We start from the raw sequence: 113,397 nt of genomic DNA, 5'->3' as shown, positions 1-113,397 counted from the left end.
CGGCCCCATCGCGGGCAAGCCCGCTCCCACAAGGTTTTGTGCCGATCGCAATTCTGTGACTGACGCATAACCTGTGGGAGCGGGCTTGCCCGCGAAGGCGTCCTTAGCTGCGCAGATGAGTCAACGGCAGCTCAGTGCTGTTGAGCACCTGGTTCAGCACAAAACTCGAACGAACGCTGGTCACCCCTTCAATCCGCGTCAAATGTCCCAGCAGCAGTTTCTGGTAATGGTCCATATCCGGCACCACGACCTTGAGCTGATAGTCCGCATCCATCCCCGTCACCAGGCTGCATTCCAGCACTTGCGGCAATGTCCGGATCGCCGCTTCGAAATTCTCGAAACGCTCCGGCGTGTGCCGGTCCATGCCGATCAACACGTATGCCGTCAGGCTCAGGCCGAGCATCTTGCGGTCCAGCAGGGCGACCTGGCGGGAGATGTAGCCGTCGTCTTCCAGTTGTTTGACCCGCCGCGAGCAAGGCGAGGGTGACAGACCGATGCGCTCGGCCAGCTCCTGGTTGGAGATGCGCGCGTCGCGCTGCAATTCCGCCAAAATGCTCAGGTCGTATCGGTCGAGTTTGCTCATCAATCAGGCCTTTGTCATAACAATTGCGGCAGATTATCTATCCAGGGTTAAAAATTGCGCAAGTGGTGTTTATTTCAGCAATCTTCGCAATCCTCTGCCAGCGCCTCGGGCCTATTCTTATCACCAGAATCACTGCTCGGACAAACAGTCCACAGCGGCTCGCCCAATCAGGCCAGCTGCGGTCGCCACCCCCACCGGGGATGAGTCGGCCCCCGAGCTACACACTGTCCAGAAGACGGCGTGAGGTGAGCCAACGTCAAAAGCGTTGAGCACGGACGAAGTTCTCAAAGGGAGGCCGACGGGTCTCCCTTTTCTTTTGCCCGCCATTTGTTACCCGCCCCTCAATAAATAAGTTGCGCGACTGATAACCTGTTGCAGAACCGGCCGGTGCTTTCCCAGTCTTACGTACAGGCCCTAACCCGCAGTGAGGAAAAGCATGAAGTCGCGCATCTGGCGTTTGGCCGGTGTTGGTTTGCTGTGTGTAAGTGTCACTGCGCAATCGCTGGCCGATGAGCCGCAAAATCGTGGTCCCGACGGCGGGCAGCGGGGCTCGGATCGTCATCAGGGAAATAACCAGGGCCATGGCGGCGATAATCAGCCGCGTCCACAAGACAACGACATCATTCGCGGCGACAACAGCCGTCAGTTCGAGCACAACAACCAGAATCAGAACGACGGTCGGAAGAATCGTGCGCAGCCCAACTACAACAATCCGGTTCGGTCGCCACCACCGCCGCCGCAGTTGCCGGCCAATGACCTGCCGATCCAGGGCCGGCCCGACACCGTGCGCCAAACCCAGCAGCCGCAGCGTGGTTACTATCAGGACGTGCCGCGGCGCAACGACAACAACCAGCATTGGCAGACCGGCAGTCCGGGGTCACGTCCCGATGATCGTCGTTGGGCGGGTCGCCCGGACGGGCACGGCAACGGCTGGGGCCCTGGTCCGCAATACCGTCCCGGGCATGTGATCGATCGCTTCCCGGGCCGCGACTACCGCGTGCCTTACGGCGGTCGGGATTACTTCTATTCCGGCGGTTACTGGTATCGCCCGCAGGGGCCGCGCTATGTCGTGGTCCAGCCGCCTCGCGGTATTCGCGTCAGCTACTTGCCCGATTACGCCCGTGAAGTGTGGATCGGTGGTGCGCTGTTGTTCCTGGCGGCGGGTTCGTATTACGCCTATCAGCAGAACACTCAGGATTACGTCGTGGTCGAGCCTCCGGTGCAACCGCAGCCGCAACCGGTCAGCAATAGTTTTGACGTGGTGGCTTATCCGGCCAACGGTCAGTCGCCGGAGCAGGTCAATCAGGACGGTTACGAGTGTTATCAATACGCGGTGCAGCAGAGTGGCTTCGATCCGCGAACCGCCACCTACCAACCGGACCCGTCGGTGGTGCAAGCCTACCGTCAGGCCCAGGGTAACTGCCTGGGCAGTCGCGGCTATCAGGTGTCTTACTGAGTCCTGGCTGCCAGCACCACTTCCTGCGGGTCGGCGTGCACCAGCACTTCGGCTCGCGGGTAGGCGGCGTGAATCGCATCGGCGGCTTGATCGCTGATGCCGTGGGCGACTGACAGGGTCAAATCCCCCGGCAACTCCAGATGCAACTGCACAAACCACTGGTTGCCGGAAATCCGCGTGCGCAAGTCATGCGCGCCCAGAACTCCCGGCACGCTGCAAGCCAGCTCGAGCATGTGCTGGCTGACATCCGGCGGCAGTTCCTCGTCCATCAGTACGGTAAAACTTTCCCGGGCGATTTGAATTGAACTCCAGAAAATGTACGCGGCGATTCCCAGGCCAAACCAGGGGTCGACCTGATGCCAGCCAAACCCGGCCAACACCAGCGCTACCAGAATGCTGCCGTTGAGCAGCATGTCCGAGCGGTAGTGCAGGGAGTCGGCGCGCACGGCGTTGGAGCCGGTCGCCTTGACCACCCGATGTTGCAACATCAGCAACGCCAGGGTCAGCGCGAGGGAGAACACGATCACCCCGATACTGATCCAGGGTGCCCCGACCGGTTCGGGATGTTTCAGCCGGTCGAACGCCTGCAAGGCAATCAATACTGCACTGCCGCCAATGAACAGCGCCTGAGCCATACCCGCCAATGACTCGGCCTTGCCGTGCCCGTAGCGATGATCGTCGTCGGCCGGGCGCAAGGCGTAATGCACGGCCAGCAGGTTGAGCAGCGAGGTGACGCCGTCGAGTGCCGAATCGGTCAACCCGGCAAGCATGCTCACCGAACCGCTCAACCACCAGGCGATTGCTTTGGCGACGATCAGCGCACAGGCCACCGCCACCGAGGCGCGCGTCGCCAGCCGCAGCAGGCGGGCGTGTTCAGAGCTGGAAATCATAGGTGTGGCTTTTTCCTTGAGTGTTCCTTCACCGGCGCGAATTACGCGGCAGGTTGCAGGCCGAACATGGCCAGTTGCTGGGTGCTGCCCTTGTGCTGGATCAAGCGTGGGTCGTCCAACGGGAAGCTGCGACCCAGTTCGGTTTCCAGAATAGTCTGCAACTTGTGGTTATCGACCTTGCCGTCAGCGCCAATGGCTTCCTTGAGTTTTTCCGGGGCCACGTGCGCGGTCTCGCCTGGTGCGTAGTAAATCGCACCGGTGGCGAAGTCGACCGCAAAAGCGATCAGGCCGGGGATGATGTAGAACAGCAGGCCCACGGCATCGAGCACGGCAATGGCCGGGTCGATCTTGCCATCGATCTGGCCACGGCGATCGGGATAGAAAATCGAACCGCAAGCGGTCACCTGGGTCAGCAACGTCGCGACCAATACACCGCCGATCAAGCGAAAGGGAGCACGCATATGAAATCTCCTGGGTAATTTCAAAACGAATGGGCGTCTGTATGAATTAGGACCGTGATTAACGCCGAGCAGTTCGCCGTTATACTCGCGCCTCTGTTTGGGAGCCAGCATGATTTCTTTGCCGATTGATGAAGTTTTACCCGCCCTGCGTGAAGCCTTGGCGACACGCCACGAAGCTGTGCTCGAAGCACCGCCCGGCGCCGGTAAAACCACCCGCGTGCCCTTGGCCTTGCTCAACGAGCCGTGGCTGGCCGGGCAGACCATTCTGATGCTCGAACCGCGACGGTTGGCCGCGCGCGCGGCAGCGGAGCGCTTGGCCAGCGAGTTGGGTGAGAAGGTCGGTGAAACCGTCGGTTACCGCATTCGGCTCGACAGCAAAGTCGGCCCCAACACCCGTATCGAAGTGGTCACCGAAGGCATCCTCACCCGGCGCTTGCAGGACGACCCTGCGCTTGAAGGCGTCGGCCTGCTGATTTTCGACGAATTCCACGAACGCAGCCTCGACGCCGATCTGGCGTTGGCCCTGAGCCTGAATGGCCGGGAGCTGTTTCGTGATGATCAACCGCTGAAAATCCTGTTGATGTCGGCAACGCTGGAAGGCGAGCGTCTGGCCGGGTTGCTCGATGACGCGCCGATCCTGCGCAGCGAAGGTCGCATGTACCCGGTGGCCATGCGCTGGGGCCGACCGTTTCAGCCCGGTGAATTCATCGAGCCCCGATTGGTGCAAACCATCCTCGAAGCCTTGAACGATGAAACCGGCAGCGTGCTGGTGTTCCTGCCGGGGCAGGCGGAAATTCGTCGTGTGAATCAACAATTGGCCGATGCGTTGGGCGAGAGCACGCAGGTGTTGCTCTGCCCGTTGCATGGCGAACTTGATCTGGCTGCCCAGCGCGCGGCGATTGATCCGGCACCAGCAGGCTTTCGCAAAGTAGTGCTGGCGACCAACATCGCCGAAACCAGCCTGACCATCGACGGCGTGCGCGTAGTGATCGATGCCGGGTTGGCGCGGGTGCCGCGCTTCGATCCCGGTAGCGGCATGACCCGCCTCGACACCCAACGCATCTCCCGCGCCAGTGCCACTCAGCGCGCGGGCCGGGCAGGGCGGTTGGAGCCGGGGGTGTGTTATCGCTTGTGGTCGCAGGATCAGCACGAACAACTGGCGGCCTATGCCAGTGCGGAAATTCTCTCGGCGGACCTCGCCGGGCTGGCCTTGCAACTCGGTCGTTGGGGCGTGACGCCGAGTCAGTTGGTCTGGCTGGATGTTCCTCCGGCAGCGGCTTATGCACAGGCCCAGGATCTGCTTGAGCGCTTGGGGGCTTTGGATGGCGAAGCACTGACCCGTCACGGTCAGGCCATGGCCGAACTGCCGGCTCATCCGCGTATCGCCCATTTGCTGTTGCGTGGGCAGGCGCTCGGCCTGGCAGACATGGCGTGCGATGTCGCGGCATTGCTCGGCGAGCGGGATATTTTGCGCGGCGCCGGTGCCGATTTGCACAGTCGATTGGCGCTGTTGTCCGGCGAAGAGCGTGCGGCGCGTGGTGCTCAGGGCGGTGTGCAACGGGCTCGGCAACTGGCACGGCAGTATCGTGGTTATCTGCGCGGCAAGGCGGCTGAGCCGGTCAGTGATCCGGATCATCCGCGCTGGCTCGGCGCATTGCTGGCATTGGCCTATCCCGACCGCGTCGCCCAGCAGCGTCGCGCCGGTGGCGCGGAATATCGGCTGGCCAACGGTCGCGCAGCGCTGTTCGCCGAAGCCGACAGTTTGATGAAACAACCCTGGCTGGTGATCGCCGATCTCGGCAGTCGTCAGGGGCAACGTGAAGAACGCATATACCTGGCGGCGGATTTCGATCCGGCGCTGTTCGATTCCGTGCTGGCCGAGCAAGTGCGCGTTGTTGATCAACTGGACTGGGATGAGCGCGAAGGCGTGCTGCGGGCCGAGCGTCAGCGCAAGGTTGGCGAACTGATCCTCAGCCGTGAACCGTTGACCGGCCTCGATGAAACCGCCCGCAGTCAGGCACTGGTTAACCTGGTCCGGCGCAAAGGTCTGGAGCTGTTGCCCTGGACTCCGGAACTGCGTCAGTGGCAGGCGCGGGTGGCGTTGTTGCGGCAGTTGGACCTTGCCGGTAAGGGCGAGAGTGAGTGGCCGGATGTCAGCGACGCCGCACTGCTCAAAAGCCTCGAACACTGGCTGATGCCGTATCTGGGGAAGGTCTCGCGGCTCAGTCACTTCGCCAATCTGGACCTGTCGAGCATCGTCCATAACCTGCTGCCATGGCCGCTGCCGCAACGGCTCGATGAGCTGGCACCGCACCATTTGAGCGTGCCGTCGGGTTCATCGATTCGTCTGGATTACAGCGAACAGCCGCCGATTCTGGCGGTGCGGTTGCAGGAGTTGTTCGGCCTGGCGCAGACACCGCGGATTGCCGGTGGCCGGCAAGTGGTCAAACTGCATCTGCTGTCCCCGGCACGACGGCCAGTGCAGGTGACCCAGGACCTGGCGAACTTTTGGCGCAGCACTTATGCCGAGGTGAAGAAGGACTTGAAGGGGCGTTACCCGAAACATTACTGGCCGGACGATCCGCTGGTGGCCGAGGCGACTGCCCGGATCAAACCGCGTAAGTAGTCGGTTGAACGGACGACGCGACGAAGCGTTGATCTAAGGCGCAGCGGGAAGCAGGAACCGCGCAATCACCGGCAAGTGATCGGAGATCCGCAACGTATCGTCCTGTCTCACCATCGCCTCGACCCGTTTGATCCGCGGGCTGTAGAAGAGATAGTCGACGGTCCGGTCCGGGCCGTTCAGCCCCGGGTCGTTCGGGTAATGGGTCAGCCAACGCGCTCGGTCGACACCGCTGGCTTCGTTGTTGGTGGGGATCATCGGGTATTTGTCCCACAACACATGCAGCGTGCTGTCGGCAGAGTAGGGCGTACGTTGCTCGTCGGGCAAGCGTCGATATTGCCCAAGCGGCAACAGATTGAAGTCACCGCCAATCAACCACGGCGTGCCACGGCTTTCGAGTTTATCGAGGACTTTGGCCACGGCGGTCACTTGGGCTTGCAGCGTTTCATCGGGTTGGAGCACGCGGTCCAGATGGGTATTGAGTACTGCCATCTGACCCCCGTCGCTCAACGACAGGTACGTGACCAGCAAGGCGTTTTTCGGTTTGAATTGGCGGCTGATGAAGTTGGCCGGCGCGACCGGTAATTGCAGGCGTTGTGCGTGTTGGATCTGGTAGCGGCTCAGGGTTGCCAGTTGCCGGCCGACGCTGCCAAAAATGTGCGGCTTAGGCACGAAATCGGCTTTCCAGTCGAAGGCGTGAGCGCTGCATGGATAAAGGTCAGCGAGCCGCTCCTGAAGCAGTTTGAACTGGTTCTGATAATCGCTGGCCTTGGCGCCGTCATCGAGTTCCTGCAACAGCACGATGTCCGGTTGCTCGTCACGGATTACCCGCGCCACTTCATCGAGGCTGAAGGCCATGTCTTCGAGGGTAGGGTTTTCGTCGGTGCCGGCCGCCAGGTCATTCCAGAAAACGTAGCGTTTGCCCGCCAGATACTGGACGTTCCAGGTCATCACCTTCAGCGCCTGGCCGGGGACCAGGGTCGGCGCCTGGGCGTTGCAACTGACCGGCAATGCTTCCTTGGCTTCGGGGCGCCAGGTCAGGCTGTACATCAGCAAGGCAATCAGGCCGATCGCGATCAACAGGCCCAGCAGGGTGTAGCGCAGTAGACGGGTCATGGCTCGGCTTATGGCGTTACAAAAGTTGACCCGAGCATAACCGACAGACGGGCTTAAGCCCACGGGCAGGTCGGTCAGAGCGGGCCATCAATTTTCTCGGGCACATCGCTGATCAGCATGAACAAGCGGAACAACACCACGCTGATGAACAGCTGCAGGAAGCTGTGAGCGCTATCGATCAGCAGCGAAGCCACCGGGTTTTGCGGTTCCGGGTAAACCGCCAGGCTCGCTCCCTTGAGCACCCACAACGGACCCATTACACAAAGAATGCACACCAGAATGCGCAGGAAATGTCCGCGGGTCAGGCGCAGGCTTTCTTTCATCGCGGCCAACGGGGCCAGGCCGCGCAGCACCAGCAGGTATTCGCCGAACGCCAGGGTCACCATCAGCCAGATGCCCGGCAGGAAGTACAGCGACAGGCCGATCAGGATCAGCAAGGTATTGAGGGCGGTGAGCAGGGCGAAGCGTGGCCACAGGGTCGCGGACATCGCCAGCAAGTCGCGGTTACGCGGCGATTCGCCACGGCTGCGCGCGTCGAGAAACAGGATCAGCGCGCCGGTGTACAGCGGATAAACCAGCAAGCCGACCATCACGCTGATTCCAGGGAAACTGTCCGGCTCGGTGGCGCTGTCGACCACCAGTTGCAACAGCGCTTCGAAGATCACCAGCGGCAGGCACAGCCGGACGATCTGGCCCAGATTACGCTTGAAGAAATACAGAGAGTCACGCAGCACATCGAACGAATTCATCAGTCGGTATCGCAGATAAAAAGCAGTGCTCCACTTTAACCGATGAAACGCTTTAGGGCGCAAACGTAAACGTTCGGTAAAGGTCATTGAAACATCCTGTATCAGCCTCCATTACTCGTGAGCACCTTATCCACAGTGGATGAGGGCGACGAAATTCCCGGCAATCTACGAGGTCGCCATGAACAGCGAAGAACAAACCCTGATCGATGGACTGTTTTCCCGGCTGCAACAGGCCGAAACGGACTCAGCCCCGCGCGACGCCCAGGCTGAGACGCGGATCAAGGAACACCTGACTCGCCAACCCGCGGCAGGCTATTTCATGACCCAGGCGATTCTGGTGCAAGAGGCAGCCCTCAAGAGCCTCGACGAACAGAACAAACAACTGACCCGGCAAGTCCAGCAGTTGCAGGCCGAACTGCAACAGGCCAAGGCACAACCGGCTGCTCCGGCAGCGAGTGGTGGTTTTCTGTCGAGCATCTTTGGTGGCGGTTCGCGTGATCCGCAGCCTGCACCCACCCAAAGTGCAGCGCCATCAAGTGGTGGCTGGCGTGAACCGGCGCGGCCATCTTTCAACGCCCAGCCACCCCAGCAAAACTTCGGTGCCCCGCAGCAGAATTATGCCCCGCAACAGCAGGCTCCCGGGATTGGCAACGGCTTTCTCGGCGGTGCGCTGAAAACCGCCGCCGGCGTGGCGGGTGGCGTGATGCTGGCGCAAGGCATCAGCAGCCTGTTTCAGCACAATCAGCAGCCGCAGGAAGTGGTCGAAGTCATCAAGGAAGAACCGGCTCAGGTCAACGATCAGAGCGACAGCGGTAATGGCGGCGATGATCAGCGCGTGGCTGATAACGACGCCTACAGCAATGAGCAGGGCGGGTTTACCGACGCCGACTATAGCGATGACAGCTCATCGTTCTTTGGTGGCGACGACGATTCCTTCGTCTGACACGCCATTCGTCCGGAGCGCTACAGCGCTTCGGGCCGATTATTCGCGGAACAATCCTTCGGGCTGGCATACTGGGCGACTTTTCGGGCCTGGTGCCTGATCCAGCCTGTGCGCTTTTGCGCCGAGAGGAAGTACGGTGAAAAAAATTGCAGTGTTCGCCGATGTTCAAAACCTCTATTACACCGTGCGTCAGGCTTATGGTTGCCACTTCAACTATGCCGCCCTGTGGGCTGATATCAGCAAACAGGGACAGATCGTCGAGGCCTATGCCTACGCGATCGACCGTGGCGACAGCAAACAGCAGCAGTTCCAGCAAATCCTGCGCAACCTCGGTTTCACCGTGAAGCTCAAACCCTACATCCAGCGCAGCGACGGCTCGGCCAAGGGCGACTGGGACGTGGGGATCACCATCGACATCATGGACGCCGCAGCCCATGTCGACGAAGTGGTACTGGCTTCCGGCGACGGTGATTTCGACATGCTGCTGGAACGCATCATCAGCAAGCACGGGGTGCAAGCGGTGGCCTACGGCGTGCCGGGCCTGACGGCGAACTCGCTGATCCGCGCCGCCAGTCGTTACGTGCCGATCGAAGGCGCGTTGCTACTCAAGAATTGATTTTTACGGAGTTGAAACAGGTTTGGAACGCATAGCAGTCATCGACTTTGAAACCACCGGGATCTCCCCGAGCAGCAGTTGCCGGGCCACGGAAATTGCCGTGGTGATTCTTGAACGGGGGCGCATCGTCGAGCGTTACCAGAGCCTGATGAATGCGGGCGTGCGCGTGCCGGCTTTCATCGAACAACTCACCGGTATCAGCAACGCCATGTTGCGCACAGCGCCGTCGGCCGAGCAGGTGATGAACGAAGTCAACGAATTCGTCGGCGTCACGCCGCTGCTGGCGCACAACGCCGCGTTCGACCAGAAGTTCTGGGACTTTGAACTCGGCCGCATCAAACGCACACGCTTGCAGAACTTCGCCTGCTCGCTGCTACTCGCCCGCCGCTTGATGCCCGCCGCGCCGAACCACAAACTCGGCACGCTCACCACGTTTGCCAACCTGCCCCACACCGGTAAAGCTCACCGGGCCATGGCCGATGCCGAGATGGCGGCCAACCTTACGGCGCATTTGGCCCAGGAACTGCGGCAGAAGCACGGGTTGCGGGAGCTGTCGCATGATCTGCTGGTGAGTTTGCAGAAAGTGCCGGCGGCGAAGATCAATGAGCATCTCAAGCGGCATCGAGGTTTCTAAATACACCGCAAATCCCCTGTGGGAGCGAGCCTGCTCGCGATAGCGGTCTGACAGTCGGCATCAATGTTGACTGACACTCCGTCATCGCGAGCAGGCTCGCTCCCACATTGGTTCTGCTGCGGATCGTTGATCAGGCAGGTTTCGCGAAATCTCGGCTACTGACCCTGCTCACGGGCATGAAACCTGATGTCTTCTTGAAACTCATCGTATGCACGAAGTTCTTCATTGAATCTGATGGATCGATGCTCTGCATGTTCAGTCTGAATAGCGTCTCACGTGAGATCGCTACGCTTAGTATTGGCTGCTCTTCCAAATGGCCTGTCGCAGAATTAAGCAATGTATCGACTGCCGTAACGATGACAAAATCGTCCGGTAGAATGCTCAGCAACTCCTGCCCGACCCGCAAAACGCAGCTACACACGTAGTCCTGCAGCAATTCATTGAGTTTGCTGGACGGCATTTTTTTAACGGAAAGTTTACCGCTCTGCAGCAATGATTTTATTTCTTGAGGGATTACTTTTTCCCCGTGAACCGAGAGCGTGCATTCAAGAATGCCATCGCCAGCGATAGAGACGGCTATAGCGGTGCCGAGATGCGAAATATCTGTAAAAGGGTCTATCCGCTTGATGGCTTCAATTTTGGATGGGCCGTTACCATTCAGTATTCCTTGAGCAAGCTCGAACTCTTCTTTCCAGTCGTTATTTTTTGATTCCCACTCTGTTAACTCTTGGTCCAGCAGCTGTTTGTCTTTGATTACTGCGGCTTGAACCGCCTCTGCCAACCTACGGCGCTTTCTGGTCTCCAGCTTCAACGAGCGAGCGATGAAGCCAGGTTTGTAGCTTGTTTCGTTCTTTCTGGCCTGGTTTTCTAAACTGTTGAGCGCGACGGGTTTGAGTGGTGCAGGTCGTTGCACAAACTCGTTCCAATCGATTTCCTCTCCAGAATCTTTATGCATCGATAACAGCAGTTCGATGTGATTTTCATAGACTTCAACTTCGTAGGCTGCTTGCTCACGAGCTTCCATCTTTGCGTATTCTTTTTCCTGCACTTGAAGCTCGCGTTGACGACGCTTCGAGTTACGTTCAGCCCGACGAGCTGACGCTTGCATCGAGCGCAGAGTTCCTTTCCATGTCATCTCAGAGATCCTCTCATTCAAATTGCTTTTTGTTTTCGGGGGAGGGCGCTTGGCCGTCACTCAAACGACAGTATCTGTTGCGTTTCCTGGCGTCCATCGTGCGGCGGAGGTTTCGCGTTTGCCCAGTGAGTTGATGTGTTTAACGGCGACTCCGGTTTGATGATCGGTCCTACCGAATAATAGGGAATGTCTGTCTTGCCCCTCATCTGTGGCATCGATAACCTTTTGACTGTCGCTGCCAATTCAGCGACCGGGTCTGCAAGCCCGCCGATAGTTTGAAAGGCAACTACAGTCGCACCTATAATCTCGTCGCTTTGGCGACCATCGCTTTATGGTGGCTGTGTGGGGGAGACCTTCGGGTCTGCCGGGGTTGCCTATCGACTCGGTCTTGCAGACCTTCACACAGCTGCCACCCATCATCTGCAAGTGATGCGGGTAGCTCCAATTTTCAATAGGAGTTTCGCCATGATCAAAGTTACCCCCAATCCCCCAGAAGACTCTGCGCAACCCGCCGCGCACGAGGGGTACTTCATCCCCCAAACATTCATCCGCCATCACATCCAGTTGCGAGCCTTATTGCTGCATGCAGAGGCTTGGTTCTGTGCTCGCGATATCGGGCGGCTGATGGGGATGGAGCTAAACGGACGGCAAGCGCTCAAGCTTGATTTGGATCAGCGGCAAGTGATGCGACTGTCTGGAAACGATGGCTCGCAAGAGACCTTTATGCTTAGTGAGTCGGGCGTATACGCGATGTTGGTGTACCACTACTGCCCGGAAAACCGCCATTTAAGACGTTGGCTGACACACGACGTGGTGCCGATGTTGCGGGAGGAAGCGGGGACCATTTCGAATCAAGCGCCGCATATGCGGGCGATGGAATGGGCGGGCGGAACGCTGCGGCTGCTGCATTGGCGCAAGGAACCTTGGGTGCGTCTACGGGATATGCCGGGTTTGTTGCCTGCAAGTTACAGCAGCGTCTGACAGATCGCTTCGCGGGCAAGCCCGCTCCCACAGGAATGAGGTAATACCTGTGGGAACGGGCTGTTGAAGGCCCACCGGGACATGGTCGATGCCGAAATGGCGGGCAATTGACGACGCATTTGGCCTCAAGCGCCATCGCGAGTTCTAAGAACACCGCAAATCCCCTGTGGGAGCGAGCCTGCTCGCGATAGCGATTTATCATTCAGCATCGATGTCGACTGATACTCCGCTATCGCGAGCAGGCTCACTCCCACAGGGACTGCGCCGTTTCAGATTCTGCCATTCCCTTCCAACTGCCCCAGCGGCACGCGCTTTTCTATGGCGCTCGACAACACAATCGACGTCTTGCTGAACCCAAACTTGGCAATCCGGTTGATCAACTCTTCCAGCTCCGGCATCGATCCCACCGCCGCTTGCATGATCACGCACGGATCACCCGTTACCCGGTGGCATTCGGTCAGTTGTGGGATTTTGATCAGGTCGTCGTAGGCCTTCTGGTTGCCGTGCTGGTTCAGCCGCAGTTCGATCACGCACTGGATCGGCAAGCCAAGCTTGGCCATGTCGACTTTCGCCTGGTAACCGGTGATCACCCCGCAGGCTTCGAGTTTGGCCACGCGCTCGGCCACGGCCGGGGCGGACAGGTTAACCTTGCGCGCCAAGTCGGCGTAGGACGCACGACCGTTTTCCAGCAGGGCGCTGAGGAGCATGCGGTCGTATTTGTCCATCGTCGTACTCCAGAAAATGACTGACTTTCGAAAACACGGTTTATAGCGGTGAACTCCGTGTTTTGAAAAGTGTACCGGCGCTATAAACAGGTTTTGTAACTTATTTTCCGTCGTTGGCCTTTCTAGAATAGCGGTTCACTTGTCCTGCCTACGAGCTGCCCCATGCCTGGCTTACGTCGTTTTCCCTTACCGTTGATCGCTGCCTTTTTCGCGCTGTACGTGATTTGGGGCTCGACTTACCTGGTGATTCGCATCGGTGTGGAGTACTGGCCGCCGTTGCTGCTCGCCGGTATCCGTTTCGTGATTGCCGGGACGTTGATGTACGCGTTCCTGCGCTGGCGCGGGGCACCGGCACCCACTTGGGCGCAATGGAAAGCCGCGGGGATTATCGGGATCTTGTTGCTGACGTGCGGAAACGGCGCGGTCAGTGTGGCCGAACACACGGGCGTCGCCTCCGGCGTTGCAGCGTTAGCGGTGGCGACGGTGCCGTTGTTTACCTTGCTCTGCGGATATTTCTGGGGCGCGCGTAATACCCGTCTCGAATGGGCGGGGATTGTGCTCGGGCTCATCGGTATCGCCATGCTCAACCTCGGCTCCAACTTGCAATCGAGCCCGTTGGGCGCGGCGTTGCTGATATTCGCGGCAGCATCCTGGGCCTTCGGTTCGGTGTGGAGCAAACACTTGCCGTTGCCCCAAGGCGCGATGGCCAGTGCCGTGGAAATGCTGGTGGGTGGCGTAGCCCTGTTGATCGGCAGCGCACTGAGCGGCGAGCACCTGGAAAGCATGCCGCCGATTGAAGGTTGGGCGGCGCTGGCCTATCTGACCTTCTTCGGTTCGATCATCGCCTTCAACGCTTACATGTACCTGTTGAAAAACGTGCGTCCGGCGGCGGCCACCAGCTATGCGTACGTCAACCCGGCGGTGGCGGTATTGCTGGGGATCGTGTTTGTCGGCGAAACCATTGGTATCGAAGAAGCCTTGGCCATGTGCGTGATCATCAGCGCCGTGGTGTTGATCGGTTTGCCACAGTGGCGCCGGGCGCCGAAACGACCTGCTGCCGGGGTGCAGACAGAATCGAGTGTGAATTAGGGTAAACTGCGCGCCGTTGCATCTTGTTTTGCACACTTGTTTTGCACACTTGTTTTGAAAAACCCGCGCTGAATTTTCCTACGGTAATCCCATGACTTTCGCCACCCTTGGCCTGATCGAACCCTTGCTGCGCTCTCTCGAGACGCTCGGCTACCAGACCCCGACGCCGGTTCAGGCGCAAGCCATTCCGGCGGTGCTGGCCGGTCGCGACCTGATGGCCGCCGCCCAGACCGGGACTGGCAAGACCGCCGGCTTCGCGCTGCCGCTCCTGCAATTGCTGGCCATGGAAGGGCCGAAAGTGGCGTCTAACTCGGTGCGTGCACTGATCCTGGTGCCGACCCGTGAGTTGGCTGAACAGGTTCATGAAGCCGTGCGTCAGTACGCCGAGAACCTGCCGTTGAGCACTTACGCGGTGTACGGCGGCGTCAGCATCAACCCGCAAATGATGAAGCTGCGCAAGGGTGTTGACGTGTTGGTGGCGACGCCGGGTCGTTTGCTCGACCTGTATCGCCAGAAGGCCCTCAAGTTCAATCAGCTGCAAACGCTGATCCTGGACGAAGCCGATCGCATGCTCGACCTGGGTTTCTCCGAGGAGCTGGGGAACATTTACCGCGTGCTGCCGAAGCAACGTCAGACGCTGCTGTTCTCCGCGACCTTCTCAGACGCGATCCGCTTGCTGGCCGGGCAAATGCTCAACGATCCGTTGAGCATCGAAGTCAGCCCGCGCAACGTGGCTGCCAGCACCGTCAAGCAATGGGTCGTGGTGGTGGACAAGAAGCGCAAGCCTGAGCTGTTCGTTCACTTGATGCGCAAGGGCAAGTGGAAGCAGGTGCTGGTGTTCGCCAAGACCCGTAACGGCGTGGACGCGCTGGTGGAAAAACTTCAGGGCCTGGGCATCAATGCCGACGGCATCCACGGTGATAAACCGCAGGCGACTCGCCAACGTGCGCTGGACCGTTTCAAACTCAGTGAAGTGCAAATCCTTGTGGCCACTGACGTCGCGGCCCGTGGTCTGGATATCGAAGATTTGCCATTGGTGGTCAACTTCGACCTGCCGATCGTGGCTGAGGACTACATCCACCGGATCGGTCGTACCGGTCGTGCGGGTGCAACCGGGCAGGCTATTTCGCTGGTCTGCGCTGATGAAGTGAATCTGCTGTCGGCCATTGAGACGTTGACCCGTCAGACATTGCCCCGCCAGATGGAGCATGACTTCGAGCCTGAGCACCGCGTGCCGGATACCGATGCCAGCGGCCAAGTGGTCAAGAAGCCGAAAAAACCGAAGAAGCCCAAGACCTCCAGTGGCGGCAAGCGCAACCTGGGTAAATGGGTTGAGAGTGGGGATGCTTCTGCGCCGGAGCCTTCGATCAAGCCTGTGCGAAAAGTGCCGGTGTTCAATACCGGACCGCGTAAGAAGAAGCCTTAATCTCGTAAGGATCGTTCCCACGCTCTGCGTGGGAATGCCTTTTCGGAGGCTCCGCGTTCGGCTTTGAAGGGACGCGGAGCGTCCCGGGCTGCATTCCCACGCAGAGCGTGGGAACGATCATCACGCCACTCGCTTCAACCACTCCACCATCCCCAACCCCGCCGCTCGCCCACTGGCGAAACACGCGGTCAGCAGATAGCCGCCGGTCGGCGCTTCCCAATCCAGCATCTCCCCTGCGCAAAACACGCCAGGCAATTGCTTGAGCATCAAACGTTCATCCAACGACTCGAACATCACGCCACCGGCGCTGCTGATGGCCTCGTCCAGTGGGCGGGTTTTCACCAAGGTCAGTGGCAACGCTTTGATCGCTTTGGCCAGCAGCGCCGGATCGGTGAAGCATTCGGCCGGTGTCAGTTCGCGCAGCAATGCCGCTTTGACGCCATCGATGCCCAGCTGACTGTGCAGGTGTTTGGACATGGAGCGGGAGCCACGCGGTTTGCTCAGCGCCGCCTGAATTTTATCCACAGGTTTGCCGGGCAACAGGTCGATATGAATGGTCGCTGAGTCGTGCAGGTTGATGGCTTCGCGGATCGGTGCCGACAGGGCGTAGATCAAACTGCCTTCAATTCCGGTGGCCGTGATCACACATTCACCGAGCCGCGGCACGTCGTCATTGAGGCCAATGGCGATATTTTTCAGCGGTGCGCCAGCGAATTTGCTGACCATCAATTCGCTCCAGGCCTGCACCTCGAAGCCACAATTGCTCGGTTGCAGGGGCGCGAGTCCTACACCGTGTTGTTCCAGTGGCAGCATCCAGGCGCCGTCCGAACCCAGGCGCGACCAACTGCCGCCGCCGAGGGCCAGTAAGGTTGCAGCAGGCTTGACGGTTTTTTCGCCCTCGGGGCTGTCGATGCGCAAATCACCGCTGTCATTCCAGCCGAGCCAACGGTGGCGGGTGTGGATAACGACGCCGGCATCTCGCAGGCGTTTGAGCCAGGCACGCAACAGGGGCGCAGCTTTCATGTCGGTAGGAAACACCCGGCCGGAACTGCCGACAAAGGTTTCAATGCCCAGCTCATGAATCCATTGGCACAACGCCTCGGCGCCGAAGGACCTTAGCAGCGGTGCAATCTGCGGCGCGCGTTCGGCGTAACGCGAAAGAAACGCCGGGTAGGCTTCGGAATGGGTGATGTTCATGCCGCCGACGCCGGCCAGGAGAAATTTTCGGCCCACTGAAGGCATGCCGTCGTACAGATCGACCTTGATCCCGGCCTGGCTCAACACTTCGGCCGCCATCAAACCGGCGGGGCCACCGCCGATGATGGCGACGTGAGGGAGTAGGGAAGTGTTGGGCTGAGTCATGGTGAGAACTGCGGCATGGCGGAATAGCCGCGCATTCTAGCAGTACACAATAATTGTGGGAGCGGGCTTGCCCGCGATAGCGGAATGTCCGTCACCAAAGATGTTGAATGTGCCGACGTCATCGCGGGCAAGCCCGCTCCCACAGGGATTGGTGGTGGATTCGATAGCTGGTTAAAAAACAACCACCGCTCTGTACCCTATATGTGGTCTGGTCTGTAGGCCCTTTCACTCAGGTTATCCACAGGCGGTTCCACAGGCATTGTGGGTAAAGCATCCACGGCTCAGTGACAACCTGATGACTGCCAGACCCGTTGCGCACTGTGATGGAGAATTCCATGACGTCGGGCCAACGCCTTGCGGTCCTTGCTGTAGCCGCCTCCAATCACCCCGACCACCGGAATATCCCGGCCCAGGCAATGGCGCATCACGCTTTCATCACGAGCGGCGACGCCTTCGTCTGTCAGCTTCAGATAACCGAGTGCGTCATCCTTGTGCACATCGACCCCAGCGTCATACAGCACCAGGTCCGGTTGGTAGAGCGCCAGCAAATAATTAAGCGCGTCGTCCACTACCTTCAGGTAGTCGGCATCGCCCATGCCCATCGGCAACGGAATGTCCCAGTCACTTTCGGCTTTGCGCGCAGGAAAATTCTTTTCGCAGTGCAGGGAAACGGTCACCGCCTCCGGGGTGTTGTGCAGGATCCGCGCAGTCCCGTCGCCCTGATGCACATCGCAGTCGAAGATCAGAACCCGATTCACACGGCCACTTTCCAGCAAGAAATGGCTGATCACCGCCAGGTCATTGAAGATGCAGAACCCGGCGGGATGGTCGTAGTGCGCGTGATGAGTACCGCCAGCCAGGTGACAGGCCAAACCATGTTCCAGCGCCTGCTCGGCCGCCAGCAATGAACCGCCGACTGCCCGCACCGTACGCCGAGCCAACGCTTCGCTCCACGGCAGACCGAGACGCCGCTGGTCCTCGCGGGACAGCTCGCCGCTCATGTAGCGTGCGATATACGCAGGGTCATGAGCGAGGGCGAGAATCTCTGGCGGGCAGAGTTGCGGGCGCAACAGGTCGGCGTCCCGGGTCAGGCCACTGTCCACCAGGTGATCGCGCAGCAGGCGGAACTTGTCCATGGGGAAGCGGTGATCCGACGGGAACTCGGGACTGTAGTCTTCGTGATAGATCAAGGGCAGGGGCATGGCTGATTTATAGAGCAAGGCTTGTAGGAATGAGTGAAGGATCCTACCAGCGATATAGACTTGAGGCATGGAAAGGGGGGATGCGATGGAGCCGATACAGGAACTCGAGAGCGCGCGACTGCTGTTGCGGCAGTGGCGCGATGAGGATTTGCCGGAGTTTGCGGCGATGTGCGCCGATCCGCAGGTGATGCGATATTTTCCGGCGTTGTTGAGTCGACTGGAAAGTGCTTCGCTGATCGGACGGATTCGTGGCCATTTTGCCGAGCACGGGTTCGGCTTCTGGGCGCTGGAGCGCAAGGACACGGGAGCATTCATCGGTTTTACCGGGCTCGCCGTGGTTGGCTTCGACGCGCGCTTTGCCCCGGCCACCGAAATCGGCTGGCGTCTGGCCCGCGAGCACTGGGGCTTGGGCTACGCCAGTGAAGCGGCGTGGACTGCTCTGCGCTGCGGGTTTGACCGGTTGGCGCTGAAAGAGGTCGTGTCCTTCACCACCGAAACCAACACGCCGTCGCAGAAAGTCATGCAGGCGATCGGCATGCACCGTGATTCAGCCGATGATTTCGAGCACCCGAAACTCGCGGCCGATCATCCGCTGCGTCCGCATGTGCTGTACCGCATCACCCGTGAACAATGGCTGCAAACCTTGCATGGATAAGCTGGCACGGACGTTTACAATGGCCCCATTGGCCCTGGCCAGAAACTGAATCGACCGCCGCAGCCAAGACTGCGCGGCATTGCGCTGTGTGAGGAGAGTCTGAATGAGCCAAGTGTTGGATGATCTGGTTGACCTGCTGACCCTGGAACCGATCGAAGAAAACCTGTTCCGTGGCCGCAGTCAGGACCTGGGTTTTCGTCAGTTGTTCGGCGGTCAGGTGATTGGTCAGTCCCTGTCGGCTGCCAGTCAGACGGTCGAAGAAGCGCGCCACGTGCACTCGATGCACGGTTATTTCCTGCGTCCGGGCGATTCCGCGTTGCCAGTGGTGTATCAGGTTGATCGGGTGCGCGACGGCGGCAGCTTCAGCACGCGTCGGGTGACGGCGATCCAGAAGGGCAACCCGATTTTCACCTGCAGTGCGTCGTTCCAGTACGACGAAAAAGGCTTCGAGCACCAGGCCGAGATGCCGACCGTGGTTGGTCCGGAGAACCTGCCGTCGGAGCTGGAACTCACTCAGCAGCGCGCGCACCTGATCCCCGAGCACATGCGCGAAAAATTTCTGTGCCCGAAACCGATCGAGTTCCGACCGATCACCGAGAAAGATCCCTACAACCCGCAACCGTCCGATCCGATCAAATACGTCTGGTTTCGCGCCGACGGTGCCTTGGCCGACTCCCCGGCGCTGCATAAATACTTGCTGGCCTACGCTTCGGACTTCGGTCTGCTGACCACATCGATGCAGCCTCATGGCAAATCGGTCTGGCAGAAAGACATGCAGGTCGCCAGCCTCGATCACTCGTTGTGGTTCCATGCCGATCTGCGCGCCGATGACTGGTTGCTCTACGCGATGGACAGCCCATGGGCCGGCAATTCTCGCGGGTTCACCCGTGGCAGTGTGTTCAACCGCGCCGGGCAATTGGTGGCTTCGGTCACGCAGGAAGGCCTGATTCGTCATCGCAAGGATTGGGCATGAGCCTGGCCGAGGTGCGACATTGGGTGTTCGACATGGACGGCACCCTGACGGTGGCGGTGCATGACTTCGCGGCGATCCGCGTGGCCTTGGCGATACCTGCCGAAGACGACATCCTGACCCACCTCGCTGCGCTGCCGGCCGATGAAGCGGCGGCTAAGCATGCGTGGTTGCTGGAACACGAACGGGATCTGGCGCTGGGTTCGAAACCGGCACCGGGCGCGGTGGAGTTGGTGCGTGAGTTGGCCGGACGCGGTTACCGCTTGGGCATTCTCACGCGCAATGCGCGCGAACTGGCGCATGTGACGCTGGAGGCAATCGGTCTGGCCGACTGCTTCGCGGTGGAAGATGTGCTGGGTCGTGATGAAGCGCCGCCGAAACCGCATCCGGGTGGTTTGTTGAAATTGGCCGAGGCCTGGAATGTGCCGGCGAGCGAGATGGTGATGGTCGGCGATTACCGCTTTGATCTGGATTGCGGGCGGGCGGCGGGAACGCGCACGGTGCTGGTTAATCTGCCGGATAATCCCTGGCCTGAGTTGGCGGATTGGCATGCGCAGGATTGCGTAGAGCTGAGGCGGATGCTGTTTGCTTGAGTGCCCCATCGCGGGCAAGACCGCTCCCATATTTGACCGCGTGCCAATGTGGGAGCGAGCCGGCTCGCGAAGACACCAGATCAGGTAATACAGAATTCACTGACCAAACAACGCCTTCTGCCCCTCAGGCGATGTAAACATCCCATCCCCATCATGCCCGACCCCGGGCACTTCGATCAGTTGCTGATTCAACCCTTGTGGCTGCAGCCGCTTCAGGTACTCAAAATAATTGCGCCCGCGAGCCAAACGATTTGCGCCCTGGGCTTTCGCCTCACAACGTTTATCCAGTGCCGGATGATTCGGGTCGGTGTCCTGCTGCCCCAGTAGATAAACGACGTCACGTTTGACGTAGCTTTCCTTCAGCTGCGCGGGTGTTTGCCCATCGGCATAGGCGGGCAAATCGCTCAGCCCGTACTTCCAGCGATTGAAATCCGCACATCCGGCGTGGCTGAACGCCACGGGGCGACGTTCATCGAAATAGGCATAAGACGACGGGTTGGCAATCACGTAGCGCACCTGCACGCCGGCCTCCTTGAAGGCTGGCTGATCGTGACTCAGCAACGCGTATCGCTGCACCACCTGAGCGCCGCCCGAATGACCGGCGATGACGATTTGCTTCACGTCCGGAAACTGTCGGCGATCGCCTATTCGAGCGACGATTTCGTCGAGTGCAGCGTAGGAACTCAGAGAAAACGGAGCGGTGGATAAGCCGCCGGCCATCCAGTCATTGCCCTGCCAGCGCAATACACTGTCCGCCACGGGATGGAGCGCGATGTCGGTTTCGTTGAGAAATTGCGGAGCGATCACCAGGGTCGATGCGCTTTGCCCGGCCTGTTCGGCTGCGTGCTCGGCGCTCTGGCGGTAGGTGTCGGCATTGCGCAATCGACCATGGATGACGATCAGCACGCGTTCGATTTTCGTCGGGGTCGGGCCGAGGCCCACCGCGATCTCACCGGCCGACAACAGCAGGCGTCCGGAGCTGAGCTCCTTGACGCCTTGCTCGGCAGCCTGGGTGCTTGCGCAGGTGATCAACAGAGCCAGCAGCCACTTATTCATTTATAGGTTTTTCGCCGCAAAGGTATCGCACTGGCCGACCTGGCCTTGCGCAAATCCGGTTTTGAACCAGCGCACCCTTTGCGCCGACGTACCATGAGTAAACGAGTCCGGAACCACGCGACCCTGACCTTGCTGCTGCAAGCGGTCGTCGCCGATGGCATTGGCAGCGTTCAAGGCCTCTTCGATATCACCCGGCTCCAGCCAGTTCAGACGCTTCTGCGCATTGTGGGCCCAGACGCCGGCGAGGCAATCGGCCTGAAGTTCCTGGCGCACCAGCAATCCGCCGTCGCCTTCCATTTGCCGGCCCTGTTGGCGGGCGGTCTGAATTTTCGCTGAAACGCCGAGCAAGGTCTGCACGTGGTGTCCGATTTCGTGAGCGATCACGTAGGCCTGAGCGAAGTCACCCGCAGCGGAAAAACGTTGGGACATCTCCTGGAAGAAACTCATGTCCAGATAGACCTTCTGGTCCGCCGGGCAATAGAACGGGCCGGTCGCCGAACTGGCCAGGCCGCAGGCCGAGTTGACGCGGCCGCTGAACAGTACCAGGGTCGGGTCCTTATATTGACGGCCGGCCTGCTGGAAAATCTGGCCCCAGGTGTCTTCGGTATCGCCAAGGATCGAGCGCACGAATTCGGCGCCTTCATCATTGGCGGGTGGTGCCTGGCGGGTTTGGCTCGAGGTCGGTGCTGATTGTTCGCTCATCTGCCCGGTGAGTTGTCCGAGGATCTGCAATGGGTCCTGGCCGGTCATCCAGCCAATCCCGACGATCAGGATAATGGCCGTCAGGCTCAGGCCCTTGCCACCACCGAAGCGCATCCCGCCACCACCGCCGCCATCACCACGGGCATCGACCACGTTGTCGCTGCGTCGGCCTTTTTTCCATAGCATGTGGGAATCCTCTGATTGTCCGTGAGGTGAGTGTTGCTGGTGAGTGAGAGCGGCGCCAGTCCGGTCGTCCATCTTTTGTTGCGCACAGAAACCTCCCGGCACCCCGTGTGGGGTGCCGGGAACATTCCAGACTCGTATTGAACACGGACAACCCATCTAATTCCTTCAGGCGACGGGTTTTTATCGAGCAGGCGACGGCCTGCGTCTCAGGTTTACTGGTCGAACGCATCCCATACCGGCGAAAAGTCCGGGTTGACCTGACGTTCGCGCTTGGACAAACCGGCGATCAGCGCACGGTCTTCGTCATCCAGATTCACGTCGAACGCTGCCAGGTTGGCCAGTTGATTGGCCTGGCTGCTGGCTTTTGGAATGGCGGCCACGTTCGGTTGATCAAGCAGCCACTTGAGTGCCACCTGCGTTGGCAGTACCCCATGTTTGGCGGCGATTTGCTGGATTTGCGGGATTTCCGAGACCTTGTTGCGGGCCAACGGTGTGTAGGCCGTCAGCGCCAGATCGTGTTGACGGGCGTAGTCCAGCAGCGCGTTTTGTCCGAGCAGTACGTGGTACTCGACCTGAATGGCTGACAGCGGAGTGCCCAATTCTTCGACGACTTTGCGCAACAACGGCAGTGGAAAATTCGCCACGCCGATGTTGCGCGCCAGTCCTTGCTCCTTGAATGACACCAGCGTCTCGATCGTGCGCGACAGGTCCCAATCGGTGGTCGGCCAGTGGATCATGAACAGGTCAACGTAATCGCTGCGCAAGGCCTTGAGGCTGCGGTTCATGGAATGGCGCATGGCGTCGGGTTGAAGCTGGTCCCACCAGACTTTGGTGGTGACGTGGATTTGATCGCGAGGCGTAGGACTGTTCACCAGCGCTTGACCGACTGCGTCTTCGTTGTTGTAGGCCGCTGCAGTGTCGATGTGCCGATAACCCAACGCCAGGGCTTGTTCCACGGCGCGTGTGCATTCCTCGCCCAACATCGGCCAGGTGCCGAGGCCGAGTTTGGGCATGTTCAACCCCTGTGCGTTAACGATGCGTTGCATGGTCGATCTCCTGTTCGTAACCATTAATACCTGCGATATGTCGTGCGGCGATGTAGCCGAAAGTCAGCGCCGGGCCGAGATTGATGCCGCCGGCGGGGTAGTGCCCGCCCATGATGCTGGCCATGTCGCCGCCCGCCGCGTAAAGCCCGGTGATGGCCTGGCCCGAGCCGTCGAGGACTTGGGCGTGTTCGTTGACCTTGAGCCCGGCGAAGGTGCCGAAGCAGCCCGGCTGGACCTTCACCGCATAGAACGGGCCTTGTTCGATCGGTGCAACGCAAGGGTTGGGTTGTTGCAGGGCATCACCCTGTTTGCGGTTGTAGGGCGTCGAGCCGCGACCGAAAAGCGGGTCTTCGCCGTTGCGCGCATGCCGATTGTATTCGGACACAGTGCTACGCAAGCCGTTCGGGTCGATGCCGCAAGCCCTGGCCAATTCCTCGATCGTATTGCCGGTTTTCAGATAGCCGCTGCGGATAAAGGATGACAGCGGCACCGGAAACGGCCGAGAGATGCCCAAGCCATAACGGCGCTGAAAGCCATGAGTGCAGACCAGCCAGGAGGCGACTTCTTCGCCCGGTGGTGCGGCCTCGACCATGGCCGTTACATAGTCGTAATAGCCGTTGGCTTCGTTGACGAAGCGCTGGCCGTTGCTCAGGACGCCGATGATTCCTGGTTTGCCGCGCTCGATGATGTGCGGGAAGTGGCCGATGCTGCCGTCCTTATGCGGCACCTGTGAAACCGGCGCCCAGGCCACGGGTGACTGCATATCGGTGTTCATTTGAGCGCCGGCGCATTCGCCCAGTCGCAGGCCGTCACCGGATACGCCGAGGGGCGGCAGGGCCAGGTGTTCATGGCCGGTCGGTGTGCGTGGAAACAATGCCTTGCGCCGCTCGATGTCATTGGCGAAGCCGCCAGCGGCCAGGACCACAGCCTTGCGAGCATGAATGCGGACCTTGCCTTTGGTGGTACTGACCACCGCCCCTCGGACCTGATCGCCCTCTTGAAGCAATTCGGTGACCGGCGCCGATTCCCAGAGCAATACGCCGAGGTCTTCGGCGGATTTTGCCAGCCGAGCCACCAGCGCCACGCCGTTGACCAGTTGCATTGCGCGACGATGAACTGCGAGGTCAAACAGATGACGGGTGAAGCGTCGGGTCACGTGCCAGGCTGCCGACACCGAGCGCGTCAAGTTGAGAAAGGCCCAGAGGTCCGGGCCTGCCATGATCGGCATGCCCATGAACGAAGTTTCCCGCATGGTTTTGCGAAGACGCTTAAGCAGTTTGCCGACTTTTCGCCCGTCATAAGGCGCGGCGATCACCGAGCGTCCACCAGTGCCCGCTCCGGGTGTGTCGCCATGGATGTCGGCAATGGCGTTGCCGTCGGCGAATTGCAGCGACGTGTGCTGTTCGAAGAATGCGACCATCCGCGGGCCGGCTTCAAGGAAAGCGTCGATCATCGCCGGGTCGTAACGTTCGCCCAGTTCGTGTTTCAGGTAAGTGCGCGGTTGCTCGACGTCTTCGACGATCCCGGCACGCCGGGCCAAAGGATTGCAAGGTACCCAGGCCCAACCGCCGGACCAGGCTGTGGCGCCGCCGAACGCGGGGTCTTTTTCCACCACGATGACTTTCAAGCCATGCCACGCAGCGGTCACCGCAGCGGCTAATCCCGCCGCACCGGAGCCGACGATCAGCACGTCGCAATCGATGTCCGGGAGGGTGTGTGGTTCGGCAGGCATCGTCTGAAACTCCAGCGCTTTGTGTTTTTTAGAATTTGATTCCAGAAAATATAGGAGCGTGATTGAGCTTGGCAACCGGTCAAGGCGCAAAGCGGGCGGTTATCGAACAGTGGGTTCCAGATTTCGCGTTATGCAGTTTGTCTTCTAGAATCGGGCAAATTTTGCGTGGAACGTCCCATGGCCGGCAGTCAGATCGAACGTGTTTTCAGCGTGCTGGAAAGCCTCACCAGTGACCCGCGGGGCCTGCCGATGCAGACGCTGGCGGAGCAACTGAATATCCCCAAAAGTGCGACCCATCGCCTCCTCGCCGAACTGATTCGGCTGGGTTACGTGCGGCAGAATCCAGAGAACCTGCGGTATCACTTGTCGACCAAACTGGTGGCGATGGGGTTCCGTTACTTGTCGAGCAGTGGTGCCGATATCGTGCAGCCGGTGATCGACCGCCTGGCTCAGGAAACGGGTGAATTGGTGCGTCTGGGCGTGATCGAAGGCGGACGGCAGGTCTGGATCGCCAAGTCCCAAGGAGCCCGTTCAGGTCTGCGTTACGACCCGGACATGGGTCGTGATGCGCCACTGTTTTATACCGCGTCGGGGCATGCATGGCTGGCGTGCATGAGTGATGCCGAAGCCTTGTCGCTGGTGGAGCGCCAGGGTGGCGACCGACCTAAGGACCTGGGACCGAATGCGCCGCGTTCCAACATCGAGTTGCTTGAACGCCTGCGATTGGCACGGGAGCAGGGCTATGCCTGGGTGGAGGAGAGTTCGGCGGTGGGGACGTCGGCGATTGCCGCCGTGGTGCGGCATCCGAGTGATGGTCGGGTGATCGGAGTATTGAGTATTGCCGGGCCAAGTGCGCGGATGCCTGGGGCACGGCTGCATGAGTTGGCACCGTTGCTGTTGAAGTTTACCGAGGAGTTGTCGGCGGCGAGCCTGGCGTCGGAGTTGTTTATCTGAGACCTGCGCAGATCCATTGTGGGAGCGGGCGTGCTCGCGAAGAGAGAGTTTCAGTCGACATTGATATTGCCTGACACACCGCTTTCGCGAGCAAGCCCGCTCCCCTATTTGATCTTCGGTCGCCTGACAAAGCTGTGCGCTGTTCGAACACTTTCAGCTTGGGTCTGTGTAAGAATCTGGAACCAGGTTCTAAATTGTTGGAATTCATCTCTTCCCACAATAATCACAAGAGGACCGCGCCTTTGAACTCGCCCCTTCGTATCGCCTTGATCGGCGCTGGCAACATGGGTCAGCAGCATTACCAGCATTTACAATCCCTGGCTGAAGCGACCTTGTGCGCAGTGGCCGATCCTGGACCACAAGCGGCCGGGCTCGCGGCGCAATGGGGCGTGGCTTATTTCGCCGACTACCGTCAGATGCTGGAACAAGTGCGGCCGGACGCGGTGATCGTCGCCAACCCGAATACGTTGCACGTCAGCACCGCGCTCGACTGCCTCGCCGCGGGCGTACCGGTGTTGTTGGAGAAACCGGTGGGCGTGCATCTGGATGAAGTTCGAGAGCTGGTAGCCGCGTCGAAAGCCACGGGCGTTCCCGTGCTGGTCGGCCATCACCGACGTCACAATCCGTTGATCGTCCGCGCTCATGAGCTGGTCCACAGCGGTGCGCTGGGACGATTGACCACAGTCACGGCGCTCTGGCAGTTGCGCAAGCCCGACAGTTATTTCGAAATCCCCTGGCGCCGTGAGCCCGGTGCGGGGATGTTGCTGACCAATTTGATTCACGATCTCGATCTGCTCCGGCACTTGTGTGGCGAAGTGCGGCAGGTTCAGGCCATCACCAGCAATGCGGTGCGCGGGTTTGCCAACGAAGATTGCGCCGCCGTGTTGCTGCAATTCGACAATGGCGCACTGGGTAGCCTGACCGGGTCCGATGCGGTGGCGGCGCCCTGGAGTTGGGAGCTGGATTCCGGGGAGAACCCGGTGTATCCGCACCAGACCGATCAACCGTGTTATCTGCTCGCCGGGACCGGCGGGGCGCTGAGCATTCCACAACTCAAACGCTGGCACTACGCCGATGCCGAGGCGGGTTGGCATCAACCGTTGTTGCCGGTTCAGGAAAGTTTCAGTGGCGATGACGCGTTGCGTTTGCAGTTGCAGCATTTCGTCCGTGTCGCGCGTCGGGAAGTCGAGCCGTTGGTGAGTGCCGCCGATGCGGCCCGCACCCTGGCGCTAATCGAAGCGATCCGCGAGGCCGCCCAAACCGGTCGTGCCTGCGCGCCAACCTTGATCGAGGAATGAACATGAGTGAACGGATCTTTTCCCTGGCCAGCCTGACGGTGCTGGAATTGTCGCCGCCCGAGATGGTCGAAGTGGCGGCACGGGCCGGTTATAGCCATGTCGGATTGCGCCTGGTGCCGGCCACGCCTGAGGAACATCACTTCGCGCTGGTCGCCGATGTGCAATTGCGGCATCAGACGCTAAAGCGTCTGCGCGATACCGGTATTGGTGTGCTGGATGTTGAAATCCTGCGTCTTAAACCGGAGACCGTCGTCGCCGATTTCGAGGAGATTCTGGCAGTCGGTGCCGAGTTTGGTGCCAGTGAATTACTGGTGGCCGGTAACGATTGCGACGAACAACGACTCACGGAAAATTTTGCCCGCCTCTGTGATCTGGCGACACCTTACGGGCTTCATCCGCACCTGGAGTTCATGCCCTGGACGGATGCGCGCAATCTCGAGCAAGCGGTGCGTATCGTCGATAATGCTGATCGTGAAAACGGCGCCGTGTTGGTCGATGCGTTCCATTTCGACCGTTCGGGTTCGCGCCTGGAAGATCTGGCCAGGGTGGCCCCGTCACGGTTACGGTATGCCCAACTGTGCGACGTCGCCGGGCCGCGTCCGACAGACATGGCGGAGATTCTGCGACAGGCCCGCAACGAGCGGCGGTTTCCGGGGGATGGCGATAGTGATCTGGCGGGGCTGTTGCGGTGTTTGCCGGCCGACATTGCGTTGAGTCTGGAAATTCCCACCGTGAAGCTTTTGGAGCAGGGCGTGAGCGGGTTGCAACGGGCGCAGATGGCGTTGAGTAAAACCCGGGAATTGTTGGCGCGGCTTTAAGCGGCGCTGCGCACCCTATCGCGGGCAAGCCACGCTCCCACAAGGACAATAGAGAATCTGTGGGAGCGGGCTTGCCCGCGATGCTTTTGACTTTAAAAACAAAGGATATCAAATGACCGTCAGCACTCCACTTTCCGGCGTCAACCAGCCCTTCAAAGGGATCCTGCTGATCGTTGTTGCAACCTTCCTGTTTTCCAGTCACGACGCGTTGTCGAAATATCTCTCGGGTTTCTATCCGATTGTCATGGTGGTGTGGGCGCGTTACCTGGTTCACACCTTGCTGATGGCGGGGATTTTTCTGCCGCAATCCGGGTTGGGCGTCCTACGTTCCAAACGACCATTGCTGCAATTGCTGCGGGCGTTGTGCCTGTTGGGCACCAGTTTGTTTTTCACCACCGGCTTGCAGTACATCCCGTTGGCCGAAGCCACGGCGGTCAACTTTCTCGCGCCCGTATTAGTGACTGCGTTGTCGGTGCCGTTGCTGAAGGAACGGGTGACACGTGGTCAGTGGATCGCGGTGATTTGTGGATTCATCGGCGTATTGATCATCGTCCACCCCGGCGGCGAATTGTTCACCCCGGCCATCTTGCTGCCGCTCTGCTCGGCCCTGTTTTTCTGCTTTTATCAACTGCTGACCCGCATGCTCAGCAAAATCGACAGTCCGACCACCAGCAACTTTTTCGCCGGCTTGTGCAACACCCTGGTGATGAGTGCGCTGGTGCCGTTCTTCTGGCAGGTACCGAGTCTGGGGCACGGGGCAATGATGCTGGCGTTGGGCGCGTGCGGGATGACCGCGCATCTGTTTCTGACCCAAGCCTTCCGTCTTGCGGCGCCGGCATTGCTGGCACCGTTTGGCTACTGCCAGATTGTGTTCGCCGGTCTGCTGGGCTGGTTGGTGTTTGCTCACACGCCGACCTTCACCGCGGTGGTCGGAATCGCCGTGATCTGCTGCAGCGGCCTGGCAGCTGCCTGGCAACAAAGTCGTCGCTGAGAGTCGCAAGGCAGGCCTGGAATCAGGCCTGCCGGGGGAGGGGTTTTACGGGGTGACGGTAGGAATCTTGCGCGGTGCCATGAAGTACATCCAGATCAGCGCGATGAAGTACATCGCCGGAATCATGGTGAACAGCACGGTGTAGTTGTTGTTGGTGATCGTCAGAATGTGGCCGACCAACTGGGTCATGAACATCCCGCCGATGGCCGCGCACATGCCGCCGAAGCCGAACACCGTACTCATCATGTGTTTAGGCGTGTAGTCCATCACCAGGCTCCAGATGTTCGCGGTCCAGGCCTGGTGCGCACCGATGGCCAGAGAGATGGCAAACACCGCGACCCACAGATTGCTTGAGCCGGCTGCCATGATCACGCCGATGATGCAGCAGGCGAACAGGAACATCGACATCAGCCGCGCCTTGATCGGGTTGATCCCGCGGCCGATCAGGAACGAGGACAGGATCCCGCCGCCGACGCTGCCGAAGTCTGCGGTGAGGTAGATGATGATCAGCGGGATACCCATCTGGGTCACGTTGATCCCCAGGTTGTATTGCTGATTGAGGAACGGCGGCAGCCAGTAGAGGTAGAACCAGAACACCGGCGCGGTGATCGAGTAGGCCAGGGCGAAGGCCCAGGTGCCACGCATGCGCAGGATTTTCGAGAACGGCACGCGGGATTGTTCCGGTTCGACTTCCTTCTGGATGTAGTCCAGTTCCGATTGTTTGACGCTCGGATGTTCTTCCGGGTTGTAGTACTTCAAACCCCAGAACACCAACCAGATCCCGCCCAGTGCCGACATGCACAGGAACGCGGCCTGCCAGCCCCACACGTGCAGAATCAGCGGCAACAACATGGGGGTGAACATCGCACCGACGTTGGTCCCGGCGTTGAAGATGCCGGTGGCCACGGCGCGTTCGCCGGCCGGGAACCACAACCGGGTGGTTTTCACGCACGCCGGGTAGTTGGCGGCTTCCGTCAGACCCAGAATGAATCGGCAGACCATGAAGCCAACGGCCGAGGTGGCCAGGCCATGGGCGCCGGTCGCCAGGCTCCAGAGCAGCACGGCGAAGAAGAATACGCGCTTGACGCCGACCCGATCGATCAACCGGCCTTGAAGCACGAAACCGATGGCGTAGCCGACCTGGAACCAGAAGTTGATGTTGGCGTAGTCCATCGCCGTCCAGCTCATTTCCTTGGCGAGGATAGGCTGCATCACGCCCAGAGCGGCGCGGTCAATGTAGTTCAGGGTGGTGGCGAAGAACACCAGTGCGAGCATGCCCCAACGGGTTTTGCCGACCGCCATGGCGCCGCGGATCTTGTCGCCGATGCCGCCAGTGGCAGGAGTCATGGAGGAACGCTCCACGGAAGAGCTTTGAGAAGGAGTCATGTAGTCCACCGGTTATTTTTATGTGGTGTTCTGGGTCTTTGGTCACCGAGACCGATGTTTGTGACCGGACTCAATGTGTAGTGGATGGTGGGCAGTGGACAAAAAATCGTCAATTCGCCAAGGGCCATTGTGTTCGATAACCGAACACAAAACTAACCGGGTAGTACACTTTGAATTGCTCATTAAACAACCCGGCTCAATAATTCGCTCACTCTTTTAAAAGCGGCGCAAATTCCCTGTAGCCGAAGCCTCCACCGGGAGTCGATATATGCAGCGTTCCATTGCCACCGTGTCCTTGAGCGGTACCCTGCCGGAAAAACTCGAAGCCATTGCCGCCGCCGGTTTTGACGGGGTGGAGATTTTCGAGAACGACCTTCTCTACTACGACGGCAGCCCGCGGGAAATTAAACAGATGTGCGCCGATCTCGGGATCGCCATCACGCTGTTTCAACCTTTCCGGGATTTCGAGGGCTGCCGCCGCGACCGCCTGCCGCGCAACCTGGAACGGGCCGAGCGCAAGTTCGACCTGATGCAGGAACTGGGCACCGACCTGGTGCTGGTGTGCAGCAATGCCTCGGCCGATTCCATCGGTGATGAACAGATTCTGGTCGACGACTTGCGCCTGTTGGCCGAACGCGCCGGTGCGCGTGGCCTGCGGATCGGCTACGAAGCGTTGGCCTGGGGCCGGCATGTGAACACTTATCAACAGGTGTGGAACATCGTTCGTCAGGCGGATCATCCGAGTCTGGGGGTGTTGCTGGACAGCTTTCACACGCTGTCGCTCAAGGGCGATCCGAGCGCGATTGCCGAGATTCCCGGCGACAAGATTTTCTTCGTGCAAATGGCCGATGCGCCAATCCTGGCCATGGACGTGCTGGAGTGGAGTCGGCATTTCCGCTGCTTCCCCGGTCAGGGCGAATTCGATCTTGCGGGTTTCCTCGCACCGATCATCAAGAGTGGTTACACCGGGCCGCTGTCGCTGGAAATCTTCAATGACGGTTTCCGCGCCGCGCCGCCGCGCGCCAACGCCGCCGACGGTTTGCGTTCGTTGCTGTACCTGGAAGAGAAAACCCGCGAACGTCTGGCGCAGGAAGCCACGCCAGCGGTGATTCTCGACATTCTGTTCGAGACGCCCCAGGCCAGCGAATACAACGGCATCGAGTTTCTCGAGTTTGCAGTGGACGAAAGCCTGGGTGCCAAGCTGTCCCATTGGCTGGAGCGGCTGGGTTTCGTCAAGGCTGGCCAGCATCGTTCCAAGAGCGTCAGCCTGCTGCGTCAGGGCGATATCAACCTGATCCTCAACTCAGAACCTTATTCGTTCGCCCACAGTTTTTTCGAGGCCCACGGCCCATCGCTGTGTGCCACCGCGGTGCGGGTCAAGGATAGCGCCAGCGCGCTGGCTCGGGCCGTGGCCTATAAAGGTCAGCCGTATCGCGGACTGGTCGGCCCCAATGAACTCGAACTGGCCGCGGTGCGCGCGCCGGATGGCAGCCTGATTTATCTGGTGGACCAGGACGCCGACGTCTACGGCACTGACTTCAATCTGCAACCCGCCGTCGTGGCCAGCGGCGGCCTCAAGCGCATTGACCACATGGCCATGGCGTTGCCGGCCGACAGCCTCGACAGTTGGGTGCTGTTCTATAAAAGCCTGCTGGATTTCGAAGCCGACGACGAGGTTGTACTTCCCGATCCGTATGGGTTGGTGAAGAGCCGGGCGTTGCGCAGCCGGGACAGTTCCATCCGCCTGCCGCTGAACATTTCCGAGAACCGCAACACCGCAATCTCACATGCGTTGTCGAGTTATCGCGGCTCCGGCGTGCACCACATCGCCTTCGATTGCGACGACATCTTTGCCGAAGTCAGCCGGGCCAAGGAGGCGGGCGTACCGTTGTTGGATATTCCGCTCAACTATTACGATGACCTCGCCGCGCGGTTCGATTTCGACGACGAGTTCCTCAGTGAACTGGCCTACTTCAACGTGCTTTACGACCGCGATGCCCAGGGTGGTGAGCTGTTCCATGTGTACACCGAGCCGTTCGAAGGGCGCTTTTTCTTTGAAATCATCCAGCGTAAAAACGGCTATGCCGGTTACGGTGCGGCCAACGTAGCGGTACGACTGGCAGCAATGGCCAAATCCCGAAGCGGTGCCATACGTCAGGCAAAGTTGTAGGGAATTCGTAAACGCGGGGTGAAACCGCTGCCGCACGGCTTCCTTCAGTGTGCCGCGCAGCCCATAATCGCCAGCCTGTGCAGTGATGGCCGTGAGCCCGCAATGACAATAACTTCAGAACTCTCCGTAACGCCCGACGAGCCAATTGCCGAGCCGCGCAAGAGTCGCAAGAACAACCCGGAAAAAACCCGCGAGAACATTCTTCAAGAGGCCATTGTAGAGTTCGTCCAGCAGGGGCTTTCCGGCGCCCGCGTCGATGCAATCGCCGAGCGCATTCACACCTCCAAGCGCATGATCTATTACTACTTCGGCAGTAAGGAACAGCTCTACATCGAGGTGCTGGAGAAACTCTACGGCGATATCCGCAGCACCGAAAACCGTCTGCACCTGGCGGAGCTGGCACCGGTGGACGCGATTCGGCGGCTGGTGGAGTTCACCTTCGATCACCATGATCACAACGTCGACTTCGTGCGGATCGTCAGCATCGAGAATATTCACAACGCCGAATACGTGAAGCGTTCCGATGCGATCAAAGCGATGAACAACACCATTCTCGATTCACTCGGGGTGGTCCTGCGTCGCGGCGTCGAAGAGGGTGTGTTCCGTGCAGGCCTTGAGCCGTTGGATGTGCACCTGCTGATCAGTTCGTTCTGCTTCTATCGCGTGTCGAACCGCCATACGTTTGGTGAGATTTTTCAGATCGACTTGCCGGATGAAGGCATCAAGCAGCGTCATCGGGAGATGATCTGCGAGTCGGTTTTGCGGTATCTGCAGGCCTGATGTGGGGTGAGGGGATGACCCCCTCGCCACATCCGCTCAGCCATTCATGCTTTGAAAGTGCGCCAGCATCCGTTGCGCATCCGGCACCACGCCGCTGAACAATTCAAACGCCTTCACGGCCTGAAACACCGCCATGTTGCCGCCATCCAACGTCCGGCAACCCAGGGCGCGGGCGTTGCGCAGCAGTTCGGTTTCCAGCGGGAAGTAAACGATTTCTGCTACCCACAATTCAGCGCGAAGCAGTTCAACGGGTACCGGCAGGCCCGGCAGTTTTTTCATGCCCATGGGCGTGGCGTTCACCAGGCCGTCAGCCTCGGCCAGTGTGCTCGCCAAGTCATGGCCGGCAACGGCCCGGCCGAAACCAAAATGCTGGTTGAGGTTGTTCGCCAAGGCCTGAGCCCGGTTGATCTCCACATCGAAAATGCTCAACAGCTGTACGCCTTCGCTCAATAGCGCGTGGGCCACCGCCGCGCCTGCGCCACCGGCACCCATTTGCACGACACGCGCACGGGCAACGTCCTTCAAACCACGACGAAAACCTTCGGCAAACCCCAGGCAATCGGTGTTGTGGCCGATGCGTTTACCGTCCTTGAGCACCACCGTGTTCACGGCGCCGATGCCGCGCGCTTCTGGCGACAGTTCGTCGAGCAACGGGATGATCGTCTGCTTGCACGGGAAGGTGATATTGAGTCCGGTGAAGTTCATGCGCTCGGCGGCCATCAGCAAGTCGGGCAGGGCGCTGCTGTCGAGTTTCAACTGGTCCAGGTCAATCAAGCGATAGAGGTAACGCAACCCCTGGGCATCACCTTCATGCTCGTGCAGCGCCGGGGTGCGGGAAGCCTGGATGCCGGCGCCGATCAGTCCGGCCAATACCACGTTGTTCTGAGTCACGACGTTCACCCTTTCAAACGGAGACTGAAATGCTCCTGCGCCAGGCGATACCCATGGCTGCCGAAACCGGCCATCACAGCGGTAGCGATGGCCGAGACGAAGGAGTGGTGCCGGAAAGGCTCGCGTGCGTGGACGTTGGACAGGTGGACTTCGATCACCGGCAGTTCACTGGCGACCAATGCATCGCGAATCGCAACCGAGGTGTGAGTCCATGCGGCGGGGTTGATGACGATCCCGGCGCAACGGCCGCGGGCCGCGTGAATCCAGTCGAGCAATTCGCCTTCATGGTTGGTCTGGCGAAACTCCACCGCCAGGCCGAACTCTTCGGCGGTACGTGCGCATAGCGTTGAGATGTCGGCCAGGGTTTCATGGCCGTAAGTCGCCGGTTCACGGGTGCCGAGCAGGTTCAGGTTAGGGCCGTTGAGCACCAGAACGATAGGGGGCATCGGGGTCTCTCCACTTATTATTTTTGGCATTGGCCGAGGGTTTCAGCCTGTGGAGATAAATTGTACTAGTTGGTTAGTTTGGTCAATTGAAGAGGTGATGAGTCGGGTTTTTGTGTGCGGTGATCGGACGTTTATGCGTTTTAACGTGGCAGATGCTCAACCAGAAAATCGATAAACGCCCTCAGCCGCAGTGGCACGTGGCGACTTTGCGGGTAGAGCAGGGTGAACGGCCGCGAGCGCCCGCCATAAGGCTTGAGCACTTGCACCAGCGAACCATCGGCCAGTTCGTTTTCGACGATGAAGCGATAGGTCTGAAACAAGCCCGCACTGTGTTTCGCCAGGGTCACGCCCCCCAGCACATCGTCAGAACAACTGAAGCTGCCCTCGGCAAGAATTTCCCTCGGTACACCGTTGTCGTTGAACAGCCAGGCAATGCGCCGGCCGCTGCTGGGCAGTTCGTACTGGATGCATTCGTGCTGTTGGAGATCGTCCAGGGTTTGCGGGGTGCCGGCACGCTTCAGGTAATCGGGGCTGGCAACTATCACCAATGCCGCATCTTCAAGGTGTCGGGCGATGAGGCCGGAATCCGGGATCGCCCGCACACGAATCGCCATGTCATAGCCTTCGCCAACGAAGTCGATATTGCGATTGCTGATGTGCGACTCGACCTTCACCAATGGGAAGCGTGCCCGAAATTCAGGAAGCAACGGCAGGACGCGGTGGTGGGCATACGTTGTGGGAATGCTGATGCGCAAGGTGCCGGAAGGCTGTTGCTGCTGGCCCATGACCTCGCGCTGAGCCTCGACCAATTGCGCCATCGCCTGGCGACATTCCTCGTAATAGCGGCGACCACTGTCGGTCAGTTTGACGCTGCGGGTAGTGCGCGCGAACAAACGCACACCCAGGCGTTCTTCCATGCGCGACACCGAACGACTCACCGCCGCCGGCGTCACGCCAGCCACCAGCGCGGCAGCGGTAAAGCTGCCGGCCTCGGCGGCCAGGCAAAACAGCTCGATGCTGCCCAGTTGAAGATCGTCGAATTGTCGCTGCATGATTGATTACACCGAGGATCAAATAAAGTGTGTGAGTCAGTATTTATCAGATGCCTGCACACAGATACAGTGAGTTCGAGATGAGCAGCGGCAAGCAGTAAGCCTTTCTTAACCAGCAAGCAGGAGAAACAGCATGCCTTTCGTCAGCGTACGTATTACCCGCGATGGCGTGACCCGGGAGCAGAAGGCCCAGGTCATCGCTGAAATCACCGACACCTTGAAGCGCGTCCTTGGCAAGCCTCCGGAGCTGACCCACATTGTGATCGAGGAAGTCGACACGGATAACTGGGGGTATGCGGGCATCACCACCACCGAGTATCGAAAAAACCAGTCGGGTTGATTTCCTGACAAGCCAAGACAGCCGTCCTCGGGACGGCTTTTTTGTAGGCGCGAGGAAAGGATTGCTTACCATTTTGCGGTGTTATCCACCGGCCGGAGCCGCGCCTTGGCGCTAGTCTCAAAAGTCGCAGTGATGATTCAACACAGCGCCAATTATCGGATTTTCCAGGGAATGTCGGGTCTTCGGGCTCATTAACCTAACGGATGGGTTAGCATGAGATTATTCAGCTACAAAGGGTTTTCAATGGTGATCATGTTGCGCGATGAGCACTGCCCGCCGCATGCACATGTGGATGCCGGAACCTGGAGTGCGCGCTTCAAATTCAGCTTCTGGCACAACAGTGTCGAGCTGTGGGACGTCGTTCCTCATTCTCCCAGGCCACCTGTGACGGTGCTGGAAGGGTTGCGCCACGCGCTCGGACAACCCGCTCATTTGCGCCGCGCTCGGTGTATCTGGTGGGACAAGCTGCACACGGTCTGCCTCGATCATCAATTATGGGACTGGCAAACCGGCGAAGTCGTGGTGGTAAAAAGGGTCGCCGGTACGACTTGCATGATTGGCTCGGCTTGCTATGAGCCCGAGACGAACAAGACCCTACTGGCGCTGATGGGCGTTCCAGAGGGCGTGGAGATCGAACTATGAAAACGATAACAGCAAAAATGTTGGTGGATCGGCCCGTAACCGACGCCGTGCTGGATGAAGCCATCCAGCGTGGGCAAGTGCGCCACAAAGGCGGTCTGCAGGCGACTTCGGTGACCTTTGTGGAACCGTGCCTGGCGGTCGGTTTCATTGATGGCAGTGGCGTGCTGTTGCCCGTGCAACACTACCCGGAATTCGATGATTTCGACGTCGAGGATTTCGCAGACCTGAAAGTCGGCTTTTCCGGGACAGCCCTTTGCCACGAGGGCAAGGACCTGCAGGTCTCCATTGCCGGGATGATTTCGGCCAGCAAGCCGCTGATGGACATGGCCGCGTCAGTCATCGCCTCGCGTAATGGGCGCCAAAGCAGCGCCGCCAAAGCAGAGGCTGCGCGGGCGAATGGCCGTAAGGGCGGGCGTCCGCGCAAGGCAGATGTCACCCTTTAAGCACGCACAAAAAAGCCGTCGTGATGACGGCTGATTTGTTTCTGCCAACGGCAATCAACGACGCGTCAACATCACCCCGGATTCCATGTGGTGGGTCCACGGGAACTGGTCGAACATCGCGCATCGGGTGATGCGATGGGTGTCGTGCAACTGGGCGATGTTGGCCGCCAGGGTTTGCGGGTTGCAGGAGATGTAGAGGATGTTGTCGAAGCGACGGGTCAGCTCGCAGGTGTCCGGATCCATGCCGGCGCGAGGCGGATCGACGAAGACGCTACCGAACTCGTAGCTCTTCAGATCGATACCGTGCAGGCGACGGAAAGGACGAACTTCGTTCAGGGCTTCGGTCAGCTCCTCGGCGGACAAGCGCACCAGGGTGACGTTATCCACAGCGTTTTCGCTGAGATTGCTCAACGCGGCGTTGACCGACGCCTTGCTGATTTCGGTGGCCAGCACTTTGCGCACGCGTGTCGCGAGCGGCAAGGTGAAGTTGCCGTTGCCGCAATACAGCTCCAGCAAATCGTCGCAGCGATCACCGAGTGAGTCGTAAGCCCAGTTGAGCATCTTCTGGTTCACGGTGCCGTTGGGCTGGGTGAACGCGCCTTCCGGCTGGCGATAGCTGAAGGTGCGACCGCCAACGTCCAGCTTCTCGACCACGTAATCGTGACCGATGACTTCGCGTTTGCCCTTGGAGCGGCCGATGATGCTGACGTTCAGCTCCGCTGCCAGTTTCGACGCTGCTGCGTGCCAGTGCTCGTCCAGCGGGCGGTGATAGCACAGCGTGATCATCGCACCGCCGGCCAGCGTGGTCAGGAACTCCACCTGAAACAGCTTGTGGCTCAGGGCCGCACTGGCTTGCCATGCTGCCTTCAGCTGCGGCATCAACTCGTTGATGCGCAGGCTGGCGATCGGGAATTCTTCGATCAGGATCGGCGTGCGCTTGTCTTCCTGGGAAAACATCGCGTAGTGACGCTCGCCGGCTTCGCGCCACAGGCGAAATTCTGCGCGCAGGCGGAAGTTTTTCAGCGGTGAGTCGAACACTGCAGGTTCTGGCGCATCGAACGGGGCCAACAGATCACGCAGGCGCGAGACCTTTTCTTCGAGCTGAACGGCGTAAGCCTTGGAATCAAAAGTCATGCGTTGAACCAACCCAACTTGATCACGAACAGAATCGACAGAATCACCAGTGCCGAGTTCAGCTCACGGCCGCGGCCGGACAGCAACTTGATCGCGGTCCAGGAGATGAAACCGAAGGCGATGCCGTTGGCGATGGAATAAGTGAACGGCATGGCCAGGGCAGTGACCACGACCGGTGCCGCAACGGTGATGTCGTCCCAGTCTATTTCGGCCAGGCCGGATGTCATCAATACCGCGACGAACAGCAGTGCAGGTGCGGTAGCAAAGACTGGAACGCTGGCCGCCAATGGCGAGAAGAACAGCGCCAACAGGAACAGAATCGCCACGACAACGGCGGTCAGGCCGGTGCGGCCACCGGCACTCACGCCAGCTGCGGATTCGATGTAGCTGGTGGTGGTCGAAGTGCCCAGCAGCGAACCGGCCATGGCCGCGGTGCTGTCGGCGATCAGGGCGCGACCCATTTTCGGCATGTGGCCGTCCTTGCCCATCAGGCCGGCGCGTTTGGCGACGCCGATCAGGGTGCCGGAGTTGTCGAACAGGTCGACGAACAGGAAGGCGAAGATCACGCTGACCAGGCCGATGTCCAGCGCGCCCTTGATGTCCAGTTGCAGGAAGGTCGGTGCCAGCGACGGTGGCATCGACATCACGCCGCCGAACGGGGTGAAGCCCATAGCGATCGAGACAATGGTCACTGCCAGAATGCCGATCAGCACCGCGCCGCGCACTTTCAGCGCTTCGAGAGCCACGATCAGAGCAAAGCCCAGGGTCGCGAGGATCGGTGCCGGTTGTTTCAAGTCACCGAGGCCGACCATGGTTGCCGGATTGCTCACCACGATGCCCGCGTTATGCAGGGCGATCAGGGCCAGGAACAGGCCGATACCGGCGGCAATCGCCGAGCGCAGCGGCAGCGGGATGCTGTTGATGATCCATTCCCGAATGCGGAAGATCGACAGCAGGAAAAACATCACCGCCGAGATGAACACCGCGCCCAACGCCACTTGCCAGGTGTGGCCCATGTGCAGGACCACGGTGTAGGTGAAGAAGGCATTCAGGCCCATGCCCGGCGCGAGGGCGATCGGGTAGTTGGCGATCAGGCCCATGGTTGCCGAGCCGATGGCCGCAGCCAGACAGGTGGCGACAAACACCGCGCCTTTATCCATGCCGGTCTCGCCGAGGATGCTCGGGTTGACGAACAGAATGTAGGCCATGGCCAAAAAGGTCGTGACGCCCGCAAGAATCTCGGTCCGCACGTTGGTGTTGTGTGCCTTGAGTTGAAACAGCCTTTCCAGCATGTCTGCTCCCCGTGGCGCGCCCGGCGCCGTGAATGTATCGACCTCAACAGCAAAGCACAGACCGCTGCTGGCGCCTGGTAATTTTCTGTGGGTCGGAAAAAGCCGCGCATCATACCAGCAGCGTGGGGCTATGGCTGCTTATGGCTGCGATCGTCGTCGATGTTTTGCGCAAAAGCCAAGTGCGCCATACTGCGCGCTGGTTTTGGGGGTAGTTATGTATTGCATGAATAAACGTCTGATTACCGTACTCGGAGTGTCGATCGCCTTGCTCCTGGGGGCACACACCGCCTCGGCTGCATCGGCGGCGCCGTTGAGTCAGGTGAAGGTACTCAAGGTCGAGTCGCCGGGCTGCGGCTTTGAAGACATTGCGCAGGGGCAAGAGCAAACCCGCTGCAATCACAGCGGACCGAACATCAAGGTCTACGTGCTGGAAGTCGGTTACGGTCGTAGTGCGCATGTCGGGCTGGACGGTTTTGAGGTGAACGGCACCCGGACCCCGGTCTGTGCGTTTGATAACGGCAACCTGACCGAATGCACCGTCGGGAAAAAAACCGTCGGCTATCTGTACGTCTTCGATCTGGCGGGTAAGCAGGAAGGCACGTTCACCTTCAGCAACACCTCCATCAACGCGCCCGGCAATACGCTGTCGACGCAGCTTTACATCAAGTAACGGCAGACTCGAACCGGGGGCAGGAAAGCTGACTACGCTTTAAAGATCATCCTGTGGACTGTGCCCATGACTTTTAGAGCCCTGATTACCCTTGCCGAGGGCATCGATGACCTGCAAACAGCGACCCTGATCGATGTGTTGCGCCGCGCCAAAGTTGAAGTGGTGGTGGCCAGCATCGAAGCGCGGCGCATGATCACGTGTGCCCGCGGCACCCGACTGACAGCCGATGCGATGCTGGTGGACATGCTGGCGCAGCCCTTTGATTTGATCGTTCTGCCTGGCGGTGCGGTCGGGGCGCAACAGCTGGCGACCCATCAACCTTTGCAACAATTGATCAAGGACCAGGCAGCGGCCGGCCGCCTGTTCGCCGGCATCGCCGAGGCCCCGGCGCTGGCGCTGCAAACTTTTGGCGTATTGCGTCAGCGACGCATGACCTGCCTGCCATCGGCCAGCCATCAACTGTCGGGTTGCAACTTCGTCGACCAACCGGTGGTGGTCGACGGCAACTGCGTCACCGCTCAGGGGTCGGGGGCCGCGTTGGAATTCGCCCTGGCGCTGGTGGAGCAACTTTGCGGTAAAGCCGCGCGCACGGCGGTAGCGGGGGAGTTGGTGGTTTAGAGAGTGCCCGGCTTCAGGCCTTCACTCCTTCCTCCACCGGTACATGCATGCGGTCGCGGTTGGCCAGGGTCGGGAACAGTTTGATCCAGGCTCCGGTGACCACCAACGTGCCGATGCCGCCCATGACCACCGCCGGCACGGTGCCGAACCAGTGGGCGGTGAGGCCGGATTCGAATTCGCCCAACTGGTTCGATGCGCCGATGAACAGACCGTTTACGGCGCTGACCCGACCGCGCATTTCGTCCGGGGTTTCCAGTTGCACGAAAGAGGCGCGGATCACCATGCTGATCATGTCCGCCGCACCCAATACCACCAGTACGGCCAGGGAAAACCAGAACGATGTCGACAAGCCAAAGGCGATGGTCGCGACGCCGAAGATGCCCACCGCGGTGAACATCACCCGTCCCACTTTGCGTTCCACGGCAAACCGTGCGAGGTATAGCGACATCAGCAGTGCGCCGACTGCTGGCGCCGAACGCAACAGGCCCAGCCCCCAGGGGCCGGTCAGCAGAATGTCCTTGGCGAACACCGGCAGCAACGCCGTCGCGCCACCCAGCAATACGGCAAACAGATCCAGCGAAATCGCCCCGAGGATGTCCGGGCGACTGCGAATGAAACGGATGCCCGCGAACAACGAGTCCAGAGTCGCCTTGCCTTTGTTCAACGGTGTTTGCCGGGCGGGCAGGTTGAGCATCAGCGCGCAAGCGATGATGTAGAGAATCACCGTCGGGCCATAGACCCAGACACTGCCGAACGCATAGAGCAAACCGCCGAGAGCCGGGGCGACGATGGTGGCTGATTGTTGGGCCGACTGTGCGGCGGCGACGGCGCGGGGAAACAATGCACTGGGCACGATGCTCGGCAGCAGGGCCTGAGTGGTGGGCATCTCGAAGGAGCGGGCGGCACCGAGCAGAAACGCGAGGATGAAGATCATTTCCCGGGTGACATGGTCGGTCGCGCTGCCGATGGCCAGCGCCAGGGCGATCAGCGCTTGCAGGGTCTGACAGATCGCTGCGACTTTACGCCGGTCGTAGCGGTCCGCGACATGCCCGGTGTGCAGCATGAACAGCACCCGCGGGGCGAACTCGACCAGACCGACCAAACCCAGGTCCAGCACGTTGCCGGTCAGTTGATAGAGGTTCCAGCCGATGGCCACGGTAAGCATCTGAAAACCGCTGGCGGTAAACACCCGAGCCAGCCAGAACGCGATGAAAGGGCGGTGATGACGTAACAGCAGGGGCGCTTGGCTGGGCATCGGGAGGCACATCTGGGCAAGGGAAGGGCGAGATTATCATCAAGCTGTAACTAGAAGTTACGGTGAGGAAAATTCAGTTAGCTAGACATCGATCTCGACAGCACGGAAATTCAGGTATTTGTTTCAGCTCATGACCATACCCGTGAGGCAACCTGTCACGCGTCAAAAGACCACACCGTCGATCGTCAAAAATGGGACTACTCTTTTAACGTTGCTTGATCCAGATCAAGACCGTTCATGGAATTGATCCGGCGGCCCAGATGGCCAGACTCCCTACGTTGTGATGTTTGTAAAAAAAGAACGAATTCAAATTCGCCACACTCCATATCCGTGGGGGCAGTGGATGTAGGCCGCAAGCCTTCAGCCGGTATTACCTGACAGAGGAAGACTTATGTTCGGTTTGGAGGCACTTGATCTCGCCCGGATTCAGTTCGCGTTCACCATTTCGTTCCACATCCTGTTTCCTGCCATCACCATTGGCCTGGCGAGTTATCTTGCGGTGCTCGAAGGCCTGTGGCTGAAGACGCACAACGACACCTACCGCGATCTGTACCATTTCTGGTCCAAGATCTTTGCGGTCAACTTCGGCATGGGTGTGGTCTCCGGACTCGTCATGGCCTATCAGTTCGGCACCAACTGGAGCCGCTTCTCCGACTTCGCCGGTTCCGTGACCGGGCCGTTGCTGACGTACGAAGTGCTCACGGCATTCTTCCTCGAAGCCGGTTTCCTCGGCGTGATGCTGTTCGGCTGGAACAAGGTCGGGCGCAAGCTGCACTTCTTTGCCACGGTCATGGTTGCCATCGGCACCTTGATCTCGACCTTCTGGATTCTTGCCTCCAACAGCTGGATGCAAACCCCGCAGGGTTACGAAATCGTTAATGGCCAGGTCATTCCGGTGGACTGGGTGGCTGTCATCTTCAACCCATCGTTCCCGTACCGCCTGTTGCACATGTCGACGGCGGCGTTCGTCGCGACCGCTTTCTTCGTCGGCTCCTCGGCGGCCTGGCATTTGCTGCGCGGCAAGGACAACCCGGCGATCCGTACCATGCTCTCGATGGCGATGTGGATGGCCTTGATCGTGGCGCCGATTCAAGCCGTCATCGGTGACTTCCACGGCCTCAATACGCTCAAGCATCAACCGGCAAAAATTGCCGCGATCGAAGGCCACTGGGAAAACCATGGCGATGAGCCGACCCCGCTGATCCTGTTCGGCTGGCCGGACATGAAAGAAGAGCGGACCAAATTCGCGGTAGAGATCCCGTATCTGGGCAGCCTGATCCTCACGCACTCGCTGGACAAACAGGTCCCGGCGCTCAAGGAATTCCCGCCTGAAGACCGGCCGAATTCGACCATCGTGTTCTGGTCGTTCCGGATCATGGTGGGTCTGGGCATGCTGATGATATTCACCGGTCTGTGGAGCCTGTGGCTGCGCAAACGCGACAAGCTGTATACCTCGCGGCCGTTCCTGTACCTGGCGTTGTGGATGGGGCCGTCCGGCCTGATCGCGATCCTCGCCGGTTGGTTCACCACTGAAATCGGTCGTCAGCCGTGGGTGGTCTACGGACTGATGCGCACGGCGGACGCGTCCTCCAACCACAGTTTCATGCAGATGAGCATCACGTTGATCCTGTTCGTGGTGGTGTATTTCGCGCTGTTTGGTGCCGGTCTGGGCTACATGATGCGCCTTGTGCGCAAAGGGCCGAAGATCGACGAAGGCAAGGAAACCAACGACGGTGGTCCCGGCAAGAAACGTACACCGGCGCGTCCGCTGTCCGCAGCCGACGACGATCACGCCGATACCGACCACACCGTGACCAAGGAGATTTGAATCATGGGTATTGATCTTCCGCTGATCTGGGCCGTGATCATCATCTTCGGCATCATGATGTACGTGGTCATGGATGGCTTTGATCTGGGGATCGGGATTCTCTTCCCGTTCATCCCGGGCAAGACCGACCGCGATGTGATGATGAACACTGTCGCGCCAGTCTGGGATGGCAATGAAACCTGGCTGGTACTGGGCGGCGCGGCATTGTTCGGCGCCTTCCCACTGGCCTATTCGGTGGTGCTCTCCGCGTTGTACCTGCCACTGATCTTTATGCTGATCGGGTTGATTTTTCGCGGTGTGGCATTCGAGTTCCGTTTCAAGGCCAGGGACGACAAGCGCCACCTCTGGGACAAGGCATTTATCGGGGGCTCTATCGCCGCGACTTTTTTCCAGGGGGTGGCATTGGGTGCATTCATCGATGGGCTGCCGGTGGTCAACCGCCAGTTTGCCGGTGGCTCACTGGACTGGCTGACACCGTTCACGATGTTCTGCGGCGCGGCGTTGGTGGTGGCTTATGCGTTGCTCGGCTGTACCTGGTTGATCATGAAGACCGAAGGCAAGTTGCAGGAACAGATGCATGATCTGGCACGGCCATTGGCATTCGTGTTGTTGGCGGTGATCGGCGTCGTCAGCATCTGGACGCCGCTGGCTCACGCCGAGATCGCGGCTCGCTGGTTTACCTTGCCGAACCTGTTCTGGTTCCTGCCGGTGCCGATTCTGGTGTTGGTGACCCTGTACGGTCTGATCCGCGCGGTGGCTCGCAATGCTCACTACACGCCGTTCCTGCTGACGCTGGTGCTGATCTTCCTGGGTTACAGCGGTCTGGGCATCAGTCTGTGGCCGAACATCGTGCCGCCGTCGATCTCGATCTGGGACGCCGCTGCGCCACCGCAAAGCCAGGGCTTCATGCTGGTGGGCACGCTGTTCATCATCCCGTTCATTCTTGGCTACACCTTCTGGAGCTACTACGTGTTCCGCGGCAAGGTGACTCACGAAGACGGTTACCACTAGCCCCCAGTAAACCTGTGGGAGCGGGCTTGCCCGCGATGGCGCCGTCGATCTAAAGGAGGATCGAAACAATGACCAACAAACATTCCTTGCACGACATTGAAGAAGCCGAAAAAAAACCGCTTTGGCAGCGACTCGGCTGGCTGGCGATGATCTGGACCGGCAGCGTCGTGGCACTGTTTATCGTCGCCAGCCTGATGCGTATGTTCATGAATGCTGCGGGCCTGACGACCCACTGATGTGCACCTGATCCCATCCCGTTGCCTCGCGGCACGGATTTACAACCCTCCTGATGGAGGGTTTTTTTTGCCGGTTATTTGCGCGCCTTGAGAATCACGAACTTGGGTGTGGCGGCCACTTGTTCGACGCCACGGAACAGTCGCGCGAGCTTGCTGTGATAACCCAGGTGACGGTTGCCGACGATGTACAACGCGCCGCCCACTACTAAAGCTTCCCGGGCTTGCTGGAACATGCGCCAGGCCAGAAAGTCACCGACGACCTGTTGCTGGTGAAACGGTGGATTGCACAGCACCACGTCCAGAGACAGTGGTTCCTGGCCGGCCAGGCCATCGTCGGCACGCACGATGACGTCCCGGTCACCCAGCGCCGCGCGCCAGTTTTCGGCCGCCGATTGCACGGCCATGAACGACTCGTCCACCAGCGTGTAATGCGCCTCAGGGTTTTGCAGAGCGCTGGCGATGGCCAAAACCCCGTTACCGCAACCGAGATCAGCAACCCGCGCTGTGCCGAGGTTTTTCGGTAAATGCGGCAGGAACGCTCGCGTGCCGATATCCAAGCCTTCGCGGCAGAACACATTGGCGTGGTTGAGCAGTTCGATTGCAGGTGTGTCGAGTCGATAGCGGGTCGGATAGGGGGACGCTACGGGGGCTTTGGCTTCAGTGGTCGCGATCAATAACCGAGCCTTCTTCACCGCCAGTGAGGCTTGCACCGGGCCGATGTAACGCTCCAGCAGATCGCCGGCCGCGCGAGGCAAATGCTTCACCATGGCGGCCGCAATCACTTGGGCCCCCGGTGCCAGTTGACCTTGCAGGCGGATCAGTTGTTCTTCCAGCAAGGCCAGGGTTTTCGGCACCCGAATCAGTACCCGGTCAAACGGGCCCACGAAGGCTTCACTGGCAGGCACGCTCGGCACCGCATCAAATGCCTGGCCGTTACGGATCAGATTTTTTTCCAGCCCCTGGAAGGCCAGGAACGAATCGCCGCTGCTGGTCACCTGAACGTTGCCCGCCAGGCTGGCGGCCAATGCGCCAAAGCTGTCGTTGAGCACCAGAACCCGAGTTTCGGCCGAAGGCTGAAGGTCTGCCAGATAGTTGAGCAGGTATTCGTCTGCGGCATCAAATGCTTGCAGCGGTTCGTTCGGCTGTTCGGGCTGACGGATCAGGTCAAGTTGAGCGAAGGGGGTTTCAAGCAAGGGCATCAGACGGGGGCTCTGGGTAGTCAGCGGGGAGCATCAAAGGGTGTCCCGCAGCCCAGGGGCGTTTGGCGGGCGGACCGTCCGAGTGTACTGCGTCGTGAAAATTTCACACGTCATCACTCAAGAGGGACCGCAAATGGTACGTTTTTTTCTTTTGGAATACCCGCAGGTTTTAGATCAGCGTATCGCGTGGCTGTTGAGATAGCCGGCCTTGGCTGCGGCGATGACTGCCGAAATTTTGTTGTGAACCTCGAATTTTTCCATCGCGTTGCGAAGATGGAACTGGATGGTACGTGAGCTGAGGTTGAGAATTCTGGCGCTCTCATCCGCAGTCTTGCCATCAGCGGCGAGTTTTAATACGTCGATTTCGCGTACTGACAAATGCGGGATCGGCGGCTTTGCAGGTTTGCTGGGCAGAGTCTGTGCGATCAATGTATGCAGATGGCGCCCCATGAACACTGAAAAACCTAGATTTTCATACAGCTCAAACGCCGTGATCGGGCAATGGCTTCTGGCAAGGCTCAGAATGCTGCAAAGTCCGCTTTCTTCGTCATGAAACGACTGTGACCAACCGTGCTGCAATCCATATTGTTCAAGCGCTTCCCACAGCCATGGAACTTTGAAGAACAGCTCTTCGCTCCAGAGCACAGGCAACATGGAATGATTGCAGTGTGCTACTACCGGGTCTAATGCGCTCAGCTTTTTTTGTTCATATTCAGTGTTCCAGTCAGCAGGGTAGTTGTTGAGTTGAACAGTATTAAAAGCGTTAGATTTTGTTGGATAGGTTGTTGAAAAGGCGAAAAATTTAAAGCCGATATTTTTCGCGAAGCCAAGTGAGATCCGGTAGGCAGTATCTATCTCCGTAGCGCATGACAATTGTTTGAGTTGTGACTCCTTCCACCTCTCCATCTTAAAATCTCCATTTTTTGCTTGGGGGTATTGGATCCAAAATCCAACACGCTACGAGTGTAGGACTATTCCTACACATACGTTGAGAACTTTTGGCTTTGCTCACAATTTTTAAACAAGTATCGGGTTCTAATCTAGTGAGGGTGCGGACGGATAATTAGATGACGGGTTTAATGCAATTGACTTTGCATAAACATTTTTTGGATTGATGCAGATGCAAGTATTTCTGAAAAGACACTACAAAACACCGGTGTTTACGGCGCCTGCTTTGCGGGACACTAGGGTTATCTGTTGAATTGGAGCGACCCATGACCGCCAGTGCAGAAAAATTCACTCGCCAGACCCTGCTCGACGTCCAGCCGTTGACCCCGAACCTGTTCACCCTGCGAACCACCCGCGATCCGGGATTTCGTTTTCGTGCCGGCCAATTCGCCCGACTGGGCGTGACCAAGGCTGATGGCAGCACCGTATGGCGGGCCTACTCCATGGTGTCATCGCCCTATGACGAATTCCTCGAGTTCTTTTCCATTGTGGTGCCGGGGGGCGAGTTCACCAGTGAGCTGAGTCGGCTGGAAGTCGGCGATACGCTGCTGGTCGAACGTCAGGCGTTTGGTTACCTGACGCTCGATCGTTTCGTCGACGGGCATGACCTCTGGTTGTTATCGACAGGCACCGGCGTGGCGCCGTTTCTGTCGATCCTGCAGGACTTTGAAGTCTGGGAGAAATTCGAACGAATCATTCTGGTCTACAGCGTGCGCGAAGCCCGGGAGCTGGCATATCAGGAGCTGATTGCGGGGTTGGCGCAGCGCGATTATCTGGCCGAGTACGCCCACAAGCTGCATTTCATCGCCACTGTTACTCGCGAGCAGCAACCTGGCACCCTGAGTGGGCGGATCACAACGCTAATAGAAAATGGCGAGCTGGAGCGGGCGGCAGGCGTGGCGCTGACGGCCGAACACTCGCGGGTCATGCTCTGCGGTAATCCGCAAATGATCGATGACACGCGTAAATTGCTCAAACAACGCCATATGCACTTGAGCCTCAGTCGACGACCCGGGCAGGTGGCGGTGGAAAACTACTGGTAAAAAAAACGGCGCCCGAAGGCGCCGTTTGTCATTCAGCAGAGCGTTCAGGGTTGACGGTTGTGGGCCGATCGTTCTGGACCTTGAGCAGGTCGCGGATCTCACTCAACAGCTCTTCTTCCTTGGTTGGAACCGGCGGCAGAGTAGGGGCGACAGCCTCTTCGCGCTTCAGACGGTTGATGGCCTTGACGCCCATGAAGATGGCGAAGGCGACGATGATGAAGTCGATCAGGCTCTGGATGAATTTACCGTATGCCAGCGCTACCGCCGGTATGTCGCCGTTGGCTGCCTTGAGCGTAACGGCCAGGTCACTGAAATCCACCCCGCCGATCAGCAGGCCGATTGGCGGCATGACGACGTCGCCGACAAACGATGAAACGATCTTGCCGAAGGCAGCACCGATGATGATCCCGACGGCCATGTCGACCACATTACCTTTGACCGCGAAGGCCTTGAACTCACTTATCACGCCCATAGGTTATTTCCTTGTTACAGATGAGGTTGGTGAATGCAGTGTAAATCAGCAAAACGGATCTTGCCCGAAACACCTTCTTACAATGCTCGTTCTATCGACACATCAATTGGTATTTAGTTTGCAAATTGCCATCAATTGCGCGCGAAATACAATCTAACATGTTGATTTATAAAGATAAATTCCTAAGTGTCACATGGCGTTTTTTCTATGTGTGCTCTGCCGCTTCGACCGCTAACCGCTGATTAGAGCACTTGGGTTGCGCCTCAAACAGTGAACCGCTGGCAAGGTGCGCATGGCACCTTGAGTGTGGCTGCCGATCTTCGCGGACTACGGCCAAGGTGTTCGCCGACGGGCAGCGCCCCCCGGTGTGTCTACGATCTACGCGGTGTGACCCGATCAACTTGTTGTTTTTCATGTAAGTAACCACGTCAAGTGACAGCCATTGACTTTGGTTTTTTACGGCGGTGGGATCGAGATTATTAACCTTCGGAAAACGTTTCCAGTGAGATCTTACGTAACGCACTTCCGCTTTAGCAGTAATTAATTGTCCAAGGCGGGACTTGTACGTCCAAGTGTTAAATAAGCAAGATTTGTACAACTTTGATTTGCAAGTTGTTGGGCGCGCGCAGAGCTTAGTCCGAAGTTTCAGAGCAGAAAGTTGGACAGGTTGTTTAATTCGGAATCCAGCAAGCGTCTTCCTGGAAGCTGAACTAGTTGCCATGACTTCGACCGATGTTATTTTCGACATCGAGCATTCGCAAGATTGCTTGGTGCAGGGCAAATGTTCTCTATTTGCCCGCTGGGCAACAGCGCCGCGCTGATCCGGTCCAGCTGAGCTATCATCGCGGTTTTTGCCGGGAGTTCAGATGGCCAAGGCCAAGCGCATGTACGGCTGCACTGAGTGCGGTTCAACCTTCCCCAAGTGGGCCGGCCAGTGCGGCGAGTGCGGGGCCTGGAACACTCTGACTGAAACCATGGTCGAGAGCGGCGGTGCCGCAGCACCCAGCGGGCGCACCGGCTGGACCGGTCAGCAGGCTCAGATCAAGACCCTGGCCGAGGTCAGCGTCGAAGAAATTCCGCGTTTTTCCACTGCCTCCAGTGAACTTGATCGCGTCTTGGGCGGTGGCCTGGTGGATGGCTCTGTGGTGCTGATCGGCGGTGATCCGGGCATCGGCAAATCGACCATTTTGTTGCAAACCTTGTGCAATCTCGCCAAGAGCATGCCAGCGCTTTACGTCACCGGCGAAGAATCCCAGCAGCAAGTGGCGATGCGTGCCCGGCGCTTGGGCTTGCCGCAGGATCAACTGCGGGTGATGACCGAGACCTGCATCGAAACCATCATCGCCACCGCCCGGCAGGAAAAGCCCAAGGTCATGGTGATCGATTCGATTCAGACGATTTTCACCGAGCAACTGCAATCGGCACCGGGTGGCGTGTCCCAGGTTCGGGAAAGTGCAGCGTTGCTGGTGCGCTATGCCAAGCAGAGCGGTACGGCGATTTTCCTCGTCGGTCACGTGACTAAAGAAGGCGCATTGGCCGGGCCGCGAGTGCTGGAGCACATGGTTGATACGGTTCTGTATTTCGAAGGCGAATCCGATGGGCGCCTGCGTCTGTTGCGGGCGGTGAAAAACCGTTTCGGCGCCGTCAACGAGCTGGGCGTGTTCGGCATGACCGACAAAGGACTGAAGGAGGTTTCCAACCCTTCAGCGATTTTCCTGACCCGTGCTCAGGAAGAAGTCCCGGGCAGTGTGGTCATGGCGACCTGGGAAGGGACGCGGCCGATGCTGGTGGAAGTTCAGGCCTTGGTGGATGACAGCCATCTGGCCAACCCGCGCCGGGTAACGCTGGGTCTGGATCAGAATCGGCTGGCGATGTTGCTGGCGGTACTGCACCGTCACGGTGGCATTCCGACCCACGATCAGGACGTATTCCTCAATGTGGTTGGCGGGGTTAAGGTGCTGGAAACAGCATCCGACCTGGCGCTGATGGCGGCCGTAATGTCCAGCTTACGCAACCGGCCGTTGCCTCATGATCTGTTGGTGTTTGGCGAAGTCGGGCTGTCCGGCGAAGTGCGCCCGGTACCGAGCGGCCAGGAACGCTTGAAGGAAGCGGCCAAGCACGGCTTCAAACGCGCCATTGTGCCCAAGGGTAATGCACCGAAAGAGGCACCGCCGGGGTTGCAGATTATTGCCGTGACTCGACTGGAGCAGGCGCTCGACGCCCTCTTCGAATAACGTTCAGATCGATACAAAACCTGTGGGAGCGAGCCTGCTCGCGATAGCAGTATGTCAGTCGACTTAAATGTTGAATGTCAGACCGTATTCGCGAGCAGGCTCGCTCCCACATGGGTATGGGATTGGTATTCAGACTTCGATCAGGGCACCCAACTCCCGTTCGAGCTCCTGCGAATCGCCAAGGTTGAGTTCAACCAATCGCCGCAGGCGTTCGATGGATTCCAGGCTGATGTGTTTGCAGACGAACCCGAGCTGACCATGGTCATCGTGAGTCAACATCACATCCATCTTGATCTCGACGTCTTCGTTGAGATGAATATCGACCAGGAAATGCCAATCGGGATTACCCAGCCAAGGTTCGGGTTTCTCGATCAACAGCCCCTTGAGCGACAGGTCGATCAGCTTCACCGGCCAAATGAATTCCCCCTGGCTCAATTCGGTTCTGGCATCGAACGCAATACGTTTGAAGCGGCGGCGATCGGCAGTGTGGTCGCTCATGGCGTAATCCTCTGAATGTCCGCTGACTATAGACCCGCACTGTCAAAGCCTGCCAGCCAAGGCAAGTGTCTGGATCAATGTTGGGGTATGGTCTTTACCGTCAGTCGAGCTAAACTCCGGATGGCTTTCTTTCTTGTCCACCCTGGCTGGAATAATAAAATGAAAAATAATAATAGCCTGCTACGCCATATACCCTGGCTGCTGCTGGCAATCGTAGGCGCGTGCGCCCTTGGTGTAGTGGCATTGCGCCGAGGCGAGGCGATCAACGCCTTATGGATTGTGGTCGCTGCCGTGGCCATCTATCTGGTTGCATATCGCTATTACAGTCTGTTCATCGCTAACAATGTGATGCAGCTCGACCCGCGACGGGCCACCCCCGCCGTGCTCAACAATGACGGTCTGGACTACGTACCGACCAACAAACACATCCTCTTCGGTCACCACTTCGCAGCCATCGCTGGCGCGGGGCCGCTGGTCGGTCCGGTGCTGGCGGCGCAGATGGGCTACCTGCCCGGCACGCTGTGGCTGATTGCCGGCGTGGTGCTGGCCGGTGCGGTTCAGGACTTCATGGTCCTGTTCCTGTCCACCCGCCGCAACGGCCGCTCCCTGGGCGACATGGTCCGCGAGGAAATGGGCCGCATCCCCGGGACCATCGCGCTGTTTGGCTGCTTCCTGATCATGATCATCATCCTCGCGGTGTTGGCGCTGATCGTGGTCAAGGCCTTGGCGGAAAGCCCTTGGGGCATTTTCACGGTAATGGCGACCATCCCGATCGCGATGTTCATGGGCATTTACATGCGTTACATCCGCCCGGGTCGCATCGGTGAAATCTCCATTGTCGGCGTGCTGTTGCTGCTCGGTTCGATCTGGCTGGGCGGGCAGATTGCCGCCGATCCGGTGTGGGCCAAGGCGTTCAGCTTCACCGGCGTGCAGATTACGTGGATGCTGGTCGGTTACGGTTTCGTGGCCGCCTCGTTACCGGTCTGGCTGATTCTGGCACCGCGTGACTACCTGTCGACGTTCCTGAAAATCGGCACCATCGTGGCGTTGGCGATCGGCATCCTGATCACCATGCCTGAGCTGAAAATGCCGGCGCTGACCCAGTTCATCGATGGCACCGGGCCGGTGTGGAAGGGCGGTCTGTTCCCGTTCCTGTTCATCACCATTGCTTGTGGCGCGGTCTCCGGGTTCCATGCGCTGATCGCTTCCGGTACCACGCCGAAACTGCTGGATAACGAGGTCAACTCTCGTTACATCGGTTACGGCGCCATGCTGATGGAATCCTTCGTCGCCATCATGGCGATGGTGGCCGCTTCGGTGATCGAGCCAGGCGTGTATTTCGCCATGAACAGCCCGGCGGCAGTCGTCGGTGGTGACGTGGTGACAGTGGCTCAAACTGTCACCAGCTGGGGTTTTGCAATCACTCCGGAAGCGCTGCAAGCGGTGGCCAAGGACATCGGCGAAACCACGATCCTGGCCCGTGCTGGCGGCGCGCCGACCTTGGCGGTCGGTATCGCGCAGATCCTGCACAGTGTCCTGCCGGGTGAAAACACCATGGCGTTCTGGTACCACTTCGCGATCCTGTTCGAAGCGTTGTTCATCCTGACCGCGGTCGATGCCGGTACCCGTGCCGGACGCTTCATGCTGCAGGACTTGCTCGGCTCCTTCGTGCCGGCGCTGAAACGCACCGAATCCTGGACCGCCAACCTGATCGCAACCGCCGGTTGCGTGGCGATGTGGGGTTGGTTGCTGTACCAGGGTGTGATCGATCCACTGGGTGGCATCAACACCTTGTGGCCGCTGTTCGGTATCTCCAACCAGATGCTGGCGGGTATCGCGCTGATGCTGGCAACCGTTGTGCTGATCAAAATGAAACGCCAACGCTACGTCTGGGTGACCATGTTGCCCGCGGTGTGGCTGTTGATCTGCACCACCACCGCAGGCTTCATCAAGCTGTTCGACGCCAACCCGGCGATCGGTTTCCTGTCACTGGCCAAGAAATACAGCGATGCGCTGGCCAACGGGCAAATCCTCGCGCCAGCCAAGGACATCACGCAGATGCAACACGTGATCTTCAACGCCTACACCAATGCAACGCTGACGGCGCTGTTCCTGTTCGTGGTCTTCAGCATCCTGTTCTATGCACTCAAGGTCGGCATTGCCGCCTGGGGTACCAAAGAACGTACGGATAAAGAAGCGCCGTTCCAGGCCATTCCGGATGCTTGATCGAGGATTGCAACGATGTTCAATGACCTGAGTCGCCTCGGTAAGTACCTCGGTCAGGCCGCGCGCCTGATGGTCGGGATGCCCGACTACGACAACTACGTCGAGCATATGCAAACCAAACACCCGGACAAACCGGTGATGAGCTACGAGATGTTCTTCCGGGAACGTCAAGAGGCTCGATACGGTGGCAAGGGTGGGCCGAAGTGCTGTTGATCTGCTGAGTCAGGTCATGATGTAAAGCAAAAACCTGTGGGAGCGAGCCTGCTCGCGAAGGCAATCTGTCATTCGACATCGATGTCGACTGGCACACCGCCTTCGCGAGCAGGCTCGCTCCCACAGTTGTTTAGTGTTTTTTTTAACTTTGTGAAACAGGAGATTCCAGTTGTCCTCTCCCATCCCGGTAACGATCCTCAGCGGCTTTCTCGGCGCGGGAAAAACCACGCTATTGCGCTACCTGCTCAAAGCCGAACACGGCCTGAAAATCGCCGTGATCGAAAACGAATTCAGCGACGCCGGCATCGACACCCAGCTGTTGGGCGACGAGCCGGTGCAAGTGATGACGCTGTCCAACGGCTGCGTCTGCTGCACCATCCACACAGACCTGACCAAGGCTTTGTATTTGCTTCTCGAGCGCCTGGACAGCGGCGAAATCGCCTTCGACCGTCTGGTGATCGAATGCACCGGCCTGGCCGACCCGGCTCCTGTGGCTCAAACCTTTTTCATCGATGAAGAACTGCGCGAGCGCTACATCCTCGACGGCATCATCACCTTGGTGGACGCGGCGCACGCTGACACTCACCTGACCCAAACCATCGCCCAGGCGCAGATCGGTTTTGCCGACCGCTTGCTGGTGAGCAAACGCGATCTGGTGGACGAGGCGACGTTCAACGCCCTCAGCGAACGGCTGACCCGCATCAACCGTCGCGCACCGATTCGCGTGGTCGAACACGGCAAGATCGATCTGGCGGAATTACTCGATGTGCGCGGATTTAATCTGAACGCCGATCTCGGCGGTATGAGTTTGCGTCCGGTAAGCAAGGCGCCCTCCATCGACCGTATTTCCAGCCTGGTACTGCGCACCGACAAACCGCTGGATATCGACAAGCTCAGCGAATTCATGAACGAACTGCTTGAAGAGCATGGCAAGCAATTGCTGCGCTACAAAGGTGTGTTGAACATCGTTGGTGAGCCGCGACGCATGGTGTTTCAAGGCGTGCTGAAGCTTTACGGTTTCGACTGGGACACAGAGTGGGCGGACGATGAAACGCGCGAAAGTGTGATCGTGTTTATTGCCGATGATTTGCCGGAAGAGAAGATTCGCGAGGGGTTTGCGCGGGTAGCGGCGCACTGAAACATTTGTAGCGTCAGTGATGGTGCCATCGCGGGCAAGCCCGCTCCCACAGTAGATCTCTGGTTTTCACGGATTCTGTGTTCGCCACTGACCCTGTGGGAGCGGGCAAGCCCGCGATGGCGATCTACCCGGCAACACGATTCTGGTGGGATATCGGTTCAGAGTTCAGCAATATCTCTTCCAGATTATCCAGATGATGGCTGAGCAAAGCCTCAGCCATCACCGCGTCTCCCCGCTCAACCGCATTCAAAATATCTTCGTGCACTTGCCACGTGCAATAACCTCGGGTCTGCGCATCAACCTGCGCAATCGCCAGCGAAGTCAGCGGCACCAAGCTACCAAGAAAATGCGTCAATGGTGCATTCCCAGCCATTTCCGCCAACTGCAAATGAAACTCCCCCGATAAGCGAATCGCCGGACCACGGGCGGTGCATTGACGCTCGCTATCGATCAAGACTCGCAGTGGTTTTAAGTCTTGCGTGCGGGATTGCTGGCAGACCAGGTGCACCAAGGTGATTTCGGTCAGCCGCCGAGCATGCAGCGTCTGCCGGGTCTGTTCGCTATCGAACGGGGCGACGCGGGGACGATGGTTGACCCGAAGGACGATGATCTGCTGATGGGACAGTTGTGTCAGAACGCTGCGAATGTCACTGCGTCTGGCACCGAACATCTGCGCCAGGCTTTCTTCAGTAAAGCGACTGGCCGCGTGGATACGCTGCTCGAGTATGGCGTCGAAGACCCGCGAATACAGATCATCCACCGGCGGGCGAAAGGGCAGGGCAGTAAGAGTCTGCGGTGAGGCGAAGCTGTTCATGGCTTGTCTCCAGTTTGAAACGGACTCAACTGACGAGGTTGTCATCCGGAATATTCAATTCGATGCCCATCCGCTGGCCTTCCCGAAGGATGTGCCGACGCATCTCGGCGCTGGCCTGGGCGCTGTTTTTGCTGCGGATTGCGCGCACCACGGCTTCGTTCTCCTCAAGGCGTTCAGCCAAATGCTCCGGGGAGTTACGCAACACGTCGGCGCTTTGCTTGAGGGCGTTGCTGGTCTGTTGCACCACACTCTGGAAAATCGGGTTCGACGTCAGCGTGAAGAGCTCTTCGTGGAAGGCGATGTAGGCGTTCACGCCGGCTTCGCTGTCGTTCGCCTCCAAGGCTTCGCGCATGTCCATCAATGTCAGGCGCAATTGCCCGACTTCCTTGCTACTGATGGATTGCGCCACCAGGCCAACAATGAACGGCTCGAGGGTGTAGCGCAGTTGCAGCACGTCTTCCAGACTCGCGCCGGCCACCGCGCTGTCGTGGCTTTGGCTGTCGCTGAGATTGGCTTCAAGCACCACCACGCCTTTACCCGGCATGGAACGCACCAGCCCGAGGGTTTCGAGCACGATCACCGCTTCACGCAGGCTCGGGCGGCTGATGCCCAGTTGTTCAGCCAGTTCACGCTGCCCCGGCAGCATTTCGCCGGAGCGCCACTGACCACGGGCCAACGCGGCCCGGAGTTTTTCTACTACTGAATTCACAACGGTCGACGAGGTGATCACTGTTCGCTCCATGAGCATCCATAACGTTTGATGGCCGTGCCTGCCCTCGGGCAGGCACGGCGATTATTCAGAATTCCTGCTGATGGGCCGGTGCGACCGGTTTTCTGGGCTGAAAGGTATACCCCAGTTCACCGGAAAGCACTTTGTTCGCCCGTTGGATATCGATGTCCTTTTCCCAGCGCGCGATGGCCACGGTGGCGACGCAGTTGCCGATCAGGTTGGTCAGCGCCCGGCCGATGCCCATGAACCAGTCCACCGCCAGCACCAGCACCAGGCCCACTACCGGAATCGCCGGAATCGCGGTCAGGGTTGCCGCCAGAATCACCAGCGCCGAGCCGGGAATCCCGTGGGCTCCTTTGGAGGTGATTAGCGACACCAGCAGAATCGTCAGCAAGTCAGTCATGGCCAACGGCGTACCGGTGGCGTTGGCGATAAACACAATGGCCAGCGTCAGGTAGATCGAAAAACCGTCCAGGTTAAACGAGTACCCGGTTGGAATGACCAGCCCGACCGTCGAGCTGCCGATACCCAGGTGCTCAAGCTTGCGCATGATTTGTGGCAACACGGCGTCGGAAGAAGCGGTGCCCATGACGATCATCAGTTCTTCACGCAGATACTTGAGCAACGGCCACATCCGCAGACCGGAAAGGCGCATCACCAGGCCGAGAATCAGCGACACGAACGCTACGCAGGTCAGGTAAAACAGGCCGACCAGGCTGCCCAAATGCTGCAGCGAGTCCAGGCCATATTTGCTGGTAGTGAACGCAATTGCCCCGAACACACCAATCGGCGCCAGGCGCACGATCATACCCATGATGCGGAAGATCACGTGGCTGAGTTCGTTGATCAACCGGGAAATACCGGAAGCTGCTTCACCCACCAGATTCAGGGCGCTACCGAACAGCACTGAAAACAACAGCACTTGCAGGATATTGTTGTCGGCAAAGGCACCAATCACCGAGGTCGGGATCAGGTCCATCAGGAACTGCGTGGTGGTGTGCATGTGCTGGCCGCGCTGGGCGATATCGCCTATGTCAGCGGTGGAGAGCTGATCCAGATGAATATTCGCGCCACTGCCGATGCCGGTGCTGAAGGCGAACACCAAGCCGATCACCAGAGCGATGGTGGTCAGGATTTCGAAGTAAATCACCGATTTCAGGCCGATACGTCCGACCTTCTTCAGGTCGCCGGCACCGCTGATGCCGCTGACCACTACGCAGAACACGATCAGACCGATGAGCATCTTGATCAGTTTGATGAAGCCGTCGCCGAGGGGTTTTAGCTGGGCGGAGTATTCAGGAAGGGTCAGCCCGCAGACGATGCCGAGCACCAGTCCGAGAACCACTTGGAGGAAGATTGAGCGCGAGCACCATCTGAGCATGGGAGGAATCCTGGTCGGTGTCCTGGCTGCCGTGCGCTTAGCGCATCAGATTCAGGACTTAATTATTGTGGTCTTACCGGTATGTCCAGTGCAGGCGCAGTCTAGGCTAGGGTTTTTCTCAATTACAAGGGGAAACCGAAAAATTGGCATGACCGGTCTGACCAGTGGTGCTCAGTTCCTTGCGCTTAAACAGGCGTGTGACGCGGAGATGGCTGACGATGAGGCGCGGGAAGGGCGTGAAGCGATTATTGCCAATGTTGCGGGAAGAGTGTGGAGTCAATCAAGCGTGATTGTGGTTTTAGTATTCAATGGCTGATGGCAAGAGCATATGTTTTTACCCTGAGTTTGGCCGATCATATCATCGGCCAAACTGTGAAAAATAGCGTGGAAAGCTTAAACTTCTTTGGGGTAATCAAGGTAGTGGGCGTTTCGTTCCAGGATTGTAAAATTAAACATGTATGGAGATTCATTCCTGTCGGCAAAATAAGTAAATTTGGAATCGTGCAGTCGGTGTATGTGCAGAGCTCCGGGCGATCCTGCTACCTGTAGATATATATTTAATGTATCTGTTTTGACGCCGTCAATTGGCAGGATAAATCCTCGCTTATCTATCAGGTTAAAGGTTTTCGCTCCTTCGCTCGGAAAGGCACCCAGAAGTCCATTTTCACTAATGCTGAGACACTTTCCATAATAGGGGCCTGGTGTCCGGATGTAGAGCCTGTAACCGGAACTGGTATACCTGAAATAAAGGGTTAAACGGGGTTCGGGGCGTAGGCTCAGAAAGTGGGAGTCATCCCGCGTTTCTGGTCTTCCGGTGAAGAACCCACCACTGAAGGACGAGGAGAATACGGTTGCTTCTTCTCCATGCACCACGTCAAGAAAGTGAACCAAAGTAGTTTGGGCGCCAATGGTCGCGATAAAGGATTTTTGTCGGTCGGTACTCATGATGTGTTCTCAATATCCATTTGAGTGTTTTTAAGAGGTAAAGCTAGTTGGTTAACAAGTTAATGGCTTTGCTGAAATCTAGAATATAGGTGTTTGGGTATTTGTGTAGGGTTGCGTTGAGCTTATGTACATCCAATTGTTTTGGCGGATGTAGTGAGTCGGTTAGTGTTTTTTGAATATAGGGTTGCGGTTGAGTTGGTTTAATTGGGTGGCGAACAATTCTTGCGTGTCCTGCCTGTCTAAAAGTTGCGTGCACAAAAATGTATGGTCAGCCCATCTCCTGCAACCTTATTGGTTGTTTTCGGTAAAGCTGGCTTGCGCTAATGTATTCGGGCTCGTTGTGAGCGTTGCTGTTACAACGCTCGGCCCTCGATGAGTAGCCGCTCCCGACTGTCCTGAAAAACCACAGCCTTGAGGCGCAATGGAACCGGATGCTGCGGGGCGATCAGCTTCACCTCAAGGCCCATTGCACCGATCTTTCGAGCCAGCCAATGGGCGCCGCCGCACGATTCCATCACCACCGTGCAGGCCGACAGTTGGGCCAATGTGCTGAGCAACTGGCCGCGACTGGTTTCTTGCGTAAAACCTGATGACCTTTGGCGACCTGGCCGTGCAGGTGGAAACTGTGTTTGCCAATGTCGATACCGAGAAGTGTCATCGTGTTCATGAGAGATCCTCCGCCAAAAACGAGAAAAGCCCTGCAAGCGTAAACCTGCTGGACTTCTCGATCAGACTGACCATCTCATTAAGTCCGATCATTCCTGGTCGGGCTTTTTTATTCGGTAATGCGGGCTGGTTAAGCGCCGTACACCGGCAGCTTTTTGCAGATTGCCTTGACCTTCTCATGAGTGGTCACAGTTGGAGTACCAGAGTCCTGCTCTCGAGGGGGCGATCGGCTGCTTTACATAGAAACATTACGCTTGATGATTTTCAGTTCGAAGAATACAAGTCGTCCACCGCGATCTTCGTAGTCCGTAAGCACCGGGAAGTTAGGTGCTTCGCCATAGGTATGGACTTCTCGGCGTTGTGGTCCAGTGTGAAGGCGAATTTTATTGAATTCATCTGGCAAGTCATCAAGTTTCGAATTTTCACCCGTGCGGTTTATGATGCGAAAGTAAGTGGGGTCATCACCCTCGAAGACTGTTAAGTTGCGCAGTTCGCCTTCCATACTTGCAGTATTGATGAACTTCCCACTGTCATCTGCAATCTTGATGGTATAGACATCGTCGTGATAGACGAAGAGGAAAGTGTCGGGAGTTACACCCTCGCCGTAGCTCAGAAGATTTGCGGAATGAACGAGTTTCCTACGGAGAACCTCGGCCCATTCCTCCGGGATATCAGGGGCTTCGAGCATTTTTTGCATGATCTTGCGAGATACGGCTACCGGCTTGTTGTCGACAAATAGTTGAGCGGTGAATGATTGTGTTTTATCTATGTTTTGCATCGTGAATGTCTCTCGTATGATAGGTGAATAACCTTTGTTGTTGATTGCTTGGTAAGTCAGGTTATTCGTTGTTCTGTTATGAGTTGGAGTTAGACTATCATGAGGTTTTCAGGTGGGTGTTTTTGGTGTGTTGCAAAATAATAGATCTTTTTCGGTATTTTGTGTGTCGCCAAGTTGGTGTGGTTGGGAGTTGTTGGTGTAATTAATAAGTAGTTATTGATGTTGATATATAAGTAGGTTGTTATTGGCGTTACGAAACACAGACGAAAAAAACCGGCACAAGTGCCGGCTTTTTTTACTGCGGTTTAACGGGGCTGATTAAGCGCCGTACACCGGCAGCTTCTTGCAGATGGTCTTGACCTTCTCACGAACGGCGTCGATCACCGCTTCGTTGTTCAGGTCCGCCAGGATGTCGCAGATCCAACCGGCCAGTTCTTTGCACTCTGCTTCCTTGAAGCCGCGAGTGGTCACAGCCGGAGTACCGAAGCGCAGGCCGGAGGTGACGAACGGGGAGCGTGGATCGTTTGGCACGGAGTTCTTGTTCACGGTGATGAACGCTTTGCCCAGAGCGGCGTCGGCGTCTTTACCGGAGATTTCCTGCTTGATCAGCGACAGCAGGAACAGGTGGTTTTCAGTACCGCCGGAAACCACGTCGAAACCGCGCTCGATGAATACGCCGGCCATGGCCTTGGCGTTTTTCACCACTTGTTGCTGGTAGGTCTTGAACTCAGGTTGCAGCGCTTCCTTGAAGCAGATCGCTTTAGCCGCGATCACGTGCTCCAGCGGGCCACCCTGGGCGCCAGGGAATACTGCGGAGTTCAGCTTCTTCTCGATGTCGGCGTTGGCGCGAGCCAGGATCAGGCCGCCACGTGGACCGCGCAGGGTCTTGTGCGTGGTGGTGGTCACGACGTCAGCGAATGGGACCGGGTTCGGGTAGACGCCAGCGGCGACCAGACCGGCGACGTGGGCCATGTCGACGAACAGGTAGGCGCCAACCTTGTCGGCGATTTCGCGGAAACGCGGGAAGTCCAGGATCTGCGAGTAAGCAGAGAAACCGGCCACGATCATTTTCGGCTTGTGCTCAACCGCCAGACGCTCGACTTCGTCGTAGTCGATCAGGCCGTTGCCGTCGATGCCGTACTGCACGGCGTTGTACAGCTTGCCGGAGGACGAAACGCTGGCGCCGTGGGTCAGGTGACCGCCATGGGCCAGGCTCATGCCCAGGATGGTGTCGCCCGCTTGCAGCAGAGCCAGGTAAACGGCGCTGTTGGCTTGCGAACCGGCGTGCGGCTGAACGTTGGCGTAATCAGCGCCAAACAGTTCTTTTGCACGGTCGATGGCCAGTTGCTCGACCACGTCGACAAACTCGCAACCACCGTAGTAGCGCTTGCCCGGGTAGCCTTCGGCGTACTTGTTGGTCAGTACCGAGCCTTGAGCTTCCATCACCGCAGGGCTGGTGTAGTTTTCCGAAGCGATCAGCTCAATGTGCTCTTCCTGGCGCTGAGCTTCTTGCTCCATGGCGGCAAAGAGATCGGCGTCGTACTTGGCAATAGTCAAATCACGGCTGAACATGGCGGTCCTCAAGGATCGGGGGCAGAAAAGGGGGGCATTCTAACCCATCGGGTTTTGGAAGGCATATGAAAGGACATCATGTCGCAGACAAGTGGGCTTCATGACGGGATCAGCGGTGATCATGCCGGCCTCATCGCAGGCAAGCTCGCTCACACAGTGGATCTTCAGCGGTCACAAATCTTGCGTGCACCCAAAAAACCTGTGGGAGCCAGCCTGCTGGCGATGGCCTCCCTACAAAATCTCAGTCGAACATGAACAACGCATCATTGCTGAACTGCGCTTCAAACCGGCTCGCCGGCATCGGCCGTCCGAACAGATACCCCTGAACCTCATCACACCCATGCTCGCGCAGGAAGTCGAGCTGCTCATGGGTTTCCACGCCCTCGGCGATGACCGCCAGATTGAGGCTGTGGGCCATGGCAATGATCGCGCGGGCAATCTGCGCATCCTGCTCACCCGATGGCAGGCCGTCGACGAAGGTGCGGTCGATTTTCAGCACATCGATCGGGAATTGCTTGAGGTAGTTGAGCGATGAGTAACCGGTGCCGAAGTCGTCGACCGCAATGCTCAGACCGAGGTTTTTCAGCCCGGCGAGAATCTGCATCGCTTCGCTGACTTCCCGCATCAGGATACTTTCGGTCAGCTCCAGCTCCAGGCACGCGGGTGGCAGGCCGGTTTCCTTGAGGATGGTGGCGATCCGTGTGCCGAGTTGGCCGTCGGAGAATTGCCGGGCCGAAATGTTCACCGACACCTTGGGCACCCGGACCTTGGCCTGATGCCAGGTCTTGAGCTGACGGCAGGCCTCGCTGATCACCCAGTCGCCGACATCCACCACCAGACCGAGTTCTTCGAGCACCGGAATGAAGTCCCCCGGCGGCACCAGTCCGCGCCGCGGATGACGCCAGCGCAGCAAGGCTTCGGCGCCGGTCAAGCGTTTGCCGTCACCGCTGAACTGCGGCTGGTAGTACAGAACGAATTCGTTTTGTTCCAGGGCGTGACGCAGATCGCTTTCCAGCTCCAGACGCTCCAGCGCACTGGCGTTCATGTCTGCCTGATAGAACTGGAAGTTGTTCTTGCCGCGCTCCTTGGCGTGGTACATCGCGGTGTCGGCGTTCTTCATCAGCTGGCTGAGTTCGTTGCCGTCCTGTGGGCTCAAGGCGATGCCGATGCTGGCGGTGACGAAGAATTCGCGGCCTTCAAGCACGAACGGTTTCACCAGGCTCGCGAGAATCTGTTCCGCCACATGAATCGCCCGGTTCAACGCAATTTCACGGTTAATGCGCGGTTGCAGCAGCAAGGTGAATTCATCGCCGCCCATGCGTGCCACGGTGTCGTCATCGTCGACGCAACCGAGCAGTCGCGTGGCCATTTCCTTGAGCATGCGATCGCCCGCGGCGTGGCCCAGGGAGTCGTTGATCGGCTTGAAGCGGTCCAGATCGAGGAACATCAGCACCACCCAGGACTTCTGCCGTTCGGCCGATTGCAGCGCGGTATGCAGGCGATCCTGAAACAGTGTGCGGTTGGGCAGGTGGGTCAGGGCGTCGTAATAGGCGAGGCGATGAATCCGCTGTTCACTGGCCTTGCGCTCGCTGATGTCGCTGAAGAAGCACACATAACTGGCCAGATCGCCTTCATCGTCCAGCACCGCCGTGATCCCGACCCAGGCCGGATAATGTTCGCCATTGCGCCGCTTGAGCCACACTTCACCTTCCCAGGTGCTGTGCTGATGCAGTTGCTTGAGCACATAACGCAGATGGGCTTCCTGCTGATCATCGACCGTCAGCAAGTTCGGCAACTGGTCGAGCACCTGCTCCACGGCATAACCGCTGACGCGGCTGAAGGCTTCGTTGGCCTGGACGATGTAGCCGGCCGGGTCGGTGATCAGGATCGCCGAGGTCGAGTGTTCGAATACGGTCGCCGCCATGCGCAAGTCTTTCTCGGCCCGACGTTGCTGGCTGATGTCGCGACCGACGCCCAGCACGCCTTCGAATGCACCGTGTTCGTCCCAGACCAGCACCAGCCGCAGTTCGATCGGAATCTTGCGCCCGTCGGCCCGCAGGCAGTCGAACAAAAACAGCTGGGTCTGCACCTGACTGCGCAGCAGCGCCAGTTGCTCGGGTTTATTCAGCGCTTTGCTGACCCGGTCCATCAGGGCGTAGATGCCGGCCAGCTGTTGCGGGTTGGCGATGGTCGACTGCCAGCCATTCTGGAAAATCCAGTCGGCGTCGTAGCCCAGCACGGCTTGCACCGACGGGCTGACGTAATTGAGCGCCATCTTGCTGTCGGTGGAGAAAATCACGTCGCTGATGCTTTCGGCGAGCATCCGGTAACGCTGTTCGCTGTCGCGCAGGGACTCGCTGGCTTCGATCTGTTCGGTGATGTCCTTGGCCACGCCGATGATCCGCGTCACCTGATCGTGCTTGTCCCGCGCCAGTGCCTGTTCGCGGATCTCGAAACGCCGCCACTTGCCGTCCCGGTGACGGAAGCGCAGTTGGCACTGCAGCAATTGTCTGTAACCGGCGTGCCGCTGGGTCTGGCGCGAGCGGTGATAGAAATCGGCATCTTCGGGGTGCAGGAGGATTTCCCAGAAGTACTCGCCCATCTGGTGCAGCTCGGTACGGTTGTAACCGAGCGTCTGGCCCAGGTGGTGGTTGCTGAAAATCATTCGCTGGCTGATCACGTCTTGCACGTACAGATGATCCGGCACGGTGCGCACCACGTCGGACCAGAATCCTTCACGCTCCAGCAGCGACAGTTCGATGAGCTTGCGACTGGTGATGTCGGTGATGCTCAGGATCACCGCTTTATAGTCGTCCTGGTCTTCCGGCAGGCGCAGCACCAGCCACAAGTGCTGGTCGCGGCCACTGGCGTCCTGGAGTTTGATTTCCAGTTCAAGCTGCTTCTGATGATTGAGCACCGCTTCGAGCATCTGGTTGCCGATGGCGGTGCCGTCCAGCGGGCCGCCGTCGATCAGCAGTTTGCGCGCCTGATCGCAGGAGTTGACGTTGAGCAGTTGCAGGGCGACCTGGTTGACCTCGGTGATGCGCAATTCCTGCAGCAATTGCTGACGCTGTTCCGGGGTTTCCAGCCAGGCTTGCAGTTGCTCGTTGCTGTGCAACCGGGCCTTGTCGAAACCGCTTTTGAGGCCGGATACGTCGAGTACACACAGGGCGACGCCGGTGCCTTCGAAAATATCCTGATAGCGTCGACGGCCTTCGTGCAGCTGGCGTTGACGCCGACGCATATTCAATAAAACGATGAACGGCAGCAGCGAGAAGGCCAGCCCCAGCAGGCATTTGCCGATAAACGCCGGCAGCAATTGTTCGATCACGCGCTGGCGGTCGAACAGCCCGCGCAGTTGCCAGTCGCTGCTGCTCAGGGGAACCGTCAGCACGCTGTTGGCCTGATCGTCCGGAGTCAGCATGCCCGGATTGACTGAGGGCAGGGCTTCGTCACGGCTGATGATCTGGTGATTGATGCGGTTTTCCACCAGCCATAGGGGGCGGATACCGGCTTCGTTTGGTTTGCTCAGCGACGAAAAAAATGTAGGTGTCAGGCGCAGCACCCAGTAGCCGCGGGTGCTGCCGCTGGCTTGATGTAACAGCAGGTGCACCACGGAGCCATCATCGGCGTTACTGAAATAATGCGCCTGGGCGCGGCTGCGTCGGACCAGTTCACTCAGGTAGTCGGCGTCCTGGCTGTCGGTGGCGCTGTCGCCAAGGATTTTTCCAGAAGGGCTCAGCAACGCAAGGCTGCGCAGTTCAGGCAAGGAATGTTGCAACTTGCGCAGCAGCGCCTGCTGCTCGTCAGCGCTTTGCGGTTGCTCGACGATCGGTAGCAGGTTGAGGGCGATCTGGGCGTTAAGTGCCATGTTCAGGCTGATTTGCGAGGCCAGATCTGCGGAGTAGTCGATGGTGTACTGGCGTTGGCTTTTCTGGGTTTCGCGAAGCTGGTCCAGCAACTGCCAGAACAGCAGTGCGAGCAACAATAGAACGAGCATCGCCAGCGCGCCCTTCAACGAACCGCGCAGGGGGGAGCCGGGCGCAACAGTCGGTGCACTGGTGGTCAGGGGCGGCGTGACATTAGACAAACTGTAATCCTGCGGATTGGCTGGACTGGCGCGACGTGCACTATAAGCCGGACGCCCGAAGGGCGCCTAGCATGCCTTGAGTTGTGGCAAAGTGCCAGTCCTGCCCGGCTGGACTGCCTTCTGTCAATAAGGTAGCTTTGCCGGTTACGCGGGAGCGTTCCAGCTCCTAGAATCAGGTTTTTTCAGCGCGCTGCATTGATAGCCATCAATCGTCGACGCGCACAGCCTGGACGGGCATCGCCTGCGCTCCAATCATTCATCGTTCACTGACCCTAGGTTCTCCATGGCTCAATACGTATTCACCATGCATCGGCTGGGTAAAGTTGTTCCGCCGAAGCGGGAAATCCTCAAAAACATCTCTCTGTCGTTCTTCCCCGGCGCCAAGATCGGCGTACTCGGCCTCAACGGTTCGGGTAAATCCACGCTGCTGAAAATCATGGCGGGCGTCGACACCGAGTTCGACGGCGAAGCCCGTCCGATGCCGGACCTGAACATCGGCTACCTGCCACAGGAACCAATCCTGGATCCGACCAAGACCGTACGTGAAGTGGTCGAGGAAGCGGTCAGCGTGATCAAGAACGCTCAGGCGCGCCTGGACGAGGTCTACGCGGCTTACGCTGAAGAAGACGCCGACTTCGACAAATTGGCTGCCGAACAAGCCAAGCTCGAAGCCATCCTGCAGGCCAGCGACGGTCACAACCTGGATCGCCAACTGGAAGTCGCTGCCGATGCGCTGCGTTTGCCAGCGTGGGATGCCAAGATCGAATTCCTCTCCGGTGGTGAAAAGCGTCGTGTGGCCCTGTGCCGCCTGCTGCTGTCCGCCCCCGACATGCTGCTGCTCGACGAACCAACCAACCACCTGGACGCCGATTCCGTCGCATGGCTGGAGCATTTCCTCCACGACTTCCCGGGCACCGTGGTCGCGATCACGCACGACCGTTACTTCCTGGACAACGTTGCCGGCTGGATCCTCGAGCTCGACCGCGGCGCCGGTATCCCGTACGAGGGCAACTATTCGGGTTGGCTCGAAGCCAAGTCCGATCGTCTGGCTGCCGAATCCAAGCAGCAGTCGGCCCACGAAAAAGCCATGAAGGAAGAACTGGAGTGGGTGCGCAAAGGCGCCAAGGCCCGCCAGTCCAAATCCAAGGCTCGTCTGCAACGCTTCGAAGAAATGCAATCGCAGGAATTCCAGAAGCGCAGCGAAACCAACGAGATCTACATCCCGGCCGGTCCGCGCCTGGGTGACAAGGTCATCGAGTTCAAGAACGTTTCCAAGGGTTATGGCGATCGCGTGTTGATCGACAACCTGTCGTTCTCCATGCCTAAAGGCGCCATCGTTGGTGTGATCGGCGGTAACGGTGCCGGTAAATCGACCCTGTTCCGCATGCTGATGGGCAAGGAAACACCGGATTCGGGCACCATCGAAGTCGGCGAAACCGTGCAACTGGCCTGCGTCGATCAGAGCCGCGAAGACCTGGACGGCAGCAAGACGGTGTTCCAGCAAATCTCCGACGGTTCCGACCAGATCCGCATCGGCAACTACGAGATCCCGTCGCGCACCTACGTCGGTCGCTTCAACTTCAAGGGCGGCGATCAGCAGAAGTTCGTCAAGGACCTGTCCGGTGGTGAGCGCGGTCGCTTGCACCTGGCGCTGACCCTGAAAGAGGGCGGCAACGTCCTGCTGCTCGATGAACCGTCCAACGACCTCGACGTTGAAACCCTGCGTTCCCTGGAAGAAGCCCTGCTGGACTTCCCGGGCGCTGCCATTGTGATCTCTCACGATCGGTGGTTCCTTGACCGCGTCGCGACTCACATCCTGGCCTACGAAGACGACTCGCAAGCCGTGTTCTTCGAAGGCAACTACACCGAGTACGAAGCCGATCGTCGCAAACGTCTCGGCGAAGCCGCTACCCAGCCGCATCGTGTCCGGCACAAAAAACTGGCCTGATTTGGGGTGGGTTGCATAAAGAGCGGAGCCTTTCGGGGCTCCGTTTTTTTTGCGCATTTTTTCAGACGCACCGTGGCGCATTCATCGCAGGCAAGCCAGCTCCCACAAGGATCGAGCAATACCCGAAAGTGCGAACACCACCAAAAACTGTAGGAGCTGGCTTGCCTGCGAAAGCGGTGTATCTGATGGTGCAACGATCCAGATCGTGGATCCCTTTTCCGGTGCACAATCCGTCCGAAATCGGGGTGAATTTATATTCAGTGCACCATTTAATTTCATAAATGCGACATTTTGCGCTGTCATGGTGCGCAGTCAATTTGTTAAAGTCCGGCCCAAACTTTTCCAACGACAATAAATTTGCCGAGACTTTTCCATGATCGAATCCGTCGAATCCTTCCTTGCCCGTCTGAAAAAACGCGACCCGGACCAGCCTGAATTCCATCAGGCCGTAGAAGAAGTCCTGCGCAGCCTGTGGCCGTTTCTTGAAGCCAATCCGCACTATTTGACCTCCGGCATCCTGGAGCGGATTTGCGAGCCGGAACGGGCGATCGTTTTTCGGGTTTCCTGGGTCGACGATCAAGGCAAGGTGCAGGTCAATCGCGGTTTCCGCATCCAGATGAATAGCGCCATCGGTCCTTATAAGGGCGGGCTGCGTTTCCATCCGTCCGTAAACCTTGGCGTGCTGAAGTTCCTCGCCTTCGAACAGACCTTCAAAAACTCGCTGACTTCGCTGCCAATGGGTGGCGGCAAAGGCGGTTCGGACTTCGACCCGAAAGGCAAAAGCGACGCTGAAGTCATGCGGTTTTGCCAGGCCTTCATGAGCGAGTTGTACCGTCACATCGGTGCAGACGTTGACGTTCCGGCCGGTGATATCGGCGTCGGTGCGCGCGAGATCGGTTTTCTGTTCGGCCAATACAAGCGCCTGAGCAATCAGTTCACCAGCGTGCTGACCGGCAAGGGGCCGAGCTATGGCGGAAGCCTGATTCGCCCGGAAGCCACCGGTTTCGGTTGTGTGTACTTCGCGGAAGAAATGCTCAAGCGTCGCGGTGAGGCCGTTGAAGGCAAGCGCGTGGCCATCTCGGGCTCCGGCAACGTTGCGCAATACGCGGCGCGCAAGGTCATGGACCTGGGCGGCAAAGTGATTTCGTTGTCTGACTCCGAAGGCACGCTGTACTGCGAAAGCGGTTTGACCGAAGAGCAGTGGCTGGCGGTGCTGGAACTGAAGAACGTCCAGCGCGGGCGCATCAGTGAGCTGGCCGCCCGATTTGGACTGGAATTTCTCGCTGGCCAGCACCCGTGGGCGTTGAGCTGCGACATCGCGCTACCGTGCGCTACCCAAAACGAACTGGACGCCGAGGCGGCTCGCACGTTACTGCGCAACGGCTGCATCTGTGTGGCAGAAGGCGCGAACATGCCGACCACGCTTGAGGCGGTGGACCTTTTTGTGGAAGCGGACATTTTGTTCGCACCGGGCAAGGCGTCTAACGCCGGTGGTGTCGCGGTGAGTGGGCTGGAGATGTCGCAGAACGCCATGCGTTTGCTATGGACTGGTGGCGAAGTGGACAGCAAGCTCCACGCGATCATGCAGTCGATCCACCATGCGTGCGTGCATTACGGCGAGGAAAATGGCCGGGTCAACTACGTCAAAGGCGCGAACATCGCCGGCTTCGTCAAAGTCGCCGACGCCATGCTCGCTCAAGGCGTGGTTTAAGCTGGTTCGATGCGGATGATCTCGATCAGCTGATCGCCGGCCGGACGTTGCCACAGCACCTCGTCATCGAGTTGCGCCCCGAGCAACGCCCGGCCCAGCGGTGAGCCCCAATTGATCAGTCCCGCCGCCGCGTCGGCCTGATCTTCACCGACCAGTTGCACGGTTTGCTCGGTGTTGTGTTCGTCAGCGAAGGTCACACGGCTGCCGATCTGCACTTTTTGCGTCGAGCTGGGGGCGGTCACTACTTGAGCGCTTTGCAGGCGCTGGTTGAAATACCTCAGGTCTCGCTCAAGGTCGGCCTGACGCTGCTTGTCTGCTTGATCACCTTTCGCGGATTGCTCGCTGAGCAGGTGTTGCAGTTGCGCAACTTTCGCCTGCAACTGGGCCAGCCCCGTGGGCGTGACGTAATTGGGCTGCGCACTGACCTGCCGTTCGACCGGCTGATCGGCTTGCGCGGCGGCGTTATCTTCATTGACGAAGGCGCGACTCATGGTTTTCTCCCGTTATAGGGTTTGGGCCATGGTCGCAGGCTTTTAGTTTCGAGGGATGCCTGTCAGCGACTTATTGCGAGCGATAGGCACGGGCGGCGTCCTGGTCCTTTTGATGTTGCCAGGCTTTGTCCCGATCGTCCCAATGGCGGCTGCGATAATCCTCACGGTCCTCGCTTTCACGCATGGCCTGGCATTGACGAAAGCCGTCGCTCCAGCCCTCGGCATACTGTTTGTCCTTGAGGTAGCGTGGGACGTTTTTGCGGAACTCACCGGTGATTGCGCCAGCGGCTTGTCGGCCACTGCTGCAACCGTCATCGAAACCATCGGCGAATGCCGGTGGATAACCCTTGGCGATCAGATCCTCGTGGGTCGTCTGGCAACCCGCGATCAACATCAGCAAACCCACCACACCCACGCAACGCCACATCTCAGACTCCCAGACCGTCAACGGCCTATGGGGAAGTCTAGGAGTGGATTCGTGAGGCGTTTGTAGAAGGTCTGTGAAAAATCTATTGAACGCCACAAAACAACAGGGGTGGTGGTGTGGCTGATCAATAGTGATACCACTTCACCTCAAGCATCACTTCGTTCTCGGGCGATGCCAGGTGGCTAAATTCGCGTTGGGCACTCAGGCGTAAACCCAGGTTGCGCGACAATTCCCATTGCTGATTCAGACTCACACTACGGCGTACCTCGCCATTGGTGAAGAAGTCGCCCTTGGCCTCCAGACTGAAATTACCCAGCGGATTTTTCCACAGCAGGCCCGTATTGAAACCGGCCGCCGGCGCGATGAACCCGGCGAAGTCGTTGTTGTGCTCCACGCGCACGGTCCCCAGGGCAAACCCGAGCATGTCCTCACCCAGTTGCCAGGTACCGCCGCCGCCACCGTTGACGTGGCTGACCAGGGTTTCGTCGTCATGCTTGCCCGGCACGCGCTCCAGACCGCCCGTGACTTGCCACGACAGCGGTTGCAACAGCTCGTTACGCGGAGTCAGTGAGCGAATGGTCGCCAGGTCCAGCTGCTGCAACTGCCACTCATTGCCTTCGTACTGGCGCAGTTTCATCTGCAGGATCTCGATCTGCGCGCCGAGGGGAAAGCTTTCAGCGTTGTCGTTGAGGTCGTGATAGGCCATGCGCAGGCCATATTCGCCAAAGGCCTTGTCGCCCCGCGTGCCGATGCCGGCCTGCCAGGTGCGCGATTCATGGCCATCCTCAGGCAAGCCGGGTTGCGGGATGTCCAGTTCCGGTGGCGGGTTCTGGTTGATCGCCCGCAGCAGTTCGAAACTGCGCTGCGCCCGTTGCGGATCACGCTCCTGGCCGTTGGCGCGGTAGCGCTCCAGGCGATAGGCGGCGTCGATGATCAGCGCCTGACGATCCTTGGGTCGAGCGTTGAACGCCGGCGTTTGCAGTTGTTTCTGGTCGGCGCTGACTTTCAATACCCATTCCTGTTCTTCGTCAGTCAACGGCTCGGCGCGGCTGAGCAGTTCACGCTCACGGGACGGACGATATTCGATCGACTGCACCAGCCCGGCTTCTTTCACGGCTTTGACGGTGTCAGTGGGAATTGCTGTGAGCGGGAATTGTTCGGTCAGCCGCAGGCTCGGGCGAGCCACTTGCAGCAGTTCCAGCAAGCGATAGGAGCAGTTTTCGTCGAAGAAGAAATAGTCGAACTGGATCTGCTTCAGCTCCCAGACGTGCTCGACCATGCGCTCGGTTTCTTGTTGAGTCAGGTTCAGCCGGTATTCCCACAAATCGCGGTTTTCAAGGCTGCGGTATTCCGAGAGTTTTTCCTGGTAAGGCACCAGCGCAAACAGCCCCGGATAGCCGCCCATCAAACCTTTCCAGGCATACAGGATGCTGTTATCCGAGCCTTCGATGTACGCACCGAAGTTGATTGCGTAACTGAGCAGGGCCGTTTGATCGCTCTGCACATTAGCCTGGTCGATGCGCAGCAGGGTGTGGCCAAACATCGATGACGGACTGTTCAGGTAGGCCGCCGGGAAAATCATCACCGCGCTGTGAGGCGAAACATCCTTGAACCATTGCTTGAATTCGCTGCAGTCCAGTGTCGGCAGGTCAGTCAGGTTGAGCTGCGCTTTGAGCCAGCGGGTACGGGCCGGGTAAACGCACTGCGCGTGTTTTTCGCCAGCGCTGGCCGGGGCGTACAGGGCCTGCACTGTCGCTGCCAGTTCACGCTCGGGATGTTCGTTGCCATCGGCGGCGAGAAAGAATTTCTTGTCGCTGACATAGCTGCGCCAGCCACCGAGTTTGGCGGTTTCGTAGTGGCCCAGGGAAATCCAGAAGGGGTCATTGGCCAGTTGCTGCAAACGTTGATTGTCAATGTGGGGCGCGGCGGACAGCGGGGCGCAGACACAGAGCGCCAGCCAGGCAAGGCGTTTGAGCATAGTGGGCAACTTAAGTCGGAAGAAACAAAGACCCAAAGGGGCAGGCCAAAAGGGCCAGGTTCAAAAAATAAAACCCGCCCCTAAAAGGAGCGGGCGGGTCGAGCTTAAGCTTGAGTCGCGTACTTGGCCAGACGAGGATCGCTTTTCAGGACGGCCAGGGTGTTGGTATGCACGTCGTCAGCGGTCACGTCAGCCTTGCTGAAGATCTGCTGGAAGTGCTCATGAGTCACAGCGGCGAAGTGCGCACGGTCTTCCGGCGCCACGCCCAGTACCACGGCGTAAGTAGTCAGCGCTTCGCCCTGACCTTTAGCCATGTCTTCGGACAGCTCGTTCATCATGCCATTCATGGCAATCCAGGATTTGCCGCCATAGGTCAGCGACGCATTGGTCGAGCAACCGTTGGTACCGGACGTCATACCAAAAGTCGCGTTGCCGGAAGTGCCGTTGGTGGTGGATGCCAGGAAGTGAGCCGGGGTGCCACGCTGACCTTCGAACAGCATGTTGCCCCACCCGCAATCCGGGCCGCCTGGCGCCTGAGCCATGGCGTTGATGGATACAGCGGTGAAGAGAGTACCGAGAAGAATCCGTTTCATAGCTTTGTTCTCTTTATGTGCATACCAATGGACAAGGGGTCTGGCCCAATCCGGCGCCAGTGGGCCGGTTATTAATCCAGCCGCGCAGTTTGGAGTTTAGGCACGATCCCGTGGTTCCGTGATTTTTTGCAAAACATTCGTTGAAATCACTGATTTGGGCCCGGTCCGCCTGGGGATGACGGTTTGTCTATGCTTTGGCTTGAGGCGCGCCTTGCAAGTGAGGTATGGGCAGCGCCAGAATGCCGCTATCTGCCCCGCCTGATGTAAGGAAGCCCGATGCCTGATCCTGTTGCTGCCAGCTTGCGTCTAGCGCCCGAAGCGCTGACCCGTCCGTTTTCCGCTGAACAGTTCAGCTTCTCTACCACCAATGATCTGGAGCCCTTCCGCGGTGTGCTTGGCCAGGAACGTGCGGTCGAAGCCTTGCAGTTTGGTGTGGCCATGCCACGCCCCGGTTACAACGTATTCGTCATGGGCGAGCCCGGCACTGGCCGGTTTTCGTTCGTCAAACGCTACCTGAAAGCCGAAGGCAAACGCCTGCAGACCCCGGCGGACTGGGTCTACGTCAACAATTTCGATGACCCTCGCGAGCCTCGCGCACTGGAACTGCCATCAGGCACCGCCGGGGCCTTCATCGATGGCATCAACGGTTTGATCGATAACTTGCTGGCGACTTTTCCGGCCGTATTTGAGCACCCGTCCTACCAGCAAAAGAAAAGCGCCATCGACCGCGCCTTCAACCAGCGTTACGACAAGGCGCTGGACGTGATCGAGCGCCTGGCGCTGGAGAAGGAAGTCGCGCTGTACCGCGATAGCACCAACATCGCCTTCACCCCGATGAGTGAAGGCAAGGCCGTGGACGAAGCCGAATTCGCCCAGTTGCCGGAAGCTGATCGCGAACGTTTTCACGACGACATTTCGTGGCTGGAAGAACGGCTGAACGAAGAACTCGCCAGCCTGCCGCAATGGAAGCGCGAGTCGAGCAATCTACTGCGCCAGCTTAACGAAGAAACCATCACGCTGGCCTTGCAACCATTGCTTGCGCCGCTGTCGGAAAAATACGCGGAAAACGCCGGCGTTTGCGGTTACCTGCAAGCCATGCAGGTGTATTTGCTGAAAACTGTGGTCGAGCAATTGGTGGACGACAGCAAGGTCGACGCCATCGCCCGCAAGTTGCTGGAAGAGCAATACGCCCCGAGCCTGGTGGTTGGTCACCCGTTCAGCGGCGGTGCGCCAGTGGTCTTCGAGCCGCACCCGACTTACGAAAACCTGTTCGGCCGCATCGAATACACCACCGATCAGGGCGCGCTCTACACCACGTATCGCCAGTTGCGTCCGGGTGCGTTGCACCGCGCCAACGGTGGCTTCCTGATTCTTGAAGCGGAAAAAATGCTCAGCGAGCCGTTCGTGTGGGATGCGCTGAAACGCGCCCTGCAATCGCGCAAACTGAAAATGGAATCGCCGCTGGGCGAGATGGGCCGTTTCGCCACCGTGACCCTGAATCCGCAACATATTCCGTTGCAGGTCAAAGTGGTCATCATTGGCGCACGCCAGTTGTACTACACGCTGCAAGACCTCGATCCGGACTTCCAGGAGATGTTCCGTGTCCTGGTGGATTTCGACGAAGACATCCCGATGGTCGATGAGAGCCTGGAACAGTTCGCCCAGCTACTCAAAACCCGTACTTCTGAAGAAGGCATGGCGCCGCTGACCGCCGATGCAGTGGCGCGTCTGGCGACGTACAGCGCTCGCCTGGCTGAGCATCAGGGGCGTTTGTCTGCGCGAATCGGTGATCTGTTCCAACTGGTCAGCGAGGCGGATTTCATTCGGCATCTGGCCGGTGACGAAATGACCGATGCCGGGCACATCGAACGTGCGCTCAAGGCCAAGGCCACGCGTACCGGGCGCGTCTCGGCGCGGATTCTCGATGACATGCTGGCCGGGATCATCCTGATCGACACCGATGGCGCGGCCGTCGGCAAGTGCAACGGGCTGACAGTGCTGGAAGTCGGCGACTCGGCGTTCGGTGTTCCGGCGCGGATTTCCGCCACGGTTTACCCGGGCGGCAGCGGCATTGTCGACATCGAGCGTGAGGTCAACCTCGGCCAGCCGATTCACTCCAAAGGCGTGATGATCCTCACGGGGTATCTGGGCAGCCGTTACGCCCAGGAATTCCCGCTGGCGATTTCTGCCAGTATTGCCCTGGAACAATCCTACGGTTACGTCGATGGCGACAGCGCGTCGCTGGGTGAGGCGTGCACCTTGATCTCGGCCTTGTCGAAAACACCGCTCAAGCAGTGTTTTGCGATCACCGGCTCCATCAACCAGTTCGGCGAAGTGCAGGCGGTGGGCGGGGTCAACGAGAAGATCGAAGGCTTCTTCCGCCTCTGCGAAGCGCGCGGGCTGACCGGTGAACAAGGGGCGATCATTCCTCAGGCGAACGTTGCCACGCTGATGCTCGACGAGAAAGTGTTGGCCGCGGTGCGCGCGGGGCAATTCCACGTCTACGCGGTTCGACAGGCCGATGAAGCGCTGAGCCTGTTGGTCGGTGAGCCTGCCGGTGCGCCGGATGAGAATGGCGAATTCCCTGAAGGCAGCGTCAACGCACGGGTGGTGGAACGCTTGCGGGTCATCGCAGAAATGATCAGCGACGAGGACATCAAGGAAGCCGAGAAGGAAGCTGCGCTGGAAGCACTGGTCGAAGCCAAACCGGCCTGAAACGATGATCGTTCCCACGCTCAGCGTGGGGAACGCCTCTTGTGATGCTCCGCGTCACGCTTTTTAGGCCGCGGAGCGTCCCGGCTGCATTCTCACGCGAAGTGTGGGAACGATCCCGGCAGGGTTTTGATCATTGTCAAAATCGACATTCAGGTTAGAAAGTGCCATCACTCTGACGTCAATATTCACACAATGACCATTCGGCGCCTTCTGGTCTTACTTGACATGCTAGTCAGACTTTTCTTCTATTCTGTGGTCAAGGATATCGACAGTAATCACTGGATCGAGACAGCCTTCCCGTGGGGGCTGAATACCGGATCTAACGAGGGTCGCCGCCATGTCGCGCAACCTCTGCCTCACCCGTCAATGCCTGGGTCTTGTGACCCGTATCGAATGCGCCATCCGCCCGTTGGCGGGAGATACGGGCATGTGGACCTTACTCTTCGCCGCCGGAATGGCGGGCGAACAACCTTCGGCCATCAAGGCCCAAGGGCCGTTTCATGGCCCCTTCGTGGCTGAGTCGATTCTGGACACCATTGTTGAAAGCCTGACCCTGCACGGCTATGAGCTGGCCGATGATCCGCAAATCTGGTGCCTGCATCTGCAAGCCCAGCTGCGGGAAATCAATGGTGGCCGCTCCCGTAATCTCGGTTTCGAATTCCGGCCCGAGCATTGAGCAGGCTATTGGGCAAGGTTGGAGGTGTCAGCCTTGTCCAGTTTGACCTCGAATCCATATTGCACCGTGGCGAGATCGGTTCGCTGATAGGTTTCCAGTCGGGTGGGCTGCCCGTAGAAATAATGCACGCCGAATAATGCCGGGCCTTCTGCGCTCGCGTCGTGACTGACCGAAAGAATCTCCTTCAAATAATTGCCGCTGTCGTCCTTGGCGAAAAAACGCCAGTCCTGGGCTGGAAACAGCTTCAGATCAACCACCAATGCGTTGCCTTTGAGTTCCAGGCCTTTGGGCAGTTGGTGGGCGTCGATGGTTTTCTTGTCAATCGTGGCCAGGAACAGCGGCATGGAACCCACCACATAACCCGGCGTTTCTGGAAACAGGTTCAGGTCGTAGGTGATGGAGCCGCGAAGGGGATCGACTTCGTAAGCCTCTGGCGGCAATTCGATCGGCTCATCGCGTTTGCCGCTGCTGTCTTCGGTAAAGAAACTGACCGGGCTGTCGCCGGGGCTGAAGGAGGTGCCGAGCAGTTCATCATTGAAGCTTCTGAGGTGATTGAACTCGATACGTGCAGCGCTCGGGTCGTCGACCGACTGACTGATGGTCACGCTTTTTTTCAGCTGCTCCTCGCCAAGCGTTGCACCCTTGAGCCAGGCCGGGGCCTGGTCGTCATACACCACCACCGGCAACGACAGGGGTTGAATGGTTTTCTGCGTGGTATTGCGATCGAGTCGGCGGACCGGCAGGTCCAGGTCCTTGCGGGTCACCGTGGCGGTCGAAAAGTCCAGCACGCTGACCTCCAGGGTTTCGATCGTTCCGTCGAAATACACCTTGGTGTAATGGTGATTCTGTTGCTTCTCGAACGCTTGCTGTTCCTCATCCAGCTGTTTTTCGAAGGTTTCGCTCCAGGCCTTTTGCTGCTGCATTTCCGCCAATTGTTTCTGATAGAAAGCAATTTGTGCGGCGGTTTCGTTGATCGATCCTGAGCGCGAGAGGAATTGCCCAGTGGTGTCTTTGGCTTGCACGATCAGCGGGTTTAACGGTGTTTCGCTGACCTCCGGGGCCAACGGCGCGCTGTTGTTGAATTCGATTTCGGCGTGGTTTTTTTCAAGTGTTAACAGGGTGACGCTGAGGTTGTCGTTCGTGCGGGTCTGGCCGACGTCCTTTTTCGTCAGGTCGAAGCTGTAGAGCCTGCGCGGCGCAATGACCTCGACTTTGCCTTGCAGGCTCACCGGTTGTGGCTGGTTCTTGTTTTCGACGTCCAGGCCATCGATGAAGGGGTAGGTCACCGTCAGGTCATCGGGGTTGGTCAGATTGGAGCTCGACGGGCTCAGCTGAATACCGGGATCGGTCTCTGACCATTCCGGCTGAAAGGCGATGACGCGTTTGTTGCTCAGCGTTACCGACTGCCATTCCAGGCCGTGGGGAAAGAGAAACGCGGCCGGGATATTGAAGTTGAAAGGGAACACCGGCTGCAGATCGGTCAGGTAATCGGAGCTGGAGTCTTTGTGCAACACGAACAGGCCGTTGATGTACGTGTCGACCAAGGCTTGTGGCGTGGCGTAGTGCTTGAGCACGGCGAGGGCGTCTTCGGCGTATTCGGTTTCTACCGGTTTGCTGTCGAGCTTGAGTTGCGCACGTTCGAGCAACAACAGTGAGCCTCCGAGTTCGGCGACGGCACCCTTGAGTTTTGAATCCTGAATCTCGTCCAGAGACTTCTCGAACTGCGCGGTCTTTTCCTTGAGGCTGACTTGGCGCTTCTCATCGCTGGGTGAACAGCCACTGATCAGCAGCGCGAGGCAAAGTCCGGCGCTCGTTAAAGGCAATCGCACATCCATTTTCCAGTCTTCCTGTCCGATGTCGCTGAGCTGTCAATAGTCTGGACACTAGCAGAAAAACTTTGTCATACACGCGCAGGTTGCGGATTTCCCGACGGTTTCTGACTGCTTCTGGGTATAGACAGGTGGCTGGTATACTCGCGGGCATTTCCAGTCCAATGTGTGAGATTCAATGGAACGTTTTATCGAAAATGCGATGTACGCCTCCCGCTGGCTGCTGGCGCCGATCTACTTCGGTCTGTCCCTTGGGCTGCTGGCGCTGGCGCTGAAATTCTTCCAGGAAGTCTTCCACGTTATCCCTAACGTGTTCTCGATGGCCGAGTCGGACCTGATCCTGGTGCTGCTGTCGCTGATCGACATGGCGCTGGTGGGCGGTTTGCTGGTGATGGTGATGATTTCCGGTTACGAGAATTTCGTCTCCCAACTGGACATCGACGACGACAAGGAAAAGCTCAACTGGCTGGGCACCATGGATTCCTCTTCATTGAAGATGAAGGTGGCCGCTTCCATCGTGGCCATTTCGTCCATCCACCTGTTGCGGATTTTCATGGACGCCAAGAACGTCGATCCCGAGCATTTGAAGTGGTACGTCATCATCCACATGACCTTCGTGGTTTCGGCATTTGCCATGGGGTATCTGGATAAGCTGACCAAGCACTGATCGCAGTTTTTTGCGATCCATGCCGCCCGTCTGTTGCGAAACAGACGGGCGGTGTCGTTTGTGCCTTGTACTTTGATGCGTCGAGGCATATGCCTGTAAAGGTCTAGGCTCACCACTGTTTGAGGTGCGTTCAATGAACCTGCAAGAGTTGAATGCTTATGCCATCGCCGGGAAGGTCGATGAGCTGAATCTGATCTCTATGGAAGGTGGTATCTATCTGCTGGAGGCGCGGATGCATGGCGCGGCGTATCCATTGAGCGATGCCAGCGGCGAGGCGTTTCATCTGCGCTCGGTCGAGCATGCACGTGAAGTGCTTCATGCCTTTCCCAGGTTGCCATTCAACCTTGTACATGTTTCGGTTCATGACGAGATGTGCGGGCAGGGGGGGAGCACCGAAGAGAGTCTGAAGGTCCCGATCGGGTGTCAGCACTGACGCCCCTCATCAACGCAATGGCATCTGTGCTAGTCTGCTGGCCCTTTTGGTTCCGGGCGCTCCGGGACGCGCTGTGCACGCACGGCAAGTTCTTGAGCCGTCCGCACAGCGGAGCAGTGTCATGTCCGAAGTAAATCTGTCCACCGACGAAACCCGCGTCAGCTACGGTATTGGCCGTCAGCTGGGCGACCAACTGCGCGACAACCCGCCACCGGGCGTTAGCCTGGACGCAATCCTGGCCGGCCTGACCGACGCTTTCGCCGGCAAGGAAAGCCGTGTGGGTCAGGAAGAAATGTCCGCGAGCTTCAAAGTCATTCGCGAAATCATGCAAGCCGAAGCTGCAGCCAAGGCTGAAGCCGCTGCTGGCGAAGGCCTGGCCTTCCTGGCTGAAAATGCCAAGCGTGATGGCATCACCACCCTGGCTTCCGGCCTGCAGTTCGAAGTGCTGACCGCCGGTGAAGGCGCCAAGCCAACCCGTGAAGATCAAGTGCGCACTCACTACCACGGTACTCTGATCGACGGCACTGTGTTCGACAGCTCCTACGATCGTGGTCAGCCAGCAGAATTCCCGGTTGGCGGCGTGATCGCCGGCTGGACCGAAGCCCTGCAACTGATGAACGCCGGTAGCAAATGGCGTCTGTACGTGCCGAGCGAACTGGCTTACGGCGCTCAAGGCGTTGGCAGCATTCCGCCGCACAGCGTACTGGTATTCGACGTCGAACTGCTCGACGTTCTGTAATACCCGGCTCGATATCACATCGGGCTAATGTGGGAGCGAGCCTGCTCGCGAATTCGGCCTGACAATCAACACTGATGTTGTCTGACACACCGCCTTCGCGAGCAGGCTCGCTCCCACAATTTTTTTTGCGCTGATTTTCATATTTCGATCTTGTGGTGCAGTTCGTTTGTCGGGCGCAACGCCCGGGCATAGCAGAACAGAAACAGATTGCGCACCAGTTCCTTGAGCACCACCGGCTCGCTGGAACTCAAGCCGTTGACGTCCAGATCACCCTGATCCTGCAGCTCGTTCAAGGCTTCTTCTTCAAGTACCGCACAGACTTCCCCGGTTTCCCGATGCAGGATCCTGAGGTAAGGGTGTGGGCGATCCAGCCAAGCGTCGATCAAATAAGTCATGGGTCTCATCTCCATTGATTGGTTTCAATGAGAATAATTCTTATTCATCAAATAGCAAGAACCTATTGGCGGTTTGTGTTTTTTAAAAGGTAAAGGTTGCGTAAGGTCAAAACGGCTGGCGTTTAGCTATTGCGAGGGATTGTTGGGCGAAGCGGAGGAGGGCGAAGCACCATCCCACGCAGGACGCGGGATGGAATACAGCTGGCTCAGACTTTTCTGACGAACTCGGATTTGAGCTTCATCGGGCCGATGCCATCGATCTTGCAGTCGATGTCGTGATCACCATCGCACAGGCGGATGTTCTTGACCTTGGTGCCGACCTTGACCACCAGCGAGGTGCCTTTGACCTTGAGGTCCTTGATCACGGTGATGGTGTCGCCGTCCTGCAGGACGTTGCCGACCGAATCCTTTTTCACGGTGTCATCGGACACTGTTTCGGCTTCGCCGCTGGCGGACCACTCGTGGGCGCACTCAGGACAGATCAGCTGGGCGCCGTCTTCGTAGGTGTATTCGGAATTGCATTTTGGGCAGGGTGGCAACGTGCTCACTAAAGCTCCTTGGATTCAGGATCGCTAAAAAGCGCACATTGTATAGGGTTTTAGGCAGGAGGGGCGAAGCGGTGAAAACCTGTGGGAGATGGCCCCCACAGGTTGTGGTCTGTCAGTGCGTGCGGGCGACCGCAAACTCGCTCAACTCGACCAGAGCATCGCGGTATTCGCTGGCTGGCAGCGCGTCGAGGCATTTGATTGCTCGGGCCACGTAGTCACGGGCAAGTTGCGCGGTGTAATCCAGCGAACCTGAGGCCTCCACGGCTTCGCGGATGCTTTCCAGGTCTTCGATGCCACCTTTCTGGATGGCCTTGCGCACCAGTGCAGCCTGCTCCGGCGTGCCTTCACGCATGGTGTAGATCAGCGGCAGGGTCGGCTTGCCTTCGGCCAGATCGTCGCCGACGTTCTTGCCCAGGGTTTCCGCGTCGCCACGGTAGTCCAGCAGGTCGTCGACCAGTTGGAACGCCACGCCCAGGTGATCACCAAAGGTACGTAGCGCTTCGCTCTGTTCCGGTGTGGCACCGGCCAGGGCCGCAGCACTGTGGGTCGACGCTTCGAAGAGCATCGCGGTCTTGCCGCGGATGACTTCCATGTAGGTTTCTTCGGTGGTGCTGGCGTCACGGACCTTGGACAGCTGCAACACCTCGCCTTCGGCGATGATGCGCGTGGCTTGCGAAAGGATCTTCATCACCGGCATGGAGCCCAGTTCGACCATCATTTCGAAGGAACGCGAATACAGGAAATCGCCCACCAGCACGCTAGGGGCGTTGCCCCACATGGCGTTGGCAGTCGAGCGGCCACGGCGCATGCCGGACATGTCGACCACGTCGTCGTGCAGCAGGGTGGCGGTGTGCAGGAACTCAATGGTCGCGGCCAGCAGGCGCAGGTCATCGCCTTCGCGACCCAAGGCCTTGCCACACAGCAACACTAATAGAGGACGCAGGCGTTTACCGCCAGCCGAGGTAATGTAATCGCCGATTTTCGATACCAGCGGTACTCGGGAAGTCAGCTGCTTCTTGATGATGCCGTCGACGGCGCTAAAATCGTCCGCCACCGCGCGGTAGAAAGCTTGGGGTTGCATCAGCGACAGTTGCTCCAGAAGGGTTGCGCGGCATGCTAGGACCCACGTCGGCGGGTGTCAAGGTACGATGGACGGCCTCTTGCATCGCCCCGGCAGCTTGCGTACAATCGCGCACCCTGAACTTCCTGGGCAGCACCTGCCTTACGCAATTGCAAACAGGCCTTCCAGCCCAATGCAGCCATGCCAGCCAATACCTCTTCTTATAAAGAGCTGGGTGAGCAGGATTATCGGAGAAATACCATGTCGTACGCAGTAATTGTTACTGGTGGCAAGCAATACAAGGTCGCCCCAGGTGAATACCTGAAGATCGAAAAACTGGAAATCGCTACCGGCGAATCCGTTACTTTTGATCGCGTTCTGTTGGTCGCCAATGGCGATGACGTGAACATCGGCGCTCCAGTTGTTGCTGGCGCTACCGTTGTGGCTGAAGTGATCTCCCAAGGTCGTCACGATAAAGTCCGCATCATCAAGTTCCGTCGTCGTAAGCACCACATGAAGCGTATGGGCCACCGCCAGTGGTACACCGAGATCAAAATCACCGGTATTCAGGCTTAATTTCAGCCTAATTCCTCACTAGGAGAATTGACTCATGGCACACAAAAAAGCTGGTGGTAGTACCCGTAACGGTCGCGACTCAGAAGCCAAACGCCTTGGCGTGAAGATGTATGGCGGCCAGGTTATCATTCCGGGCAACATCATCGTGCGTCAGCGCGGCACCCAATTCCACGCTGGCTACGGCGTTGGCATGGGCAAAGATCACACTCTGTTCGCTAAAATCGACGGCGTGATCAAGTTCGAAGTAAAAGGCGCTTTCAATCGCCGTTACGTAAGCATTGTTCCGAAGACTGCAGTCGTCGCGGCATAATTGCGTAGTTGCTGGAAAAGCCCTGTCTCGCGACGGGGCTTTTTCGTTTGTGGGGTGAGTCTCTTGCAAAGCTGTTTGTGATGGGCGAAAGCAGCTGGATTTGCGGTCGTTGCTTGAGGTCGCTGCGCTCATTTTTGCAAGAGTCTTATGTCTAGGTTTTTTCGGCTCGTCCGTATGGCGAGAGGCGTTTTGTTATGAAGTTTGTTGATGAAGTATCGATTCGAGTAAAGGCCGGTGACGGCGGCAACGGTTGCATGAGCTTCCGTCGCGAGAAATTCATTGAAAATGGTGGCCCGAACGGCGGTGATGGTGGTGATGGCGGTTCGGTCTACATGATCGCCGACGAAAACCTCAACACCCTGGTGGATTACCGTTACACCCGGCACTTTGATGCCGAGCGTGGTTCCAACGGCGGCAGCACTGACTGCACCGGTAAGAAGGGTGAGGAGCTGGTCCTGCGTGTTCCGGTCGGTACGACCGTTATCGACTCCGCCACTCAGGAAGTGATCGGCGACCTGACCAAGGCTGGCCAGAAACTGCTGGTGGCTCACGGTGGCTGGCACGGTCTGGGTAACACCCGTTTCAAATCCAGTACCAACCGTGCTCCGCGTCAGACCACTCCGGGTAAGCCGGGTGAGGCGCGTGATCTCAAGCTGGAAATGAAGGTGTTGGCTGACGTCGGTCTGCTGGGCTTGCCGAATGCCGGCAAAAGTACCTTCATTCGCTCGGTATCGGCCGCCAAGCCGAAAGTCGCCGACTACCCGTTCACAACGCTGGTGCCGAACCTGGGTGTGGTCAGCGTCGATCGCTGGAAAAGCTTCGTGGTCGCGGACATTCCGGGTCTGATCGAGGGCGCTTCCGATGGCGCTGGCCTGGGGATTCGCTTCCTCAAGCACTTGTCGCGTACTCGCCTGCTGCTGCACCTCGTGGACATGGCGCCGCTCGATGACGCCAGTGCCCCGGATGCTGCGGAAGTGATCGTCAGCGAACTGACCAAATTCAGCCCGTCCCTGGCTGAGCGGGATCGTTGGTTGGTGCTGAACAAGTGCGACCAGATCCTCGAAGAAGAGCACGATGAGCGCGTCAAGGAGATCGTTGATCGCCTGGAGTGGACCGGTCCGGTCTATGTGATCTCGGCCATCTCCAAGCTGGGTACCGAGCGTCTGTGCCATGACATCATGCGTTACATGGAAGATCGTGCTGATCGCCTGGCTAACGACCCGGTCTATAAAGAAGAGCTGGCCGAGCTCGATCAGCGCATCGAAGACGAAGCCCGTGCTCAGCTGCAAGCCCTGGATGACCAGCGTGCCCTGCGCCGTAGCGGCGTGAAGTCGGTCCATGACATCGGTGACGATGATTGGGACGAAGAAGATGTGGATGATGAAGACGGTCCGGAAATCATTTACGTGCGTGACTGATTCGTTGCAGTAAACTTAAGCGCCGCTCAATCGAGCGGCGTTTTAGTATCTGGAAATTGATAGTTAGTCACGAATAACCACGAATAACGTTACGGGCAGTGCCAGGTCGCGCTGTCCTCAAGCTAAGGTTGAAGATGATGCGGAGCAAGGTGACAGGTGCGCAGCGTTGGGTCGTGAAGATCGGCAGCGCTTTGCTGACGGCGGACGGCAAGGGCCTGGATCGCGCGGCAATGGGTGTCTGGGTTGAACAGATGGTGGCCTTGCATGAGGCGGGCGTCGAGCTGGTGCTGGTGTCCTCCGGTGCGGTGGCGGCGGGCATGAGCCGTCTGGGCTGGACCGTGCGACCCAGTGCAATGCACGAGTTGCAGGCCGCTGCCGCCATCGGTCAGATGGGTCTGGTGCAGGCTTGGGAGTCGAGCTTTGCCGAGCATGGCCGGCATACCGCACAGATTCTCCTGACCCACGACGACCTGTCCGACCGCAAACGCTACCTGAACGCCCGCAGCACGTTGCGTGCACTGGTCGAGCTCAAGGTGATCCCGGTCATCAACGAGAATGACACTGTGGTCACTGACGAGATCCGTTTCGGCGACAACGACACCCTGGCGGCTCTGGTGGCCAACCTGGTCGAGGCTGATTTGCTGGTGATTCTTACGGATCGCGATGGCATGTTCGATGCTGATCCGCGCAACAACCCTAATGCCAACTTGATTTATGAAGCGCGCGCTGATGATCCGGCGCTGGATGCGGTGGCGGGCGGTACCGGTGGTGCGTTGGGCCGTGGCGGCATGCAGACCAAGTTGCGGGCGGCGCGTCTGGCGGCGCGCTCGGGGGCGCACACCATCATCGTCGGCGGGCGCATTGACCGTGTGCTGGATCGCCTCAGGGCGGGCGAGCGCATTGGCACCTTGCTGTCGCCTGAGCGCGGCATGCTGGCGGCGCGCAAGCAGTGGCTGGCCGGGCATCTGCAAACCCGTGGCACCCTTGTGCTGGATGCAGGTGCGGTGACGGCGTTGTCCAAAGGCAATAAAAGTTTGCTGCCGGTAGGCGTCAAGCTGGTTCAGGGCAGTTTCCGTCGTGGCGAAATGGTGGTGTGCGTGGCGCCGGATGGTCGAGAGATTGCCCGTGGCCTGGCCAACTACAGCGCCCTTGAAGCACAAAAAATCATCGGCCAATCGTCTGAGGCGATTGTCGGTCTGTTGGGGTACATGGCGGAACCGGAACTGGTTCACCGCGATAACCTGATTCTGGTCTGAAGGAAAACTGAATGCGCGTTGCAAAGGGATTATTGGGCTTGGTGTTGGCAATGCCGTTGCTGGTTTCGGCGGAAGAGATTGGTCAGGTGTCGACAGTATTCAAATTCGTCGGCCCGAATGACCGAATTGTCGTCGAGGCTTTCGATGATCCGAAGGTCGAAGGCGTGACCTGCTACCTGTCGCGCGCCAAGACTGGCGGCGTGAAGGGCGGTTTGGGGCTGGCTGAAGACCGTGCTGAAGCGTCTATCGCTTGCCGTCAGGTCGGGCCGATCAGCTTCACGGGGGAATTGAAGGATGGCGATGAGGTGTTCAAGGAGCGCACGTCGCTGGTATTCAAGACCATGCAGGTGGTGCGATTCCTCGATAAAAAGCGCAATACGCTGGTGTATCTGGTGTACAGCGATCGTTTGATCGAAGGCAGCCCGCAGAATGCGGTGACGGCGATTCCGATTTTGCCGTGGACGCACGCTCAATAAATTGACGTAAATCTAAATGTGGGGGGGCGAGCTTGCTCGCGATGAGGCACTGTCATTCAGCATCTCTGTTGACTGAAAGTCGGCTATCGCGAGCAAGCCCACTCCCACATTTTTTTGCGGCGACTTCACTAAATCGCAGGCAATAAAAAACCGACCCTGAGGTCGGTTTTTTAACAAGCTTATCGCTTATGCGGCTACAGCAAGGTTCAGAGCCTTGACGTGACCGTTCAGGCGGCTCTTATGACGAGCTGCCTTGTTCTTGTGGATGATGCCTTTATCGGCCATACGGTCGATAACTGGCACAGCCAGAACGTAAGCTGCTTGAGCTTTTTCAGCGTCTTTTGCGTCGATGGCTTTAACTACATTCTTGATGTAGGTACGAACCATGGAACGCAGGCTGGCGTTGTGGCTGCGACGCTTCTCAGCCTGTTTTGCACGTTTTTTGGCGGAAGGTGTGTTGGCCACCGTCGAGCTCCTCGAAAGACTTTTTAGGAAATAGCAAACAAAATAGGCCGCGAATCATGCCGATGAGTTGATGTCTTGTCAAGGGCGGTTGAGACGTTCCGCTAAGTGGTAGGTGTAAAGAGGCGGGATATTTATTTCCGGCGCTTGACCTGTAAACTCGCGAGCTTTGGCTCTGTGCTGCTGCGGCGCGGAGTATCGCATAAGTAGGCGCTTTGTTCGCCTGCTGTTTATCGACAGGCACAAACTCTTTCAATGAATCTGCTCAAATCGTTGGCCGCCGTCAGCTCTATCACCATGCTTTCCCGGGTTCTGGGATTCGTCCGTGACACTCTTATTGCGCGTACATTCGGCGCGGGGATGGCGACGGACGCCTTCTTTATCGCCTTCAAACTGCCCAATCTGTTGCGGCGGATCTTCGCCGAAGGGGCTTTTTCCCAGGCATTCGTGCCGATTCTTGCCGAATATAAAAGCCAGAAGGGCGAGGAGGCGACACGAACCTTCATTGCCTATGTGTCGGGCCTGCTGACGCTGGTGCTGGCGCTGGTCACTGCGCTGGGCATGATTGCGGCACCGTGGGTTATCTGGGCAACTGCGCCGGGATTTACCGATACCCCGGAAAAATTCGAGCTGACGGCCGATCTGCTGCGGGTGACATTTCCTTATATATTGCTGATCTCCCTGTCTTCATTGGCCGGGGCGATCCTCAACACCTATAACCGCTTCTCGGTGCCGGCCTTCGTGCCGACCTTGCTCAACGTCAGCATGATCGTCTTTGCAGTATTCCTGACACCGTATTTCGATCCGCCGGTCATGGCGCTGGGTTGGGCGGTTCTGGTGGGCGGCCTGGCTCAATTGCTCTATCAGCTGCCGCACCTGAAAAAGATCGGCATGCTAGTGCTGCCACGTCTGAGCCTGCGCGACAGCGGCGTCTGGCGGGTCATGAAGCAGATGCTGCCGGCGATTCTCGGTGTTTCGGTGAGCCAGATTTCGCTGATCATCAACACCATTTTCGCCTCGTTCCTGGTCGCCGGTTCCGTGTCCTGGATGTACTACGCCGACCGTTTGATGGAGTTGCCCTCCGGCGTGTTGGGCGTAGCTCTCGGTACGATTTTGCTGCCGACGCTGGCCAAGACCTACGCCAGCAAGGATCGCCAGGAATATTCGCGGATTCTCGATTGGGGCCTGCGTTTGTGTTTCGTGCTGGTATTGCCGTGCTCACTGGCGCTGGGGATTCTCGCCGAGCCGTTGACCGTTTCGTTGTTCCAGTACGGCCAGTTCAGCGCGTTTGACGCCTCTATGACTCAACGGGCGCTGATTGCTTATTCAGTCGGATTGCTCGGGATTATCGTGATCAAAGTGCTGGCGCCGGGCTTTTATGCGCAACAAAACATCCGCACGCCGGTAAAAATCGCGATTTTCACCCTGATTGTGACTCAGTTGTTCAACCTGGTATTGATCGGTCCTCTGGCTCACGCCGGTCTGGCACTGGCCATCAGCATCGGTGCATGCATCAACGCCAGCCTGCTGTTCTACCAACTGCGCAAGCAGCAGATGTATCAGCCACAACCGGGTTGGGCGAAGTTCGGTGCCAAACTGGTGATTGCGGTGTTGGTGATGTCTGCTGTGCTACTGGCCGGGATGCACTTTATGCCGGTCTGGGATCAGGGGCACATGCTTGAGCGATTCCTGCGTTTAGGCGTTCTGGTGGTCGCTGGCGTGGTGGCGTATTTCGGCATGTTGCTGTTGATGGGCTTTCGTTTGCGCGACTTCAATCGCAAGGCGCTGAGCTGAGGTTGCGGCCTTGATAATCATGGGCGAGCCGGCAGTTTTGTCGGCTCGATTACTTTGGGTTACGGTGTTGCCTGTCGTCGGCCGCCGGGTGTGGTTATAATCGACCACTTTATGAGCAAGAAGCGCGTTATGCAGCTGGTTCGAGGCCTCCACAACCTGCGCCCCCAGCATCGGGGCTGTGTCGCCACTATTGGCAACTTTGACGGTGTTCACCGTGGCCACCAGGCTATCCTGGCGAGGCTCCGTGAGCGTGCGCTCGAGTTGGGCGTGCCCAGCTGCGTGGTGATTTTTGAGCCGCAGCCGCGAGAGTTCTTCGCGCCGGACTCGGCGCCGGCCCGTCTGGCCCGGTTGCGGGACAAACTGCAGCTGCTGGCCGAGGAAGGTGTCGACCGGGTCCTGTGCCTGGCCTTCAACCAACGCCTGAGCAAGCTCAGTGCCAGCGAATTCGTCGATACCATTCTGGTCGACGGCCTCGGCGTACAGCACCTGGAGGTCGGTGACGACTTCCGGTTCGGCTGTGACCGTGTAGGGGATTTTGATTTCCTGCAACAGGCCGGCGTCCTTCAGGGTTTTACCGTCGAAGCGGCGCAGACTGTCGAACTGGACGGTATTCGCGTCAGCAGCACCCAGGTCCGCAATGCCCTGGCCGCTGCCGATTTTGCCCTGGCCGAGCGACTGCTCGGTCGTCCGTTCCGGATTGCCGGACGGGTTTTGCACGGCCAGAAGCTGGCGCGCCAACTGGGTACGCCCACCGCCAACATACAACTCAAGCGTCGTCGCGTGCCGCTAACCGGGGTTTACCTGGTCAACGTCGACATCGACGGCAAGACCTGGCCAGGCGTCGCCAATATCGGCGTGCGGCCAACGGTCCAAGGTGATGGCAAAGCCCACCTCGAAGTGCACCTTTTAGATTTTGCCGGCGATCTGTATGACCGGCGTTTGACGGTGGTTTTCCACCACAAGCTGCGTGAAGAGCAGCGTTTCGCCTCTCTGGAGGCGCTTAAGACGGCGATCAATGCGGATGTCGCCGCCGCCCGTGCCCTGTCGCACCTAGCGCCAATCGCTAATGAAGAGCCATAAATGACCGACTATAAAGCCACGCTAAACCTTCCGGACACCGCCTTCCCAATGAAGGCCGGCCTGCCTCAGCGCGAACCGCAGATTCTGCAGCGCTGGGACAGCATTGGCCTGTACGGTAAGTTGCGCGAGATTGGCAAGGATCGTCCGAAGTTCGTACTTCACGACGGTCCTCCGTATGCCAACGGCACGATCCACATCGGTCATGCGCTGAACAAGATTCTCAAGGACATGATCATCCGCTCGAAAACCCTGTCGGGTTTCGACGCGCCTTATGTTCCGGGCTGGGACTGCCACGGTCTGCCGATCGAGCACAAAGTCGAAGTGACCCACGGTAAAAACCTGGGCGCGGACAAGACCCGCGAACTGTGCCGTGCCTACGCCACCGAGCAGATCGAAGGCCAAAAATCCGAATTCATCCGTCTGGGCGTGTTGGGCGACTTTGCCAACCCGTACAAGACCATGGACTTCAAAAACGAGGCCGGTGAAATCCGCGCCTTGGCCGAAATCGTCAAGGGCGGTTTTGTGTTCAAGGGCCTGAAGCCTGTGAACTGGTGCTTCGACTGCGGTTCGGCCCTGGCTGAAGCGGAAGTCGAGTACGAGAACAAGAAGTCCTCAACCATCGACGTGGCATTCCCGATTGCCGATGAAGCCAAACTGGCTGCCGCTTTTGGTCTGCCATCGCTGGGCAAGCCTGCTTCGATCGTGATCTGGACCACCACCCCGTGGACCATCCCGGCCAACCAGGCACTGAACGTTCACCCGGAATTCAACTACGCCCTGGTCGATGTCGGCGACAAATTGCTGGTGCTGGCTGAAGAGCTGGTTGAGTCGTGCCTGGCCCGTTACAGCCTGGAAGGTTCGGTCATCGCGACCACCACCGGTAAAGAGCTGGAACTGATCAACTTCCGTCACCCGTTCTACGATCGTCTGTCGCCGGTTTACCTGGCCGACTACGTTGAACTGGGCGCCGGCACAGGCGTGGTTCACTCCTCGCCGGCCTATGGCGTGGACGACTTCGTGACCTGCAAGAAGTACGGCATGGTCAACGATGACATCATCAACCCGGTGCAAAGCAACGGCGTTTACGTGCCGTCGCTGGAGTTCTTCGGCGGCCAGTTCATCTGGAAGGCCAACCCGGCCATCGTCGACAAGCTGACCGAAGTCGGTGCGTTGCTGCACACCAGCATCATTGAACACAGCTACATGCACTGCTGGCGTCACAAGACCCCGCTGATCTACCGCGCCACCGCGCAGTGGTTCATCGGCATGGACAAAGAGCCTGTCACCGGCGACACCCTGCGCAAGCGGGCGATCAAAGCCATCGAAGACACCAAGTTCGTTCCGGGCTGGGGCCAGGCGCGCCTGCACTCGATGATCGCCAACCGTCCGGACTGGTGCATCTCCCGTCAGCGTAACTGGGGTGTGCCGATCCCGTTTTTCCTGAACAAGGAAAGCGGCGAACTGCACCCACGCACCGCCGAGCTGATGGAAGAAGTCGCCAAGCGCGTCGAAGTCGAAGGCATCGAAGCCTGGTTCAAGATGGACGCTGCCGAGTTGCTCGGTGACGAAGCGCCGCAGTACGACAAGATCAGCGACACCCTGGACGTCTGGTTCGATTCGGGCACCACGCACTGGCACGTCCTGCGCGGTTCGCACCCGATGGGCCACGAAACCGGCCCACGCGCCGACCTGTATCTGGAAGGCTCGGACCAACACCGTGGCTGGTTCCACTCGTCGCTGCTGACCGGTTGCGCCATCGACAACCACGCGCCATACCGCGAGCTGCTGACCCACGGCTTCACCGTCGACGAGTCCGGCCGCAAGATGTCCAAGTCCCTGGGCAACGTGATCGCGCCACAAAAGGTCAACGACACCCTGGGCGCCGACATCATGCGTCTGTGGGTTGCGTCCACTGATTACTCGGGTGAAATGGCGGTTTCCGAGCAGATCCTGCAACGCAGTGCGGACGCCTACCGGCGTATCCGTAACACCGCGCGCTTCCTGCTCTCCAACCTGACTGGTTTCAACCCGGCCACCGACATCCTGCCGGCCGAAGAAATGCTGGCGCTGGATCGTTGGGCCGTGGACCGCACCCTGCTGCTGCAACGCGAGTTGCAAGAGCACTACGGCGAGTACCGCTTCTGGAACGTCTACTCCAAGATCCACAACTTCTGCGTACAGGAATTGGGCGGTTTCTACCTCGACATCATCAAGGATCGTCAGTACACCACTGGCGCCAACAGCAAGGCCCGCCGCTCGGCGCAAACCGCGCTGTACCACATCTCTGAAGCGCTGGTGCGCTGGATCGCGCCGATCCTCGCTTTCACCGCTGACGAACTGTGGGAATACTTGCCGGGCGAGCGTAACGAATCGGTAATGCTCAACACCTGGTACGAAGGCCTCACCGAGCTGCCGGAAAACGTCGAGCTGGACCGCGCCTACTGGGAGCGGATCATGGCGGTGAAGGTCGCGGTCAACAAGGAAATGGAAATCCAGCGCGCGGCCAAGGCCGTCGGTGGCAACCTGCAAGCCGAAGTGACGCTGTTCGCCGAAGACGCGCTGAGCGCCGACCTGGCCAAGCTGAGCAACGAACTGCGCTTTGTGCTGATCACCTCGACCGCCACGGTTGCACCGTTCGTGCAGGCGCCGGCCGATGCCGTGGTTACAGAAGTCAGCGGTTTGAAGCTGCAAATCGTCAAGTCGGCCTTCCCTAAGTGCGCCCGTTGCTGGCACTGCCGTGAAGACGTCGGCGTGAACCCGGAGCATCCGGAAATCTGCGGTCGTTGCGTCGACAACATCAGCGGCGCGGGCGAGGTTCGCCACTATGCCTAATGCTGCTGGCCGTTTCGGACGGCTGAGCTGGCTCTGGTTGAGTTTGCTGGTTCTGGTCATTGACCAGGCCAGCAAGTTCTACTTCGAAGGCTCGCTGAAGATGTACCAGCAAATCGTGGTGATCCCCGATTACTTCAGCTGGACCCTGGCCTACAACACCGGCGCAGCGTTCAGCTTCCTGGCCGACAGCTCCGGCTGGCAGCGCTGGTTGTTTGCCCTGATCGCCGTGGGGGTCAGTGCGGTGCTGGTGGTGTGGCTCAAGCGTCTGGGGCGCAACGAAACCTGGCTGGCCGTCGCTTTGGCGCTGGTGCTGGGTGGCGCGCTGGGCAATCTGTACGACCGCATTGCCCTGGGGCATGTGATCGACTTCATCCTGGTGCATTGGCAGAACCGCTGGTATTTCCCGGCGTTCAACTTCGCTGACAGCGCTATTACTGTCGGCGCTGTGATGCTTGCACTGGATATGTTCAAAAGTAAGAAAACCGGAGAAACCGTTCATGACTGAACAGGTATTGGCTGAGCAACGCATCCGCCAGAACACGGAAGTCACCTTGCACTTTGCACTGCGCCTCGAGAACGGCGACACCGTCGACAGCACCTTCGACAAAGCCCCGGCGACCTTCAAGGTCGGTGACGGCAACCTGTTGCCAGGTTTCGAAGCCGCGCTGTTCGGCTTCAAGGCTGGCGACAAGCGTACGCTGACGATTGCGCCGGAAAACGCTTTTGGCCAGCCTAACCCGCAGAACGTACAGATCATCCCGCGCTCGCAGTTCAAGGACATGGAACTGTCGCCTGGCCTGCTGGTGATCTTCAACGATGCGGCCAATACTGAGTTGCCCGGTGTGGTGAAAGAATTCGATGACGAGCAAGTGACCATCGATTTCAACCATCCGTTGGCCGGCAAAACCTTGACCTTTGACGTCGAGATCATCAACGTCATAGCGCTGTAACCACTTCGCCCGACTCTGGTCGGGCGGGGTCAGCATTCTTTCTGCGCGCAAGACACGAGGCACAGCATGCAAATCAAACTCGCCAACCCCCGTGGCTTCTGCGCCGGTGTGGACCGGGCGATCGAAATCGTCAACCGCGCCCTGGAAGTCTTCGGGCCGCCGATCTACGTGCGCCACGAAGTGGTGCACAACAAATTCGTCGTCGAAGACCTGCGTGCTCGTGGAGCGATCTTCGTCGAGGAACTGGATCAGGTGCCGGACGACGTCATCGTGATCTTCAGTGCCCACGGGGTTTCCCAGGCCGTGCGTACCGAAGCCGCCGGTCGTGGCCTGAAGGTGTTCGATGCCACCTGCCCACTGGTGACCAAGGTGCACATCGAAGTCGCGCGCTACAGTCGCGACGGTCGCGAATGCATCCTCATCGGCCATGCCGGTCACCCCGAAGTCGAAGGCACCATGGGCCAGTACGATGGCAGCAATGGTGGCGCGATCTACCTGGTGGAAGACGAAAAAGACGTCGCCGCCTTGCAGGTGAACAATCCTGAAAAACTGGCGTTCGTGACCCAGACCACCTTGTCCATGGACGATACCAGTCGCGTCATCGACGCACTGCGTAAACGCTTCCCGGCGATTGGTGGCCCGCGCAAGGACGACATCTGCTACGCCACGCAAAACCGTCAGGACGCAGTCAAGCAACTGGCTGACGAATGCGACGTGGTGTTGGTGGTCGGTAGCCCGAACAGTTCCAACTCCAATCGCCTGCGTGAGCTCGCTGAGCGCATGGCCACCCCGGCCTATCTGATCGATGGCGCCGAAGACCTGCAAAAAAGCTGGTTCGACGGTGTCGAGCGCATCGGCATCACCGCTGGCGCCTCCGCACCGGAAGTCCTGGTGCGTGGCGTGATCCAGCAGTTGCAGGCCTGGGGCGCAACCGGTGCCGATGAACTGGCCGGTCGCGAGGAGAACATCACCTTTTCCATGCCTAAAGAGCTACGCGTGCGTTCCTTGCTATAACGTTTTTCCCTGCGCGCACAACGCCTGCTCAGCCTTATGGTTGCGCAGGCTGACGCGGCCGGTCGCGGCCAGCACCACCTGGAGCTGAGTAACCGGTTCGCGGGCGGCGCAAATGTGCAATGTCCCCGCTTGAAAGGCCCCTCCGGGCATCTGTGGCTCGCCAATACTGTTGAAACGTATGTATTGTCTGACCGGCCAGTTACCGGCAATCGGCACCTGAGTGCCACTCGAGCGCTCAACCAGCAGCGGATTGCTGTTGTCCTGCGCCCCTTTGCCACTGATATCCGCAATGATCCGCCAGCCCTGACTCCAGTCGCCGTTGATGCCATGAATCACAACACTCTCGTTGCGGGTGATGGCAAGGGTTCTGGCGTTGCGTATACCGCTTACAAGAGACTGGGCCGCCTGCTCGCGATGGTTCGATTCGGTGAGTGCGGCAAACGCCGGACTGACCAGTTGCAGAACAATCCCGATAATTGTCAGTCCCATGAGCAGTTCGATCAGGCTGAAACCTTGCTGATGCATGTATTTCCCTCCCTGGAGTGATGCGGTTCGCACGATCCATGCGCGAGTAATGGCAAAACAACCGTACATCTGCCGGTCGAATGCTCTAGCGTGTAATAGCAGGTATAGCCGACGGCAACGGAGGGCTCCGATGGATCATCGTACAAAAGGTTTCACGCTGATCGAGCTGCTGGTCGCACTCGCGGTATTTCTGATTCTTATCACGATGGCCGTACCGATGTTTACCCGTTCGGTGCAAATCACCAAGGCCGATACCGAAATCGGCGATCTGCAGCGCGGTCTGAATTTCGCCCGACTTGAGGCGATTAATCGGGGCATCACCACCCGGGTTCGCCCGACGACGGAGGGCGGCGTCTGGACGGGGGAGCTCTCTGTCTATGACGGTACTGGCAAATTGGCCAATGTATTGCGGGTTGTTCCGGCGATGAGCAGCGGGGCGACTCTGACGCTACCCTCGGGAGTGACCGTCATCGATTTCAGCAATCTTGGCGGGCTGTCGGCATCGCCCAAGGCAGTCGTTATCAGCTATGTATTGGGGGCGCAAAGCAGGACGCTGAATGTGTGTTTGAACGGACGAATTCTATTGGGTGGAAATTGCGGATGAGGGGATGGAGCAAACGTGCACAGGAGGGCATGACGCTGATCGAAGTCTTGGTCGCGTTGTTGATTCTGGGCGTGGGGTTGTTGGGGGCGGCGGCAATTCAGCTCAATGCGCTGAAGTACACTGACAGCTCGCGGATGACCAGCCAGGCGAGTTTTATCGCCTACGACATGATGGACCGCATTCGCGCCAATTCCAAAGCCGATTACACCGTCACGCCACCGACCTCGGGAAACTGGAGTGTCGCCCGGGATCAGGACCTCTTCGACTTCACCACCAATATTGTCAATCTCGGTGGTGCCACTGCCACCGGCAGCATTACGCGCAATCAGCAGGTGTACACCATCACGATCACCTGGGATGACTCGCGGGCTGCCAATGTCGCCAATTCCCGTCGCACCTTCGTCCTCACCAGTCGTGCCACTGCCGATCCGCAGGTTGCGCCATGAACCGGTCCAATCGAGGTTTCGGCCTGATCGAGTTACTGATCGCCTTGGCATTGAGTCTTGTCGTGGTGCTCGGCGTGGCGCAGATTTTCATAGCGGCCAAGGACACCTATGTCAGCCAGAGCACCTCTGCCGCCATGCAGGAAGATGCGCGTTTTGCACTGAGCAAACTGATACAGGAAATTCGCATGGTTGGAATGTTCGGTTGCCTGAGGACGATCATCGACGCAAGCACGGCCGGTGATTTCGCTGCTGCCCAGGCCACGCCCATCAGTTGGGACAACGCGAACGGCAAACTCACCCTGGTGACTGCGGATATCGGCAGTAGCAGTGTGCCAACCTGGACGGTGGTTTCCGAATGTCGAGCCAGCGTCCCCGCCAGCCCTGCCACCAGTGCCACCGCCTACACTGGTGCGCGGATCTTGACGCCGGAACAAGTGACGTCGGGGCAACTGGCGTTTCCAATACGGCGGCTGATCTACAGCTTCAGCAACAACCAGCTGTTGATGGGCACGGGAGCCGGCTCTCCGGCTCAGGCAGTGCTGGTGGACAATGTCGGTGCGTTCAGTTTGATGTTCGGTCTCGCCAAAACAGTCGACGACTTTGCCGCCTCCAGTTACAGCAGCTCCCCCAACCCTTCCGATATGGAGTTAATCCGTAGTGTGCGCCTGACCCTGACCCTGTCTGATCCGAAAAAGCGGGTGCGCGATCAAACCTTCAATGTGGTTGCTGCCTTGCGCAACCGATTGCCATGAGGGGAGGGACGATGTTTTCAATGAGCGCTCACTCCCAGCGGGGCATGGCGTTGCTGGTGAGCCTTGTGTTTCTTCTGTTGCTGACGCTGATCGGTCTTTCATCGATGCAGAGCGCCACTTTGCAGGAAAAAATGGCGGGCAGCGTGTCCTTGCGCAACCTGTCGTTTCAGAGCGCCGAAGCGGCGTTGCGCGTTGGCGAAAGCGAGGTGGAACTGAAGACCTACTCGTTGTCGCTATGCAGCAATGTCATCAAATGCGCGCCGCCGGCTGAGGCATTGCTAATCACCGCCGCGGGGGTCAATCCAACCTCGGGCGTGGCCTGGATTGCCTCCGGCAGTGGCTTTTACGGGGCACAGAACATTGGCGCCACGGGCGCTGCGGTGAACATGAAGGACGGCGCCTCCGTGACGCTGTACCGCGTAACCGCCGTGGGGATCGCGGGCAACTCGCGCAGTGTGGTGGAGAGTATTTATGCGAAGTACTGAAAGGCGCGCCGGGTTGTGGCAGTTGTTATGTGGCGCACTGTTGGGTTTTTATCTCTCGGCTCCGGCCTATGCCTTCACTCCATCGGATTCACCGCTGTTGAGCGCCGCGGCCGTTGCGCCGAACGTGATGTTGTTGATCGACGATTCGGGCAGCATGAACAGCATCATCTACGCTGCGGGGTTCGATCCGGCAGTGAACAGAACACCGGCCCGACAATGCAATGCGTTCCTGGGACTGTGTTTGGGGTTTTCCAACATCACCGGTGACACAATCTTCCTTTCAAGCCTGCCGACGTCTGGCTGTTCCAGTGGTGAGTACGCTTTTTATAACAACAGCCTCGCCCCCCAATGCCTCAAGCTGCCAGACCCGGTTGGCGGCGAAAATACCCGATACTCTGCTGATTACATTTCGTACCTTGTGGGGTTGGCCAACGGAAACAGATTTGATTTTACCGCCGGTTCAATCCCCACCGATTACCGGATGAACGTTGCACGCAAGGTGTCCACCGATCTGGTGACCAATAACCGCGGGTTGCGTATCGGCCTGGCGACGTTCAATCCGGCCACCAGCACCAACGCTGGCAACGGTGGCTACATTGCCCGTTCCATCAGCGATCTGTCGGTGGAGAGCAACTTTAACAACCTGACCACGTCGATCAGAGGCTTGAACGCTGTCGCCAATACTCCGCTGGCGGAAGCCTATTACGAGGTCACCCGCTACATGCGCGGCATGGCGCCGTTCTACAACTCGACGCCCGCCACTTACACCAGCCCGATCCAGTACCGTTGCCAAAAAAACTATGGTGTGGTGATTACTGACGGCTTGCCCACCTATGACCGAACCTTCCCGACCACATCGACCCAAGACCCCTTGGGGGCTGCCCGGCTCCCCAATTGGGACGGTGTGAATAATGACGGACCCGGCGGCGACGATGAGGGCGATACTCTTTATCTGGATGACATCGCCAAGTTCGCCTTCGACATCGACATGCGCACGACCGGCACCGATTCTGCGGGCAAAAACTGGGACGCGGCGGATTTTCCCAAACAGAACATGAACACCTACACCGTCGGTTTCGCCACCTCGAACCAGATGTTGTCGGACGCGGCCCGTTACGGGCAGGGCAAGTATTACCAGGCGAGCGACAATGCGGGGCTCAACAGTGCACTGTCGTCCGCCCTGAGCGATATCACCTCCAAGGCCGGTTCCGGTGGCGGCGGCGTCGCCAGCGGGACCACGCTGGCCAGCGGCTCGAGTTTCTTCCAGACCAGTTACGATCCCAAGGACTGGCGCGGCACGATCAAGTCCTACGGATTTACTTCTGGTGGCGCGGTCGACACCGCCTCGGTGTTATGGACCACTGATACCGCCATCGTGCCCGGTGCCACGGCACCGACCTATCAATCCTGGAACACCCTGGACAACGTGGCTGTGACGCTGAACTACGCCAGTTTTTCCCCCGCCCAGAAAACATCCCTTAGCCAGAGTTTGCCTACCGGCATCACCGGCACCGATCTGGTGGAGTGGAGCAAGGGCACCAACAAGGCCGGGCTGAAAGTGCGCAGTGTGCTGCTTGGCGACATCATCAATTCGCCATTGGCCTTGGCTTCACCCACGGATAAAACTGCGTCCGATCTGGCGGCCGACACCACTTACAGCACCTATTTGGCAACCAAAGCGGTAACCATGAACTCCAGCCTGGTGGTGAACGCCAACGACGGTTTTGTAAATGTCATCAATACGACCAACGGTGCCAGGCGTTATGCCTACATGCCTTCCAGTGTGTTGCCTTCGCTACGTCTGATTGCCGAGCCCAATTACATCAACGGTGTCAGCCACAAGTTTCTGGTCGATGGTCAGGTCGCCGTATTCGATGCGCAACTCGGCAGTGCATGGAAGACCCTGGCATTGGGTGGAACAGGGGCGGGGGGCAGGACTTTCTACGCGTTGCAGTTGTTCGACGCCTCGGCAGGTAATGCGACCAAGGCATTGTGGGAAATCAGCGCACCGGCCACAGCAAACACGTCGAACGTTTTCAATGATCTGGGTTATGCCTACGCACGACCGGAAGTGGCACGCTTGCCCGGCGGTCGATGGGCTGCATTCATCTCTAACGGTTATGGCAGCAACTCCGGGGTGGCAGCGTTGTACGTGGTCGACATTCGCGACGGCTCGCTGATCAAGAAAATAGTGGTCGACGGCTCCGAAACTACCAACGGCCTGTCGTCGGTAAAACTTCGGGTCAACTCGCAGAATGTGGTGCAGGCCGCTTACGGCGGCGACTTGAAGGGGCGGCTGTGGAAGTTTGATTTGAGCGACACCAACCCTGATGTGTGGGATCTGGCGTTTTCCCGCAAACCGCTGTTCACCACCGCGGGCGGCGCCACCCAGCCAATTACCGTGCAACCATTGTTGGCGGACAATTCGTTGGGAGGGAAGGTCGTGTTTTTCGGCACCGGTAAATTCAACGAGACGGCGGACAAGACCAACAAAGACCTCCAGGCGTTCTATGGAGTGTGGGATGCGGAGGGTGGCTCCGGTCAATTCACAACGTCCAGTTTGCAGATTCAGACGGTGACTGGTGTGTTGTCGGGCAGCAGTGGGCAACTCATCACCACCAGCCAGAACGACGTGACCTATCCGGCGAAAAAAGGCTGGTACCTGCCGCTGGTGTACAACAACGTGTTGACCGGTGAGCGGGTGATCAATCAGGCCAATCTGGTGTCCGGGCGGATCGTGTTCACCACGGCCAGCGTGGACACCACCGATCCTTGCGCCAGTTTCGGTACCGGCAAACTGGTCGAGCTCGATGCATTCAGCGGTAAGATGCTCAATTACGCGGTGCTCGATACCAATGGCGACAGTCTGGTCGACACCAAGGATTCGATATCCAGCGGGGTGATTTTCACTGGTGGTATTCCGACCTTGAACGCCGTCGTCAATAACGCGTCCCGCAAGATTGTGAGCGACTCCAGTGGCGGCGTGACCTCCCTGGTGGAAAAACCTGTCGGTGGCACCAACCGTCGCATCATGTGGCGACAAATACAGTAAGTGAGAGTTGAGGCATGCGCAGATCCAACCGTGGTTTTACCCTGATCGAAATCATGATCGTGATTGCGATCATCGGGATCGTCATTACCATTGGCTACCCGAGCCTCACCGAATACGTAAAAAAAGGTCGCCGAACTGAAGTGGTCGGGTTGCTCTCCGAACAGGCGCAGATCCTTGAGCGCTTCTACTCGAAGAATAATGTCTACACCAATGCCATCGGCCTGAGCGCCGGTAATGACTTCTACACCATCACCCCGACCCTGACCGATCAGACCTTCCTGCTGACGGCGGAGCGCAAGGCCGGCAAGGCCATGGCGACTGACAAATGCGGTAATTTCACCATTACCAACACAGGCGTCAGAGGCATGGTCAACGCAACGGCCGGGCTGACCACCAAGGATTGTTGGGGGCGCTGAATTCCTTTTCGGGCGCCTTTTGCGCCCTCTGTCTATTTAACGGTTGGATCACAACATGACCAGGCAACAACAAGTGGTGATTGTCGGCGGCGGGGTGATTGGCCTGCTGACAGCGTTCAATCTCGCGTCCGAAGTGCAAAGCGTTGTGCTGCTGGATCGCGGGAACGTCGGTCAGGAGTCGTCCTGGGCCGGTGGCGGTATCGTTTCGCCGCTTTACCCGTGGCGCTATAGCCCGGCGGTCACTGCGCTGGCGCACTGGTCCCAGGATTTTTATCCCCAGTTGGGAGAGCGTTTGTTCGCGGCAACCGGTGTTGATCCGGAGGTGCATACCACCGGGTTGTACTGGCTGGATCTGGATGATGAGGCCCAGGCACTTGCCTGGGCCGAGCGGGAAAACCGTCCGCTGCGAGCTGTGGATATCTCGGCGGCTCACGACGCGGTACCCGTGCTGGGTAGCGGTTTTTCCCGGGCGATCTACATGGCCGATGTGGCCAATGTGCGTAATCCGCGACTGGTCAAATCCCTCAAGGCCGCATTGCTGGCACTGCCGAACGTGACGATACATGAGCAGTGCGAAGTCAGCGGGTTTATCCGCGAAGACGGCGCGGTGGTCGGGGTGCAGACCTCAGCGGGTGCCATTCATGGCGATCAGGTGGTGCTGACCGCTGGGGCCTGGAGCGGTGATTTACTTAAAAGCCTGGGGCTGGACCTGCCGGTTGAGCCGGTGAAAGGGCAGATGATTCTCTACAAGTGCGCGTCAGATTTCCTGCCGAGCATGGTGTTGGCCAAGGGACGTTATGCGATTCCACGGCGCGACGGGCACATTCTGATTGGCAGTACGCTGGAGCATGAAGGTTTCGACAAGACGCCGACCGAATCGGCCCTGGAGAGTCTGAAGGCGTCGGCGGTGGAGTTGATTCCTGCACTGGCGGACGCCGAGGTCGTGGGGCATTGGGCCGGGCTGCGGCCGGGTTCGCCGGAGGGGGTTCCCTACATTGGCCGGGTGCCTGGGTTTGATGGGCTCTGGCTGAACTGCGGGCATTACCGCAACGGCTTGGTGCTGGCACCGGCGTCATGTCAGCTGTTTGCGGATGTGATGCTGGGTAGGGCCCCGATTATTGATCCGGCGCCGTATGCGCCAACCGGGCGGCGTTCCGACGAAGGAGCCCTCAATCCAACCCTAATTTCTTGAGCCTGTAGCGCATCGACCGAAACGACAAATTCAACCGCTGTGCCGCCGCCGTGCGGTTCCAGCGGGTTTCTTCCAGGGCCTGGAGAATGAGTTTGCGTTCAACGTTTTCCAGGTAGTCTTCCAGGTTGTCGATCTGCGTCAGGTCTGGCACACCGCCTTCTGCGGCGCAGTTGCCTTCGGCCAGTCGCAAATCGGAGGCTTCGATCTGTTTGTTCTCGCACAAGGTGTGAGCCCGCTCGAGCACGTTTTCCAGTTCCCGCACGTTGCCCGGAAAGCGATAGCTTTTCAGCGCATCCAGAGCTTGTGGGTGGAGTTTTGCGGCGGGTTGGCCAGTACCGGCTGCCAGACGTTTGAGCATATGGCAGGCCAAGGGCTCGATGTCTTCCCGACGTTCGCGCAAGGGCGGAACCCGAAGTTCGATCACGTTCAGCCGGTAGTACAAATCCTGGCGAAAGCGTTCGGCGGCGACTTCGGCATCGAGGTCTTTGTGGGTGGCGCAGAGGATGCGGACATCAACCACGATTTCCTGCTGCTCGCCGACCCTGCGAACGGCTTTTTCCTGAATGGCCCGTAGCAGTTTGACCTGCATCGCCAGCGGCAAGTCAGCCACTTCGTCGAGAAACAGCGTACCGCCATGGGCCGCCTGGAACAGCCCGGGCTTGTCTTCGATGGCGCCGCTGAAGCTGCCTTTGCGATGGCCGAAAAATTCGCTCTCCATCAGTTCCGACGGAATCGCCCCACAGTTAACCGGGACGAATGGCTGATTGGCGCGCGGCCCTTGCTCATGGATCAGCCGTGCGACCAGCTCCTTGCCGCTGCCGGATTCGCCGCTGATGTACACCGGCGCCTGACTGCGGGCCAGTTTGTCGATGTGTTTGCGCAAGGCGCGCATGGGCAATGAGTCGCCCAGCAAGCGGCGATCAATGGCTACGCTGGGGCCACCCGCAGCAGGCAAACGCAAGGCGCTACTGACCAGTTCCCGCAGGCGGGTGAGGTCCACCGGTTTGGTCAGGAAATCAAAGGCGCCAGCCTTGAGGGCGTTGATCGCTGTTTCCAGGCTGCCATACGCAGTGATCATTGCCACCGGTACTTGTGGGTAGCGTTGTTGAATGTGTTGCACCAGTTCAAGGCCAGTGCCATCCGGCAGGCGCATGTCGGTCAGGCACAGGTTAAACGTCTCTCGCGTCAGCAGAGCCTGGGCTTCGCCAAGGTTGCGGGCACTGAAGGTGTCGAGTTTCATCCGTCCCAGGGTGATTTCCAGGAGTTCGCGGATATCCGGTTCGTCGTCGACGATCAAGACTTTTTGCCGTGGGCTCATGTTCAACTTTGTTTCCGTCCGTGAGCAAAGGTAATGCGAAAGCAGCCGCCGTCTTGGCGTGGTTTGAAGTCTAGGCGGGCCTGGTTGCTTTCGCACAACTCACGGGACAGATACAGCCCCAGGCCAGTGCCTTGGGTGCTGGTGGTGAAGAAAGGTTCGAACAGATGCCCCTGATGGTCGGGTGTCACGCCGGGGCCGTTGTCGAGTATCTCGAGGATCGGTAACTGGCTGTCGGGGGCGACGAACAACTCAAGCCAGACCTGTGCAATGTCGTGGGTCAGCGCGCTATGGCGCCAGGCATTGCGTAACAGATTGTCGAGAATCTGGGTCAACTGGTTTGGGTCCATCAGGGTTTTGAAATCTCCCGAACCGATGCGCAGTTGAATCTGCTGGCGCTCGGTCGCCCTCTCGCGGGTTTCGGTGACGAACTGCTCCACCCACGGCTTCAGATCGAGCCGTTGCGGCACGCTTTGTTGGCGACGGGACAGTTGCAGGACATTTTCGATTACCCGATTCATTCGCTGAGAGTGGTCTTGAATAATCTGTGTCAGACGTCGATCCGCACCGTTCAGTTCCTCTGATTCCTGCAATAGCTGCGCGGCATGACTAATGGCGCCCAGTGGATTTCGGATCTCATGGGCGATGCCGGCGGTCAGGCGGCCCAGGGCGGCAAGTTTCAGTTGTTGGGCTTGTTGGGCGATCTGGGCGAGGTCTTCGAGGAAAATCAGGGTCTGGTGGTGAGGGCTTTGGTCCAGCGCAATGAAGCTCGGTTGCAGCTCCAGGCCATTGCTGGCGACTTTCATGGTCTGGGGGCGCAGCGTCGGATTGTTGAGCCACAGGTGCAGGCGTTCGACCAGGGTGGGTAAGTAGTCGTCGATCAATTGGCCTTCGAGATTGTCGAGACCCAGCAGGGTCATAGCACTTTGGTTGGTCAGCTGAACGCGCCGCTGGTCGTCGAGCACCAGTATGCCGGTGCGCATGCGTTGCAGGATCAGCGCGTTGAGGGCTTCAAGGCCAACGACTTCGCTGGCCCGTTGTTCGGCCAGGTTTTCGCTGACCTCCATGCGTCGGATCAGGCCCTGTACCAGCAACGCTGCAGCAAAACAGAGGGCGCCAAGCGTGCCGGATTGCAGGTAGTCGTTGGGGCTAATGGGATGAGTGAAGCTCAGGAGGAGGCTCGAACCCACGATTCCGAGGGCGCCGATTGCGGCAATCAGCAGACCGATGCGCCTTCTCAGCAATGTGTTGCTGATGGCAACCGATACGATCAGCAGGTTACCAATGGCGCTGGCCACACCACCAGCGGCGTAGAACAGAGCGCACAGCAACAGGACATCGGCCAGCGCCAGGCTGAACAATTGTGTCGGGCGCCGGGTGTTCTCGAGAAAAACCACCAACAAGATATTCAGCACAAGGTACAACCAGCTGCCATTGCGCAGCAGGTTGTCATTGGCAAACGTCAGCAACTGGTTGTCCATGTTGCTGGAGATCAACAGCACCAGGGTGATGCCGATGCTTAAACGGTAAAGATGATAGAGACGCAGCAGTCGCTGGGCTTGTTTGCTGTCGGGACTGGAGGTCTCAGCGATCACTGGAACCCGGGCCTTGCTCAAGGTGAGCCTGGCTGCAATACCACTGTTGTTGAAGACTCAGCGCACGGTCGCGGGGCAAGTGGACGCCGCAATGAGCGCAGCGGACCATGGGGGCCGCTTCCAGCTCGGCGGAGGACTTGGGCCTTGAGGCCTGGCCCTTGAATTTGCGCCAGAACCATACCGCGGCGGCAATCAGGGCGATCCAGAACAATAAACGAAGCATGGTGAGCTGCTTTATGGCGAGTGATTCAGCAGTTTAGCCAAGGACATGCCGGGCGCACAGCGTAATAAACGCGGCCATAAAAAAGGGAGACTCAAGAGTCTCCCTTTTTTGCACAACCCAAGGTGTCAGTCGAACACGCCGAAGGTCATGTAGCTGAACCACGAGCGGTCTTCGTTGTTGCCTGCCGCTTCGTGTTCCTCTTCTTCGATCACGTCGCCATCTGCATCTTTAGGCTTGAGATCGTTCGGAATCGCGTCCTTGGCGTCCTGGAACTGCTTCTGCACGTCCTGGTTGGCGCGGGTTTCGCCCGGCGGCAGCGGCGGACGGGATTCGATCAGGCCCAGGGTCGCCTTGCTCAACCACGAACGGTTGTCGGCTTCGGCCACCGAAGGCTGGAACTGACCGTCGACCAGGCTTGGATGGTTCGGGTAGTTGAGCTTCAGGGTTTCGAGGCTGGTGGCGGCCAGGTCGTCCAGATGCAGGCGCTGGTAAGCTTCGGTCATCACCGCCAGGCCGTCACCGACCGACGGGGTTTCCTGGAAGTTTTCCACAACGTAACGACCACGGTTCGCGGCGGCGACGTAGGCCTGACGGGTCAGGTAGTAGTCGGCAACGTGAATCTCGTAGGCGGCCAGCAGGTTGCGCAGGTAGATCATGCGCTGCTTGGCGTCCGGCGCGTAGCGGCTGTTCGGGAAGCGGCTGGTCAGCTGGGCGAACTCGTTGTAGGAGTCGCGAGCGGCACCCGGGTCACGCTTGGTCATGTCCAGCGGCAGGAAGCGCGCCAGTATGCCGACGTCCTGGTCGAAAGAGGTCAGACCCTTGAGGTAGTAAGCGTAATCGACGTTCGGATGCTGTGGATGCAGACGAATGAAACGCTCGGCGGCAGACTTGGCAGCCTCAGGCTCGGCGTTCTTGTAGTTGGCGTAGATGAGCTCGAGTTGAGCCTGATCGGCGTAGCGGCCGAACGGATAACGCGACTCCAGGGCCTTCAGTTTCGAAGTGGCGCTGGTGTAGCTGTTGTTATCCAGGTCGGTCTGAGCCTGCTGGTACAGCTCGACTTCGCTAAGGTTTTCGTCTACGACTTCCTTCGATGAGCAAGCAGCGGTCAATGCGAGGATGGCGATCAGCAGCAGGTGTTTCACTTGCATGGCGGCTTGCGTCCCTATGACGGCCGCTGTCTTGGGCGGGGCCGTCCTGTTATGATGAGCGCCCCGTTGAATAGCCTCGGGGCAAAAGACGCCGTATTTAACCACAAGCGCGCAGCCGAAACCAAAGGCTGTGCCGACGCCTAGTCTGAGCATGTCCGATAAAATTGAACTTCGCGCAGAGGTGCCGTCCGAATTGGGCGGCCAACGCCTCGATCAAGTCGCCGCACAATTATTCGCTGAGCACTCGCGCTCGCGCCTTTCCGCCTGGATCAAAGACGGCCGCCTGACTGTGGATGGGGCGGTTATCCGCCCGCGAGACATTGTTCATGGTGGTGCCATTCTTGAACTGACTGCCGAGCAGGAAGCTCAGGGCGAATGGATCGCTCAAGACATCGAGCTGGACATCGTCTACGAAGATGACGACATCCTGGTGATCAACAAACCTGCGGGTCTGGTGGTGCATCCGGCTGCCGGTCACGCTGATGGCACCTTGCTCAACGCTTTGCTGCACCACGTGCCGGACATTATCAATGTGCCCCGCGCCGGTATCGTGCATCGCCTGGACAAGGACACCACCGGTCTGATGGTGGTGGCCAAGACCATTCAGGCTCAGACGCAGCTGGTTACACAGTTGCAGAGCCGCAGCGTAAGCCGGATCTACGAGTGCATCGTGATCGGTGTGGTGACGGCCGGTGGCAAGATCAACGCCCCGATCGGTCGTCACGGCCAGCAACGCCAGCGCATGGCCGTGATGGAAGGTGGCAAGCAAGCCGTCAGCCATTACCGCGTGCTCGAGCGTTTCCGCTCCCACACTCACGTGCGGGTGAAGCTGGAAACCGGTCGTACGCACCAGATTCGCGTGCACATGGCCCACATCAACTACCCGTTGGTCGGAGATCCTGCCTACGGCGGTCGTTTCCGCATTCCGCCGGCAGCCAGTGTGACCATGGTCGAATCGTTGAAGGCTTTTCCGCGTCAGGCGCTGCATGCGCGGTTCCTGGAGCTGGATCATCCGACCACCGGTAAACGCATGAGCTGGGAATCGCCACTGCCGGACGATTTCGTCTGGTTGCTGACGCTGCTCAAGCAAGACCGCGAGGCGTTCATCGGATGAGTGACTGGCTGATTCCCGACTGGCCTGCGCCTGCCGGGGTGAAAGCCTGCGTTACCACCCGTGCGGGCGGCGTCAGTCTGGCGCCGTTCGACAGCCTCAACCTCGGCGATCACGTCGATGACAGCCCCAAAGCTGTTGCCGAGAACCGCCGTCGCCTCACCGATCATTTCTCTATTCAACCGGCCTGGTTAAAGCAGGTTCACGGCATTGCCGTGGCCCACGCAGACCCAAGCCTTACGGCCACTGCCGATGCCAGCTGGACGGCTACGCCCGGTATTGCCTGTGCGGCAATGACTGCCGATTGCCTGCCCGCGTTGTTCTGCGACCGTGCCGGCACTCGCGTAGCCGCGGCCCATGCTGGTTGGCGCGGGCTGGCGGCCGGTGTGCTGGAAGCGACCCTCGACAGTCTGGCCGTGCCGCCAGAAGACGTGCTGGTCTGGCTCGGTCCGGCCATTGGTCCTCAAGCCTTTGAAGTCGGCCCGGAAGTGCGCGAAACCTTCGTCCAGCAATTGCCCGAAGCCGCCAAAGCCTTCGTGCCGAGTCAAAATGCTGGCAAATTCATGGCTGACATTTACGAGCTGGCGCGCTTGCGTCTGGCCGCTCGCGGTGTCACCGCTGTTTATGGTGGCGGTTTTTGCACCGTGACCGATCCTCGCTTCTTTTCCTACCGCCGCAGTCCACGCACCGGTCGGTTTGCCTCCTTAGTCTGGCTCGAACGCTAGACTTCTCTGATCTACATCAACATCACGACGCTTGAATCTCCCAGAATCGACCGCATCTATAACGGTATCTGGCAGGTTTCTTCATTCAGGATGTTTTATCGGTCCGGCCTGCTTAAAAGGAAGGTGACCCATGCGTATAGACCGTTTAACCAGCAAATTGCAGTTAGCTCTATCCGACGCCCAATCTCTGGCCGTCGGCCTCGATCATCCGGGCATTGAGCCGGCGCACTTGATGCAAGCCATGCTTGAGCAGCAGGGTGGTTCGATCAAACCCCTGTTGATGCAGGTGGGCTTCGACGTCAACAGCCTGCGCAAAGAGCTGACCAAAGAGCTCGACCAACTACCGAAAATCCAGAACCCGACCGGCGACGTCAACATGTCGCAGGATTTGGCGCGGCTGCTCAACCAGGCAGATCGTCTGGCCCAGCAGAAGGGCGACCAGTTCATCTCCAGCGAACTCGTGCTGCTCGCCGCGATGGACGAGAACAGCAAACTCGGCAAATTGTTGCTCGGCCAGGGCGTCAGCAAAAAAGCCTTGGAAAACGCGATCAACAACCTGCGCGGTGGCGAGGCCGTCAATGACGCCAACCACGAAGAGTCGCGCCAGGCGCTGGACAAATACACCGTTGACCTGACCAAGCGCGCCGAAGAAGGGAAGCTCGATCCGGTGATCGGCCGTGACGACGAAATTCGTCGAACCATTCAGGTCCTGCAACGCCGCACCAAGAACAACCCGGTGCTGATCGGTGAACCTGGCGTGGGTAAAACCGCCATCGCCGAAGGCTTGGCCCAGCGCATCATCAACGGCGAAGTCCCGGATGGCCTGAAAGGCAAGCGCCTGCTGTCCCTGGACATGGGGTCGCTGATTGCCGGTGCCAAGTACCGCGGTGAGTTCGAAGAGCGCCTGAAATCCTTGCTCAACGAACTGTCGAAGCAGGAAGGGCAGATCATTCTGTTCATCGACGAATTGCACACCATGGTCGGCGCCGGTAAAGGCGAAGGCTCGATGGATGCGGGCAATATGCTCAAGCCTGCGCTGGCCCGCGGTGAACTGCACTGCGTCGGTGCCACAACGCTCAACGAGTACCGCCAATACATAGAGAAGGACGCTGCCCTCGAGCGACGCTTCCAGAAAGTGCTGGTGGAAGAACCGAGCGAAGAAGACACCATCGCCATCCTGCGTGGCTTGAAAGAACGCTACGAGGTTCACCACAAAGTGGCGATCACCGACGGCGCGATCATCGCGGCGGCCAAACTCAGCCATCGCTACATTACTGACCGTCAGTTGCCGGACAAGGCCATCGACCTGATCGACGAAGCGGCTAGCCGCATCCGCATGGAGATCGATTCCAAGCCGGAAGTGCTCGATCGTCTGGAGCGTCGTCTGATTCAGCTGAAGGTAGAATCCCAGGCGCTGAAGAAAGAAAGCGACGAAGCCGCGATAAAACGTCTGGAAAAACTCCAGGAAGAAATCGTCCGCCTCGAACGTGAGTACTCGGACCTGGAGGAAATCTGGAACGCCGAAAAAGCTGAAGTGCAGGGCTCCGCGCAGATCCAGCAGAAAATCGAGCAGTCCCGTCAGGAACTGGAAACTGCCCGCCGCAAAGGTGACCTGAACCGCATGGCCGAGCTGCAATACGGGGTGATCCCGGATCTGGAGCGCAGCCTGCAAATGGTCGACCAGCACGGAAAGAGTGAAAACCAGTTGCTGCGCAGCAAGGTGACTGAAGAGGAGATCGCTGAAGTCGTTTCGAAGTGGACCGGCATCCCGGTGTCGAAAATGCTCGAAGGCGAGCGCGACAAGCTGATGAAGATGGAAAGCCTGTTGCACCAGCGTGTGATCGGTCAGGACGAAGCGGTGATCGCCGTTTCCAACGCGGTGCGGCGTTCCCGGGCCGGGTTGTCCGACCCGAATCGTCCGAGCGGTTCGTTCATGTTCCTCGGCCCGACCGGTGTCGGCAAAACCGAGCTGTGCAAGGCACTGGCCGAGTTCCTCTTTGATACGGAAGAGGCGATGGTGCGGATCGACATGTCCGAATTCATGGAGAAACATTCCGTGGCTCGACTGATCGGCGCGCCACCAGGCTACGTAGGCTATGAAGAGGGCGGTTACCTGACCGAGGCGGTGCGTCGCAAGCCTTACTCGGTGATCCTGCTGGATGAGGTCGAGAAGGCCCACCCTGACGTCTTCAACGTCTTGCTGCAAGTGCTGGAAGATGGCCGACTGACTGACAGTCATGGTCGCACGGTGGATTTCAAAAACACTGTGATCGTCATGACCTCCAACCTCGGTTCGGTACAGATCCAGGAACTGGTCGGTGATCGAGAGGCGCAGCGCGCGGCGGTGATGGATGCGATTTCCACGCACTTCCGGCCGGAGTTCATCAACCGGGTCGACGAAGTGGTGATTTTCGAGCCATTGGCTCGGGATCAGATCGCGGGCATTACCGAGATCCAGTTGGGTCGCCTGCGCAGTCGTCTGACCGAGCGCGAGCTGAAGCTGGAACTCAGCCCTGAAGCCATGGATAAGCTGATCGCTGTCGGTTACGACCCTGTGTACGGCGCACGGCCGCTCAAACGAGCGATCCAGCGCTGGATCGAAAACCCGCTGGCGCAGTTGATTCTGTCGGGTCGATTCATGCCGGGCGACACCGCCACAGGCACAGTAGAAAACGACGAAATCGTTTTCGCCTGAGCCAAACGGACGGTGCAATAAACGAGGCCTCGCACTGCGAGGCCTTTTTTTCGCCAGGCTGTTGAACTCTAAGGAAAAGGCTTGTAAAGTGCGCCCCGCAGTAAGTCACCCCAAAGGGTTTCTGCTCCCCAAGCAGGAATCTGAAATAAGTTGCAAATCATTGTCTTGAAAGCAATTTAGGGGGTTGACAGAGGTGCTTAAGATTGTAGAATAGCGCGCCTCAGACACACGAACGCAGCGATGCGAACGGGTCGAAGAGAACGCGAAATGCTTCAAATGTTGTAATTGAAATATGCAGTTCCGTGATAGCTCAGTCGGTAGAGCAAATGACTGTTAATCATTGGGTCCCAGGTTCGAGTCCTGGTCACGGAGCCAATTTCAAACCGGGGTATAGCGCAGTCCGGTAGCGCGCCTGCTTTGGGAGCAGGATGTCAGGAGTTCGAATCCCCTTACCCCGACCATTTTTGGGTCGTTAGCTCAGTTGGTAGAGCAGTTGGCTTTTAACCAATTGGTCGTAGGTTCGAATCCCACACGACCCACCATTTTTGAAACCAGTTAACGCTGGGATCAGATCTTAAGATCAGAGGCCAAAAGCACTGATCGAAGAAGGCGACTTGTAAAGGTCGCCTTTTTTTTACCGGGGTATAGCGCAGTCCGGTAGCGCGCCTGCTTTGGGAGCAGGATGTCAGGAGTTCGAATCCCCTTACCCCGACCATATTAAAAATCCTCGTATCGAAAGATACGGGGATTTTTTTTGTCCGCCGAAAACATCATTTTCTTTTAAGTCATCGTACAACCGGCCGATAGCGAGGCGACGGGGTACTGCCAAAACAAAACAGCTCAATGACCTGGCGGATCTGTTCGCTAAACAAGTCGCCGCCGAAAGCGAGAAATCCGAGGCGCATTACGAAACATCGCGGAAAACGTGGCACGAGGCGACTTGAAAGCCAGCTCCTCCCGCGCGGCCAGTACTTTGGCCTTGGCGGAGCGGGCGAGCGAGGCGTTGCAAACCATCACCGCGGCGGTTCACCAGATCCATGAACGTAATCTGGTGATTGCCAGCGCCGCCGAAGAACAGGCGCAAGTGGCGCGTGAAGTTGATCGCAACCTGGTGAACATTCGCGATTTGTCGGTACGCTCTTCCGCCGGAGCCAATCAGACCAACGCCTCCAGCCATGAGCTTTCACAACTGGCCAATTCGTTGCGGACGATGGTGCAGCGCTTCCAGGTGTAAATCCTCCAGACGAAAAAAAGCCGCGCTTCTCGATGGAAAAGCGCGGCCTGGTGCTCAGAAAATCAGGCGCCGTCTTGGTCTTTCAGGTGCTCGAACAGGCCTTTTGGCATTTTCTTGCCATTGGCTTCGTAATTGGCTTTCACGTTATCAAATGCTTCTTGCTCGTCGATGAAGCCGTCATGGTTGGTGTCGATCTTGTCGAAATTGGACTTCGGCGCGACCTTCAGGAATTCAGCGCGGGATACCTTGCCGTCGCCATCCGTGTCGGTTTTTGCCATCGACGCATCGCCACACTTGCCTTCGCCACATTTACCTTCGCCGCATTTGCCTTCCGGGGTCTTCACGACTTGTTCGGCCGAGGCCAGCAGGTAGCCTTGAGTCAGCGGCTGGGAAGCGAAAACGGAGCCGGACAACATCATGCCGCCGGCCAGAACAGCGCCGAGCAGACCAATAGTGTTTTTGGTGGTACGGGACATTTCAATACTCCAGGGTTGCACGACACAACCGTTCGATAAAGGACGCCACGTAAGTGCGGCGATAACCGTAGCTGGCGGGGTGCCTTGCTCGGGTGTGGCCATTTAGCGGGGGTGGTGTATCGCTACTGTGTCGCGCAAGGGGGGAGTTTGTAAGCGAAGGGGTGAAACGGGGGGAGAGATACAGTGAGACACACAAGTGAAGACCGAGGCGTCTGCATCGCGGGCAAGCCACGCTCCCACAGATTATGTGTCGACCTGGAATCTGGTCCGACACCTAACCTGTGGGAGCGTGGCTTGCCCGCGATGAGGCCCTGACTGACGCCGAAAATCTTAATGCAGCTTGAGCCGCGGCTCAGTCCCGCGCCCGATCTTGCTGCCCAGCATCAGCATCGCCGTGCGAAACGCGCCATACAGCGCCATCTGATGCATGCGGTACAGCGACACGTAAAACATCCGCGCCAACCAGCCTTCAAGCATCACGCTACCGGTCAGGTTGCCCATCAAGTTACCCACAGCCGAAAAACGCGACAGCGAGATCAACGAGCCATAGTCGGTGTATTTGTACTCAGGCAGAGGCTTGTTTTCGATCCGCAATTTCAGCGATTTGGCCAGCAACGAAGCTTGCTGATGCGCCGCTTGCGCACGAGGAGGCACATTGCGGTCGGTACCCGGTTGCGGGCAGGCCGCGCAGTCACCGAAAGCGAAGATGTTCTCGTCGCGGGTGGTTTGCAGGGTCGGCAGCACTTGCAGCTGATTGATGCGGTTGGTTTCCAGGCCGTCGATGTCCTTGAGGAAACCCGGCGCTCGAATCCCGGCCGCCCAGACCTTCAGGCTGGCGTTGATCACTTTGCCGTCGGCAGTGATCAGGCTGTCGGCGGTGACTTCACTGACC

At 58.6% G+C, this 113,397-nt stretch carries 106 protein-coding genes, 4 tRNA genes and 2 pseudogenes (1 of these 112 cut by a window edge); 64 read left to right on the top strand and 48 right to left on the bottom strand.

Annotated features, from left to right (window positions below; all coding sequences use genetic code 11):
- Positions 1 to 103: 103 nt before the first annotated feature.
- Positions 104 to 583, bottom strand: a complete 480-nt coding sequence (locus FQ185_RS17260) for an Lrp/AsnC family transcriptional regulator (RefSeq protein WP_007937367.1) — start codon at positions 581 to 583, stop codon at positions 104 to 106.
- Between the two features lie 436 nt (positions 584 to 1,019).
- On the opposite strand from FQ185_RS17260, the gene FQ185_RS17255 reads away from it, so the two are divergent.
- A complete protein-coding gene (locus tag FQ185_RS17255) occupies positions 1,020 to 2,039 on the top strand; it encodes a DUF6515 family protein (RefSeq protein ID WP_149418455.1) in 1,020 nt (339 codons plus the stop codon).
- Here the strand turns inward: FQ185_RS17255 and FQ185_RS17250 are convergent.
- Both FQ185_RS17250 and FQ185_RS17245 read right to left on the bottom strand, forming a co-directional pair.
- Complete coding sequence (locus FQ185_RS17250) at positions 2,033 to 2,929, bottom strand: cation diffusion facilitator family transporter (protein ID WP_149418454.1); 897 nt, start codon at positions 2,927 to 2,929, stop codon at positions 2,033 to 2,035. The genes FQ185_RS17255 and FQ185_RS17250 overlap by 7 nt on opposite strands.
- A 41-nt stretch (positions 2,930 to 2,970) precedes the next feature.
- Positions 2,971 to 3,390, bottom strand: coding sequence for a polyribonucleotide nucleotidyltransferase (locus tag FQ185_RS17245; protein ID WP_149418453.1), 420 nt, complete (start codon positions 3,388 to 3,390; stop codon positions 2,971 to 2,973).
- A 109-nt stretch (positions 3,391 to 3,499) separates the two neighbouring features.
- Between FQ185_RS17245 and hrpB the strand changes: the two genes are divergently transcribed.
- Positions 3,500 to 6,016, top strand: coding sequence for an ATP-dependent helicase HrpB (hrpB, locus tag FQ185_RS17240; RefSeq protein ID WP_149418452.1), 2,517 nt, complete (start codon positions 3,500 to 3,502; stop codon positions 6,014 to 6,016).
- Positions 6,017 to 6,049: 33 nt separating this feature from the next.
- Here the strand turns inward: hrpB and FQ185_RS17235 are convergent, their stop codons facing one another.
- Positions 6,050 to 7,129, bottom strand: a complete 1,080-nt coding sequence (locus FQ185_RS17235; protein WP_149418451.1) for an endonuclease/exonuclease/phosphatase family protein — start codon at positions 7,127 to 7,129, stop codon at positions 6,050 to 6,052.
- A gap of 74 nt (positions 7,130 to 7,203) precedes the next feature.
- Positions 7,204 to 7,878: a YciC family protein gene (locus FQ185_RS17230; RefSeq protein WP_149418528.1), complete on the bottom strand. Its 675-nt coding sequence runs from the start codon at positions 7,876 to 7,878 to the stop codon at positions 7,204 to 7,206.
- 178 nt (positions 7,879 to 8,056) lie between these two features.
- Here FQ185_RS17230 and FQ185_RS17225 point away from each other — a divergent pair, with 178 nt between their 5' ends.
- The 3 genes from FQ185_RS17225 (at position 8,057) to FQ185_RS17215 (ending at position 10,071) form a co-directional block, all read left to right on the top strand.
- Positions 8,057 to 8,821, top strand: coding sequence for a DUF2076 domain-containing protein (locus FQ185_RS17225; RefSeq protein WP_149418450.1), 765 nt, complete (start codon positions 8,057 to 8,059; stop codon positions 8,819 to 8,821).
- A gap of 136 nt (positions 8,822 to 8,957) precedes the next feature.
- Positions 8,958 to 9,437: an NYN domain-containing protein gene (locus FQ185_RS17220; RefSeq protein WP_149418449.1), complete on the top strand. Its 480-nt coding sequence runs from the start codon at positions 8,958 to 8,960 to the stop codon at positions 9,435 to 9,437.
- A 22-nt stretch (positions 9,438 to 9,459) separates the two neighbouring features.
- Complete coding sequence (locus FQ185_RS17215; RefSeq protein WP_149418448.1) at positions 9,460 to 10,071, top strand: PolC-type DNA polymerase III; 612 nt, start codon at positions 9,460 to 9,462, stop codon at positions 10,069 to 10,071.
- Positions 10,072 to 10,201: 130 nt separating this feature from the next.
- Here the strand turns inward: FQ185_RS17215 and FQ185_RS17210 are convergent, their stop codons facing one another.
- Positions 10,202 to 11,206, bottom strand: a complete 1,005-nt coding sequence (locus FQ185_RS17210) for a hypothetical protein (protein ID WP_149418447.1) — start codon at positions 11,204 to 11,206, stop codon at positions 10,202 to 10,204.
- Positions 11,207 to 11,671: 465 nt separating this feature from the next.
- Here FQ185_RS17210 and FQ185_RS17205 point away from each other — a divergent pair, with 465 nt between their 5' ends.
- Positions 11,672 to 12,187: a Bro-N domain-containing protein gene (locus tag FQ185_RS17205; protein ID WP_149418446.1), complete on the top strand. Its 516-nt coding sequence runs from the start codon at positions 11,672 to 11,674 to the stop codon at positions 12,185 to 12,187.
- Between the two features lie 269 nt (positions 12,188 to 12,456).
- On the opposite strand, the gene FQ185_RS17195 is transcribed toward FQ185_RS17205, so the two are convergent.
- Positions 12,457 to 12,912 (bottom strand): Lrp/AsnC family transcriptional regulator, encoded by a 456-nt coding sequence (locus tag FQ185_RS17195; RefSeq protein ID WP_102615750.1) that lies wholly within the window; start codon positions 12,910 to 12,912, stop codon positions 12,457 to 12,459.
- Between the two features lie 162 nt (positions 12,913 to 13,074).
- Here FQ185_RS17195 and yedA point away from each other — a divergent pair, with 162 nt between their 5' ends.
- Together yedA and FQ185_RS17185 are read left to right on the top strand one after the other, a co-directional pair.
- Complete coding sequence (yedA, locus tag FQ185_RS17190; RefSeq protein ID WP_149418444.1) at positions 13,075 to 14,001, top strand: drug/metabolite exporter YedA; 927 nt, start codon at positions 13,075 to 13,077, stop codon at positions 13,999 to 14,001.
- A gap of 91 nt (positions 14,002 to 14,092) precedes the next feature.
- Positions 14,093 to 15,427: a DEAD/DEAH box helicase gene (locus tag FQ185_RS17185; protein WP_149418443.1), complete on the top strand. Its 1,335-nt coding sequence runs from the start codon at positions 14,093 to 14,095 to the stop codon at positions 15,425 to 15,427.
- Between the two features lie 120 nt (positions 15,428 to 15,547).
- On the opposite strand, the gene FQ185_RS17180 is transcribed toward FQ185_RS17185, so the two are convergent.
- Entirely contained in the window at positions 15,548 to 16,789 is a 1,242-nt protein-coding gene (locus tag FQ185_RS17180; protein ID WP_149418442.1) for a TIGR03862 family flavoprotein, read from the bottom strand.
- Positions 16,790 to 17,070: 281 nt separating this feature from the next.
- The gene (locus tag FQ185_RS17170; RefSeq protein ID WP_149418441.1) at positions 17,071 to 17,991 is read right to left on the bottom strand and encodes a histone deacetylase; all 921 of its coding nucleotides are present in this window, start codon (positions 17,989 to 17,991) and stop codon (positions 17,071 to 17,073) included.
- A gap of 85 nt (positions 17,992 to 18,076) precedes the next feature.
- On the opposite strand from FQ185_RS17170, the gene FQ185_RS17165 reads away from it, so the two are divergent.
- The 3 genes from FQ185_RS17165 (at position 18,077) to FQ185_RS17155 (ending at position 20,209) form a co-directional block, all read left to right on the top strand.
- Entirely contained in the window at positions 18,077 to 18,646 is a 570-nt protein-coding gene (locus tag FQ185_RS17165) for a GNAT family N-acetyltransferase (protein WP_149418440.1), read from the top strand.
- A gap of 103 nt (positions 18,647 to 18,749) precedes the next feature.
- Positions 18,750 to 19,619 (top strand): acyl-CoA thioesterase II, encoded by an 870-nt coding sequence (gene tesB, locus FQ185_RS17160; RefSeq protein WP_077749425.1) that lies wholly within the window; start codon positions 18,750 to 18,752, stop codon positions 19,617 to 19,619.
- Positions 19,616 to 20,209 (top strand): HAD family hydrolase, encoded by a 594-nt coding sequence (locus FQ185_RS17155; protein ID WP_149418439.1) that lies wholly within the window; start codon positions 19,616 to 19,618, stop codon positions 20,207 to 20,209. The genes tesB and FQ185_RS17155 overlap by 4 nt, the downstream gene beginning before the upstream one ends.
- A gap of 96 nt (positions 20,210 to 20,305) precedes the next feature.
- Here the strand turns inward: FQ185_RS17155 and FQ185_RS17150 are convergent, their stop codons facing one another.
- From FQ185_RS17150 to FQ185_RS17135, 4 genes are all read right to left on the bottom strand, one after another.
- On the bottom strand, positions 20,306 to 21,265 hold the full coding sequence (locus FQ185_RS17150; protein WP_149418438.1) for an alpha/beta fold hydrolase: 960 nt from the start codon (positions 21,263 to 21,265) through the stop codon (positions 20,306 to 20,308).
- Positions 21,266 to 22,153, bottom strand: coding sequence for a neutral zinc metallopeptidase (locus tag FQ185_RS17145; protein ID WP_149418437.1), 888 nt, complete (start codon positions 22,151 to 22,153; stop codon positions 21,266 to 21,268).
- A 212-nt stretch (positions 22,154 to 22,365) separates the two neighbouring features.
- The gene (locus FQ185_RS17140) at positions 22,366 to 23,199 is read right to left on the bottom strand and encodes an aldo/keto reductase (protein WP_149418436.1); all 834 of its coding nucleotides are present in this window, start codon (positions 23,197 to 23,199) and stop codon (positions 22,366 to 22,368) included.
- On the bottom strand, positions 23,183 to 24,931 hold the full coding sequence (locus tag FQ185_RS17135) for an FAD-dependent oxidoreductase (protein WP_149418435.1): 1,749 nt from the start codon (positions 24,929 to 24,931) through the stop codon (positions 23,183 to 23,185). Before FQ185_RS17135 ends, FQ185_RS17140 begins: the two co-directional genes overlap by 17 nt.
- A 177-nt stretch (positions 24,932 to 25,108) precedes the next feature.
- On the opposite strand from FQ185_RS17135, the gene FQ185_RS17130 reads away from it, so the two are divergent.
- The 4 genes from FQ185_RS17130 to FQ185_RS17115 all read left to right on the top strand — a co-directional run bounded on the left by FQ185_RS17130 (position 25,109) and on the right by FQ185_RS17115 (position 28,992).
- Entirely contained in the window at positions 25,109 to 25,885 is a 777-nt protein-coding gene (locus FQ185_RS17130) for an IclR family transcriptional regulator (protein ID WP_149418434.1), read from the top strand.
- A 242-nt stretch (positions 25,886 to 26,127) separates the two neighbouring features.
- On the top strand, positions 26,128 to 27,183 hold the full coding sequence (locus FQ185_RS17125; RefSeq protein ID WP_149418433.1) for a Gfo/Idh/MocA family protein: 1,056 nt from the start codon (positions 26,128 to 26,130) through the stop codon (positions 27,181 to 27,183).
- 2 nt (positions 27,184 to 27,185) lie between these two features.
- Positions 27,186 to 28,001, top strand: coding sequence for a sugar phosphate isomerase/epimerase (locus FQ185_RS17120; RefSeq protein ID WP_149418432.1), 816 nt, complete (start codon positions 27,186 to 27,188; stop codon positions 27,999 to 28,001).
- A gap of 112 nt (positions 28,002 to 28,113) precedes the next feature.
- Positions 28,114 to 28,992, top strand: a complete 879-nt coding sequence (locus tag FQ185_RS17115) for a DMT family transporter (protein WP_149418431.1) — start codon at positions 28,114 to 28,116, stop codon at positions 28,990 to 28,992.
- 45 nt (positions 28,993 to 29,037) lie between these two features.
- Here the strand turns inward: FQ185_RS17115 and FQ185_RS17110 are convergent, their stop codons facing one another.
- Positions 29,038 to 30,339: an MFS transporter gene (locus FQ185_RS17110; protein WP_256730427.1), complete on the bottom strand. Its 1,302-nt coding sequence runs from the start codon at positions 30,337 to 30,339 to the stop codon at positions 29,038 to 29,040.
- Between the two features lie 307 nt (positions 30,340 to 30,646).
- On the opposite strand from FQ185_RS17110, the gene quiC reads away from it, so the two are divergent.
- Together quiC and FQ185_RS17100 are read left to right on the top strand one after the other, a co-directional pair.
- Positions 30,647 to 32,548 carry a 3-dehydroshikimate dehydratase QuiC gene (gene quiC / locus FQ185_RS17105; RefSeq protein ID WP_149418429.1) on the top strand — a complete coding sequence of 634 codons (1,902 nt, stop codon included), beginning with the start codon at positions 30,647 to 30,649 and terminating at the stop codon, positions 32,546 to 32,548.
- Positions 32,549 to 32,650: 102 nt separating this feature from the next.
- The gene (locus FQ185_RS17100; protein ID WP_149418428.1) at positions 32,651 to 33,328 is read left to right on the top strand and encodes a TetR/AcrR family transcriptional regulator; all 678 of its coding nucleotides are present in this window, start codon (positions 32,651 to 32,653) and stop codon (positions 33,326 to 33,328) included.
- A gap of 36 nt (positions 33,329 to 33,364) precedes the next feature.
- Here the strand turns inward: FQ185_RS17100 and FQ185_RS17095 are convergent, their stop codons facing one another.
- From FQ185_RS17095 to FQ185_RS17085, 3 genes are all read right to left on the bottom strand, one after another.
- Complete coding sequence (locus FQ185_RS17095) at positions 33,365 to 34,219, bottom strand: shikimate dehydrogenase (protein ID WP_149418427.1); 855 nt, start codon at positions 34,217 to 34,219, stop codon at positions 33,365 to 33,367.
- Between the two features lie 5 nt (positions 34,220 to 34,224).
- Positions 34,225 to 34,665, bottom strand: coding sequence for a type II 3-dehydroquinate dehydratase (gene aroQ / locus FQ185_RS17090; protein WP_149418426.1), 441 nt, complete (start codon positions 34,663 to 34,665; stop codon positions 34,225 to 34,227).
- A gap of 140 nt (positions 34,666 to 34,805) precedes the next feature.
- Positions 34,806 to 35,717: a LysR family transcriptional regulator gene (locus FQ185_RS17085; protein WP_149418425.1), complete on the bottom strand. Its 912-nt coding sequence runs from the start codon at positions 35,715 to 35,717 to the stop codon at positions 34,806 to 34,808.
- A gap of 133 nt (positions 35,718 to 35,850) precedes the next feature.
- Between FQ185_RS17085 and FQ185_RS17080 the strand changes: the two genes are divergently transcribed.
- The 3 genes from FQ185_RS17080 (at position 35,851) to FQ185_RS17070 (ending at position 37,142) form a co-directional block, all read left to right on the top strand.
- Positions 35,851 to 36,057 carry a 4-oxalocrotonate tautomerase family protein gene (locus FQ185_RS17080; RefSeq protein ID WP_123367741.1) on the top strand — a complete coding sequence of 69 codons (207 nt, stop codon included), beginning with the start codon at positions 35,851 to 35,853 and terminating at the stop codon, positions 36,055 to 36,057.
- 213 nt (positions 36,058 to 36,270) lie between these two features.
- Positions 36,271 to 36,699 carry a DUF4160 domain-containing protein gene (locus tag FQ185_RS17075; protein WP_149418424.1) on the top strand — a complete coding sequence of 143 codons (429 nt, stop codon included), beginning with the start codon at positions 36,271 to 36,273 and terminating at the stop codon, positions 36,697 to 36,699.
- Positions 36,696 to 37,142 (top strand): DUF2442 domain-containing protein, encoded by a 447-nt coding sequence (locus tag FQ185_RS17070; protein WP_149418423.1) that lies wholly within the window; start codon positions 36,696 to 36,698, stop codon positions 37,140 to 37,142. The genes FQ185_RS17075 and FQ185_RS17070 overlap by 4 nt, the downstream gene beginning before the upstream one ends.
- A 54-nt stretch (positions 37,143 to 37,196) precedes the next feature.
- Here FQ185_RS17070 and trmA read toward each other — a convergent pair whose 3' ends face one another.
- Together trmA and FQ185_RS17060 are read right to left on the bottom strand one after the other, a co-directional pair.
- Complete coding sequence (gene trmA / locus FQ185_RS17065) at positions 37,197 to 38,276, bottom strand: tRNA (uridine(54)-C5)-methyltransferase TrmA (protein ID WP_149418422.1); 1,080 nt, start codon at positions 38,274 to 38,276, stop codon at positions 37,197 to 37,199.
- A complete protein-coding gene (locus tag FQ185_RS17060; RefSeq protein WP_149418421.1) occupies positions 38,273 to 39,568 on the bottom strand; it encodes an NCS2 family permease in 1,296 nt (431 codons plus the stop codon). Before FQ185_RS17060 ends, trmA begins: the two co-directional genes overlap by 4 nt.
- A gap of 214 nt (positions 39,569 to 39,782) precedes the next feature.
- Between FQ185_RS17060 and FQ185_RS17055 the strand changes: the two genes are divergently transcribed.
- Positions 39,783 to 40,238: a DUF4879 domain-containing protein gene (locus FQ185_RS17055; protein WP_149418420.1), complete on the top strand. Its 456-nt coding sequence runs from the start codon at positions 39,783 to 39,785 to the stop codon at positions 40,236 to 40,238.
- A 66-nt stretch (positions 40,239 to 40,304) separates the two neighbouring features.
- Entirely contained in the window at positions 40,305 to 40,856 is a 552-nt protein-coding gene (locus tag FQ185_RS17050; RefSeq protein WP_149418419.1) for a DJ-1 family glyoxalase III, read from the top strand.
- A 13-nt stretch (positions 40,857 to 40,869) separates the two neighbouring features.
- On the opposite strand, the gene FQ185_RS17045 is transcribed toward FQ185_RS17050, so the two are convergent.
- On the bottom strand, positions 40,870 to 42,111 hold the full coding sequence (locus FQ185_RS17045; RefSeq protein WP_149418418.1) for an MFS transporter: 1,242 nt from the start codon (positions 42,109 to 42,111) through the stop codon (positions 40,870 to 40,872).
- A 391-nt stretch (positions 42,112 to 42,502) separates the two neighbouring features.
- Here FQ185_RS17045 and FQ185_RS17040 point away from each other — a divergent pair, with 391 nt between their 5' ends.
- The 3 genes from FQ185_RS17040 (at position 42,503) to FQ185_RS17030 (ending at position 45,186) form a co-directional block, all read left to right on the top strand.
- A complete protein-coding gene (locus FQ185_RS17040) occupies positions 42,503 to 43,939 on the top strand; it encodes a cytochrome ubiquinol oxidase subunit I (RefSeq protein WP_149418417.1) in 1,437 nt (478 codons plus the stop codon).
- A 3-nt stretch (positions 43,940 to 43,942) separates the two neighbouring features.
- Entirely contained in the window at positions 43,943 to 44,950 is a 1,008-nt protein-coding gene (cydB, locus tag FQ185_RS17035; RefSeq protein ID WP_149418416.1) for a cytochrome d ubiquinol oxidase subunit II, read from the top strand.
- Between the two features lie 68 nt (positions 44,951 to 45,018).
- Positions 45,019 to 45,186: a DUF2474 domain-containing protein gene (locus tag FQ185_RS17030; RefSeq protein WP_149418415.1), complete on the top strand. Its 168-nt coding sequence runs from the start codon at positions 45,019 to 45,021 to the stop codon at positions 45,184 to 45,186.
- Positions 45,187 to 45,260: 74 nt separating this feature from the next.
- Here FQ185_RS17030 and FQ185_RS17025 read toward each other — a convergent pair whose 3' ends face one another.
- The gene (locus FQ185_RS17025) at positions 45,261 to 46,385 is read right to left on the bottom strand and encodes a methyltransferase (protein ID WP_149418414.1); all 1,125 of its coding nucleotides are present in this window, start codon (positions 46,383 to 46,385) and stop codon (positions 45,261 to 45,263) included.
- 174 nt (positions 46,386 to 46,559) lie between these two features.
- Positions 46,560 to 47,291: a LuxR family transcriptional regulator gene (locus FQ185_RS17020; RefSeq protein ID WP_149418413.1), complete on the bottom strand. Its 732-nt coding sequence runs from the start codon at positions 47,289 to 47,291 to the stop codon at positions 46,560 to 46,562.
- Between the two features lie 308 nt (positions 47,292 to 47,599).
- Between FQ185_RS17020 and FQ185_RS17015 the strand changes: the two genes are divergently transcribed.
- Positions 47,600 to 48,376, top strand: a complete 777-nt coding sequence (locus tag FQ185_RS17015; RefSeq protein ID WP_149418412.1) for a ferredoxin--NADP reductase — start codon at positions 47,600 to 47,602, stop codon at positions 48,374 to 48,376.
- A 28-nt stretch (positions 48,377 to 48,404) separates the two neighbouring features.
- Here FQ185_RS17015 and mscL read toward each other — a convergent pair whose 3' ends face one another.
- A complete protein-coding gene (gene mscL / locus FQ185_RS17010; protein WP_149418411.1) occupies positions 48,405 to 48,848 on the bottom strand; it encodes a large-conductance mechanosensitive channel protein MscL in 444 nt (147 codons plus the stop codon).
- 866 nt (positions 48,849 to 49,714) lie between these two features.
- Here mscL and radA point away from each other — a divergent pair.
- Positions 49,715 to 51,082 carry a DNA repair protein RadA gene (gene radA, locus FQ185_RS17000; protein WP_007937264.1) on the top strand — a complete coding sequence of 456 codons (1,368 nt, stop codon included), beginning with the start codon at positions 49,715 to 49,717 and terminating at the stop codon, positions 51,080 to 51,082.
- A 129-nt stretch (positions 51,083 to 51,211) separates the two neighbouring features.
- Here radA and FQ185_RS16995 read toward each other — a convergent pair whose 3' ends face one another.
- Positions 51,212 to 51,580 (bottom strand): PilZ domain-containing protein, encoded by a 369-nt coding sequence (locus tag FQ185_RS16995; protein WP_149418410.1) that lies wholly within the window; start codon positions 51,578 to 51,580, stop codon positions 51,212 to 51,214.
- Positions 51,581 to 51,739: 159 nt separating this feature from the next.
- Between FQ185_RS16995 and FQ185_RS16990 the strand changes: the two genes are divergently transcribed.
- The 3 genes from FQ185_RS16990 (at position 51,740) to yjiA (ending at position 55,157) form a co-directional block, all read left to right on the top strand.
- Complete coding sequence (locus FQ185_RS16990) at positions 51,740 to 53,806, top strand: carbon starvation CstA family protein (protein ID WP_149418409.1); 2,067 nt, start codon at positions 51,740 to 51,742, stop codon at positions 53,804 to 53,806.
- Between the two features lie 15 nt (positions 53,807 to 53,821).
- Positions 53,822 to 54,019, top strand: a complete 198-nt coding sequence (locus FQ185_RS16985; RefSeq protein ID WP_007895266.1) for a YbdD/YjiX family protein — start codon at positions 53,822 to 53,824, stop codon at positions 54,017 to 54,019.
- 169 nt (positions 54,020 to 54,188) lie between these two features.
- The gene (gene yjiA, locus FQ185_RS16980; RefSeq protein ID WP_149418408.1) at positions 54,189 to 55,157 is read left to right on the top strand and encodes a GTPase; all 969 of its coding nucleotides are present in this window, start codon (positions 54,189 to 54,191) and stop codon (positions 55,155 to 55,157) included.
- Positions 55,158 to 55,281: 124 nt separating this feature from the next.
- Here yjiA and FQ185_RS16975 read toward each other — a convergent pair whose 3' ends face one another.
- The 3 genes from FQ185_RS16975 to FQ185_RS16965 all read right to left on the bottom strand — a co-directional run bounded on the left by FQ185_RS16975 (position 55,282) and on the right by FQ185_RS16965 (position 58,082).
- A complete protein-coding gene (locus FQ185_RS16975; RefSeq protein WP_149418407.1) occupies positions 55,282 to 55,971 on the bottom strand; it encodes a GntR family transcriptional regulator in 690 nt (229 codons plus the stop codon).
- Positions 55,972 to 55,996: 25 nt separating this feature from the next.
- Positions 55,997 to 56,701, bottom strand: coding sequence for a FadR/GntR family transcriptional regulator (locus FQ185_RS16970; RefSeq protein WP_008154237.1), 705 nt, complete (start codon positions 56,699 to 56,701; stop codon positions 55,997 to 55,999).
- A gap of 67 nt (positions 56,702 to 56,768) precedes the next feature.
- The gene (locus tag FQ185_RS16965; RefSeq protein ID WP_149418406.1) at positions 56,769 to 58,082 is read right to left on the bottom strand and encodes a C4-dicarboxylate transporter DctA; all 1,314 of its coding nucleotides are present in this window, start codon (positions 58,080 to 58,082) and stop codon (positions 56,769 to 56,771) included.
- A 148-nt stretch (positions 58,083 to 58,230) separates the two neighbouring features.
- On the opposite strand from FQ185_RS16965, the gene FQ185_RS30205 reads away from it, so the two are divergent.
- Positions 58,231 to 58,398, top strand: coding sequence for a hypothetical protein (locus tag FQ185_RS30205; protein ID WP_178113546.1), 168 nt, complete (start codon positions 58,231 to 58,233; stop codon positions 58,396 to 58,398).
- Positions 58,399 to 58,475: 77 nt separating this feature from the next.
- On the opposite strand, the gene FQ185_RS16955 is transcribed toward FQ185_RS30205, so the two are convergent.
- The 5 genes and pseudogenes from FQ185_RS16955 to FQ185_RS16935 form a co-directional block, all read right to left on the bottom strand.
- A complete protein-coding gene (locus FQ185_RS16955; RefSeq protein WP_149418404.1) occupies positions 58,476 to 59,027 on the bottom strand; it encodes a hypothetical protein in 552 nt (183 codons plus the stop codon).
- 422 nt (positions 59,028 to 59,449) lie between these two features.
- A pseudogene (locus FQ185_RS16950) lies at positions 59,450 to 59,694 on the bottom strand (IS110 family transposase); the annotation flags it as partial.
- Positions 59,695 to 59,928: 234 nt separating this feature from the next.
- The gene (locus tag FQ185_RS16945; protein ID WP_149418403.1) at positions 59,929 to 60,471 is read right to left on the bottom strand and encodes a hypothetical protein; all 543 of its coding nucleotides are present in this window, start codon (positions 60,469 to 60,471) and stop codon (positions 59,929 to 59,931) included.
- Positions 60,472 to 60,789: 318 nt separating this feature from the next.
- Positions 60,790 to 62,043 carry a serine hydroxymethyltransferase gene (glyA, locus tag FQ185_RS16940; RefSeq protein WP_149418402.1) on the bottom strand — a complete coding sequence of 418 codons (1,254 nt, stop codon included), beginning with the start codon at positions 62,041 to 62,043 and terminating at the stop codon, positions 60,790 to 60,792.
- Positions 62,044 to 62,284: 241 nt separating this feature from the next.
- Positions 62,285 to 66,133 (bottom strand): bifunctional diguanylate cyclase/phosphodiesterase, encoded by a 3,849-nt coding sequence (locus FQ185_RS16935; RefSeq protein WP_149418401.1) that lies wholly within the window; start codon positions 66,131 to 66,133, stop codon positions 62,285 to 62,287.
- Positions 66,134 to 66,416: 283 nt separating this feature from the next.
- Between FQ185_RS16935 and ettA the strand changes: the two genes are divergently transcribed.
- Together ettA and gdhA are read left to right on the top strand one after the other, a co-directional pair.
- Positions 66,417 to 68,081: an energy-dependent translational throttle protein EttA gene (ettA, locus tag FQ185_RS16930; protein ID WP_149418400.1), complete on the top strand. Its 1,665-nt coding sequence runs from the start codon at positions 66,417 to 66,419 to the stop codon at positions 68,079 to 68,081.
- A gap of 373 nt (positions 68,082 to 68,454) precedes the next feature.
- Entirely contained in the window at positions 68,455 to 69,792 is a 1,338-nt protein-coding gene (gdhA, locus tag FQ185_RS16925; protein ID WP_149418399.1) for an NADP-specific glutamate dehydrogenase, read from the top strand.
- Here gdhA and FQ185_RS16920 read toward each other — a convergent pair.
- From FQ185_RS16920 to FQ185_RS16905, 4 genes are all read right to left on the bottom strand, one after another.
- Positions 69,789 to 70,283, bottom strand: a complete 495-nt coding sequence (locus tag FQ185_RS16920; protein WP_149418398.1) for a GreA/GreB family elongation factor — start codon at positions 70,281 to 70,283, stop codon at positions 69,789 to 69,791. The two genes, gdhA and FQ185_RS16920, sit on opposite strands and share 4 nt — an antisense overlap.
- Positions 70,284 to 70,353: 70 nt before the next feature.
- Entirely contained in the window at positions 70,354 to 70,710 is a 357-nt protein-coding gene (locus FQ185_RS16915) for a hypothetical protein (protein WP_149418397.1), read from the bottom strand.
- A 124-nt stretch (positions 70,711 to 70,834) separates the two neighbouring features.
- Positions 70,835 to 72,688 carry a DUF4105 domain-containing protein gene (locus tag FQ185_RS16910; RefSeq protein WP_149418396.1) on the bottom strand — a complete coding sequence of 618 codons (1,854 nt, stop codon included), beginning with the start codon at positions 72,686 to 72,688 and terminating at the stop codon, positions 70,835 to 70,837.
- A 104-nt stretch (positions 72,689 to 72,792) separates the two neighbouring features.
- Complete coding sequence (locus FQ185_RS16905; protein ID WP_008154254.1) at positions 72,793 to 73,281, bottom strand: DUF3015 domain-containing protein; 489 nt, start codon at positions 73,279 to 73,281, stop codon at positions 72,793 to 72,795.
- Between the two features lie 276 nt (positions 73,282 to 73,557).
- Here FQ185_RS16905 and FQ185_RS16900 point away from each other — a divergent pair, with 276 nt between their 5' ends.
- Entirely contained in the window at positions 73,558 to 75,996 is a 2,439-nt protein-coding gene (locus FQ185_RS16900; protein ID WP_149418395.1) for a Lon protease family protein, read from the top strand.
- A 337-nt stretch (positions 75,997 to 76,333) separates the two neighbouring features.
- Positions 76,334 to 76,672, top strand: a complete 339-nt coding sequence (locus FQ185_RS16895) for a hypothetical protein (protein ID WP_149418394.1) — start codon at positions 76,334 to 76,336, stop codon at positions 76,670 to 76,672.
- A gap of 5 nt (positions 76,673 to 76,677) precedes the next feature.
- Here FQ185_RS16895 and FQ185_RS16890 read toward each other — a convergent pair whose 3' ends face one another.
- On the bottom strand, positions 76,678 to 78,507 hold the full coding sequence (locus FQ185_RS16890; RefSeq protein WP_149418393.1) for a hypothetical protein: 1,830 nt from the start codon (positions 78,505 to 78,507) through the stop codon (positions 76,678 to 76,680).
- A gap of 172 nt (positions 78,508 to 78,679) precedes the next feature.
- On the opposite strand from FQ185_RS16890, the gene FQ185_RS16885 reads away from it, so the two are divergent.
- The 3 genes from FQ185_RS16885 (at position 78,680) to FQ185_RS16875 (ending at position 80,340) form a co-directional block, all read left to right on the top strand.
- Positions 78,680 to 79,168, top strand: a complete 489-nt coding sequence (locus FQ185_RS16885) for a TIGR00645 family protein (RefSeq protein ID WP_149418392.1) — start codon at positions 78,680 to 78,682, stop codon at positions 79,166 to 79,168.
- A gap of 133 nt (positions 79,169 to 79,301) precedes the next feature.
- A complete protein-coding gene (locus FQ185_RS16880; protein ID WP_149418391.1) occupies positions 79,302 to 79,601 on the top strand; it encodes a DUF6482 family protein in 300 nt (99 codons plus the stop codon).
- A 121-nt stretch (positions 79,602 to 79,722) separates the two neighbouring features.
- Positions 79,723 to 80,340 carry an FKBP-type peptidyl-prolyl cis-trans isomerase gene (locus FQ185_RS16875; RefSeq protein ID WP_149418390.1) on the top strand — a complete coding sequence of 206 codons (618 nt, stop codon included), beginning with the start codon at positions 79,723 to 79,725 and terminating at the stop codon, positions 80,338 to 80,340.
- A 137-nt stretch (positions 80,341 to 80,477) separates the two neighbouring features.
- Here the strand turns inward: FQ185_RS16875 and FQ185_RS16870 are convergent, their stop codons facing one another.
- From FQ185_RS16870 to FQ185_RS16860, 3 genes are all read right to left on the bottom strand, one after another.
- Entirely contained in the window at positions 80,478 to 80,735 is a 258-nt protein-coding gene (locus FQ185_RS16870; RefSeq protein WP_095055691.1) for a hypothetical protein, read from the bottom strand.
- 206 nt (positions 80,736 to 80,941) lie between these two features.
- Entirely contained in the window at positions 80,942 to 81,283 is a 342-nt protein-coding gene (locus tag FQ185_RS16865) for a zinc ribbon domain-containing protein YjdM (protein ID WP_149418389.1), read from the bottom strand.
- Positions 81,284 to 81,395: 112 nt separating this feature from the next.
- Complete coding sequence (locus tag FQ185_RS16860; protein WP_010467528.1) at positions 81,396 to 82,364, bottom strand: polyprenyl synthetase family protein; 969 nt, start codon at positions 82,362 to 82,364, stop codon at positions 81,396 to 81,398.
- A gap of 240 nt (positions 82,365 to 82,604) precedes the next feature.
- Between FQ185_RS16860 and rplU the strand changes: the two genes are divergently transcribed.
- From rplU to FQ185_RS16835, 5 genes are all read left to right on the top strand, one after another.
- Positions 82,605 to 82,919 (top strand): 50S ribosomal protein L21, encoded by a 315-nt coding sequence (rplU, locus tag FQ185_RS16855; RefSeq protein ID WP_003176051.1) that lies wholly within the window; start codon positions 82,605 to 82,607, stop codon positions 82,917 to 82,919.
- A 34-nt stretch (positions 82,920 to 82,953) separates the two neighbouring features.
- On the top strand, positions 82,954 to 83,229 hold the full coding sequence (rpmA, locus tag FQ185_RS16850) for a 50S ribosomal protein L27 (RefSeq protein WP_046048788.1): 276 nt from the start codon (positions 82,954 to 82,956) through the stop codon (positions 83,227 to 83,229).
- Positions 83,230 to 83,423: 194 nt separating this feature from the next.
- On the top strand, positions 83,424 to 84,647 hold the full coding sequence (gene cgtA / locus FQ185_RS16845; protein WP_123367774.1) for an Obg family GTPase CgtA: 1,224 nt from the start codon (positions 83,424 to 83,426) through the stop codon (positions 84,645 to 84,647).
- Between the two features lie 137 nt (positions 84,648 to 84,784).
- Positions 84,785 to 85,903 (top strand): glutamate 5-kinase, encoded by a 1,119-nt coding sequence (proB, locus tag FQ185_RS16840; RefSeq protein ID WP_149418526.1) that lies wholly within the window; start codon positions 84,785 to 84,787, stop codon positions 85,901 to 85,903.
- An 11-nt stretch (positions 85,904 to 85,914) separates the two neighbouring features.
- A complete protein-coding gene (locus FQ185_RS16835; RefSeq protein WP_149418388.1) occupies positions 85,915 to 86,379 on the top strand; it encodes a CreA family protein in 465 nt (154 codons plus the stop codon).
- A gap of 186 nt (positions 86,380 to 86,565) precedes the next feature.
- Here FQ185_RS16835 and rpsT read toward each other — a convergent pair whose 3' ends face one another.
- A complete protein-coding gene (gene rpsT, locus FQ185_RS16830) occupies positions 86,566 to 86,844 on the bottom strand; it encodes a 30S ribosomal protein S20 (protein ID WP_008154937.1) in 279 nt (92 codons plus the stop codon).
- A 252-nt stretch (positions 86,845 to 87,096) separates the two neighbouring features.
- Between rpsT and murJ the strand changes: the two genes are divergently transcribed.
- From murJ to ispH, 6 genes are all read left to right on the top strand, one after another.
- On the top strand, positions 87,097 to 88,635 hold the full coding sequence (gene murJ, locus FQ185_RS16820) for a murein biosynthesis integral membrane protein MurJ (protein ID WP_149418387.1): 1,539 nt from the start codon (positions 87,097 to 87,099) through the stop codon (positions 88,633 to 88,635).
- Between the two features lie 129 nt (positions 88,636 to 88,764).
- Positions 88,765 to 89,715: a bifunctional riboflavin kinase/FAD synthetase gene (gene ribF, locus FQ185_RS16815; protein WP_149418386.1), complete on the top strand. Its 951-nt coding sequence runs from the start codon at positions 88,765 to 88,767 to the stop codon at positions 89,713 to 89,715.
- Entirely contained in the window at positions 89,716 to 92,547 is a 2,832-nt protein-coding gene (gene ileS / locus FQ185_RS16810) for an isoleucine--tRNA ligase (RefSeq protein ID WP_149418385.1), read from the top strand.
- On the top strand, positions 92,540 to 93,052 hold the full coding sequence (gene lspA, locus FQ185_RS16805) for a signal peptidase II (protein ID WP_149418384.1): 513 nt from the start codon (positions 92,540 to 92,542) through the stop codon (positions 93,050 to 93,052). Before ileS ends, lspA begins: the two co-directional genes overlap by 8 nt.
- A gap of 7 nt (positions 93,053 to 93,059) precedes the next feature.
- Positions 93,060 to 93,497: an FKBP-type peptidyl-prolyl cis-trans isomerase gene (fkpB, locus tag FQ185_RS16800; protein ID WP_178113552.1), complete on the top strand. Its 438-nt coding sequence runs from the start codon at positions 93,060 to 93,062 to the stop codon at positions 93,495 to 93,497.
- Between the two features lie 66 nt (positions 93,498 to 93,563).
- On the top strand, positions 93,564 to 94,511 hold the full coding sequence (gene ispH, locus FQ185_RS16795) for a 4-hydroxy-3-methylbut-2-enyl diphosphate reductase (RefSeq protein WP_149418382.1): 948 nt from the start codon (positions 93,564 to 93,566) through the stop codon (positions 94,509 to 94,511).
- On the opposite strand, the gene FQ185_RS16790 is transcribed toward ispH, so the two are convergent.
- A complete protein-coding gene (locus FQ185_RS16790; RefSeq protein WP_149418381.1) occupies positions 94,506 to 95,036 on the bottom strand; it encodes a GspH/FimT family pseudopilin in 531 nt (176 codons plus the stop codon). The two genes, ispH and FQ185_RS16790, sit on opposite strands and share 6 nt — an antisense overlap.
- A 130-nt stretch (positions 95,037 to 95,166) precedes the next feature.
- Between FQ185_RS16790 and FQ185_RS16785 the strand changes: the two genes are divergently transcribed.
- From FQ185_RS16785 to thiO, 7 genes are read left to right on the top strand one after another with little or no spacing between them, the layout of a single operon-like run.
- Positions 95,167 to 95,640 carry a GspH/FimT family pseudopilin gene (locus tag FQ185_RS16785; RefSeq protein WP_149418380.1) on the top strand — a complete coding sequence of 158 codons (474 nt, stop codon included), beginning with the start codon at positions 95,167 to 95,169 and terminating at the stop codon, positions 95,638 to 95,640.
- A complete protein-coding gene (gene pilV / locus FQ185_RS16780; protein ID WP_149418379.1) occupies positions 95,637 to 96,086 on the top strand; it encodes a type IV pilus modification protein PilV in 450 nt (149 codons plus the stop codon). Before FQ185_RS16785 ends, pilV begins: the two co-directional genes overlap by 4 nt.
- Positions 96,083 to 96,838, top strand: a complete 756-nt coding sequence (locus tag FQ185_RS16775) for a PilW family protein (protein ID WP_149418378.1) — start codon at positions 96,083 to 96,085, stop codon at positions 96,836 to 96,838. The genes pilV and FQ185_RS16775 overlap by 4 nt, the downstream gene beginning before the upstream one ends.
- Positions 96,839 to 96,858: 20 nt before the next feature.
- On the top strand, positions 96,859 to 97,323 hold the full coding sequence (locus FQ185_RS16770; protein ID WP_149418377.1) for a PilX N-terminal domain-containing pilus assembly protein: 465 nt from the start codon (positions 96,859 to 96,861) through the stop codon (positions 97,321 to 97,323).
- Positions 97,310 to 100,375, top strand: a complete 3,066-nt coding sequence (locus tag FQ185_RS16765) for a pilus assembly protein (RefSeq protein ID WP_149418376.1) — start codon at positions 97,310 to 97,312, stop codon at positions 100,373 to 100,375. Before FQ185_RS16770 ends, FQ185_RS16765 begins: the two co-directional genes overlap by 14 nt.
- Before the next feature lie 14 nt (positions 100,376 to 100,389).
- Positions 100,390 to 100,791, top strand: a complete 402-nt coding sequence (locus tag FQ185_RS16760) for a type IV pilin protein (RefSeq protein ID WP_149418375.1) — start codon at positions 100,390 to 100,392, stop codon at positions 100,789 to 100,791.
- 55 nt (positions 100,792 to 100,846) lie between these two features.
- Positions 100,847 to 101,983, top strand: coding sequence for a glycine oxidase ThiO (gene thiO / locus FQ185_RS16755; protein WP_149418374.1), 1,137 nt, complete (start codon positions 100,847 to 100,849; stop codon positions 101,981 to 101,983).
- Here the strand turns inward: thiO and FQ185_RS16750 are convergent.
- The 4 genes from FQ185_RS16750 to FQ185_RS16735 all read right to left on the bottom strand — a co-directional run bounded on the left by FQ185_RS16750 (position 101,961) and on the right by FQ185_RS16735 (position 106,264).
- Complete coding sequence (locus tag FQ185_RS16750; protein ID WP_149418373.1) at positions 101,961 to 103,301, bottom strand: sigma-54 dependent transcriptional regulator; 1,341 nt, start codon at positions 103,299 to 103,301, stop codon at positions 101,961 to 101,963. The two genes, thiO and FQ185_RS16750, sit on opposite strands and share 23 nt — an antisense overlap.
- A 2-nt stretch (positions 103,302 to 103,303) precedes the next feature.
- Positions 103,304 to 104,893: a PAS domain-containing sensor histidine kinase gene (locus tag FQ185_RS16745; RefSeq protein ID WP_149418372.1), complete on the bottom strand. Its 1,590-nt coding sequence runs from the start codon at positions 104,891 to 104,893 to the stop codon at positions 103,304 to 103,306.
- Positions 104,883 to 105,116: a PP0621 family protein gene (locus tag FQ185_RS16740; protein ID WP_149418371.1), complete on the bottom strand. Its 234-nt coding sequence runs from the start codon at positions 105,114 to 105,116 to the stop codon at positions 104,883 to 104,885. The genes FQ185_RS16745 and FQ185_RS16740 overlap by 11 nt, the downstream gene beginning before the upstream one ends.
- Positions 105,117 to 105,241: 125 nt before the next feature.
- Positions 105,242 to 106,264 carry an outer membrane protein assembly factor BamD gene (locus tag FQ185_RS16735; RefSeq protein ID WP_149418370.1) on the bottom strand — a complete coding sequence of 341 codons (1,023 nt, stop codon included), beginning with the start codon at positions 106,262 to 106,264 and terminating at the stop codon, positions 105,242 to 105,244.
- Positions 106,265 to 106,415: 151 nt separating this feature from the next.
- Here FQ185_RS16735 and rluD point away from each other — a divergent pair, with 151 nt between their 5' ends.
- The 8 genes and pseudogenes from rluD to FQ185_RS16695 form a co-directional block, all read left to right on the top strand.
- The gene (gene rluD, locus FQ185_RS16730; RefSeq protein WP_007942311.1) at positions 106,416 to 107,378 is read left to right on the top strand and encodes a 23S rRNA pseudouridine(1911/1915/1917) synthase RluD; all 963 of its coding nucleotides are present in this window, start codon (positions 106,416 to 106,418) and stop codon (positions 107,376 to 107,378) included.
- Complete coding sequence (gene pgeF / locus FQ185_RS16725) at positions 107,375 to 108,100, top strand: peptidoglycan editing factor PgeF (RefSeq protein ID WP_149418369.1); 726 nt, start codon at positions 107,375 to 107,377, stop codon at positions 108,098 to 108,100. The genes rluD and pgeF overlap by 4 nt, the downstream gene beginning before the upstream one ends.
- Positions 108,101 to 108,230: 130 nt before the next feature.
- Positions 108,231 to 110,795 (top strand): ATP-dependent chaperone ClpB, encoded by a 2,565-nt coding sequence (gene clpB / locus FQ185_RS16720; protein WP_149418368.1) that lies wholly within the window; start codon positions 108,231 to 108,233, stop codon positions 110,793 to 110,795.
- Positions 110,796 to 111,094: 299 nt separating this feature from the next.
- Positions 111,095 to 111,170, top strand: a tRNA-Asn gene (locus FQ185_RS16715).
- Positions 111,171 to 111,179: 9 nt separating this feature from the next.
- Positions 111,180 to 111,256 (top strand) — tRNA-Pro (locus FQ185_RS16710).
- A 5-nt stretch (positions 111,257 to 111,261) separates the two neighbouring features.
- A tRNA-Lys gene (locus tag FQ185_RS16705) sits at positions 111,262 to 111,337 on the top strand.
- A gap of 96 nt (positions 111,338 to 111,433) precedes the next feature.
- Positions 111,434 to 111,510 (top strand) — tRNA-Pro (locus FQ185_RS16700).
- Between the two features lie 228 nt (positions 111,511 to 111,738).
- A pseudogene (locus tag FQ185_RS16695) lies at positions 111,739 to 112,029 on the top strand (methyl-accepting chemotaxis protein); the annotation flags it as partial.
- A gap of 62 nt (positions 112,030 to 112,091) precedes the next feature.
- Here the strand turns inward: FQ185_RS16695 and FQ185_RS16690 are convergent.
- Positions 112,092 to 112,505, bottom strand: a complete 414-nt coding sequence (locus tag FQ185_RS16690; RefSeq protein ID WP_149418367.1) for an EF-hand domain-containing protein — start codon at positions 112,503 to 112,505, stop codon at positions 112,092 to 112,094.
- Between the two features lie 330 nt (positions 112,506 to 112,835).
- A protein-coding gene (locus FQ185_RS16685; RefSeq protein ID WP_149418366.1) for an NAD(P)/FAD-dependent oxidoreductase crosses the window boundary here: on the bottom strand, positions 112,836 to 113,397 show its end. Its footprint extends 737 nt past the window's final position; the window shows 562 of its 1,299 coding nt (coding positions 738-1,299); its start codon lies off the right edge, out of view; it ends in the stop codon at positions 112,836 to 112,838.

Origin of the sequence: Pseudomonas sp. ANT_H12B, assembly GCF_008369325.1 — a bacterium.
Classification (GTDB): domain Bacteria; phylum Pseudomonadota; class Gammaproteobacteria; order Pseudomonadales; family Pseudomonadaceae; genus Aquipseudomonas.
Note: the sequence above shows the minus strand (reverse complement) of the source record. Positions and strands in the feature narration are given on the sequence as shown.

Coding starts and splice junctions, on each gene's coding strand:
- FQ185_RS17040 (WP_149418417.1), top strand. CDS start 42,503: ATGTTCGGTTTGGAGGCACTTGATCTCGCCCGGATTCAGTTCGCGTTC.
- FQ185_RS17015 (WP_149418412.1), top strand. CDS start 47,600: ATGACCGCCAGTGCAGAAAAATTCACTCGCCAGACCCTGCTCGACGTC.
- FQ185_RS17075 (WP_149418424.1), top strand. CDS start 36,271: ATGAGATTATTCAGCTACAAAGGGTTTTCAATGGTGATCATGTTGCGC.
- mscL (WP_149418411.1), bottom strand. CDS start 48,848: ATGGGCGTGATAAGTGAGTTCAAGGCCTTCGCGGTCAAAGGTAATGTG.
- gdhA (WP_149418399.1), top strand. CDS start 68,455: ATGATCGAATCCGTCGAATCCTTCCTTGCCCGTCTGAAAAAACGCGAC.
- FQ185_RS17110 (WP_256730427.1), bottom strand. CDS start 30,339: ATGACTCCTGCCACTGGCGGCATCGGCGACAAGATCCGCGGCGCCATG.
- FQ185_RS17055 (WP_149418420.1), top strand. CDS start 39,783: ATGTATTGCATGAATAAACGTCTGATTACCGTACTCGGAGTGTCGATC.
- ribF (WP_149418386.1), top strand. CDS start 88,765: ATGCAGCTGGTTCGAGGCCTCCACAACCTGCGCCCCCAGCATCGGGGC.
- FQ185_RS17045 (WP_149418418.1), bottom strand. CDS start 42,111: ATGCCCAGCCAAGCGCCCCTGCTGTTACGTCATCACCGCCCTTTCATC.
- glyA (WP_149418402.1), bottom strand. CDS start 62,043: ATGTTCAGCCGTGATTTGACTATTGCCAAGTACGACGCCGATCTCTTT.
- FQ185_RS16750 (WP_149418373.1), bottom strand. CDS start 103,301: ATGAGCCCACGGCAAAAAGTCTTGATCGTCGACGACGAACCGGATATC.
- FQ185_RS16760 (WP_149418375.1), top strand. CDS start 100,390: ATGCGCAGATCCAACCGTGGTTTTACCCTGATCGAAATCATGATCGTG.
- FQ185_RS16905 (WP_008154254.1), bottom strand. CDS start 73,281: ATGAAACGGATTCTTCTCGGTACTCTCTTCACCGCTGTATCCATCAAC.
- FQ185_RS17260 (WP_007937367.1), bottom strand. CDS start 583: ATGAGCAAACTCGACCGATACGACCTGAGCATTTTGGCGGAATTGCAG.
- aroQ (WP_149418426.1), bottom strand. CDS start 34,665: ATGCCCCCTATCGTTCTGGTGCTCAACGGCCCTAACCTGAACCTGCTC.
- FQ185_RS16885 (WP_149418392.1), top strand. CDS start 78,680: ATGGAACGTTTTATCGAAAATGCGATGTACGCCTCCCGCTGGCTGCTG.
- FQ185_RS16910 (WP_149418396.1), bottom strand. CDS start 72,688: ATGCTCAAACGCCTTGCCTGGCTGGCGCTCTGTGTCTGCGCCCCGCTG.
- FQ185_RS16975 (WP_149418407.1), bottom strand. CDS start 55,971: ATGAACAGCTTCGCCTCACCGCAGACTCTTACTGCCCTGCCCTTTCGC.
- FQ185_RS16735 (WP_149418370.1), bottom strand. CDS start 106,264: ATGCAAGTGAAACACCTGCTGCTGATCGCCATCCTCGCATTGACCGCT.
- murJ (WP_149418387.1), top strand. CDS start 87,097: ATGAATCTGCTCAAATCGTTGGCCGCCGTCAGCTCTATCACCATGCTT.
- FQ185_RS16775 (WP_149418378.1), top strand. CDS start 96,083: ATGAACCGGTCCAATCGAGGTTTCGGCCTGATCGAGTTACTGATCGCC.
- ettA (WP_149418400.1), top strand. CDS start 66,417: ATGGCTCAATACGTATTCACCATGCATCGGCTGGGTAAAGTTGTTCCG.
- FQ185_RS17250 (WP_149418454.1), bottom strand. CDS start 2,929: ATGATTTCCAGCTCTGAACACGCCCGCCTGCTGCGGCTGGCGACGCGC.
- ileS (WP_149418385.1), top strand. CDS start 89,716: ATGACCGACTATAAAGCCACGCTAAACCTTCCGGACACCGCCTTCCCA.
- FQ185_RS17135 (WP_149418435.1), bottom strand. CDS start 24,931: ATGCCTGCCGAACCACACACCCTCCCGGACATCGATTGCGACGTGCTG.
- FQ185_RS16895 (WP_149418394.1), top strand. CDS start 76,334: ATGTCGCGCAACCTCTGCCTCACCCGTCAATGCCTGGGTCTTGTGACC.
- FQ185_RS17100 (WP_149418428.1), top strand. CDS start 32,651: ATGACAATAACTTCAGAACTCTCCGTAACGCCCGACGAGCCAATTGCC.
- FQ185_RS16785 (WP_149418380.1), top strand. CDS start 95,167: ATGGATCATCGTACAAAAGGTTTCACGCTGATCGAGCTGCTGGTCGCA.
- FQ185_RS17165 (WP_149418440.1), top strand. CDS start 18,077: ATGGAGCCGATACAGGAACTCGAGAGCGCGCGACTGCTGTTGCGGCAG.
- FQ185_RS16880 (WP_149418391.1), top strand. CDS start 79,302: ATGAACCTGCAAGAGTTGAATGCTTATGCCATCGCCGGGAAGGTCGAT.
- FQ185_RS16875 (WP_149418390.1), top strand. CDS start 79,723: ATGTCCGAAGTAAATCTGTCCACCGACGAAACCCGCGTCAGCTACGGT.
- FQ185_RS17120 (WP_149418432.1), top strand. CDS start 27,186: ATGAGTGAACGGATCTTTTCCCTGGCCAGCCTGACGGTGCTGGAATTG.
- FQ185_RS17230 (WP_149418528.1), bottom strand. CDS start 7,878: ATGAATTCGTTCGATGTGCTGCGTGACTCTCTGTATTTCTTCAAGCGT.
- rplU (WP_003176051.1), top strand. CDS start 82,605: ATGTCGTACGCAGTAATTGTTACTGGTGGCAAGCAATACAAGGTCGCC.
- FQ185_RS16945 (WP_149418403.1), bottom strand. CDS start 60,471: ATGCAAAACATAGATAAAACACAATCATTCACCGCTCAACTATTTGTC.
- radA (WP_007937264.1), top strand. CDS start 49,715: ATGGCCAAGGCCAAGCGCATGTACGGCTGCACTGAGTGCGGTTCAACC.
- cgtA (WP_123367774.1), top strand. CDS start 83,424: ATGAAGTTTGTTGATGAAGTATCGATTCGAGTAAAGGCCGGTGACGGC.
- thiO (WP_149418374.1), top strand. CDS start 100,847: ATGACCAGGCAACAACAAGTGGTGATTGTCGGCGGCGGGGTGATTGGC.
- FQ185_RS16955 (WP_149418404.1), bottom strand. CDS start 59,027: ATGAGTACCGACCGACAAAAATCCTTTATCGCGACCATTGGCGCCCAA.
- FQ185_RS17255 (WP_149418455.1), top strand. CDS start 1,020: ATGAAGTCGCGCATCTGGCGTTTGGCCGGTGTTGGTTTGCTGTGTGTA.
- FQ185_RS16990 (WP_149418409.1), top strand. CDS start 51,740: ATGAAAAATAATAATAGCCTGCTACGCCATATACCCTGGCTGCTGCTG.
- FQ185_RS17025 (WP_149418414.1), bottom strand. CDS start 46,385: ATGCCCTTGCTTGAAACCCCCTTCGCTCAACTTGACCTGATCCGTCAG.
- FQ185_RS17210 (WP_149418447.1), bottom strand. CDS start 11,206: ATGACATGGAAAGGAACTCTGCGCTCGATGCAAGCGTCAGCTCGTCGG.
- FQ185_RS16995 (WP_149418410.1), bottom strand. CDS start 51,580: ATGAGCGACCACACTGCCGATCGCCGCCGCTTCAAACGTATTGCGTTC.
- FQ185_RS17195 (WP_102615750.1), bottom strand. CDS start 12,912: ATGGACAAATACGACCGCATGCTCCTCAGCGCCCTGCTGGAAAACGGT.
- FQ185_RS17180 (WP_149418442.1), bottom strand. CDS start 16,789: ATGACTCAGCCCAACACTTCCCTACTCCCTCACGTCGCCATCATCGGC.
- ispH (WP_149418382.1), top strand. CDS start 93,564: ATGCAAATCAAACTCGCCAACCCCCGTGGCTTCTGCGCCGGTGTGGAC.
- yedA (WP_149418444.1), top strand. CDS start 13,075: ATGCCTGGCTTACGTCGTTTTCCCTTACCGTTGATCGCTGCCTTTTTC.
- FQ185_RS17185 (WP_149418443.1), top strand. CDS start 14,093: ATGACTTTCGCCACCCTTGGCCTGATCGAACCCTTGCTGCGCTCTCTC.
- FQ185_RS17085 (WP_149418425.1), bottom strand. CDS start 35,717: ATGCAGCGACAATTCGACGATCTTCAACTGGGCAGCATCGAGCTGTTT.
- rpmA (WP_046048788.1), top strand. CDS start 82,954: ATGGCACACAAAAAAGCTGGTGGTAGTACCCGTAACGGTCGCGACTCA.
- FQ185_RS16965 (WP_149418406.1), bottom strand. CDS start 58,082: ATGCTCAGATGGTGCTCGCGCTCAATCTTCCTCCAAGTGGTTCTCGGA.
- FQ185_RS17070 (WP_149418423.1), top strand. CDS start 36,696: ATGAAAACGATAACAGCAAAAATGTTGGTGGATCGGCCCGTAACCGAC.
- FQ185_RS17205 (WP_149418446.1), top strand. CDS start 11,672: ATGATCAAAGTTACCCCCAATCCCCCAGAAGACTCTGCGCAACCCGCC.
- proB (WP_149418526.1), top strand. CDS start 84,785: ATGCGGAGCAAGGTGACAGGTGCGCAGCGTTGGGTCGTGAAGATCGGC.
- FQ185_RS16690 (WP_149418367.1), bottom strand. CDS start 112,505: ATGTCCCGTACCACCAAAAACACTATTGGTCTGCTCGGCGCTGTTCTG.
- FQ185_RS16915 (WP_149418397.1), bottom strand. CDS start 70,710: ATGTGGCGTTGCGTGGGTGTGGTGGGTTTGCTGATGTTGATCGCGGGT.
- rluD (WP_007942311.1), top strand. CDS start 106,416: ATGTCCGATAAAATTGAACTTCGCGCAGAGGTGCCGTCCGAATTGGGC.
- FQ185_RS30205 (WP_178113546.1), top strand. CDS start 58,231: ATGACCGGTCTGACCAGTGGTGCTCAGTTCCTTGCGCTTAAACAGGCG.
- trmA (WP_149418422.1), bottom strand. CDS start 38,276: ATGACTTTTGATTCCAAGGCTTACGCCGTTCAGCTCGAAGAAAAGGTC.
- FQ185_RS17140 (WP_149418436.1), bottom strand. CDS start 23,199: ATGCAACGCATCGTTAACGCACAGGGGTTGAACATGCCCAAACTCGGC.
- FQ185_RS16890 (WP_149418393.1), bottom strand. CDS start 78,507: ATGGATGTGCGATTGCCTTTAACGAGCGCCGGACTTTGCCTCGCGCTG.
- quiC (WP_149418429.1), top strand. CDS start 30,647: ATGCAGCGTTCCATTGCCACCGTGTCCTTGAGCGGTACCCTGCCGGAA.
- FQ185_RS17020 (WP_149418413.1), bottom strand. CDS start 47,291: ATGGAGAGGTGGAAGGAGTCACAACTCAAACAATTGTCATGCGCTACG.
- pilV (WP_149418379.1), top strand. CDS start 95,637: ATGAGGGGATGGAGCAAACGTGCACAGGAGGGCATGACGCTGATCGAA.
- FQ185_RS16740 (WP_149418371.1), bottom strand. CDS start 105,116: ATGCTTCGTTTATTGTTCTGGATCGCCCTGATTGCCGCCGCGGTATGG.
- cydB (WP_149418416.1), top strand. CDS start 43,943: ATGGGTATTGATCTTCCGCTGATCTGGGCCGTGATCATCATCTTCGGC.
- clpB (WP_149418368.1), top strand. CDS start 108,231: ATGCGTATAGACCGTTTAACCAGCAAATTGCAGTTAGCTCTATCCGAC.
- FQ185_RS17150 (WP_149418438.1), bottom strand. CDS start 21,265: ATGAATAAGTGGCTGCTGGCTCTGTTGATCACCTGCGCAAGCACCCAG.
- lspA (WP_149418384.1), top strand. CDS start 92,540: ATGCCTAATGCTGCTGGCCGTTTCGGACGGCTGAGCTGGCTCTGGTTG.
- FQ185_RS17225 (WP_149418450.1), top strand. CDS start 8,057: ATGAACAGCGAAGAACAAACCCTGATCGATGGACTGTTTTCCCGGCTG.
- FQ185_RS17170 (WP_149418441.1), bottom strand. CDS start 17,991: ATGCCCCTGCCCTTGATCTATCACGAAGACTACAGTCCCGAGTTCCCG.
- FQ185_RS16770 (WP_149418377.1), top strand. CDS start 96,859: ATGAGCGCTCACTCCCAGCGGGGCATGGCGTTGCTGGTGAGCCTTGTG.
- FQ185_RS16900 (WP_149418395.1), top strand. CDS start 73,558: ATGCCTGATCCTGTTGCTGCCAGCTTGCGTCTAGCGCCCGAAGCGCTG.
- FQ185_RS17245 (WP_149418453.1), bottom strand. CDS start 3,390: ATGCGTGCTCCCTTTCGCTTGATCGGCGGTGTATTGGTCGCGACGTTG.
- FQ185_RS17145 (WP_149418437.1), bottom strand. CDS start 22,153: ATGCTATGGAAAAAAGGCCGACGCAGCGACAACGTGGTCGATGCCCGT.
- FQ185_RS16790 (WP_149418381.1), bottom strand. CDS start 95,036: ATGCATCAGCAAGGTTTCAGCCTGATCGAACTGCTCATGGGACTGACA.
- FQ185_RS17235 (WP_149418451.1), bottom strand. CDS start 7,129: ATGACCCGTCTACTGCGCTACACCCTGCTGGGCCTGTTGATCGCGATC.
- FQ185_RS17130 (WP_149418434.1), top strand. CDS start 25,109: ATGGCCGGCAGTCAGATCGAACGTGTTTTCAGCGTGCTGGAAAGCCTC.
- FQ185_RS17115 (WP_149418431.1), top strand. CDS start 28,114: ATGACCGTCAGCACTCCACTTTCCGGCGTCAACCAGCCCTTCAAAGGG.
- FQ185_RS16860 (WP_010467528.1), bottom strand. CDS start 82,364: ATGCAACCCCAAGCTTTCTACCGCGCGGTGGCGGACGATTTTAGCGCC.
- FQ185_RS16835 (WP_149418388.1), top strand. CDS start 85,915: ATGCGCGTTGCAAAGGGATTATTGGGCTTGGTGTTGGCAATGCCGTTG.
- FQ185_RS17060 (WP_149418421.1), bottom strand. CDS start 39,568: ATGCTGGAAAGGCTGTTTCAACTCAAGGCACACAACACCAACGTGCGG.
- FQ185_RS17030 (WP_149418415.1), top strand. CDS start 45,019: ATGACCAACAAACATTCCTTGCACGACATTGAAGAAGCCGAAAAAAAA.
- FQ185_RS16870 (WP_095055691.1), bottom strand. CDS start 80,735: ATGACTTATTTGATCGACGCTTGGCTGGATCGCCCACACCCTTACCTC.
- FQ185_RS17050 (WP_149418419.1), top strand. CDS start 40,305: ATGACTTTTAGAGCCCTGATTACCCTTGCCGAGGGCATCGATGACCTG.
- FQ185_RS16765 (WP_149418376.1), top strand. CDS start 97,310: ATGCGAAGTACTGAAAGGCGCGCCGGGTTGTGGCAGTTGTTATGTGGC.
- hrpB (WP_149418452.1), top strand. CDS start 3,500: ATGATTTCTTTGCCGATTGATGAAGTTTTACCCGCCCTGCGTGAAGCC.
- FQ185_RS16920 (WP_149418398.1), bottom strand. CDS start 70,283: ATGAGTCGCGCCTTCGTCAATGAAGATAACGCCGCCGCGCAAGCCGAT.
- FQ185_RS17080 (WP_123367741.1), top strand. CDS start 35,851: ATGCCTTTCGTCAGCGTACGTATTACCCGCGATGGCGTGACCCGGGAG.
- tesB (WP_077749425.1), top strand. CDS start 18,750: ATGAGCCAAGTGTTGGATGATCTGGTTGACCTGCTGACCCTGGAACCG.
- pgeF (WP_149418369.1), top strand. CDS start 107,375: ATGAGTGACTGGCTGATTCCCGACTGGCCTGCGCCTGCCGGGGTGAAA.
- FQ185_RS17155 (WP_149418439.1), top strand. CDS start 19,616: ATGAGCCTGGCCGAGGTGCGACATTGGGTGTTCGACATGGACGGCACC.
- FQ185_RS16985 (WP_007895266.1), top strand. CDS start 53,822: ATGTTCAATGACCTGAGTCGCCTCGGTAAGTACCTCGGTCAGGCCGCG.